This is a genomic window from Sulfitobacter sp. M22 (assembly GCF_021736025.1).
GTDB lineage: Bacteria > Pseudomonadota > Alphaproteobacteria > Rhodobacterales > Rhodobacteraceae > Sulfitobacter > Sulfitobacter litoralis.
Window position 1 is genome coordinate 675,528 of sequence record NZ_WMEC01000001.1, and the last position, 109,025, is coordinate 784,552.

General features: G+C 57.5%; 127 protein-coding genes, 1 tRNA gene, 1 other RNA gene and 2 pseudogenes (2 of these 131 cut by a window edge). 83 read left to right on the top strand and 48 right to left on the bottom strand.

What is annotated here, in order from left to right; translation table 11 throughout:
• Positions 1-615: the 3' portion of a helix-turn-helix domain-containing protein gene (locus GLP52_RS03295; protein WP_237272639.1), read on the top strand. The gene continues 9 nt to the left of window position 1, outside the view; only the last 615 of its 624 coding nucleotides appear in the window; its start codon lies beyond the left edge, outside the window; the stop codon is at positions 613-615.
• Between the two features lie 125 nt (positions 616-740).
• Here the strand turns inward: GLP52_RS03295 and GLP52_RS03300 are convergent, their stop codons facing one another.
• Positions 741-2,459: an extracellular solute-binding protein gene (locus GLP52_RS03300; protein ID WP_237271569.1), complete on the bottom strand. Its 1,719-nt coding sequence runs from the start codon at positions 2,457-2,459 to the stop codon at positions 741-743.
• Positions 2,460-2,882: 423 nt separating this feature from the next.
• Between GLP52_RS03300 and GLP52_RS03305 the strand changes: the two genes are divergently transcribed.
• Entirely contained in the window at positions 2,883-3,656 is a 774-nt protein-coding gene (locus GLP52_RS03305; protein WP_206338739.1) for a 3-hydroxybutyrate dehydrogenase, read from the top strand.
• Positions 3,657-3,736: 80 nt separating this feature from the next.
• Here the strand turns inward: GLP52_RS03305 and GLP52_RS03310 are convergent, their stop codons facing one another.
• The 4 genes from GLP52_RS03310 to GLP52_RS03325 form a co-directional block, all read right to left on the bottom strand.
• Positions 3,737-4,483 (bottom strand): DUF502 domain-containing protein, encoded by a 747-nt coding sequence (locus GLP52_RS03310; RefSeq protein WP_237271570.1) that lies wholly within the window; start codon positions 4,481-4,483, stop codon positions 3,737-3,739.
• Positions 4,484-4,569: 86 nt separating this feature from the next.
• Positions 4,570-5,484, bottom strand: a complete 915-nt coding sequence (locus tag GLP52_RS03315; protein ID WP_237271571.1) for a pseudouridine-5'-phosphate glycosidase — start codon at positions 5,482-5,484, stop codon at positions 4,570-4,572.
• A complete protein-coding gene (locus tag GLP52_RS03320; RefSeq protein WP_208596063.1) occupies positions 5,481-6,365 on the bottom strand; it encodes a PfkB family carbohydrate kinase in 885 nt (294 codons plus the stop codon). The genes GLP52_RS03315 and GLP52_RS03320 overlap by 4 nt, the downstream gene beginning before the upstream one ends.
• Positions 6,366-6,422: 57 nt before the next feature.
• A complete protein-coding gene (locus GLP52_RS03325) occupies positions 6,423-7,238 on the bottom strand; it encodes a DUF4198 domain-containing protein (protein WP_272903344.1) in 816 nt (271 codons plus the stop codon).
• Between GLP52_RS03325 and GLP52_RS03330 the strand changes: the two genes are divergently transcribed.
• Positions 7,237-8,562 carry a HupE/UreJ family protein gene (locus GLP52_RS03330; RefSeq protein WP_237271573.1) on the top strand — a complete coding sequence of 442 codons (1,326 nt, stop codon included), beginning with the start codon at positions 7,237-7,239 and terminating at the stop codon, positions 8,560-8,562. The two genes, GLP52_RS03325 and GLP52_RS03330, sit on opposite strands and share 2 nt — an antisense overlap.
• 16 nt (positions 8,563-8,578) lie before the next feature.
• On the opposite strand, the gene GLP52_RS03335 is transcribed toward GLP52_RS03330, so the two are convergent.
• Positions 8,579-9,199 (bottom strand): thiamine phosphate synthase, encoded by a 621-nt coding sequence (locus GLP52_RS03335; protein ID WP_093733668.1) that lies wholly within the window; start codon positions 9,197-9,199, stop codon positions 8,579-8,581.
• Between the two features lie 156 nt (positions 9,200-9,355).
• Here GLP52_RS03335 and GLP52_RS03340 point away from each other — a divergent pair, with 156 nt between their 5' ends.
• From GLP52_RS03340 to GLP52_RS03355, 4 genes are all read left to right on the top strand, one after another.
• The gene (locus tag GLP52_RS03340) at positions 9,356-10,108 is read left to right on the top strand and encodes an RNA methyltransferase (RefSeq protein WP_237271574.1); all 753 of its coding nucleotides are present in this window, start codon (positions 9,356-9,358) and stop codon (positions 10,106-10,108) included.
• Positions 10,109-10,164: 56 nt separating this feature from the next.
• Entirely contained in the window at positions 10,165-11,316 is a 1,152-nt protein-coding gene (gene ctaA, locus GLP52_RS03345; protein WP_093733670.1) for a heme A synthase, read from the top strand.
• A complete protein-coding gene (locus tag GLP52_RS03350; protein WP_237271575.1) occupies positions 11,316-12,791 on the top strand; it encodes a carboxypeptidase M32 in 1,476 nt (491 codons plus the stop codon). The genes ctaA and GLP52_RS03350 overlap by 1 nt, the downstream gene beginning before the upstream one ends.
• 143 nt (positions 12,792-12,934) lie before the next feature.
• Positions 12,935-13,279: a hypothetical protein gene (locus GLP52_RS03355; RefSeq protein ID WP_237271576.1), complete on the top strand. Its 345-nt coding sequence runs from the start codon at positions 12,935-12,937 to the stop codon at positions 13,277-13,279.
• Positions 13,280-13,414: 135 nt separating this feature from the next.
• On the opposite strand, the gene gyrA is transcribed toward GLP52_RS03355, so the two are convergent.
• The gene (gyrA, locus tag GLP52_RS03360) at positions 13,415-16,171 is read right to left on the bottom strand and encodes a DNA gyrase subunit A (RefSeq protein ID WP_237271577.1); all 2,757 of its coding nucleotides are present in this window, start codon (positions 16,169-16,171) and stop codon (positions 13,415-13,417) included.
• Positions 16,172-16,410: 239 nt separating this feature from the next.
• On the opposite strand from gyrA, the gene GLP52_RS03365 reads away from it, so the two are divergent.
• On the top strand, positions 16,411-17,472 hold the full coding sequence (locus GLP52_RS03365) for a DUF2855 family protein (protein ID WP_237271578.1): 1,062 nt from the start codon (positions 16,411-16,413) through the stop codon (positions 17,470-17,472).
• Positions 17,473-17,490: 18 nt separating this feature from the next.
• Here GLP52_RS03365 and GLP52_RS03370 read toward each other — a convergent pair whose 3' ends face one another.
• Complete coding sequence (locus GLP52_RS03370; protein WP_237271579.1) at positions 17,491-18,438, bottom strand: radical SAM protein; 948 nt, start codon at positions 18,436-18,438, stop codon at positions 17,491-17,493.
• A gap of 178 nt (positions 18,439-18,616) precedes the next feature.
• Here GLP52_RS03370 and zwf point away from each other — a divergent pair, with 178 nt between their 5' ends.
• Genes zwf through pgi form a run of 3 tightly spaced genes read left to right on the top strand, consistent with a single transcriptional unit; the run spans position 18,617 to position 22,340 of the window.
• Entirely contained in the window at positions 18,617-20,086 is a 1,470-nt protein-coding gene (zwf, locus tag GLP52_RS03375; RefSeq protein ID WP_237271580.1) for a glucose-6-phosphate dehydrogenase, read from the top strand.
• Positions 20,083-20,754, top strand: coding sequence for a 6-phosphogluconolactonase (gene pgl, locus GLP52_RS03380; protein WP_237271581.1), 672 nt, complete (start codon positions 20,083-20,085; stop codon positions 20,752-20,754). The genes zwf and pgl overlap by 4 nt, the downstream gene beginning before the upstream one ends.
• On the top strand, positions 20,751-22,340 hold the full coding sequence (gene pgi / locus GLP52_RS03385) for a glucose-6-phosphate isomerase (protein WP_237272640.1): 1,590 nt from the start codon (positions 20,751-20,753) through the stop codon (positions 22,338-22,340). The genes pgl and pgi overlap by 4 nt, the downstream gene beginning before the upstream one ends.
• An 87-nt stretch (positions 22,341-22,427) precedes the next feature.
• Here pgi and GLP52_RS03390 read toward each other — a convergent pair whose 3' ends face one another.
• Entirely contained in the window at positions 22,428-22,880 is a 453-nt protein-coding gene (locus GLP52_RS03390; RefSeq protein ID WP_093732353.1) for a GNAT family N-acetyltransferase, read from the bottom strand.
• A 36-nt stretch (positions 22,881-22,916) separates the two neighbouring features.
• Positions 22,917-23,396, bottom strand: coding sequence for an acyl-CoA thioesterase (locus GLP52_RS03395; RefSeq protein WP_093732372.1), 480 nt, complete (start codon positions 23,394-23,396; stop codon positions 22,917-22,919).
• Between the two features lie 89 nt (positions 23,397-23,485).
• Between GLP52_RS03395 and GLP52_RS03400 the strand changes: the two genes are divergently transcribed.
• Positions 23,486-25,111: a long-chain-fatty-acid--CoA ligase gene (locus GLP52_RS03400; RefSeq protein ID WP_237271582.1), complete on the top strand. Its 1,626-nt coding sequence runs from the start codon at positions 23,486-23,488 to the stop codon at positions 25,109-25,111.
• Positions 25,112-25,701: 590 nt separating this feature from the next.
• Here GLP52_RS03400 and queF read toward each other — a convergent pair.
• The 6 genes from queF to GLP52_RS03430 form a co-directional block, all read right to left on the bottom strand.
• Positions 25,702-26,163 (bottom strand): preQ(1) synthase, encoded by a 462-nt coding sequence (queF, locus tag GLP52_RS03405; RefSeq protein WP_237271583.1) that lies wholly within the window; start codon positions 26,161-26,163, stop codon positions 25,702-25,704.
• 18 nt (positions 26,164-26,181) lie between these two features.
• Positions 26,182-26,892 (bottom strand): 7-carboxy-7-deazaguanine synthase QueE, encoded by a 711-nt coding sequence (gene queE, locus GLP52_RS03410; RefSeq protein ID WP_237271584.1) that lies wholly within the window; start codon positions 26,890-26,892, stop codon positions 26,182-26,184.
• Positions 26,889-27,242, bottom strand: a complete 354-nt coding sequence (gene queD / locus GLP52_RS03415) for a 6-carboxytetrahydropterin synthase QueD (RefSeq protein WP_237271585.1) — start codon at positions 27,240-27,242, stop codon at positions 26,889-26,891. Before queD ends, queE begins: the two co-directional genes overlap by 4 nt.
• The gene (gene queC, locus GLP52_RS03420; protein WP_237271586.1) at positions 27,242-27,943 is read right to left on the bottom strand and encodes a 7-cyano-7-deazaguanine synthase QueC; all 702 of its coding nucleotides are present in this window, start codon (positions 27,941-27,943) and stop codon (positions 27,242-27,244) included. The genes queD and queC overlap by 1 nt, the downstream gene beginning before the upstream one ends.
• Before the next feature lie 220 nt (positions 27,944-28,163).
• Positions 28,164-28,760 carry an SDR family oxidoreductase gene (locus GLP52_RS03425; protein ID WP_237271587.1) on the bottom strand — a complete coding sequence of 199 codons (597 nt, stop codon included), beginning with the start codon at positions 28,758-28,760 and terminating at the stop codon, positions 28,164-28,166.
• A gap of 73 nt (positions 28,761-28,833) precedes the next feature.
• Positions 28,834-29,508, bottom strand: a complete 675-nt coding sequence (locus GLP52_RS03430) for a type 1 glutamine amidotransferase domain-containing protein (protein ID WP_093732346.1) — start codon at positions 29,506-29,508, stop codon at positions 28,834-28,836.
• A gap of 230 nt (positions 29,509-29,738) precedes the next feature.
• Here GLP52_RS03430 and GLP52_RS03435 point away from each other — a divergent pair, with 230 nt between their 5' ends.
• The 8 genes and pseudogenes from GLP52_RS03435 (at position 29,739) to GLP52_RS03470 (ending at position 37,364) form a co-directional block, all read left to right on the top strand.
• Positions 29,739-30,974 (top strand): glutathionylspermidine synthase family protein, encoded by a 1,236-nt coding sequence (locus GLP52_RS03435; RefSeq protein ID WP_237271588.1) that lies wholly within the window; start codon positions 29,739-29,741, stop codon positions 30,972-30,974.
• A gap of 43 nt (positions 30,975-31,017) precedes the next feature.
• A complete protein-coding gene (locus GLP52_RS03440) occupies positions 31,018-31,599 on the top strand; it encodes a DUF1190 domain-containing protein (protein WP_093732344.1) in 582 nt (193 codons plus the stop codon).
• Positions 31,600-31,928: 329 nt separating this feature from the next.
• Positions 31,929-34,019 (top strand): ATP-binding protein, encoded by a 2,091-nt coding sequence (locus tag GLP52_RS03445; protein ID WP_237271589.1) that lies wholly within the window; start codon positions 31,929-31,931, stop codon positions 34,017-34,019.
• Between the two features lie 162 nt (positions 34,020-34,181).
• On the top strand, positions 34,182-34,592 hold the full coding sequence (locus GLP52_RS03450) for a nitrilase-related carbon-nitrogen hydrolase (protein WP_237271590.1): 411 nt from the start codon (positions 34,182-34,184) through the stop codon (positions 34,590-34,592).
• Positions 34,593-34,618: 26 nt separating this feature from the next.
• Positions 34,619-35,062 (top strand): hypothetical protein, encoded by a 444-nt coding sequence (locus tag GLP52_RS03455; RefSeq protein ID WP_141135303.1) that lies wholly within the window; start codon positions 34,619-34,621, stop codon positions 35,060-35,062.
• Positions 35,063-35,174: 112 nt separating this feature from the next.
• Positions 35,175-35,303 (top strand): annotated as a pseudogene (locus tag GLP52_RS03460) (transposase); the annotation flags it as partial.
• A gap of 365 nt (positions 35,304-35,668) precedes the next feature.
• Complete coding sequence (locus tag GLP52_RS03465) at positions 35,669-36,817, top strand: hypothetical protein (protein ID WP_237273358.1); 1,149 nt, start codon at positions 35,669-35,671, stop codon at positions 36,815-36,817.
• Positions 36,818-36,830: 13 nt separating this feature from the next.
• On the top strand, positions 36,831-37,364 hold the full coding sequence (locus GLP52_RS03470; RefSeq protein WP_237273359.1) for a hypothetical protein: 534 nt from the start codon (positions 36,831-36,833) through the stop codon (positions 37,362-37,364).
• A 114-nt stretch (positions 37,365-37,478) separates the two neighbouring features.
• Here GLP52_RS03470 and GLP52_RS03475 read toward each other — a convergent pair whose 3' ends face one another.
• The 15 genes from GLP52_RS03475 to GLP52_RS03545 form a co-directional block, all read right to left on the bottom strand.
• Positions 37,479-38,537, bottom strand: a complete 1,059-nt coding sequence (locus GLP52_RS03475; protein WP_237273360.1) for a tyrosine-type recombinase/integrase — start codon at positions 38,535-38,537, stop codon at positions 37,479-37,481.
• Between the two features lie 40 nt (positions 38,538-38,577).
• Positions 38,578-38,781 carry a helix-turn-helix domain-containing protein gene (locus GLP52_RS03480; protein WP_237273361.1) on the bottom strand — a complete coding sequence of 68 codons (204 nt, stop codon included), beginning with the start codon at positions 38,779-38,781 and terminating at the stop codon, positions 38,578-38,580.
• Positions 38,782-38,784: 3 nt separating this feature from the next.
• Positions 38,785-39,132: a DUF4326 domain-containing protein gene (locus tag GLP52_RS03485; protein WP_237273362.1), complete on the bottom strand. Its 348-nt coding sequence runs from the start codon at positions 39,130-39,132 to the stop codon at positions 38,785-38,787.
• Positions 39,129-39,389 carry a DUF4031 domain-containing protein gene (locus GLP52_RS03490; RefSeq protein ID WP_237273363.1) on the bottom strand — a complete coding sequence of 87 codons (261 nt, stop codon included), beginning with the start codon at positions 39,387-39,389 and terminating at the stop codon, positions 39,129-39,131. The genes GLP52_RS03485 and GLP52_RS03490 overlap by 4 nt, the downstream gene beginning before the upstream one ends.
• Positions 39,386-40,027: an HNH endonuclease signature motif containing protein gene (locus GLP52_RS03495; protein ID WP_237273364.1), complete on the bottom strand. Its 642-nt coding sequence runs from the start codon at positions 40,025-40,027 to the stop codon at positions 39,386-39,388. The genes GLP52_RS03490 and GLP52_RS03495 overlap by 4 nt, the downstream gene beginning before the upstream one ends.
• The gene (locus GLP52_RS03500) at positions 40,024-40,281 is read right to left on the bottom strand and encodes a hypothetical protein (RefSeq protein WP_237273365.1); all 258 of its coding nucleotides are present in this window, start codon (positions 40,279-40,281) and stop codon (positions 40,024-40,026) included. The genes GLP52_RS03495 and GLP52_RS03500 overlap by 4 nt, the downstream gene beginning before the upstream one ends.
• A gap of 61 nt (positions 40,282-40,342) precedes the next feature.
• Complete coding sequence (locus GLP52_RS03505) at positions 40,343-41,287, bottom strand: DUF2303 family protein (protein ID WP_237273366.1); 945 nt, start codon at positions 41,285-41,287, stop codon at positions 40,343-40,345.
• 76 nt (positions 41,288-41,363) lie between these two features.
• Positions 41,364-41,786, bottom strand: coding sequence for a hypothetical protein (locus GLP52_RS03510; protein ID WP_237273367.1), 423 nt, complete (start codon positions 41,784-41,786; stop codon positions 41,364-41,366).
• 18 nt (positions 41,787-41,804) lie between these two features.
• Positions 41,805-42,080: a hypothetical protein gene (locus GLP52_RS03515; protein ID WP_237273368.1), complete on the bottom strand. Its 276-nt coding sequence runs from the start codon at positions 42,078-42,080 to the stop codon at positions 41,805-41,807.
• Positions 42,077-42,313, bottom strand: coding sequence for a hypothetical protein (locus tag GLP52_RS03520; RefSeq protein ID WP_237273369.1), 237 nt, complete (start codon positions 42,311-42,313; stop codon positions 42,077-42,079). The genes GLP52_RS03515 and GLP52_RS03520 overlap by 4 nt, the downstream gene beginning before the upstream one ends.
• A gap of 100 nt (positions 42,314-42,413) precedes the next feature.
• A complete protein-coding gene (locus GLP52_RS03525; protein WP_237273370.1) occupies positions 42,414-42,650 on the bottom strand; it encodes a hypothetical protein in 237 nt (78 codons plus the stop codon).
• Positions 42,651-42,678: 28 nt separating this feature from the next.
• A complete protein-coding gene (locus GLP52_RS03530; protein WP_237273371.1) occupies positions 42,679-43,050 on the bottom strand; it encodes a hypothetical protein in 372 nt (123 codons plus the stop codon).
• Positions 43,047-43,310 carry a hypothetical protein gene (locus GLP52_RS03535; RefSeq protein ID WP_237273372.1) on the bottom strand — a complete coding sequence of 88 codons (264 nt, stop codon included), beginning with the start codon at positions 43,308-43,310 and terminating at the stop codon, positions 43,047-43,049. The genes GLP52_RS03530 and GLP52_RS03535 overlap by 4 nt, the downstream gene beginning before the upstream one ends.
• A 237-nt stretch (positions 43,311-43,547) precedes the next feature.
• Positions 43,548-43,904 carry a hypothetical protein gene (locus tag GLP52_RS03540; RefSeq protein WP_237273373.1) on the bottom strand — a complete coding sequence of 119 codons (357 nt, stop codon included), beginning with the start codon at positions 43,902-43,904 and terminating at the stop codon, positions 43,548-43,550.
• Entirely contained in the window at positions 43,885-44,247 is a 363-nt protein-coding gene (locus tag GLP52_RS03545) for a helix-turn-helix domain-containing protein (RefSeq protein WP_237273374.1), read from the bottom strand. The genes GLP52_RS03540 and GLP52_RS03545 overlap by 20 nt, the downstream gene beginning before the upstream one ends.
• A 98-nt stretch (positions 44,248-44,345) precedes the next feature.
• Here GLP52_RS03545 and GLP52_RS03550 point away from each other — a divergent pair, with 98 nt between their 5' ends.
• The 3 genes from GLP52_RS03550 to GLP52_RS03560 all read left to right on the top strand — a co-directional run bounded on the left by GLP52_RS03550 (position 44,346) and on the right by GLP52_RS03560 (position 45,281).
• Complete coding sequence (locus tag GLP52_RS03550; RefSeq protein ID WP_237273375.1) at positions 44,346-44,540, top strand: XRE family transcriptional regulator; 195 nt, start codon at positions 44,346-44,348, stop codon at positions 44,538-44,540.
• The gene (locus GLP52_RS03555) at positions 44,537-44,869 is read left to right on the top strand and encodes a hypothetical protein (RefSeq protein WP_237273376.1); all 333 of its coding nucleotides are present in this window, start codon (positions 44,537-44,539) and stop codon (positions 44,867-44,869) included. Before GLP52_RS03550 ends, GLP52_RS03555 begins: the two co-directional genes overlap by 4 nt.
• Before the next feature lie 133 nt (positions 44,870-45,002).
• On the top strand, positions 45,003-45,281 hold the full coding sequence (locus GLP52_RS03560) for a hypothetical protein (RefSeq protein ID WP_237273377.1): 279 nt from the start codon (positions 45,003-45,005) through the stop codon (positions 45,279-45,281).
• A gap of 86 nt (positions 45,282-45,367) precedes the next feature.
• Here GLP52_RS03560 and GLP52_RS03565 read toward each other — a convergent pair whose 3' ends face one another.
• Entirely contained in the window at positions 45,368-45,610 is a 243-nt protein-coding gene (locus tag GLP52_RS03565; RefSeq protein ID WP_237273378.1) for a helix-turn-helix domain-containing protein, read from the bottom strand.
• 248 nt (positions 45,611-45,858) lie between these two features.
• Between GLP52_RS03565 and GLP52_RS03570 the strand changes: the two genes are divergently transcribed.
• The 23 genes from GLP52_RS03570 to GLP52_RS03680 all read left to right on the top strand — a co-directional run bounded on the left by GLP52_RS03570 (position 45,859) and on the right by GLP52_RS03680 (position 60,700).
• Positions 45,859-46,311 (top strand): hypothetical protein, encoded by a 453-nt coding sequence (locus GLP52_RS03570; RefSeq protein ID WP_237273379.1) that lies wholly within the window; start codon positions 45,859-45,861, stop codon positions 46,309-46,311.
• Complete coding sequence (locus GLP52_RS03575) at positions 46,311-47,039, top strand: DNA-methyltransferase (RefSeq protein WP_237273380.1); 729 nt, start codon at positions 46,311-46,313, stop codon at positions 47,037-47,039. The genes GLP52_RS03570 and GLP52_RS03575 overlap by 1 nt, the downstream gene beginning before the upstream one ends.
• A complete protein-coding gene (locus GLP52_RS03580; protein WP_237273381.1) occupies positions 47,036-47,962 on the top strand; it encodes a hypothetical protein in 927 nt (308 codons plus the stop codon). Before GLP52_RS03575 ends, GLP52_RS03580 begins: the two co-directional genes overlap by 4 nt.
• The gene (locus GLP52_RS03585; RefSeq protein ID WP_237273382.1) at positions 47,962-48,612 is read left to right on the top strand and encodes a hypothetical protein; all 651 of its coding nucleotides are present in this window, start codon (positions 47,962-47,964) and stop codon (positions 48,610-48,612) included. The genes GLP52_RS03580 and GLP52_RS03585 overlap by 1 nt, the downstream gene beginning before the upstream one ends.
• A 205-nt stretch (positions 48,613-48,817) precedes the next feature.
• Positions 48,818-49,408, top strand: a complete 591-nt coding sequence (locus GLP52_RS03590; protein WP_237273383.1) for a hypothetical protein — start codon at positions 48,818-48,820, stop codon at positions 49,406-49,408.
• A complete protein-coding gene (locus GLP52_RS03595) occupies positions 49,405-50,112 on the top strand; it encodes a hypothetical protein (RefSeq protein WP_237273384.1) in 708 nt (235 codons plus the stop codon). The genes GLP52_RS03590 and GLP52_RS03595 overlap by 4 nt, the downstream gene beginning before the upstream one ends.
• 93 nt (positions 50,113-50,205) lie before the next feature.
• Positions 50,206-50,604: an HNH endonuclease signature motif containing protein gene (locus tag GLP52_RS03600; protein WP_237273385.1), complete on the top strand. Its 399-nt coding sequence runs from the start codon at positions 50,206-50,208 to the stop codon at positions 50,602-50,604.
• A 119-nt stretch (positions 50,605-50,723) separates the two neighbouring features.
• A complete protein-coding gene (locus tag GLP52_RS03605; RefSeq protein ID WP_237273386.1) occupies positions 50,724-51,278 on the top strand; it encodes a phage terminase small subunit P27 family in 555 nt (184 codons plus the stop codon).
• A 4-nt stretch (positions 51,279-51,282) separates the two neighbouring features.
• On the top strand, positions 51,283-52,959 hold the full coding sequence (locus GLP52_RS03610; RefSeq protein WP_237273387.1) for a terminase large subunit: 1,677 nt from the start codon (positions 51,283-51,285) through the stop codon (positions 52,957-52,959).
• Complete coding sequence (locus GLP52_RS03615; RefSeq protein ID WP_237273388.1) at positions 52,956-53,144, top strand: hypothetical protein; 189 nt, start codon at positions 52,956-52,958, stop codon at positions 53,142-53,144. Before GLP52_RS03610 ends, GLP52_RS03615 begins: the two co-directional genes overlap by 4 nt.
• On the top strand, positions 53,144-54,481 hold the full coding sequence (locus GLP52_RS03620) for a phage portal protein (RefSeq protein ID WP_237273389.1): 1,338 nt from the start codon (positions 53,144-53,146) through the stop codon (positions 54,479-54,481). Before GLP52_RS03615 ends, GLP52_RS03620 begins: the two co-directional genes overlap by 1 nt.
• On the top strand, positions 54,474-55,073 hold the full coding sequence (locus tag GLP52_RS03625) for an HK97 family phage prohead protease (protein WP_237273390.1): 600 nt from the start codon (positions 54,474-54,476) through the stop codon (positions 55,071-55,073). The genes GLP52_RS03620 and GLP52_RS03625 overlap by 8 nt, the downstream gene beginning before the upstream one ends.
• 105 nt (positions 55,074-55,178) lie before the next feature.
• Positions 55,179-56,411, top strand: a complete 1,233-nt coding sequence (locus tag GLP52_RS03630; protein ID WP_237273391.1) for a phage major capsid protein — start codon at positions 55,179-55,181, stop codon at positions 56,409-56,411.
• 73 nt (positions 56,412-56,484) lie between these two features.
• The gene (locus tag GLP52_RS03635; protein WP_237273392.1) at positions 56,485-56,937 is read left to right on the top strand and encodes a hypothetical protein; all 453 of its coding nucleotides are present in this window, start codon (positions 56,485-56,487) and stop codon (positions 56,935-56,937) included.
• A gap of 65 nt (positions 56,938-57,002) precedes the next feature.
• Positions 57,003-57,461, top strand: a complete 459-nt coding sequence (locus GLP52_RS03640) for a hypothetical protein (RefSeq protein WP_237273393.1) — start codon at positions 57,003-57,005, stop codon at positions 57,459-57,461.
• Between the two features lie 2 nt (positions 57,462-57,463).
• The gene (locus tag GLP52_RS03645; protein WP_237273394.1) at positions 57,464-58,060 is read left to right on the top strand and encodes a head-tail connector protein; all 597 of its coding nucleotides are present in this window, start codon (positions 57,464-57,466) and stop codon (positions 58,058-58,060) included.
• Positions 58,060-58,404, top strand: coding sequence for a head-tail adaptor protein (locus tag GLP52_RS03650; RefSeq protein ID WP_443069443.1), 345 nt, complete (start codon positions 58,060-58,062; stop codon positions 58,402-58,404). Before GLP52_RS03645 ends, GLP52_RS03650 begins: the two co-directional genes overlap by 1 nt.
• A 94-nt stretch (positions 58,405-58,498) precedes the next feature.
• Positions 58,499-58,747, top strand: a complete 249-nt coding sequence (locus tag GLP52_RS03655; RefSeq protein WP_237273396.1) for a hypothetical protein — start codon at positions 58,499-58,501, stop codon at positions 58,745-58,747.
• Positions 58,744-59,202 carry an HK97 gp10 family phage protein gene (locus GLP52_RS03660; RefSeq protein WP_237273397.1) on the top strand — a complete coding sequence of 153 codons (459 nt, stop codon included), beginning with the start codon at positions 58,744-58,746 and terminating at the stop codon, positions 59,200-59,202. Before GLP52_RS03655 ends, GLP52_RS03660 begins: the two co-directional genes overlap by 4 nt.
• Positions 59,203-59,205: 3 nt before the next feature.
• On the top strand, positions 59,206-59,589 hold the full coding sequence (locus GLP52_RS03665) for a DUF3168 domain-containing protein (RefSeq protein WP_237273398.1): 384 nt from the start codon (positions 59,206-59,208) through the stop codon (positions 59,587-59,589).
• Between the two features lie 9 nt (positions 59,590-59,598).
• Positions 59,599-60,042, top strand: coding sequence for a phage tail tube protein (locus tag GLP52_RS03670; protein ID WP_237273399.1), 444 nt, complete (start codon positions 59,599-59,601; stop codon positions 60,040-60,042).
• On the top strand, positions 60,039-60,404 hold the full coding sequence (locus GLP52_RS03675; protein WP_237273400.1) for a hypothetical protein: 366 nt from the start codon (positions 60,039-60,041) through the stop codon (positions 60,402-60,404). Before GLP52_RS03670 ends, GLP52_RS03675 begins: the two co-directional genes overlap by 4 nt.
• Positions 60,405-60,478: 74 nt before the next feature.
• On the top strand, positions 60,479-60,700 hold the full coding sequence (locus tag GLP52_RS03680) for a hypothetical protein (protein WP_237273401.1): 222 nt from the start codon (positions 60,479-60,481) through the stop codon (positions 60,698-60,700).
• A gap of 29 nt (positions 60,701-60,729) precedes the next feature.
• Here GLP52_RS03680 and GLP52_RS03685 read toward each other — a convergent pair whose 3' ends face one another.
• Positions 60,730-61,017 carry a hypothetical protein gene (locus GLP52_RS03685; RefSeq protein ID WP_237273402.1) on the bottom strand — a complete coding sequence of 96 codons (288 nt, stop codon included), beginning with the start codon at positions 61,015-61,017 and terminating at the stop codon, positions 60,730-60,732.
• Positions 61,018-61,043: 26 nt separating this feature from the next.
• On the opposite strand from GLP52_RS03685, the gene GLP52_RS03690 reads away from it, so the two are divergent.
• The 13 genes from GLP52_RS03690 to lysC all read left to right on the top strand — a co-directional run bounded on the left by GLP52_RS03690 (position 61,044) and on the right by lysC (position 70,558).
• Positions 61,044-64,208, top strand: a complete 3,165-nt coding sequence (locus GLP52_RS03690; RefSeq protein WP_237273403.1) for a hypothetical protein — start codon at positions 61,044-61,046, stop codon at positions 64,206-64,208.
• The gene (locus GLP52_RS03695) at positions 64,205-65,137 is read left to right on the top strand and encodes a hypothetical protein (protein ID WP_237273404.1); all 933 of its coding nucleotides are present in this window, start codon (positions 64,205-64,207) and stop codon (positions 65,135-65,137) included. Before GLP52_RS03690 ends, GLP52_RS03695 begins: the two co-directional genes overlap by 4 nt.
• Positions 65,138-65,220: 83 nt before the next feature.
• Positions 65,221-65,880 (top strand): hypothetical protein, encoded by a 660-nt coding sequence (locus tag GLP52_RS03700; RefSeq protein ID WP_237273405.1) that lies wholly within the window; start codon positions 65,221-65,223, stop codon positions 65,878-65,880.
• Positions 65,881-65,891: 11 nt separating this feature from the next.
• Positions 65,892-66,107, top strand: coding sequence for a hypothetical protein (locus GLP52_RS03705; protein ID WP_237273406.1), 216 nt, complete (start codon positions 65,892-65,894; stop codon positions 66,105-66,107).
• Positions 66,104-66,409: a hypothetical protein gene (locus tag GLP52_RS03710; protein ID WP_237273407.1), complete on the top strand. Its 306-nt coding sequence runs from the start codon at positions 66,104-66,106 to the stop codon at positions 66,407-66,409. The genes GLP52_RS03705 and GLP52_RS03710 overlap by 4 nt, the downstream gene beginning before the upstream one ends.
• A gap of 70 nt (positions 66,410-66,479) precedes the next feature.
• Complete coding sequence (locus tag GLP52_RS03715) at positions 66,480-66,734, top strand: hypothetical protein (protein WP_237273408.1); 255 nt, start codon at positions 66,480-66,482, stop codon at positions 66,732-66,734.
• A 1-nt stretch (position 66,735) separates the two neighbouring features.
• Entirely contained in the window at positions 66,736-67,953 is a 1,218-nt protein-coding gene (locus GLP52_RS03720) for a hypothetical protein (RefSeq protein ID WP_237273409.1), read from the top strand.
• A complete protein-coding gene (locus tag GLP52_RS03725; RefSeq protein ID WP_237273410.1) occupies positions 67,950-68,354 on the top strand; it encodes a hypothetical protein in 405 nt (134 codons plus the stop codon). Before GLP52_RS03720 ends, GLP52_RS03725 begins: the two co-directional genes overlap by 4 nt.
• Positions 68,351-68,701, top strand: coding sequence for a DUF1353 domain-containing protein (locus tag GLP52_RS03730; RefSeq protein WP_237273411.1), 351 nt, complete (start codon positions 68,351-68,353; stop codon positions 68,699-68,701). The genes GLP52_RS03725 and GLP52_RS03730 overlap by 4 nt, the downstream gene beginning before the upstream one ends.
• A gap of 46 nt (positions 68,702-68,747) precedes the next feature.
• A complete protein-coding gene (locus GLP52_RS03735; protein ID WP_237273412.1) occupies positions 68,748-69,065 on the top strand; it encodes a hypothetical protein in 318 nt (105 codons plus the stop codon).
• 75 nt (positions 69,066-69,140) lie between these two features.
• Positions 69,141-69,998 (top strand): glycoside hydrolase family protein, encoded by an 858-nt coding sequence (locus tag GLP52_RS03740; RefSeq protein ID WP_237273413.1) that lies wholly within the window; start codon positions 69,141-69,143, stop codon positions 69,996-69,998.
• Positions 69,967-70,383, top strand: coding sequence for a hypothetical protein (locus GLP52_RS03745; RefSeq protein ID WP_237273414.1), 417 nt, complete (start codon positions 69,967-69,969; stop codon positions 70,381-70,383). Before GLP52_RS03740 ends, GLP52_RS03745 begins: the two co-directional genes overlap by 32 nt.
• A gap of 4 nt (positions 70,384-70,387) precedes the next feature.
• Complete coding sequence (gene lysC, locus GLP52_RS03750) at positions 70,388-70,558, top strand: Rz1-like lysis system protein LysC (protein WP_237273415.1); 171 nt, start codon at positions 70,388-70,390, stop codon at positions 70,556-70,558.
• A gap of 407 nt (positions 70,559-70,965) precedes the next feature.
• On the opposite strand, the gene GLP52_RS03755 is transcribed toward lysC, so the two are convergent.
• A complete protein-coding gene (locus GLP52_RS03755; RefSeq protein ID WP_237273416.1) occupies positions 70,966-71,511 on the bottom strand; it encodes a hypothetical protein in 546 nt (181 codons plus the stop codon).
• 440 nt (positions 71,512-71,951) lie between these two features.
• Here GLP52_RS03755 and GLP52_RS03760 point away from each other — a divergent pair, with 440 nt between their 5' ends.
• A complete protein-coding gene (locus tag GLP52_RS03760; protein WP_237273417.1) occupies positions 71,952-72,824 on the top strand; it encodes a hypothetical protein in 873 nt (290 codons plus the stop codon).
• Positions 72,825-73,072: 248 nt separating this feature from the next.
• On the opposite strand, the gene GLP52_RS03765 is transcribed toward GLP52_RS03760, so the two are convergent.
• A tRNA-Ile gene (locus GLP52_RS03765) sits at positions 73,073-73,149 on the bottom strand.
• A gap of 136 nt (positions 73,150-73,285) precedes the next feature.
• Between GLP52_RS03765 and purM the strand changes: the two genes are divergently transcribed.
• The 3 genes from purM (at position 73,286) to rnd (ending at position 76,156) form a co-directional block, all read left to right on the top strand.
• Entirely contained in the window at positions 73,286-74,332 is a 1,047-nt protein-coding gene (purM, locus tag GLP52_RS03770; protein ID WP_237271591.1) for a phosphoribosylformylglycinamidine cyclo-ligase, read from the top strand.
• On the top strand, positions 74,329-74,925 hold the full coding sequence (gene purN, locus GLP52_RS03775) for a phosphoribosylglycinamide formyltransferase (RefSeq protein ID WP_237271592.1): 597 nt from the start codon (positions 74,329-74,331) through the stop codon (positions 74,923-74,925). The genes purM and purN overlap by 4 nt, the downstream gene beginning before the upstream one ends.
• 73 nt (positions 74,926-74,998) lie before the next feature.
• Entirely contained in the window at positions 74,999-76,156 is a 1,158-nt protein-coding gene (gene rnd / locus GLP52_RS03780; protein ID WP_237271593.1) for a ribonuclease D, read from the top strand.
• A gap of 35 nt (positions 76,157-76,191) precedes the next feature.
• Here rnd and GLP52_RS03785 read toward each other — a convergent pair whose 3' ends face one another.
• Positions 76,192-76,713 carry a hypothetical protein gene (locus tag GLP52_RS03785; protein WP_237271594.1) on the bottom strand — a complete coding sequence of 174 codons (522 nt, stop codon included), beginning with the start codon at positions 76,711-76,713 and terminating at the stop codon, positions 76,192-76,194.
• 120 nt (positions 76,714-76,833) lie between these two features.
• Between GLP52_RS03785 and GLP52_RS03790 the strand changes: the two genes are divergently transcribed.
• On the top strand, positions 76,834-77,244 hold the full coding sequence (locus GLP52_RS03790; RefSeq protein WP_093732370.1) for a SufE family protein: 411 nt from the start codon (positions 76,834-76,836) through the stop codon (positions 77,242-77,244).
• A gap of 61 nt (positions 77,245-77,305) precedes the next feature.
• On the opposite strand, the gene GLP52_RS03795 is transcribed toward GLP52_RS03790, so the two are convergent.
• Positions 77,306-77,944, bottom strand: a complete 639-nt coding sequence (locus tag GLP52_RS03795) for a DUF1638 domain-containing protein (protein WP_093732337.1) — start codon at positions 77,942-77,944, stop codon at positions 77,306-77,308.
• A 65-nt stretch (positions 77,945-78,009) separates the two neighbouring features.
• The gene (locus tag GLP52_RS03800) at positions 78,010-78,708 is read right to left on the bottom strand and encodes a corrinoid protein (RefSeq protein WP_237271595.1); all 699 of its coding nucleotides are present in this window, start codon (positions 78,706-78,708) and stop codon (positions 78,010-78,012) included.
• 203 nt (positions 78,709-78,911) lie between these two features.
• On the opposite strand from GLP52_RS03800, the gene GLP52_RS03805 reads away from it, so the two are divergent.
• Positions 78,912-79,997 (top strand): PA0069 family radical SAM protein, encoded by a 1,086-nt coding sequence (locus tag GLP52_RS03805; RefSeq protein ID WP_237271596.1) that lies wholly within the window; start codon positions 78,912-78,914, stop codon positions 79,995-79,997.
• Here the strand turns inward: GLP52_RS03805 and bmt are convergent.
• The gene (gene bmt, locus GLP52_RS03810; RefSeq protein ID WP_005853702.1) at positions 79,994-81,007 is read right to left on the bottom strand and encodes a betaine--homocysteine S-methyltransferase; all 1,014 of its coding nucleotides are present in this window, start codon (positions 81,005-81,007) and stop codon (positions 79,994-79,996) included. The genes GLP52_RS03805 and bmt overlap by 4 nt on opposite strands.
• Positions 81,008-81,230: 223 nt before the next feature.
• On the opposite strand from bmt, the pseudogene purC reads away from it, so the two are divergent.
• From purC to GLP52_RS03835, 5 genes and pseudogenes are all read left to right on the top strand, one after another.
• Positions 81,231-81,993: pseudogene (gene purC, locus GLP52_RS03815) on the top strand (phosphoribosylaminoimidazolesuccinocarboxamide synthase).
• A gap of 51 nt (positions 81,994-82,044) precedes the next feature.
• Complete coding sequence (gene purS, locus GLP52_RS03820; protein WP_138923231.1) at positions 82,045-82,275, top strand: phosphoribosylformylglycinamidine synthase subunit PurS; 231 nt, start codon at positions 82,045-82,047, stop codon at positions 82,273-82,275.
• On the top strand, positions 82,275-82,943 hold the full coding sequence (gene purQ, locus GLP52_RS03825; RefSeq protein ID WP_237271597.1) for a phosphoribosylformylglycinamidine synthase subunit PurQ: 669 nt from the start codon (positions 82,275-82,277) through the stop codon (positions 82,941-82,943). The genes purS and purQ overlap by 1 nt, the downstream gene beginning before the upstream one ends.
• A gap of 36 nt (positions 82,944-82,979) precedes the next feature.
• Positions 82,980-84,740 (top strand): sensor histidine kinase, encoded by a 1,761-nt coding sequence (locus GLP52_RS03830; protein ID WP_093732331.1) that lies wholly within the window; start codon positions 82,980-82,982, stop codon positions 84,738-84,740.
• A 4-nt stretch (positions 84,741-84,744) separates the two neighbouring features.
• Positions 84,745-86,079 carry a sigma-54-dependent transcriptional regulator gene (locus GLP52_RS03835; protein ID WP_093732330.1) on the top strand — a complete coding sequence of 445 codons (1,335 nt, stop codon included), beginning with the start codon at positions 84,745-84,747 and terminating at the stop codon, positions 86,077-86,079.
• A 20-nt stretch (positions 86,080-86,099) separates the two neighbouring features.
• On the opposite strand, the gene GLP52_RS03840 is transcribed toward GLP52_RS03835, so the two are convergent.
• Positions 86,100-86,384 (bottom strand): hypothetical protein, encoded by a 285-nt coding sequence (locus tag GLP52_RS03840; RefSeq protein ID WP_093732329.1) that lies wholly within the window; start codon positions 86,382-86,384, stop codon positions 86,100-86,102.
• 566 nt (positions 86,385-86,950) lie between these two features.
• Between GLP52_RS03840 and GLP52_RS03845 the strand changes: the two genes are divergently transcribed.
• Complete coding sequence (locus GLP52_RS03845; protein WP_237273418.1) at positions 86,951-89,845, top strand: Rne/Rng family ribonuclease; 2,895 nt, start codon at positions 86,951-86,953, stop codon at positions 89,843-89,845.
• An 85-nt stretch (positions 89,846-89,930) separates the two neighbouring features.
• On the opposite strand, the gene GLP52_RS03850 is transcribed toward GLP52_RS03845, so the two are convergent.
• On the bottom strand, positions 89,931-90,158 hold the full coding sequence (locus GLP52_RS03850) for a sulfurtransferase TusA family protein (RefSeq protein ID WP_237271599.1): 228 nt from the start codon (positions 90,156-90,158) through the stop codon (positions 89,931-89,933).
• 104 nt (positions 90,159-90,262) lie between these two features.
• On the opposite strand from GLP52_RS03850, the gene GLP52_RS03855 reads away from it, so the two are divergent.
• The 4 genes from GLP52_RS03855 (at position 90,263) to GLP52_RS03870 (ending at position 94,610) form a co-directional block, all read left to right on the top strand.
• The gene (locus GLP52_RS03855) at positions 90,263-91,015 is read left to right on the top strand and encodes a cytochrome c biogenesis CcdA family protein (RefSeq protein ID WP_093732327.1); all 753 of its coding nucleotides are present in this window, start codon (positions 90,263-90,265) and stop codon (positions 91,013-91,015) included.
• 56 nt (positions 91,016-91,071) lie between these two features.
• Positions 91,072-92,298 (top strand): hypothetical protein, encoded by a 1,227-nt coding sequence (locus GLP52_RS03860; RefSeq protein WP_237271600.1) that lies wholly within the window; start codon positions 91,072-91,074, stop codon positions 92,296-92,298.
• Complete coding sequence (locus GLP52_RS03865) at positions 92,295-93,647, top strand: cytochrome P450 (RefSeq protein ID WP_237271601.1); 1,353 nt, start codon at positions 92,295-92,297, stop codon at positions 93,645-93,647. Before GLP52_RS03860 ends, GLP52_RS03865 begins: the two co-directional genes overlap by 4 nt.
• A gap of 69 nt (positions 93,648-93,716) precedes the next feature.
• Positions 93,717-94,610 (top strand): fructose bisphosphate aldolase, encoded by an 894-nt coding sequence (locus tag GLP52_RS03870; protein WP_093732324.1) that lies wholly within the window; start codon positions 93,717-93,719, stop codon positions 94,608-94,610.
• A gap of 84 nt (positions 94,611-94,694) precedes the next feature.
• Here the strand turns inward: GLP52_RS03870 and GLP52_RS03875 are convergent, their stop codons facing one another.
• From GLP52_RS03875 to GLP52_RS03905, 7 genes are all read right to left on the bottom strand, one after another.
• Positions 94,695-94,925, bottom strand: a complete 231-nt coding sequence (locus tag GLP52_RS03875; protein WP_093732323.1) for a ribbon-helix-helix domain-containing protein — start codon at positions 94,923-94,925, stop codon at positions 94,695-94,697.
• Positions 94,922-95,098, bottom strand: coding sequence for a DUF4169 family protein (locus tag GLP52_RS03880; RefSeq protein ID WP_093732322.1), 177 nt, complete (start codon positions 95,096-95,098; stop codon positions 94,922-94,924). The genes GLP52_RS03875 and GLP52_RS03880 overlap by 4 nt, the downstream gene beginning before the upstream one ends.
• Complete coding sequence (gene fumC, locus GLP52_RS03885; RefSeq protein WP_093732321.1) at positions 95,095-96,489, bottom strand: class II fumarate hydratase; 1,395 nt, start codon at positions 96,487-96,489, stop codon at positions 95,095-95,097. Before fumC ends, GLP52_RS03880 begins: the two co-directional genes overlap by 4 nt.
• 112 nt (positions 96,490-96,601) lie before the next feature.
• The gene (locus GLP52_RS03890; protein ID WP_093732320.1) at positions 96,602-97,072 is read right to left on the bottom strand and encodes an SspB family protein; all 471 of its coding nucleotides are present in this window, start codon (positions 97,070-97,072) and stop codon (positions 96,602-96,604) included.
• Between the two features lie 73 nt (positions 97,073-97,145).
• Entirely contained in the window at positions 97,146-98,402 is a 1,257-nt protein-coding gene (gene chrA, locus GLP52_RS03895; RefSeq protein ID WP_093732319.1) for a chromate efflux transporter, read from the bottom strand.
• Positions 98,403-98,608: 206 nt separating this feature from the next.
• Positions 98,609-98,955, bottom strand: a transfer-messenger RNA (tmRNA) gene (gene ssrA, locus GLP52_RS03900).
• A 29-nt stretch (positions 98,956-98,984) separates the two neighbouring features.
• On the bottom strand, positions 98,985-99,728 hold the full coding sequence (locus GLP52_RS03905) for a FadR/GntR family transcriptional regulator (RefSeq protein WP_093732318.1): 744 nt from the start codon (positions 99,726-99,728) through the stop codon (positions 98,985-98,987).
• 189 nt (positions 99,729-99,917) lie between these two features.
• On the opposite strand from GLP52_RS03905, the gene acuI reads away from it, so the two are divergent.
• From acuI to GLP52_RS03945, 8 genes are all read left to right on the top strand, one after another.
• The gene (acuI, locus tag GLP52_RS03910) at positions 99,918-100,910 is read left to right on the top strand and encodes an acryloyl-CoA reductase (protein ID WP_093732317.1); all 993 of its coding nucleotides are present in this window, start codon (positions 99,918-99,920) and stop codon (positions 100,908-100,910) included.
• 133 nt (positions 100,911-101,043) lie between these two features.
• A complete protein-coding gene (locus GLP52_RS03915; RefSeq protein ID WP_093732316.1) occupies positions 101,044-102,465 on the top strand; it encodes a cryptochrome/photolyase family protein in 1,422 nt (473 codons plus the stop codon).
• Positions 102,466-102,542: 77 nt separating this feature from the next.
• Entirely contained in the window at positions 102,543-103,751 is a 1,209-nt protein-coding gene (locus tag GLP52_RS03920; protein ID WP_237271602.1) for an SAM-dependent methyltransferase, read from the top strand.
• 32 nt (positions 103,752-103,783) lie between these two features.
• Positions 103,784-104,224, top strand: coding sequence for a TrgA family protein (locus GLP52_RS03925; protein WP_093732314.1), 441 nt, complete (start codon positions 103,784-103,786; stop codon positions 104,222-104,224).
• A gap of 3 nt (positions 104,225-104,227) precedes the next feature.
• Positions 104,228-105,361, top strand: a complete 1,134-nt coding sequence (locus GLP52_RS03930) for an NUDIX domain-containing protein (RefSeq protein ID WP_237273419.1) — start codon at positions 104,228-104,230, stop codon at positions 105,359-105,361.
• 14 nt (positions 105,362-105,375) lie between these two features.
• Positions 105,376-106,410 (top strand): cysteine synthase A, encoded by a 1,035-nt coding sequence (locus GLP52_RS03935; protein WP_237271604.1) that lies wholly within the window; start codon positions 105,376-105,378, stop codon positions 106,408-106,410.
• Positions 106,407-108,761 (top strand): DUF3772 domain-containing protein, encoded by a 2,355-nt coding sequence (locus tag GLP52_RS03940; protein WP_237271605.1) that lies wholly within the window; start codon positions 106,407-106,409, stop codon positions 108,759-108,761. Before GLP52_RS03935 ends, GLP52_RS03940 begins: the two co-directional genes overlap by 4 nt.
• A protein-coding gene (locus GLP52_RS03945; RefSeq protein WP_237271606.1) for an alanyl-tRNA editing protein crosses the window boundary here: on the top strand, positions 108,758-109,025 show its 5' end (the start). Its footprint extends 452 nt past the window's final position; only the first 268 of its 720 coding nucleotides appear in the window; it begins with the start codon at positions 108,758-108,760; its stop codon lies beyond the right edge, outside the window. The genes GLP52_RS03940 and GLP52_RS03945 overlap by 4 nt, the downstream gene beginning before the upstream one ends.

Below are 109,025 nucleotides of genomic sequence, written 5' to 3' on the forward strand. Positions count from 1 at the left end.
GATGTCCCCAAAACGATGATCCAGATCGCCCGCGAAAGCGGCGAGACAGAAACCACGCCGCCAGTTGATCTGGGGGCCCGCGTGCGCGAGCTGCGCAAGGCGCGTAACTGGACGCTGGAACAGGCCGCAAATCAGGCAGGACTGGCACGATCGACCCTCAGCAAGATCGAGAACGGTCAGATGTCGCCCACCTATGAGGCATTGAAAAAGCTGGCCGTCGGGCTGGAAATCTCGGTGCCGCAGCTCTTTACGCCGCCATCGGCGGGGCAAATCAAGGGGCGGATGGCAATTACCAAATCGGACGAGGGTGCCGCCAAAGCGACCACCACCTACGAACACATGATGCTGGCCGACACGTTGCGCAAAAAGCAGATGCTGCCCTACCGAGCCCGTATTCGCGCGCGCAAAATGGATGAATTCGACGGCTGGGTGCGCCACGACGGGGAAGAGTTCCTTTATGTACTGACCGGCGTTATTACCCTATACACTGAGTTCTACGAACCCGTCGAAATGCGCCGTGGCGACAGCGCCTATTACGACGCGACGATGGGCCACAACGTTGTTTCGACCAGCGATGAAGACGCCACGATCCTTTGGGTCACCTCTCTCGTATGATTGAGCCTCGTCTGTACCGGCCTTACCCGATCGACCGCACCAGCGCGCTTCATTTTGCCCAATAAACTCTCCCCGAAGGGCCGGCCTGCGCCGCGCCGAACCCTTAGCGGCCTCACACGCACGCCCTACTGTGTTGGATCAATCCACCAGACTTCCGGCATATAGTTCGGCCCATCTCCATACAGCGGCACGTGTTCAGGGTATTTCATCGCTGCGACATGCGCGATGCGGTCTTCGGTGAACTGCCAGAACGGGATGACATAACGCCCGGCGGTCAGCACGCGGTCCAGCGCACGGGTGGCGGCGGTGAATTCCTCGGCACTGCTGGCCCCGACCATCGTATCGATCATTGCGTCGATGGCGGGTGATTTCACGCCCATGAGGTTGCGGCTGCCTTCCTGATCTGCCGCCTCGGAGCCCCAGTAATAGCGTTGCTCGTTGCCCGGGCTCAGCGATAGGGCGCGGCGAAAGATAGCCATGTCAAAGTCGAAGGCCGCGTTGCGGGCAACGAACTGCGCATCATCCACGGCATCCACACGGGCAGTGATCCCCAAGCGGGCCAGCGCTTGAATATACAGCTCGGCAATGGCAATATTTTCGCTGCTGCCTTTGGACAGCAGGATGCTGAACGACAACGGCTGCCCGTCGGGGCCACGCATGGTGCCGCCGTCTGCGCTAAACCCCGCGTCGGCCAAAGCGCGCATGGCGCGGCGGATGCCCGCGCGGTTGCGGGCCGATCCGTCGGACACGGGGAGCGCATAGCCGTCAAGCGCTCCGGCGGGAAGGTCATCAGTGAAGGGGGCCAATAACTCGGCCACGCGACCCGTGACGGGGCCGTCTTGCATCGCCAGCGGAGAGTTCGAGAAATACGAGGTGATGCGCGGCTGCGCCCCGCCGGTCAGCGTCTCGTTTATATATTCAAAGTTGAACGCCGCAATCAGCGCCTCGCGGACACGAATATCGTCAAAGGGCGCACGGCGGATGTTCATCACCAGCCCTGTCATGCCCGAAGGCTTGCTATGGGCGAAAGTCGATTTGACCACGTCGCCGCGCTGCACGGCGGGGAAATCATATTGCGTCGCCCAGCTTTCGGCGTTGAATTCGCGCAGGGCGGAAATCTCTCCGGCCTTGAACGCTTCGAACAGCACATTCGCATCGCCATAAAAGTCGAGCTTTATCTCGTCGATGTTATGGGTGCCTTTGCGAAACGGTACATCCTTGCCCCAGTAGGCGGTGTTGCGCGTCAGGGTAACCTGTTTGCCCGCCTTATAATCGCTGACCACATAGGGGCCCGAGCCCAGCGGGATATCTGCCAGCGGGGCATTGGCGAAATCGCGGGTGCCCCATTGGGCTTTGCTCAGGATCGGGCGCATGCCGGCGAGCAGGGCGAGCTCGCGATTGTCGGTATTGAACACCATCTTCACACTGTGCGGGCCTGTTTGGGTGATGCTGTCGATCTGGGCGTAAAGTCCGTGATAGCGCGGGTGCCCTTCGGTGCCCAAAAGCTCGTAACTGAAAATCACATCCTCGGGGGTGACCGGCGTGCCATCGGCAAACTGCGCTTCGGGGCGGAGGGTGAATTCGACCCATGACCGGTCATCTGGCACCTCGATCGATTCGGCCAAAAGACCGTAAAGGGCGAAGGGTTCATCCCATGAACGGCCCATCAGACTTTCATGGGTAAAGAACGGCAACTGCCAAGGCGATGTGCCTTTGCGCACGAAAGGATTGAGGCTGTCAAAGCCGCCGGTGTTGCCCAAGACAATCGAGCCGCCTTGGGGCGCATTTGGGTTTGCATAAGGCAGAGACACAAAATCAGGTGGGAGCGCGGGGTCCCCATACATAGATATACCATGCGCCGTCTCAGCGCGGGCGAATCCACTGAGAAGAATCAGTGAAGAAACGGCTGCAACTGCCCGACAGCTTTGGAAAAAATTAAACGCCATTTTAGCAACAATCCCGCTCTGCCCTTGTTTTATTAGCGTATTCCTTAGCGATACGGGGACTACAGTTCAAACTTTAAGCTTGGATTACGGCGGCGAATTGCGTATAACCAACTCACTGCTCGATAGGTTTCTTGCCTGTATGAAACCTGCCTCAATAACTTAACGTCCGCTTCGTGCGGACGTTTTTTTTTGCCCGTGATTGGGCTGCGGTAGTCGCATCAGGTGCATTCCGCTGGCACACTCAAATAGCCGTTTCCATTCGTTTACGCACTCGCCATGATGCAACTGCAGAAACGCGAGGAGAAATTCATGGCCTACAGCATCGACCTTTCAGGAAAAACAGCCGTCATCACCGGATCCAATTCAGGTATTGGCCTTGGCATCGCCTGGGCTTTGGCGCGGGCAGGGGCGGATGTTGTGCTGAACTCCTTTACCGACCGTGAAGAAGACCATGCCATCGCCAAAGACATCGCCACCGAAACCGGTGTGACGGCACGCTATATACAGGCGGATATGTCGAAATCGAATGAATGTCGCCAATTGATCACTGACGCGGGCCGTTGCGATATCTTGGTAAACAATGCCGGTATTCAGCACGTCGCACCGATCCCGAGCTTTCCCACCGAAAAATGGGACGCCATCATCGCCATCAACCTCAGCTCTGCCTTTCATACCACGGCCGTTGCCTTGCCGATGATGCGCCAAGCGGGCTGGGGTCGTGTGATCAACGTGGCCTCCGCGCACGGGCTGACCGCGTCGCCCTATAAATCAGCCTATATCGCTGCAAAGCACGGAATCGTTGGCCTGTCCAAGACGACCGCGCTGGAAACGGCCGAAGATCCCATCACCTGCAATGCTATTTGCCCCGGCTACGTGCTGACCGATATCGTTGAAAAGCAGATCCCCGACACGATGAAAGAATACGGCATGACGCGCGAAGAGGTGATTAAGAACGTCATGCTCAAGCGCCAACCCTCCAAGGCGTTTGCAACCGTGGAACAGCTGGGCGGCACCGCGACGTTCCTATGCTCCGAGGCGGGCGACCAGATCACCGGTACGACGATCAGCGTCGATGGCGGCTGGACTGCGCTGTAAAACAGTAACGGCGCAGATCGACCGAAGAGGGCGGTAGTGGAAGATGTCCAAGCGCAGTTCGTGTGATCTGCCTTTGGACGTCAGCTTGGTGAAATACGATCCGCACGTGGACCAAAGGCTTGGTCCACGGGAACGGGCTTTTGCGGCGGATAGACCAGCCCCGCAGAGATCACCAGCTTGGCTGCATCCTCCACCGACATGTCCAACTCAGTCACATCCTCTTGCGGTACAAAAAGCAGAAATCCAGAGGTGGGGTTGGGCGTTGTCGGCACGAAAACCCCCACGAGGTTTGACCCTTCACCACCCGCGGCGGCGACTTCGCCCTTTGCGGGGATCGAAATAAAACCAAGCGCCCAAACGCCCTTACGCGGGTATTCGATCATGCAGGCGGTTTCAAAGCTACGCTCTGTCTGGGCAAAAATCGTCTCGGAGATTTGCTTGATGCCGGAATAGATCGTGCGGACAACGGGTGTGCGCTCCACCAGGCTTTCGGCAAAGCGTATGAACGACCGTCCGATGATGCCCTTGGCCAGCCAGCCTACTATCACAGTGAACAGCAAAAAGATGATCACACCGATGCCGCGCACGTTGATCTGTGCAGACGGGTCGAGCCCGAAATAGGTCTGAATCAGCCGGTCAGGATGGTAAGCCAGAGGCACCATCGGCAACACGATGCCGTCGATCCAGCCGATGACGGTCCAGATCAGCCAGATGGTCAGGCCGACCGGCGCAATCACGACCAAGCCGGTTAAAAACGACGCCCTGACCCGCGCGAACAAAGTCCGGCGCGGTGCGGGAGGAAGAGGCGGCGTAAACGGTGTGTTCATGAATGAAGGTTATCCCACTGCAGCAATGCGTTAGAGCTAGGGCGTTTCACGCGTTGCTACAATGGAGGACGCATAAATATTAGGCTTTATGCGTCTTTTGACATAATTGCGGCTGCAATTTTGGACGCAAAACGAGCGTTATTGCGGACCAGCGCGATATTTGCGGTCAGTGAACGGCCCTCGGTCAGCTCGAATATGCGCTGCAACAGATAGGGGGTAACGGCTTTGCCGCTGATGCCGTGGGTGTTGGCATCGGCTTGGGCGGCCTTGATGATCGGGGCCAGATCAGCGGCGGCGATTTCATCCTCTTTCGGGATCGGGTTCGCCACCAGCTGACCACCGGGCAGGCCCATGTTGCCGCGCATTTTATGGGCAGATGCGATGTCAGCTGCATTGTCCATACGCAAAGGCGATTTCAAGGGGGACGTGCTGCTCCAGAAAGCGGGAAAGCTATCTTGGCCGACGGTGATCACCGGCACACCCTGCGTTTCAAGCACTTCAAGCGTCTTTGCCACATCAAGAATGGCCTTGGCCCCCGCAGCCACCACGGTCACCGGCGTTTGGGCCAGCTCCATCAGGTCGGCAGAGATGTCAAAGCTGTCTTCCGCACCCTTATGCACGCCGCCGATCCCGCCAGTTGCGAAAACCGCGATCTCGGCCAGATGGGCGGCGATCATGGTGGCGGCGACGGTGGTGGCACCAGTACCGCCCGTGGCAATACAAGCCGCCATATCGGCACGCGACAGTTTCGCGACATTCTTGGCTTGCGCCAATGCCGTCAGCTCGCTGTCTTCCAGACCGATGTGCAACCGCCCGTCAATCACCGCTATTGTCGCGGGAATAGCACCAGCCTCGCGTACGTCTGCTTCGACCTGACGCGCGACCTCGAGGTTTTGCGGATAAGGCATCCCGTGGGTGATGATCGTGCTTTCAAGCGCAACAACGGGGGTGCCATTCGCATGGGCTTTGGCGACTTCGGCAGAGCGGTGCAGGGGGATCATATTTTGGTCTCTCCAGATACATATTGGGCAGCGGCACTAAGCGCTTGGGTCAGGGCCGCGTCTGGTGCCGCCCCTTTGATTTCGGCCGCGATATGCGCAGCCATAAATGTGTCACCGGCACCAGTGACGCGCGTGACGGAAACGGGGGGCGGGTCTTGGGTGATCAGACCGCTTGGAGCCCCCACGGTCGCAGGGTTTCCGCCGTCCGTCACCACAGCGCGTACCGCACCACGCGCCAGTAGCGCCGCCGCGGCATCGCGCGAGCTGTCGAACGTCGCTTGGCACAGCAGCCCCGCTTCTTCGAGGTTGACGTAAAGCGTGCCGCGTTCGGCCTGCAAAAAAGGGGCCAGCCGCAGCGCCTTGCCGGGCGATGCCGGGGCGACGCGCAGATCGGCGTGTTCCAATAGCGGGCTACGCGCCATCTGTGACAACAGGTCGAGTGTAAGATTGCCATCCAGCGCTACGGCACCACGATAGGGCGTTGGCAGTGATCCGTCTTCGAACGGGCGCAGAATCTTGTCGCCTGCCGCCTCAAGCGAATGGGCATCGGCGATGGCGGCGATCAGACCGTTCGTCCCCTCGACCGCCATATAGCGGTCCGTGGGCAGATCATCCGAGCGGTACACGTGATCCGTATGCAGCCCGCGCAGCTTGCACGCGGCGATCAGCTCGTCCCCTTCGGGGTCGCGGCCGACGGCGCTGATGAGGGCGGGGGACAGCCCAAAGCGGGCCAGCGCCATCGCGATGTTCAGTGCAACGCCACCGGGCAGGCGCGTGATGCGGCCCGGCATGTCCGACCCTTGCCGCATGACCGTATCGCCACGTCCGATGATGTCCCACAGCACCGATCCGATGCAAAGAATGTCAGGTGTATGTGTCATGCCGCCGGTATGGCCCAACCAATATGGCGGGCGCAAGTCGCGGCGACGTGAAAAGACCTATTCCGGCACGGCAAATGTCAGCGATGCCCAAAGGCTCTCCCAGTGGGGGCTGGTGGGGGTGGTTTCCACGTCCGGGGCAGGGCGCAGCACCACAGCGTCGACCAGATAGGTCATGCCCGCGGTGACCGGAAACTGCACGTGCCCTGCGTCGTCTGTCCGGTATTTGGTCACGGTAACGTCTTTGCTCGCGGTGCGTTCATACACTTCGACCTGAACGTCACGGCGCGGTTCTTGCTGATAGGTCAACGCGACCTCCATCTGCTGATCCGCACCCAAGGTGTAGGGGTTGGTTACTGCGACCAGCTCAGTCTCCAGCCCCAAGGCTTTGTCATCGCCATGCCCGTCGCCCACGGCAATCAGCGCCTTGGAATACCGGCTGTAGCGTTCACGCACCTTGTCTTGCGGGTAGCCGTTGTCGCGATGGTCAGCCACGGCCTGCATGAAATCTTTGTGGACGGTAAAGCCAACGAAGGTCTGCCAATCACTATAGGTAAGCAGTGTCGCTTTGGCTTCATGGGCGATAATTGCCAGCCCATCCATGTCGGGTGCCGCCATCTTGAGCGCGGGAATATCGCCCATCCGCGCCTCAATCTCTTTAGTGGTACCTTTAAAGGTAAAATCGAACCGTTCGGTATTATTCGGGAAATACGCGAGCCGCGTGCCCTCGAACAACTGCCCGTTGCGGATGTCGGTTGTCATTTCATCACCGGGCTGTACTTGATACGCGGGCGCATCTAACCAGAATTCATGCGCAAACGCACCTGAAGTTGGTAATAATGACGTTAGTACGAGTGCGAAACGGGACAGAAACATGAAAACAACCTTATCTAAACTAATACTCAAGCTGGCCTATGCGCTGGTTTTGTCAAGTGGGCTGACAGGCTTTGCACAGGCGCATGAAGTCTTGCCGACGATTGGCGATCTAAATAGCGCCGACGGGCAAGTAACCTTGGATATGCGCATCAACCTCGAGGCCCTGTTGTCCGGCATTGATCTGGACGAGGTGGCCGATACGAATGACGCCGAAAATGCCAGCGATTACGACAGCTTGCGCGCTTTACCTCCGCAGAAGATTATTGCCCGCGCGCCCGAGCTTCTCGCGCAGTGGAACGCTTTGCCCATCCTACGCGGCGATGGTGAACCGGTGGCACTCGAGACTGTGGCGCTGACAATCCCCGAGGGTGTGAACGAAGAGCTGCCCCGTATTGCCGAATGGTCGTTGCAAGCGACGCTGCCCCAAGACACACGCGGATTGGTTGTTGCGTGGCCTGATGGCGCGGGTGCCTTCGTGCTGCGCCAGCAAGGGGTCGAGACCCCCTATACCGGCTACCTTGAGGGCGGCGCAGAAAGCCCCGAGATCCTGCTTGAGGGCGGCGGGCAGCAATCGGCATGGGAGGCCTTTGCCACCTATATTCCGGTAGGTTTTGACCACATCTTGCCCAAAGGGTTGGACCATATCCTGTTTGTATTGGGCCTGTTCTTTTTGTCGACACAGCTGCGCCCGCTGATCTGGCAGGTCACCGCGTTCACAGCGGCGCATACGGTGACGCTAGCGCTTGGCGCGCTTGGCTGGGTGTCCGTGCCCGGCAGTATCGTAGAGCCGTTGATCGCCGCGTCGATTGTCTATGTCGCGGTCGAAAATATCTTTCTGGCCGGGCTCAGCCCTTGGCGGCCCTTGGTAATCTTTGGCTTTGGTTTGCTGCACGGCCTAGGATTTGCATCCGTACTGGGCGAATTCGGCCTCCCGGAGGATCAGTTTATCCCCGCATTGATCGGGTTCAACATCGGGGTCGAGGTCGGTCAACTGACGGTAATTGCAATTATGTTCCTGTGTGTCTGGCAAGCGCTGCGCGTGATGCGCGGGCAGGGCGATCCGCGTGCGGCCAAAGGATTGTATGTGGCGCTGGCTGTGATTGCATTGGCGCTGTGCATCATTCCGATGCCTGCGGTGGCAAAGCTGCTAGAGGCACCGGTTGCGGTGTTCATGATCCCGCTGGCGCTGATCTTTACGGGGTGCTTTCTGTCGGTGCAGTTCCGTCAGGTTGTGGCACCTTACCGCCGCTTCGTTGCGATACCGGCGTCGGTCGCGATTGCGGTCATCGGGGCCTATTGGTTCGTTGAGCGGGTGTTCCTGTAACACCCGCCCTGCGCGGTTACTTCATCGCGGCAATCAGATCAGCGAGCGCCTGTTCGGGCGTTTCGCTGGTCCAGATTTCATCCCCGATGCCGAAAAAGTCGGTGACGGGGGTGAGCGCACGGATCAGATCGGTGGTCAGCCCGCCTTCGGCGACGACCGGCACTTCGATCACTTCGGACCACCACTTGAACAGATCTTGTTCGGCGTGGGTGCCATCGTCCAGCAAGGATGCGTTCACCGGACCAAAGCTGACATAGTCCGCCCCCGCTTCGCCCGCTGCCATCCCGTCATGGCGCGAACCGTTGCAAAAGCTGCCGACGATAGCGTCATCGCCCAGGGTCTTGCGTGCGTGCCGCACGGAACGTGCCGCATCCGTCAAGTGTACACCATCAAGCCCCAACCGTTCTGCAAGCAAGGTGTGATCCGCGATCACCAATGCGATATCGCGCGCATCGGTCACTTCGCGCAGCGCATCGGCAGCGCGCATCACGCGGTCTTCGTCGCGGGTGCTAAGCGCCAGACGCACGCAGGCCACATCATGCGCGTCGAGCACACGGGCCAGCACATCAGGAAAGCTGGAGAGCTCAAGCTCGGGCGGGGTCATCAGGTAAAGCTGCGGCTGTTCGGGCGTATCCATGGCTTGCTGTCCTTTGCGTTATTGCGCGTCAATTAGCGGATCACGCGGGGAAAGAAAAACTTTTATGCCTTCGGCGAGGATTTTTTCCCATTTGGAAGGCCAAAGACGGGCCGCGTCGTTCTTGCGAGGCGATGGCGGCGCGCGTATGAGGTGCCCATGAATGATACAATAGAACACCCGCAGATCCCGGCCTTTGTGCTGGTGCGCCCGCAAATGGGCGAAAACATTGGGGCCGCCGCCCGTGCCATGTGGAACTTTGGCCTTGATCGCATGCGCATTGTCGCGCCGCGCGATGGCTGGCCGAACCCATCGGCGGTAGCAATGGCGTCTGGGGCAGGACGATTGCTGGACGACGCCGTGGTGTATGACGATCTTGCCAGTGCAGTGGGCGACGCAGCATTTGTCTTTGCCACCACAGCGCGTGATCGTGATCTGACCAAGCCGGTTTACAGCCCAGAGGCGGCAATGGCAAAAGCTGCCCAGATGATCAGCGACGGCCGGCGGGTGGCTGTGTTGTTCGGGCCTGAACGCGCAGGGCTTGAGAACGACGATATCTCACGCGCGAATGCGATTGTATCAGTGCCGGTGAACCCTGCGTTTGCATCCCTTAATCTGGCGCAATGTGTGTTGTTGATGGGATACGAATGGATGCGGGCGCAGGGCGATGTGGTGTCTGAACAGGTCGAGATGGCAGGGACCAACTGGGCAGATCACAGCGAGATCGAACATCTCGCGCGGCATTTCGAGGAACGTCTGGACACGGCAGGGTTCTTTTATCCCGACCACAAGGCTGCCAGCATGAAGGTCAATCTGCGCAACATGTGGTCGCGCCTGCCGCTGACCCGTGCCGATGTGCAGACCTTGCACGGCACCCTGCGACAGATGGTACGCTGGAAAGAGCGCGGCTAGACCTTTGTGCGCTTGTGTCCTACTTCTGCGTGAAACGTAGCAGACAAGAGGCACAAATGGCCGAGAAACGAAAGCTGTTCGAGGACGTAGGCGAAGCGCAAGCCGCGCGGCCTGTGGCACAGGTAGGCGGCATTGACCGTGGGCGCGGTGGTGCACGGCGCGGCATCCGTATCTGGCTGTTTATCCTATTCGCATTGGTCTTTGTGATGATCGCCGTTGGCGGTTTGACCCGACTGACCGACAGTGGATTGAGCATCACTGAGTGGCGCCCCTTTACCGGAGCCATGCCGCCGATGAACGAGGCGGACTGGCAGTCTGAATTTGCCAAATATCAAGAGATTGACGAGTTTCAGGTTCAGAACTCCTGGATGGAACTGTCTGATTTTAAATCGATATATTGGTGGGAATGGGGCCATCGTCAGTTGGGCCGAGTGATCGGCCTGGTTTGGGCTGTCGGGTTCTTGTGGTTTCTTCTGCGCCGTCAGATCCCTGTGGGCTGGTCGGGGCGTCTTTTGTTTTTGGGCGGGCTTGGCGGTTTGCAAGGTGCGATCGGCTGGTGGATGGTTGCATCGGGCGTCACCAGCGGAGAAGCCGTTCTAGACGTTGCCAGCTACCGTCTGGCCACGCATTTGGGGCTGGCTTTCGTTATTCTTGGGGTCATCACATGGTACGCGCTGCTGCTTGGTCGGCCCGAGCGTGATCTGATGCAGGCGCGGCGGGCGAAAGAGGCCAAGCTCTTTGGAATGTCTACCGGATTGCTGCACTTTGCGTTCCTGCAAATTCTGCTTGGGGCCTTGGTTGCGGGAATTGATGCGGGCCGGTTCTTTGTCGATTGGCCGTTAATGCAGGGCCAGTTCTTTCCGCCCGAGGCTTTCACCATTATGCCGGTCTGGCGCAACTTCTTTGAAAATCCCGGGCTGGTGCAGTTCATGCACCGGATGGCGGGCTATCTGTTGGTCGCCTTCGCTGCCGTCGTTTGGCTGCGGGGCCGTAAGTCAGCGCATCCCAATACGCGCAAGGCATTCAACCTGATGATTGTCGCGATGGTAGGGCAGGTTGTTTTGGGGATCGTAACAGTATTGAACGCGGCACCGGTACACATCGCGATCTTCCACCAAGTGTTGGCCGTGATACTTTGGGTTTTGATCCTGCGCGCACGGTTCCTAAGCGCCTACCCGATTCCGACATCTGTACGAGGAAAATCTTGATGACTGTTTTTGATGAGTTGATGGCGTTTCAGCGTGAAACCGAGGCGCTTGCGCAGGTTGCGGGGCGTTTGGGCTGGGATCAGGAAACGGTCATGCCGCGCGGTGCTGCCCCGCAGCGGGGCGAGGAAATGGCCGCGATGGAGGGCGTTTTGCACGCCCGCCGTGTCGATGCGCGTATTCCCGAATGGTTGGACCGGATCGATGCAGATGGGCTAGATGAGGTGGGGCAGGCGCAGGTACGCCACATCAAGCGCGGGCATGCGCGCGCTTCTAAGGTACCCGCAGCGCTTGCCGCGCGGATTGCACGGGTCACCTCGGAGGCGCAGGGCATTTGGGCCGAGGCGCGTGCTGCCGACGATGTTGCGGCATTTGCCCCAACCCTTGCGGAGGTGATCGCGCTGAAGCGCGAAGAAGGCCAGGCGCTTGCTGCCGGAGGCGATGTCTATGACGCGATGCTGGATGACTATGAACCCGGTGCGACCGCTGCCGAGCTAGAAGCCATGTTCGGCGCCTTGCGCCCCGAGCTGACCCGTTTGCGCGAAGCCGTTCGCGAGGCCGAGGCACCACCTGTGTTGGAGGGGCGATTTGACATCGATGCCCAGATGAAGCTGACACGAACATTGGCCACGACGTTTGGCTACGATATGACGATGGGCCGCGTGGATAAAGCCGTGCACCCATTTTCAAGCGGGTCAGGGCTGGATGTGCGGATCACGACGCGCACGAATGAGGTCGATCCCTTCAATTGTTTCTATTCAACAATTCACGAAGTCGGTCATGCCTGTTATGAGCAAGGGATCAATAAAGAGTATCTTTTGACGCCTCTTGGTGGGGGCGTCTCTATGGGCGTGCACGAAAGCCAGAGCCGGATCTACGAGAACCAACTTGGCAGGAGCCGTGCATTTTCGGGTTGGCTCTATGGCCAGATGCGCGATGCCTTTAGTGACTTTGGCGTGCCGGATGAAGATACATTCTACCGGATCGTAAATCGCGTATCAGATGGGTATATCCGGACCGAGGCGGATGAGTTGCAGTACAACCTACATGTGCTGCTGCGGTTCGATCTGGAGCGGGCGCTAATGGCGGGCGATCTGTTGGTTGGCGATCTGGAAGCGGCATGGAACGACCGGTTCAGGGCCGACTTCGGGTATGCCGTTGACCGGCCATCAAACGGTGTATTGCAAGATGTGCATTGGTCGGTGGGCCTGTTCGGATATTTCCCGACGTATTCTCTGGGCAACGTCTATGCTGGCTGTTTGAATACAGCGCTGCGCCGTGATGTGCCGAATTTGGACGTTCAACTGGCCAAGGGGGATACCGTTGCTGCCACTGGTTGGCTGCGCGAGAAGGTGCAGCGCCATGGTGGGCTTTACAGTCCGCGCGAAGTAATCACCCAAGCGACGGGAGCAGAGCCAAGCGAGATCCCGTTGCTTTCGTATTTGACCGAAAAGTTTAGCGCGCTATATGAACTATAGTTGTTTTTGCTTTAAAAGGGTTCTAGAGCCCGTTTATTGTTAGAACGAACTAACGTTTTGAGAGATATCAAGTTTGCTATTGCAACCGAAATATGCGATACCAAGCCCAAGATTAGTGAACTTCGCAAACTGGAGAAGATATAATGACACGCTTTACAGCATTCGCCGCTGCGCTTTTGATGACTGCAAGCGCGGCTTCCGCACAGGTAACAACCCAAGCCGCCGTTGGTGGTAGCTCCGGTGTTGCCGAGTACCCAACAACGGTTGTTGGTGCAAATGGCGTTACATACGCTTGCCAAGCACCGACAGAAATCGACGGTATCCTTGCCCGTCGTTGCATTGACCCGAGCGCCGCTGGTGGTGTTGGCTTTGAAAGCATGAGCCCTGCCGCTATCGCTGGTGTTGCAGCAGTTATTGTTGCAGTTGCAGTTATTGCAAGCAACGATGATGATGCAAACGGCACGAACGGTACAAACGGCACCAACTAACTTAGTAGGTTGATGTGTTGAATTTAAAGCGTCCCTTCGGGGGCGCTTTTTTCGTACCTTCTAACGTCTGAAGTCTGAAAATAAAAAAGCCGCCCCTCAATATAAGGGGCGGCTTTAAGATGTTAGAAAGTAGCCCTACGCTTCGGGGGAGATGATTTCGCCGTCTACTGTTTCATCGCCCTGATCTGCGATCCAAGCAACGCTTACGACGACTTCGCCGCGGCCGGTGTCAAAGACTTTGACGCCGCCAGCGCTCCGCGAGCGGAAGGAAATGCCTTCTACTGGGACGCGAATCGATTGGCCTTTGGACGTAGCGAGCATGATCTGGTCATCTAGTTCGACCGGGAACGAAGCGACAATCTCACCGCCGCGCATTGCCTTGTCCATCGCCGTCACACCCAAACCGCCACGCCCGCGCACGGGGTAATCGTGGCTGGAGGACAGCTTGCCCGCTCCTTTTTCTGTGATCGTCAGAAGAAGATTCTCTGCCGCAGACATTTCTGCATAGCGTTCCTGCGAGAAGTTTGGATCGGCGGGTGCTTCGTCCTCGTCGTTTTCCGCATCATCAACAAGACCCGCCATCGCACGGCGCATCTTAAGGTAGGCCGTGCGCTCTTCCGAGGTCGCGTCGAAGTGGCGAATAATCGACATCGATACGACTTTATCGTCCCCGTTCAGCTTGATGCCACGCACCCCGACAGAGGCGCGGCTGTTGAACACGCGCACATCGGTGGCGGGAAAGCGGATGGCGCGGCCCGAGTTGGTCACCAGCATGACGTCATCGTCATTAGAGGCGATGCGTGCGTTGATCAGGGTCGTCTCGGCGTGATCGTCCTCGAACTTCATGGCAATCTTGCCATTACGCATAACGTTTGTGAAATCCGAAAGCTTGTTCCGACGAACAGTACCGGCAGACGTCGCAAAGACCACCTGCAAATCGTCCCAATCTTTTTCGTCGCGGTCCACGGGCATAATCGCCGCAATGGACACGCCGGTCGGGATCGGCAGGATGTTAACGATCGCCTTACCTTTCGACGTGCGCCCGCCTTGGGGCAGGCGCCAGGTTTTGAGCTTGTAGACCATGCCGTCTGTCGTAAAGAACAGTAGTTGCGTGTGGGTATTAGCAACAAAGAGGGTGGTAACCACGTCCTCTTCTTTGGTTTGCATACCCGAAACACCTTTGCCGCCGCGACGTTGGCTGCGGAAGTCGACCAACGGGGTGCGTTTGATGTAGCCGCCCGAAGTTACGGTCACGACCATGTCTTCGCGTGCGATAAGATCTTCGTCGTCCATGTCGCCGGACCAATCGACAATCTCTGTGCGGCGCGGAACGGCAAATAGGTCCTTCACCTCGGCCAACTCGTCCGAGATGATGCCCATGATACGTTCACGGCTGCCCAGAATCTCGAGGTATTCCTTGATCTTCTTGGCCAGTTCTTCCAGCTCGTCGGTGACCTCTTTGACGCCGATCTGGGTCAGGCGCTGCAAGCGCAGCTCCAGGATGGCACGGGCCTGTGTTTCAGACAGGTTATAGGTCCCATCTTCATTGGCCGTATGTGTCGGATCGTCGATCAGTGCGATATACTGCAAGATTTGCTCTGCAGGCCAGCGACGGGTCATCAGCTTTTCGCGTGCCTCGGCGGCATCCGCCGAGGAACGGATGGTCGCGACGACCTCATCGATATTGGTAACCGCGACGGCCAGACCGCACAGGATGTGGCTGCGTTCACGCGCTTTGCGAAGCAGATAAGCCGTGCGGCGGGCGACAACATCTTCGCGGAAATCAATGAAAGAGGTCAGGAACTTGCGCAGGGTAAGCTGCTCTGGCCGCCCACCGTTCAGCGCCAGCATGTTACAACCGAAATAGGTTTGCATCGGTGTGAAACGATAGAGCTGGTTCATCACCACTTCGGCGGTGGCATCGCGCTTCAGCTCGATTACGACGCGCACACCGTTCCGGTCCGATTCATCCTGAACATGGGCGATGCCGTCGATCTTTTTCTCGCGCACCTGTTCGGCGATTTTTTCGATCATCGTGGACTTGTTCACCTGATAGCAAATCTCATCGATGACGATGGCAAACCGGTCCTTGCGAATTTCTTCGACACGGGTCTTGGCCCGCATAATCACGCTGCCGCGCCCCTCAAGGTAGGCTTTGCGTGCACCGGACCGGCCCAACATGATCCCGCCTGTGGGGAAGTCGGGGCCGGGAATATATTCAATCAGCTCTTCCGAGGTCAGATCGGGATTTTCGATCAGCGCCTGACAGGCATCGATCACTTCGCCCAGATTGTGCGGCGGAATGTTCGTCGCCATACCGACGGCAATACCGCCAGCACCATTGACCAGCATGTTTGGAAAACGTGCAGGCAAAACAGTAGGTTCGCGTTCTTTCCCATCGTAGTTGTCGATGAAATTGACGGTCTCCTTGTCCAGATCGCTGGTCATGAATGACGCGACCTTATCAAGCCGCGATTCCGTATAACGCATGGCCGCAGCGCTATCGCCGTCCATGGAACCGAAGTTACCCTGACCGTCAATCAGCGGTAGCGACATCGAAAAATCCTGCGCCATACGCACCAACGCGTCATAGATCGCGCTGTCACCATGCGGGTGGTAGGAACCCATCACATCGCCCACGGACTTCGCAGACTTGCGGTATGACTTTTCGTGGGTAATGCCTTTTTCATACATCGAATAGATGATGCGACGATGAACTGGTTTTAGCCCGTCTCGCAGGTCGGGAATGGCGCGCGAAACGATGACCGACATGGCGTAATCCAGATAGGATGTCCGCATCTCGTGTTCGATAGTGACCGACGGGCCATCGAACACGGGGCGTGCAGCCGGGATTTCGTCATCGTTTTCAGGGGTTTCTGGCGTCTCGTTCACGTAATCTGCCTAGCTCTTGCTGGTTCTATATCTTGCGGTTTCGTATAGCAGATGGGGCATATCGGGTGCAATGCCTGCGGCCTTGACTGGCGGGGATTCACTTGTGCGTCAGGCTAAGCTGTTGAAATGTAATGATACTAATTCTTACGATATATTTGTTTCGCAACGTCAGTTCCGATAGGCAGCAACAGCGCGTGGGTTTGGGGTTAGGGTGTCGCCAAACAAGGGGGGAAATCACCATGCAACAGATTTTGGTCAATCAAAACGCAATCACTGAAACACGGGCCGTCACAACCCAGGCAGAGCCGCTGGCACCGGGGCAGGCGCGTCTGGCAATCGAAAGCTTTGCGCTCACGTCGAACAATGTCACCTACGCAGCAGCGGGCTTTGACATCGGCTATTGGCAGTTCTTTCCAACGTCCGAGAACGGATGGGGCATTGTGCCGGTCTGGGGCACCGCCAAAGTCGTTGAAAGTCGCACTGACGTGCTAAGCGTCGGTACGCGGCTTTATGGTTTCTACCCGATGGCATCCGAGGTGGTGATCACCCCTGAAAATGGCTCCGCCGGTTTGGTGGATGCAGCGGCCCATCGGGCAAAGCTTCCGCTGATCTATAATCAATACACCCCCGTCAAACCCGCCCCCGCATCGGAGGACCATTTACGTGCCTTGCTGCAACCTTTGCTGGCGACATCCTATCTGATCTACGATTGGTTGCAGGATAATGACTGTTTTGGTGCCGAGCAGATCATCGTGGGCAGCGCGTCGTCCAAAACCGGATTGGGGCTTTGCCGCTATCTGTCCGAGCCCAAAGAGCGTGCCTATCAGATTGTGGGCCTTACCTCTGCCGGGAACCGCGCGTTTGTGAAAGGACTGGGGCATTGCGATACCGTGCTGACCTATGACCAGATTGCCGATCTCGACCAAGTGCCGTCCGTCTATGTCGATATGTCCGGCAATAGTTCGGTCAAAGCCAAACTGCACAGCACGTTGAAAATTCAGCTTAAACATTCGTCAGCAGTGGGACTAAGCCATTGGAATCAATTCACCCCGACAACGCCGCTTGAAGGCCCGAAGCCGCAGTTCTTCTTTGCGCCCTCTCAGGTCGCTAAACGTCGGCAGGAATGGGGGCCTGGCAAGATCGAGGCACAGATTACTGCGGCGTGGAAACGTATCGCCGCCAGCGCATCGGACTGGATGGATGTGCAAGTGCATGAAGGCGTCGAAGCCGCAGAAGGGGTCTATGCCGGATTGGCCAAAGGCGAAGCCGACCCCAAAATCGGAGCGGTCATCCGTCCATAGCGCGTCGCGGGCAAGGGGTCAGGCTGAACAGCTTGCCCCGCCCAAGACGCAGAATTTGGCGCAATGGGGGTGGTTCAAGGCGACGTCTTTCTCGGCCTCTTCCAGCGAATGCCCCAGCTCAAACTCTTCGCTATAGGGCAGCAGCGTGCAGGCCAGCACCGCTGGTGTCGCGGCCCCCTTGCGTTTGACCACCATCCGCGAGCTTGAACACATCACCGCGTCGGGGGATTTATCCAGAATACCCCAGCAGGCGGTGGTGATTTCGGGCACTTCGACGGTTTCATCCATTTCGGGGAAAAGGACTGTCATACCAGGGTCTTGCGCGTCGATGTCAAAGCCGTGTTCAGCATAGAAGGCCCCATAGCCGGCGCGGCTGTCTTCATCGGTCGCGCCGAAAACCGAACGCCCTGCGACGGCCATGCGGATACCGTTGTCGCGTAGCCATTTCATACCGGTGACCGTCTTTTCCAGCGCACCAGCACCGCGTTCTGCGTCATGCAAATCGGTCCGGTAATGATCCACTGAAATCCGCAAGGTCAGCTTGTCCGGATAAGCCTCGTTCAGGCGCGCCAGACCGGCCTGCACCGATTTGCGCATCATTGGGCGCATTGCGTTGGTGAGGATCAGCACATCGTATCCGGCTTTAAGCGAGGCTTCCGTGATCTCGATCATCTGCGGATTCATGAAAGGTTCGCCGCCGGTAAAAGCGATTTCCGTCACTGGCCAGTTCCGCTGCGTGATTTGCCCCAAGTAATCACGCACGTCGTCCGCTGTGATATAAACCAGCGCGTCATTCGTCGGGCTGGATGCGATATAGCAGTTCACGCATTCGATGTTGCACAGGGTGCCGGTATTGAACCACAGGGTTTGCGGGTTTGTCAGGCTTACCGTCGCGCGGGGTTCGCCCTTGGCGGTCAAGGCAGGGTCTTGAAACTTACCGATATTTGCGTCGACAACGTCTTTCATAAAGAACCGGGCCTCACCTGATATAATTAACTTTTCTTTGTCTATGCGAATGGTATGCGCAATAAAACCCCGTGTCATTTCGCGCACAGACTTGTGAAATGCGGAAATCTAGGTATGTTTGCGCTAACATTGCATCTCGCTACCCAAAAGTCGTAGCCTCGCGACAAGGAGCATCCACATGGTATCACGCGTCATTCCGGTCGACCCCTTTGATCTGGTGATTTTCGGCGGCACAGGTGATCTGGCCCGCCGCAAGATCCTTCCGGGGTTGTTCCGTCGTTTTTGTGCAGGGCAGATGCCCGAAAATGCCCGTGTCATTGGTGCAGCTCGTACAGAAATGGACCGCGCGGGCTACCAGCAGATGATCCGCGAGGCGATTGCCGAATTCAACGGTGACTTCGAGCACGACAAGGCGCAGCTCGAGGGGTTCATTGACCGTCTTGAGTATGTTGCGATTGACGCAAAGGGCGAAGACGGCTGGGCCGAGCTGCAAAAGCTGATGGCAGGAACTGAACGCGTAGAGGCCTATTATTTCTCTGTCTCGCCTGCATTGTTCGGAGATTTGGCCGAGCGTTTGCAACAATGGGGCATGGCCGATGCGCAAAGCCGAATCGTGGTTGAAAAACCGTTCGGCCGCGACCTCAAGACCGCGCAGGCGCTCAACGCCACGCTGGCCAAGTATTTTGACGAAAGCCAGATCTACCGGATCGACCATTATCTGGGCAAAGAGACGGTGCAAAACCTGATGGCCGTGCGTTTTGGCAATATGCTGTTTGAACCCTTGTGGAACAGCCAATACGTCGACCACATCCAGATCACCGTGGCCGAAACCGTTGGCGTCGGGGGCAGGGGTGAATACTATGACAAGTCGGGTGCCATGCGCGACATGGTGCAAAATCACCTGATGCAACTGTTGTGTTTGATTGCGATGGAACCCCCCGCGCGGTTTGATCCCGACGCGGTGCGCGATGAAAAGCTCAAGGTGATCCGTGCGCTGGACCCCGTGCTGCCACATCATATTGCCCGTGGACAGTATCAGGCAGAGCCATGCAACGAGGCCGAACAACCGGGGTACCGTACCGCCGTTGGTGATCCGCGCTCGCGCACCGAAAGCTTTGTCGCGCTGAAAACCCACATCAGCAACTGGCGATGGGCTGGGACGCCCTTCTATCTGCGCACCGGGAAACGCATGGCCGCGCGCTCGTCCGAGATTACAGTCGTGTTCAAGGAAACCCCGCATTCGATTTTCACCGAAGATGCGGGTCGTCATCGTAACGTCCTGTCGATCCGACTGCAGCCGAACGAAGGCATTACCCTTGGCGTGACGATCAAGGAACCGGGCCCGGGCGGTATGCGTTTGGTCGACGTGCCTTTGGATATGACATTTGCCGACGCATTGGGCCCTGATGGGTCGGAACAGGTCGACGCCTATGAACGACTGATCATGGATGTCATCCGTGGCAACCAGACCCTGTTCATGCGCGGCGACGAGGTGGAGGCCGCATGGGCCTGGACCGACCCGATCATTCAAGGCTGGGAAGCACGCAACGATGTGCCCAAGCCCTATGACAGCGGGTCTGATGGTCCGACAGATGCCAACGAATTGATGCGCCGTGACCAGCGGCAATGGCGGGAGTACTCTGCATGAAGTTGATCGAATATGCCGACCGCGAAGTCCTTGCGATGGACCTCGCCAATCTGATCGCGGGAGAGCTGAAAAATGCGCTCCTGTCCCATGACACTGTTAGCTTTGCCGTGCCTGGCGGGACAACACCGGGGCCAATCTTTGACAGCCTCAGCGGGGCCAATCTGGACTGGTCGCGCGTGCAGGTTATGCTGGGGGATGAACGCTGGGTCGCGCCTGATCACGAGATGTCGAACGCACGGCTTTTACGCAACCGCTTGCTCGTCGGGCGTGCGGCGCAGGCGGGCTTTACGCCGTTCTATGTGGACGGGCTGACCTCGGCCGAGGCGGCAGAAACGCTGTCACCGCAAATCGAATTCAAGCTGCCGTTGTCGGTGCTGTTGCTCGGAATGGGCACAGATATGCACACGGCCTCGCTCTTCCCCGGCTCCAATGGGCTGGAGGCCGCGATGGCCGTGGACGCGCCAGCGGTCTGTCCGATCAATGTCGACGGGCAGGATATCGGGCGCATCACCCTATCGCGTCGGGTGCTTGAGGGCGCAATGTCAAAGCATCTTGTGATTTTCGGCGATGAAAAACGCGCAGCGGTGGAGCGGGCGCAAAGCCTGCCGGCCCTAAAGGCCCCCATCGGCGCAGTATTGAACGAGGCGACAGTACATTGGGCACCATGAATTCCTTTGACGATTTGCGTCAGATGCAGGCGGCGGTGAAAGACCGCTCTATCTTGTCCTTGTTCGACACAGCCGATCGCGCTCAGACGTTCAGCGCGCAGACCGGCGACATGTTGTTCGACTTTTCCAAAACCAACCTCGACCGCGCCACAATGGATGCGCTGATCGGGTTGATCGATGCCACCGATGTGCCTGCGCGGCGTGACGCGATGTTCGCTGGTGATAAGATAAACGAGACCGAAGACCGTGCAGTGCTGCACACCGCGCTTCGCAATCTCGACGGCGGGCCAGTGATGGTAGACGGGGAAGATGTGATGCCGGGCATCCATCACACGCTCGACCGGATGCGTGATTTCGCCGAGAAAATCCGCAACAGCAAAATCACCGATGTGGTCAATATCGGTATTGGGGGCTCTGATCTGGGGCCTGCGATGGCTGTACAGGCGCTGTCGCCCTATCATGACGGGCCGCGCTGCCACTTTGTATCGAACGTCGATGGGGCACATATTTCAGATACGCTGCGAGGACTTAACGCGAAAACCACATTGGTGATCGTCGCTTCCAAGACCTTTACCACGATAGAGACAATGACAAACGCTCGCACCGCGCGCGCATGGATGACGGAAAATGACGGCGACCCCGCGATACAGTTTGCAGCCCTTAGCACGGCGCAGGACAAAACGTCCGATTTCGGGATCGATGCGGATCAGGTATTTGGTTTCGAAGACTGGGTCGGCGGACGATACTCTGTCTGGGGGCCCATTGGCCTCTCGCTGATGATCGCCATCGGCCCGCGTGCATTTGATGCGTTTTTGCGGGGGGGGCAGGCGATGGACCGTCACTTCTGCGCCGCCGCCCCCCACGAAAACATGCCGATGCTGCTGGCTTTGGTCGGCATCTGGCACAATCAGATCTGCGGCTATGCCACCCGCGCCGTGCTGCCTTATGACCAGCGTCTGGGGCAATTGCCCGACTATCTGCAACAGCTCGAAATGGAATCAAACGGCAAGTCCACGCTGATGGACGGCCCGACTGCGCCTTATAGCACAGGACCCGTCGTCTGGGGTGCAGCCGGCACCAATGGGCAGCACGCATTCTATCAACTGATCCACCAGGGCACCCGCGTCATTCCTTGCGAATTCCTGATCGCAGCCAATGGGCACGAGCCGGACCTGACGCACCACCACAAGCTGCTGATCGCAAACTGCCTTGCGCAATCCGAAGCTTTGATGCGCGGGCGATCCCTGCAAGAAGCGTCTGAGCTGATGGCTGCGAAAGGCCTGACCGGGGCCGAGCTTGACCGGCAAGCCCGCCACCGCGTGTTTTCCGGGAACCGTCCGTCAACGACGCTGACCTATCCGCTGCTCGACCCTTTCGCATTGGGCCAGATCATTGCGCTTTACGAACACCGCGTCTTCATCGAGGGCAGCATTCTGGGGATCAACTCTTTCGATCAATGGGGGGTGGAACTGGGCAAGGAATTGGCAACGTCGCTCCAGCCGATCGTCAATGGCGAGGCATCTGCCACAGATAAAGACGGCTCAACCGCGGCACTGGTCGCCTTTATCGCAAAACACGCTGACTGAGGATCGCAGCTTCATTTTGCCGAATAAACTCCGGGGAATGTGAGGGGCAGCGCCCCTCATCCCTAGCCGCACGTATGACGCTGAATATTACCCATTAACCTTAATGTCGTAGGTCACCCAGCTCGTGCGGGTCGCCAGCTTGTCATACACGCCGCGGCCACGATAGTTGTCGTCTGCCGTGATCCAACGCACGGTACCCCACCCTTTTTGCTGCGCCACCGCCTCTACCGCTTTGATCAGCGATTGGGCGGCACCGGTGCCACGCGCCTGAGGGCTGACAAACAGGTCGTCCAGAAAACAGTTCGTCATCGCGCGCAGCTGACTGACAAACGAGCGATAGTGGGTGAAGCCAACGATGGTGCCTTTCTCATCCTGCGCCACGATGCACTTGCTACCGTGATCTGCGTCCATCAGCCAGCCATAGACGGTCTCGCGCATTTTGGCGGTCTGATCGACCTTGTAAAAGGCGGCATATCCGGCAAAGAGATCTTCCCAAGCGCTGCGATCCGCGGCTTTCATAGGGCGGGTAGAGATGGTCATATCATGTGGTCCTCTTCTCGGGTTAGCCCGCAACGGTTACCCTTCGGGACGGGCGTCTTCCGTCTGCTCAAAATACTGCTTTAAACGGTCGGGCAGGGGATATCGGCCAGCGCCGTCCCGCTCTAGCAGCACCAGTATACATTCAAAGGTCGCGCGCAGCTCGTTGCCGACCCAGACCTCCTGCGCCAGCGCGTAAGAGGTGTTGCGAAAGCTGGTACAGCGACAGGTCACGATGTAATTCTCACGCTCCAGCATCTCTTGCACATAGCGGATCGACCCTGATCGGATTACCACGCGCGGACCGGGGCTATCGATTAGCCCACGTTCGACCAACGACTGTGTGTACCGGATCCGCAACCGTTCGAACCATTCGAAATAGACGGTATTGTTGACGTGGTTATTTGTGTCCAAATCAGAGAACCGGACCTGATCTGCCATGGCCAGCGGCTGGGGCGTGGACATACCGGCGGCACGCTGTTGTTCGGGGGAAAGCGGGGTATGGTAAATGACTGTCATAAAACCCTGCGTAAGCAGCAATGAGCGCGCTTGCAAGACCGGGGTGATTTGTCCATTTTGCACCCAACGAACAAATGGGAGGATACGCCATGCTTGGCCAAATGATGAATAAGCCACTGCTGATTTCGAGCTTGATCGAACACGCACAACGTTTTCACAGCGAGACAGAAATCGTTTCGGTCAAGACCACCGGCGGGCTGGAACAGACCTCGTGGGGGCAGGTTGCGCGCAACGCCCGTGCGCTTGCGTCGGCGCTGACCAATCTGGGACTGGATCCGCAAGCCCGTTGCGGCACCATCGCTTGGAACAACCGGCGCCACCTCGAAATCTACTTTGGTGCATCGGGCGGCGGCTTTGTCTGTCACACCATTAACCCGCGTCTGTTCCCCGAACAGTTGGTCTATATTCTGAACCACGCCGAAGATAAGGTGCTGTTCATCGATAAGACCTTCGTGCCCCTGATTGCAGGCATTCAAGACAAGCTTGAGCATCTCGAACATGTCGTTCTGATGGAAGGCACCGACGAAGAGGCCGCAGCGCAGCTGCCCGGTATCAAGTTTTATGATGATTTCATTGCCGGCGGCGACCCCGAGTTTGTCTGGCCCGATCTGGACGAAAATACCGCATCGAGCCTGTGCTACACCTCTGGTACCACCGGAAACCCCAAGGGCGTTCTGTATTCGCACCGATCTACCGTGCTGCACAGCTTTGGCATCAACTTGGCCGACAGCATCGCGATCACCGCGAAAGACGTGGTTCTGCCCGTTGTGCCCATGTTCCACGTCAACGCTTGGGGCGCGCCCTATGCCTGCGCGATGGTCGGTGCCGCGATGGTGATGCCCGGCCCGGGTCTGGATGGCCCGTCGCTGGTAAAGCTGATTGATGAGAACCACGTATCGCTCGCGCTTGGCGTGCCGACCATTTGGCTGGGCCTGCTGAAGGAAGCAGCCAAGATCGGCAGCACGCTTGAAAGCTTGCAGCGTACGGTCGTCGGTGGGTCAGCCTGCCCGCCGTCGATGATGACGACCTTCCGTGAGAAATACGGGGTAGAGACGATCCACGCGTGGGGCATGACAGAAATGTCGCCCGTAGGCAGCATCAACCAGCTGCTGGCCAAACACAGCAAGCTGCCCGCAGCAGAGCAGAACAAGCTACGCGAAAACCAAGGCCGTCCGGTTTACGGCGTTGATCTCGAAATTCTTGATGACGACGGCAATCCTGTTGCTCATGATGGCGTGACGCAGGGTGATTTGGTCACCAAAGGGTACTGGATCCTTGATAGCTATTTCCGCAAGTCACGCAGCGAGACGTTGAACAAGGACGGTTGGTTTGACACGGGCGACGTGGCGACAATGGATGCTGACGGCTACGTCACAATCCGTGACCGATCCAAGGACATCATCAAGTCGGGTGGGGAGTGGATCAGCTCTGTCGAGCTGGAAAACATCGCGATCGCTCACCCCCAGATCGCCGACGCTGCGGTCATCGGGGCGCGCCACGAGAAATGGGACGAACGCCCTATCCTGATTGCCGTGAAGGCTGAAGGTCAGGACCCGAGCGAGGCGAATGTCTTGTCGATTTTCGAGGATAAGATCGCTAAGTGGCAGATCCCCGACTGCGTCGTCTTCACCGAAGCGTTGCCACGGAACGCAACCGGTAAAGTGCTCAAGCGCGATCTGCGCGAAAGCTTTGGCGAAGTGTTGATAAACGGCTAAGTAAAGCCAACACCGGGGCAGGTTTGCTGCGCCGGTGTTCAGCCCTATTTCTGTCCCATCTGCGAAATATCAACGGGGCAGAGTGTTCATATACGGTCTTACATGGCGCGGCCAATGTCAGACGTAGGTTTGTCGCCTACATCTGCACCGCGTGCAGACCTTTTGGGGCATGGTCGTGCTGTCACGCCATTTGTGAAAGTTGAGTTTGCACGGCACGCGTGAAAGCGTCCGAACGAGCTTCGAAATCATGTGTCACCTGAGATGTTTGCCAATCAATAATGGCAAAAAATTAAAATGGGTAATCGTAAATACTTACTAGTTATCTCGATATTAATGCAATTTAAAGGCGCATTGTCCAGAGGGCGTTATGCTTTAGCGTTAACTTTTAACGCCGCGGCGGTTGATAGGTTGGGTTAATAGCTTACCTGCAGGCTGAAGCTGGTCAGGCTCTTTCGTACTCAACATCAAGGGCCTACGCGCTGCGCTCCTCCTGAAAGAAAACCTTCCATTGCCCATATAAAGGCCGCGGAGTAGGGGATCCACTACGCGGCCTTCTTTACCTAAGTTTGAATTTTCCGGCTTCGCAACTGTCACCCGCGTCCGCGATAGGGCGGCACACCTTGGTCCGGGATCCAGACATTTTTCGGCGTTTCGCCGCTCTGCCAGAATACGTCGATGGGAATGCCGCCGCGTGGGTACCAATAGCCACCGATGCGCAGCCAGCGCGGCGATAGCAGTCCGACCAGGCGGCGACCGATCGAGACGGTGCAATCTTCGTGAAATGCACCGTGGTTGCGGAACGCGCCCAGATACAGCTTGAGCGATTTGGACTCGACCAGGTACTGATCCGGTACGTAGTCGATCACTAGATGCGCAAAGTCGGGCTGGCCGGTCATCGGGCAAAGCGACGTAAATTCGGGCGCGGTAAAGCGGACGCAATAGTCAACGTCAGCTTGCGGGTTTGAGACCTTTTCCAACATCGCTTCTTCAGGTGAAGCGGGAAGCTCGGTCTTCCCGCCAAGCTGCTGCAAATCGCTATAAATCGTTTCCATAAAGTCTCCTGAGGCGGGTCAGACCCCGCGTTTGTTGCCCCAAAGCAGTACATGTAGCTGCGGCAGAAGGCGCGGGGTGAACCAGCGGTCGGCCATGGTTTTATCAACCAGCCAAAGTAGTTTATCCGCCAATATCTGCGGATCGACGGCGACGTTGGGGTCTACCTCATCGTTGCCCGGTTGCAGATAGAGTGGCATCTTGGGATAGCGTGCGGCGGCGTCGCGGGCCCATTGATAGTCGGCGTCATCGAAGATCACGATCTTCATCACCACTTGGCCTGCGGTTTCACCTGCGACGACACACCGATCGAACGCGGCCCAGTCAACGGTTTCACTGCTCGACGGCGGCTTGGGGCTCAGCACAAGGCAATCCAGCTGGGCGAACCACGGCTTCGCGATGGAACCTTGCGTCTCGCAAGCAAAACGATAGCCGGCGGCCTGACCCAATTGGATCAGCGGGGCAAAGTCCTGAATGGCGGGATTGCCGCCCGACAGCGACACGGTTAACGGCGCGCCTCCTGACAGGCGCTGCACCTCCTGCCAGACCGCATCAGAGGACATCGTGGCCCAATCGTGGCGAAACGCGGGGTCAACCGCATGCATGCTATCGCACCACGCGCAGCGATAATCACATCCGCCCGTGCGCACGAAGACGGTGGGCTCGCCAATCAGCGCGCCTTCGCCCTGAATGGTGGGGCCGAATATTTCGGCGATGCGCAATTGGCTCATGGGCGGTACTCTGCCCAGGTTTTGGGCGTTTCGCTGACCTTGACGGCGGTGGTTTCGGGCCAACGGCCGGCACACCATTCATAGAGATGCCGTGCCATGTTCTCGCCGGTGGATGCGAAATCGAGCACGTCGTTCAGATGGCGGTGATCGAATGTCTCGTCGATATAAGTCTTGAACGGCTTCAGTTCGCCGTAGTCGCGGACAAAACCATCAGCGTTCAGTTCTTTGGCCCGAAGTTCGACCACCACGACATAGTTATGCCCGTGCAGGCGGGCACATTGATGATCCTCGGGCAGATGTGAAAGCTGGTGCGAGGCGGAAAAGTGAAACTCTTTGGTGATTGTGAACATCAGGCGAGGATCCTGCGTTTGATAGCCTCTGCCCAGAAGTCAGGGTCTTCGTATTGTGTGGGGTCGGTCACGCCTGCAAGGTCGAACGCCTCGCGCCGTTCCACGCACGTGCCGCACCGCCCGCAGTGATGCGCCCCGCCTTTATAGCACGACCATGTCTCTGCAAAGGGGGTGTTGTGGCGCTGCCCTTCAGTCACGATATCGGCCTTGGTCCGGTGGACGAACGGCGTATACAGCGATACGTCTGCATAGCCATCCAGAGCCATATATTGCATGAACTCAAACGCTTGGGTGAAATCGGGGCGACAGTCGGGATAGATAAAGTGATCACCCCCATGCACCGCGGTTGCGACGGCCTGATCCCCGCGTGCCGCCGCGATCCCGTAAGCGACCGACAGCATGATTGCGTTGCGGTTGGGCACAACGGTGACGCGCATGGTATCTTCGGCGTAATGCCCGTCGGGTACGGCAATATCATCGGTCAACGCCGAGCCCGTCAATGCGGCCCCAATGCCGCGCATGTCGATGATATCATGGGGGACGCCAAGACGCGTTGCACATAGTGCCGCGTAATCCAGCTCTTTGCGGTGCCGCTGGCCATAGTCGAAAGACACTAGGCCCGTCAGCTTGCGTTGCGCCGACACCATATGAGCAAGCGACACAGAATCTAATCCGCCGGAGCAGACAACAATCGTTTTCATATCTTAACCCTTGTTTTGATACCCGGGTAGGCTGCGACCGGGAAGGCGCCTGATAAACGAGGTGACCAAAGATGCCAAGGGGGGCAGCTGTCACAAATTCCTTAGATGCAACAGGTCGGGACAACTCTACGTAGAAACGCCGCCAGAGTAGAAAACTCTGGCGGCGTTACGGTGCAGATGCGCTAGCGGGTGGGAGGAAACCGCAAAAAACGCGTGAGGCTTAGGCCGATTGCATCAATAGCGCTTTGTTTTTCCACTCAGGGTCGGACACCGCTTTGACCAACGCCGCTGCCACATCGCCACGCGCCGCTTTCGCTTTTGCGTCCACGTCGTCACCAAAAATCATGTTGCGGTTACCCGCATCGTCCGTCAGCGCGACGGGGCGCAGTATGGCGTATTCCATGCCTGAATTCTGCAAGTGCACATCAGCGTCGTGTTTTGCTTGCAGGTAATGCGCAAGTTCGCTGTCGGGGTCGGGGGTATCCGCACCGACACTGCTTAGCATTACAAAGCGCGAGACATCCGACCTGGCGGCAAGATCGATAAGATCTTTGGCACCGACACGGTCAACCTTATCGGTCATCTCTGGCCCAGATGATCCGCCGGACCCTGCGGCAAAGATCACGGCGTCACAGCCTTCGCAGGCGTCGGAGGTCAGGTTGGTCAGATCGCCTTTGCGCAGCACCACATCGGAGGCAAGCGCGCTGGTGTCAGAAGAATCCCGGACCAGTGCGATTGGCGTGTGCCCCTGCTCTCGCAGTTGTTCGGTGACACGGATGCCGGTTTTGCCGGTCGCGCCGGCAACAAGAATGTTCATTGAAATGGTCCTTTTCAGCTGAGTCGCTGTAGAAAGGTCCCCTGTGCACAAGCCGCGCGCAGGGGACGATATCTTATAGAAGCGACAAGAGTTTATGCGCCGCTTCCTCGGAGGACGCGGGGTTCTGTCCGGTAACCAGCTTGCCATCGGTCACAACAAAGGATGCCCAGTCGTCACCCTTCTTATAGGTGCCGCCATTGGATTTAAGCATATCCTCGACAAGGAAAGGCACAACGTCCGTCAGGCCCACGGCCTCTTCTTCGGTGTTGGTGAAACCGGTGACGGTTTTGCCAGATACCAGCGGTTTGTCGTCCGTACCTTTGGTGTGTTTGAACACCGCGGGCGCATGGCAGACGGCCCCGACGGGGCGGTCGCTGGCGGCAAAGGTTTCGATCAGGTTGATGCTGGCCTTGTCTTCGGCCAGATCCCACAGCGGGCCGTGACCGCCGGGGTAGAAGATCGCGTCGTAACCGTCAGCCGATACGTCTGACAGCACTTTGGTGTTGGCCAGTTCTTTTTGCGCAGCATCGTCGCCCTTGAACCGTTTTGTCGCTTCGGTCTGCGCATCATCTGCATCGCTGGACGGATCAAGTGGCGGCTGCCCGCCCTTGGGCGATGCCAATGTGACTTCTGCGCCTGCATCTTTGAACACGTAGTAGGGGGCCGCGAACTCTTCGAGCCAGAAACCGGTTTTGTTACCAGTGTCGCCCAGCTTGTCGTGGGAGGTGAGTACCATGAGAATTTTCATGTTTATGGGCCTTTCATTTCATTTCGCCATACCGATCGGGGCGTCATAGGTGACACCGCAATATCGACCGCGTAGACCGAATAACGATTGGGGCGCGCGGGTTGTTCCCAACCCTATCTGACGTTTTTGTGACTTGCGCAGGCACGGGCGCAGCAACAGGCGAAGCACACTGGCATCGCGAGGGCAAAGCGACTAAACCCGCGGTAGTTTTTGCGGGGGAGTATCGCCGGATGCACAAGATCGAAATAGCAGAGCGGCCGCATTGGCGCGACCATGCGAAAGAGGTCGGCTTTAGCTTTGCGGATATGCACGGCGAACCCTATTGGGATGAAACATCCGCCTATGCGTTTTCGCTCGACCAGATCGAGAATGACATTGAAGACCCCGCAACTGCGCTGCACAGCATGTGCCGCGAGGCGGTGGATCATATTCTAGCCAGCGAAGAGCTGCTGGACAGGCTTGCGATCCCAGAAGGTCACCGCGACCTCGTCGCCGACAGCTGGAAACGGGCTGATCCCGAAATCTATGGCCGTTTTGATCTGGCCTATGACGGGCAGGGGCCTGCCAAGCTGTTAGAATACAACGCCGACACACCCACGTCGCTCTATGAAAGTGCCGCGTTCCAGTGGCAGTGGCTCGAAGACCATCTTGAGGCAGGCACGCTGCCCGAAGGGGCCGACCAGTTTAACGGTATCCACGAAGCCTTGGTTGCACGGTTCGCGGATGTGTTCGAACCCGACAGTGATCTGCATTTCACCGCCGTTGCAGACAATCCCGAAGACTACGGCACCGTTGAAGCGATGGGGTGGGCCGCCCGAGAAGCGGGGCTTGGGGCACATTATTTCGACCTAGATAAAATTGCACTAAGCGATGACGGGCAGTTTCTGGATGACGAAGACCGCCGGATCGCCGTGTTGTTCAAGCTCTACCCGTGGGAAGACCTGTTGCGCGATGACTATGCCGACCACATCGCCGGATCGGGCTGTCTGTTTCTTGAACCCGCGTGGAAAGCGCTGCTGTCTAACAAGGGTCTGCTACCCGTGCTGTGGGAGATGTTCGAGGATCATCCGAACCTGCTGCCGGCGTTCTTTGAGCAGGACGTGGGCGAAGCGATGGCGGGGCGCGGGTCTGTCACAGGGCGTGCGGCCGATGCCTTTGACCGTGCGCGGGCAGGGCTCGCGCGGGCCCATGTGCGCAAACCGATCCTGTCGCGCGAGGGCGCATCGGTCGAGATTGTGAAATCCGGCCAGATCATAGAAAGCGCCAGCAACACAGACTACGCCGAACATCCGCGTATTCTTCAGGCCTATGCGCCATTGCCGACATTTGACGGGATGCGTCCGGTTGTCGGCGCTTGGATCATCGGGCAAGAATGTGTCGGGATCGGCCTGCGTGAGGATCGCACTCGGATCACGCAGGACCTGTCCCGTTTCAAACCCCATTACATTGCACCATATTCCGGTTAGCATCGTTCCCCAATCGCCGAACCACAGCAGAAAGCAGATCATCATGACAAAACGGTCAAAACGCGTCGCAATCGCGATCATCGGCGCCACCGCCTTTACTCTGGCCGGCTGCCGCGACGAAAAGATTGATGCCGCAGCGTTCCCTGACGTGCAAAGCTGCAAGAACGAGGCGTCGTTTGGCGGCACGTTCACCGGTGCCGATTGCGAGACAGCCTTTGCCGAAGCCGAGACACTGCACGTTGAATCAGCCCCCCGCTATAACAGCGTCGAAGTTTGCGAAGAGCAGCACGGTGTGGGGGCTTGCGGGTCAGAGGCGCAGCAGACCCAAGGCGGGTCGGGCGGTATTTTTATGCCGTTGCTAGCGGGCTATCTGATCGGGAACATGCTTGGCGGACGCTCGGGCATGGCTGCCAGCCAACCGATGTATAAGACGGCGGATGGCAAGTTCACCAACGCGGCGCGCACCAGCACCTACTCCAGCAACAAAGGCGCGGCAAAGCTCAGCACTTCGCAGTTCACCCGCCCCGCGACAACCGCAGGCAAAACGCCCATGACCCGTGCCACCGCGAAATCGCGCGGCGGTTTTGGCAAGGGAGCCAGCGGTCGAACGGGCTTTGGCGGCTAGGGCGCGGGCATAGCTAGTCCGGCGTGATTGGATATGCCGACGCCAAGGCGATCTTTCCTGTGCAGTTAGCATGCTGACGGTTCAGGTGCTGCCTAGCGCGTCCTGTCCAGCGTCGGGTGCGCTGTTGCTTAGTTAGGCATTGGGCGCGTTAGGAAGAGAGTGCGGGGTTTACCCCGAGTTAACAGGTGCAGCATGGCGGCAACACACGGCCGCGAAGGCACTATGCCCAGATAAACTCGATACATTCGCTTGTTTGGTCCCTTAAAATAGGCGTTTGGAAAATCCGCAGCCTAGCTGCGCCCTAGGTGGATGAGCACTTGCCCCGGAGCATGTCGAAAAGGACCCATATTGGCGGCGCGTGGGCGTTGTTCGCATTTTTTAGCGCGACGATCATCATCACCTACGCGGCGGGCCGGATCGATCGGCTTTTATCCGACACATTCACATATGAACTGCGGGCTAAAAGCCACCTCGAAATGCTCGTTATTCGAGAGAACTTTGAACAAATCATCCATGAAAAGATGCTCGCCTTGCGAGAGCTTGCAGTTTTTCTCGGTGAGAACCCGTTTGCAACCCAGAAGGATTTTTCACTGCGGGTTCAGAACATCCGCGAGCTTGATGACATGGTAATCAATGTTGCAGCGGCACCCGATCTTGTCGTGCGTTTGATACATCCGCTAGAGCCGAACATCGGTGCGTTCGGGTTGAACTACCGCACCAACGAGGCACAATATCCGGGCATCGAACGGATGCTATCTGTTGGGACCGAGCTGATGGCGGGACCTGTTGATTTGGTGCAGGGAGGTCAGGGGGTGATCCTGCGCGCCCCGGTATACTGGCCCGCCCCTGATGCTGTCACCGAGGGTGAGGTCAACGAAAGTACACGCCGGCTTTGGGGCATTGTCTCTCTCGTGCTCGACTACCAAGAGTTTCTGGTCGAATCAGGCATACGTGAAGCCGAAGAACGCTATGATATGCTGATCCGGCCAGCCGATGCACAGCCCACAAATGACGCGCTTTTGTTTACCTACGGTGACGAAACCCTCAGGGATGTAGATACTGTTAAGCTCGAGTTCGATTTCTTTTTTGAAGAGTGGGTGCTGGAAGCGCGCACCAAGGGCGGTTGGCCGAAGGTCGCGCCGGATCAGTGGCAAAAACGAGCCATGATCGCTATTGCAGGCCTCATGCTTTTGGGGACTTTGCTGTATGTCCTGCAGGTCTCAGAGCGACGTAAACGCGCCGAGGCGTTGCTTAGCAGTGGCATCGAAGCGCTAAACGATGGTTTTGTAATGTTCGACGCACAGGATCGGCTGTTGCTGAGCAATTCGAAATACAAAGAAATGTATGATCTGCCAAACGAACTCCTGAGACGCGGGACACCGTTCGAAGTGTTGCTGCGCAGCGGGGTGAACAGCAAGCAGTTCCCCGTAGGTCGGTTTGACGAAGCCGAATGGATCGAACGCCGGCTTGCGGTTCACCGTCAGTCGCATACCCTTGAAACTGAACAGCATTTGGCGGACGGCCGGGTGATCAAAGCGTCGGATCGACCGCTGGCCGATGGCAGCTATGTCGGGCTGCGTGTCGACGTGACCGAGCTAAGCCATGCCAAAGATGCGGCGGAGGCCGCGAGCAAGGCCAAAACGAACTTTATGGGTGTGCTTAGCCACGAACTTCGTACCCCGCTCACCGTCATCATGGGCGTGGCCCAACTGTCGCGCAATGCGCGCATGCTATCCGCCTCCAAAGCGTTGCTGAAGGGGTATGAAGCCGGCGATATCAGCCCTTCAGAAGCCAAGCGACTGCTAGACCAGATGTACGACCAGCTGTCTGATTTGATGAACCGGCTTGTCCAATCTGGGGATCATCTGCTGCATCTCATCAACGAGATTCTTGATGTGGCCAAAATCGAATCCGGCAGTCTGGTCATCGAGCCTACGCATTGTGCGGTGCAGGATATTGTCGATCCGGTCATTGAGCAGCTCAATACCTTGTCGAGCAAGAAAGGTCTGGCCTTTGACGTGATCCAAGAGGCCGACGTGGTTTTCGCCGACAAATTCCGTGCGCGGCAAATTCTGTTTAACCTTATTGGCAATGCGATCAAATTCACCGACACCGGATTTGTCCGGCTGGTGGTGAAGCCCGTCGGTGATGTCGTCAAATTCGAGGTCCACGACAGCGGCGCAGGCATCGCCGAAGCAGAGCTGCAAAGCATTTTCGAAGTCTTCTATCAGGTCGATTCATCCGCGACCCGTCGTGCGGGGGGCACTGGCATGGGCCTCGCCATTTCGCGCAGTCTGGCAGAAATGCAGGGCGGTGACCTGAGCGTGTCAAGCGTCGTGGGGCAGGGCAGCTGCTTTACCCTAACGCTCCCCATCAATGCGGATCCAAATGCCAGCCAACCGGCTGCCAAAGTGGGGTAGTGACCCGTTTCAGCAATAGTGTCGTTTCCTAAGGAATAAGAAAGTTCGAACCCCAGCTCCTCAGACATTCAAGGGTTTAGCGTTTTTAGCGAGAAACGTGTTGTAGAGCGTGTCTTGCGCACTACATCCTGTTCGACCACACTTAATTGAGCAGGGATGCATATGGAACACGTCTCAATCGATCTTTGGGCGTCAAATCTTGAACCCGTTGTCCCTGACCTTGCAACATGGCTTGCTGAGCTTGAGGCGCGTGTCGCACAGACCGCTGCACGTGGCGGGCATATGCTAGTTCTTCCAGAATTTGCGTGTGCGCAGTGGTTAAGTTTTGCGCCGGTGGATCTGCCTACTGCGAACACGATGGGGTGGCTTTATGAATGCGGCGAGATCGCATTGGATGCCGTTGCAGATATGTCCGCGCGCCACGGTATTTCGATCCTCGCGGGCACGATACCTTTTGCTGCAGGACACAAGGACGGCACGCCAACATATCTAAACCGTGCGTGGCTACTGACACCCGAGGGCGCGCGCCACGCGCAGGTGGCGTTACAGTTCATGGTGAAACGATCAATGTGATTGAATGGAATGGTCTTCGCATCGCAATGATCATTTGTCTGGATAGTGAGTTCACCCACCTTTGGTCGCGCCTTGGGCAGCTCGATCTTGATCTGATCATCATTCCCGCCAAAACAGATATGATCACAGGTTATAACAGGGTCTTTAGTTGCGCCCGCCCACGGGCGATTGAGCTTCAGACTGTTGTATGCGTTCTTGGCGCGGTTGGTGTGCCATTTGGGCACCCCCTCACGGACACAGGTGTTGGTGGTGCCAGTGTCTTTTTGCCGTGCGATGTCGGTGTCGCGCTTGACGGTATTCACGCCACGCTTTTACCGCAGACGGCCGCGATGATGACAGATCGGGTTTTGATTGCGACTGATATTCCGGTGGGGGCGTGCCGCAGATTGCGTAACGGACAGGCCGAGGCCGAAGTCTGCCCCGCGATTTGGAACGCTGATCATCTTGCCGTTGTTGACCCTGCCGCCTGATAACATCTGATTTAAAAGGTATGTTTGGCTTTTCGTTCGCTCGCTGACATGCCCCCCGAAACTTCCCTCAGTTTAAGCTAGAGTTTGCTCAACCTTTCGAAGGAGCAAACGAATGCGACAGAGCCGTTTTACTGAAGCCCAGATTATTGGGATGATCAAAGAGCAAGAAGCTGGGATGCCGACCGCAGAGGTGTGTCGCAAAGATGGCCTGAGCCCTGCGCCGTTCTACAAATTCAAAGCCAATGTGGACCACGACATTTGAAGCGTGGTCCACTTTCGAGGAATACGTTCTTCAAGATAAGGCGGGTAAATGGGATTTGGTAGGCCCGGCAGGACTATCAGAGATTGGATTGCGGCCTTAAAAATATGGGTTCTAGCTCAAATGTGTCACACGCGGAATCGGTCGTGTGACACATCACCAGTCAATTGAGGCCAAGAGACTTTAAGCTTTTTCCAGTTGGCAAACAGCTCTGTTACCTGACCAAAAGCCTATCGGTGAGAGGACCGCTGTATCGGTGACATCGGCAGAAACTTGACAATTTCAGATTGAGTTGTTCGATTAATTGATGCAGAAACACGGGAATTATACATCGATAGGTTGATTTCTTGCCTGCAATTATTGATATCCGCGCCCGAGTATTCACGGCTGACGATCATGCCTACCGGTTGTTTCCAGGCGTTTCGTACAAGCACTTTGCTGCCATGCGGGACCTGAACGTAGTGTTTTTGGACTATCCTGGCCTGCCAATGCCGCCACCGGAGGGCTTCAAACAAGGGGACTACGAGAAGGAAATGATCGTCCGTGGTTCGTTATATGCCTCAGTGGCATACCGGAACGACGATCTAGTAAAAGAGCGGATGGCAGAAATTGCTAGCCGCGATCTTTCCTCGACACGCTGGTCACGCAACCGCCAGCTGGCTTTGAGTTGGATCAACGCTCTGTATCACTCTGCTAAGATCGGCGACTTGATAGTGGTTCCTGGGCCTCTGAATAGACGCGGCGAAGAAGATGATACAAAGACACTAATCGGTGAAATCACTACCGGCCCCGTACGACTCGTAGAGGCAAACGATGAGCGCTATAGAAATGCGGGCCTGTTGGTTCGAAGGATTAGATGGTTAAGTGAAATCGATGATCGAGATCTCGATCATCGGACGTCCAGATCCTTGCGCACGCAAAATGCCCTTGTTTCATTGCCAGTATCAGCATTACGGCCCGTTCTCGGTGCTGCTTACAAGAACGTAATTGTTGACGGGGATTTTCTAGCAAGATTCATCACCCAAGGCGCAGAATTTACGGCTCGCGAATCGTATCATTTCCAAGCCTTTGTGCTGGCGGTAGTTGAGGCGTATAGTAGGATTGAAAAAGACAGTTCTGATTTGCCTGACTCAATCTACGCCATGGCTGCGCAGGTCGCCAGAAACGCTCAAGGCGTACCTGAACAAGACTTCAGTATCCATTCTCCGGGATATACTACTCTTAAAGGCTCTCGTGTAGTGTTTGTAGTGGCGGCATTATTTGCAACAGCCTTGTCGACCACCGCTGAACCCTTTGGACCAGACGGTAAAAAGATAGACGTAAAACTGGAGAATACTGCAAGTGGGGCCTATGATCCCTGTGAGCCTGAGGGGCTAGAGAAAGAAGTTCGCGAGACTTTTCGTGTGATGGATTTTGATAGATGGCAAGAGCTATGCAGGGCGGCTCGCGCTGCTAACGAGGATGAGGGCTTTGAACCTGTGTCATCAGCCAAATAGATCGGTGTTGAGGATGTCCAAAGTAAAAGAATGGTGGTTCGGAGACCGTAGCTCAAATGGCCTGGTCTTGGGTGGTGCAATACTTCTGTTTTTACTAAATGGTTTAGTAAGCTGGTTGTTGATCTCCCAAAGCGAAGCGCATTCAGAGAAACTTCTTGAGCAGCAATTCGATCAAGCACTTGAAATGGCTAAGCAATCGGAGGTCAACGCAAGAAGTAAAGAGATCAGGGACGCAGCTGCGGACTTTTCAACTTTTGCCGCTGCATACGTGACGGCCGTAATTGACTCGCCTCAAGACGTGTCGGTTGCGAAAAGGCGTTTAACTGAGAATGTGCTACGTCAGCTAAGCACTGTCACTATGACTGGTAACGTATTTTCAAACGAGATTAGAAACGCCGCCGAAGAATACAAAGGGGCGCTTTTTGCTTTTACCGACGCTCTGACTGATGCCGATAGTATCTTGGAAATGCGCCCTTTTTGGGAAAGCGCTTCAGATGTCTTGGTTTCACGGGACTATCTGCTAGCGCTAGTAGATGATGCCAGCTGATTTATTCAACTGACCCTGCATTGAGTTCATTTTTGAGCTGTTATCTGATGGTGTGGTCAAAAGGAGTGCGAGAGTTGGTTTTTTTGAACAATGAATTCGCTCTATTTCTATGATCTACCAGTCAATTGAGGCCAAGCGGCTGTTCGCGCGCTCTGCCAATCTCTGCCGCTCTACGCCCTTGGTATAGACTTCGGAGCTGCTTGCATTGGCGTGTCCATGTACCGCCATGATCTCGTATTGGGTGGCACCATGGAGCGCCATCAGATGGCCGGCAGCTTTGCGAATGCCGTGCGATGACAGGCCCGTCAGGCCAGCATCCTTGCACCAGGTCTGCATGCTGTTGCGCAGTGTCTCGGCGCTTCCGAACGGTTTGCCAGACTGATTTAACAGATAGGTTTCGCCAATTACCGTCTGCGCTTTGATGGATTGTGCCAGAGGGGGAAGGATTGGCAGTGAAACGAACTGTGCGTTCTTTTTTGAAGGTTGCCATTCCAACCAGGTAACGCCGACTTTCTTCACCTCGTTGGCGCGCCCGAGCTTGTATGCTTCGCTGATCCTGCACGCCGTGAACATGAAAAGGGTCAAGGTGAGGTGGGCCATCGTGCCCTTGGGGTGTGCTTTCCTGAACTTCTCAAGATCATCGAGCGTCCAAGGCTTCGCACCGCCCTTGCTTACGTAGTTCACTTTGATCGCTGCAGCGGGGTTAGTCTGGGCGTATTTCCGATCAAGCGCCCACTTGAACATCGCCTTGAGCATCTTGAACGTGTTGGTCGCTTTGCCTGGCGTTGCCATCAGGCTGTCTCTGAACAGCACCAGCTCATGAGGGGGGATGTCCACCGGAAGCGTTGCGTATGATTTTCCCACTGATCGCCCGGTCTGGCTGGTGTGCGCCAGAAACCCCGGCATCAGGTTTTCCCGCTGCTTGAATGTCAGTCGACTTGCGTCCCCATTCTCTACGGCCTTTTCGAGATGCTTCAGATATGCCGCCCCCAGCCAACCCAAGGTTCCGGTCTGCGCAGATTGCACTTTCAGATCAGGTGTCTTCTTGATTCCTGATCGCGCGGCGACATAGATCTCATGAAACTCTGGATGCTCAGGATCCACCGTCAGCGTGATGCGTTTTTTCGTATCACCCTCGACACGTACCAGCCACCGCACATTTCCCGAGGGCATAGGGGATCTGATCAAGCCAGGGTATTTCAGTTTCAAGTTTTCACCAGACATTTTCGGGCTGTTCATTATCATAGGGTAGGGTGTCCACCCATTGGTCAAGATCGAACTTGTCGTACATCTTCTTGGCCCCGACAGTTTTGCGGGGCAGGTCTATGGTTCGCAACGTGGATTCAGAGACCCCCAGATAGTGCGCAGCCTGGGGGGCGGGCATCAATCTTGGTGTGAAATCACGCGTGACGGGCATAGATCAGGTGTCCTCATTCGCGATGCGCAGAAGGACGTCTGCATGGCAGGGGGCATCCAGCTTGCACCAGCAGGCAAGGTTCTTGCCGCGCAGCTCAGTGCGGATTTCATCGTTGCTGGGGTAATTACGGAGGTCCAAGTGCAGCATTTCCTCGAAAAACTGAACAGCTGTCGCGGCGTCTTTGATAGGCTCTTCCTGATAATTTCCGAATGAGTCCCGCCCGCAACGTTTGCTACCAATGATCCAAGGGTTGCCCCATTCGCGACCGGGCCCACGCGCAACGTTCACGGTGTTGGTCGGCATGCGCCATCCTTTGGCGCGGGAAAGCTGGATGCGGATGGGTATGGTCATACCTTTTCCCTCTTTGCTCTGAGTATTTTCCCAAGCTCCAGCCGCGTGACTTCCTTTGCCCCAGCCTCAACTGCGAGTTTCCTCTTAGTCAGCGCGATGTCAAAGTGTTCGTGGTGGGTGCCAGCCTTTTGCAGCCACTTGCGCTGGACGCCAATTTTGTCGGCCATTGCCAGCAGTTCTTCGGATGTTTCCGCAATCATATGGCACATCTTCATGCGCCCAAACGGGGCCTGCATGCTGTCAACGTAGACGGTCACTTTGAAATCCTCCGCTTTGCTTCGCGGGCCTTGTCTTCCAGCTTGGCGATAGCCAGTACGGTCGGGCGTAGCTCAGGTGCATGCTGATCGTAGCCTTTACCCTTCCGGCCACCTGCAAGGCGGGGCAGCATCGATTGTGAGACAAGTTCCCAGTTGCTGGGGTCACAGTTCGTCTTGTCGCCGTTGAGACACTTCAACACATGACCCTTCGGGATTGGGCCATTCGCTTTCTCCCAAAGCCACCGGTGCTTAAGCACAGGTCGGGTTTCGGTGCCGGTCCATGGGTTCCGCTCGGCAACGATCAGGATGACATAGCCATCCTTTGGGCAGATGCGTTCGTGACCGGCCCCGCGGTGGTTATGGGGCAGGCCACCCTTTTTGAACTGGGTCCGGGCGCTGTTCTCGTTGAAGGGCATCTTCTTGCCCTTGTTTGGTGGCTGCTGGCCTTTCACGTAGCGACCCGTGCGGCCAGTTTTCCAGCCCCTGCGCGTGCAAAGCGCCTTGATGCTGTCGACGGATACATCAGGCCGACCAAAACGCTTCTGGAAGGCTGCGTGCAGATCCTTGCGCACCTGATCGCTGTGCGCCTTGATCCACGCCAGCTCTTCATCTGAGTATATGATCGCACGACCCTTCATTCCGCATCGCTTTCGCTTGCACGGCTGCCGATCTGGGGCAGGTGGGGCAGCACGGCTTTGCCATGATCTGCGAACAGCTTGGCTGCTTTCAGGCTCAGGTCAGCGTTCGAGCTGATACGATCGGCGATACCGATCATTGCGCCGGCGCGCTTGATCTCGGTCTCGGTCTCCTCGGGCGTAAGGTTCCGATCTGTCAGCCGATCGAGTTGGTCGAACAGGTGGTTGTTCAGATCGGCAAGGCTTGTCTTGGACATTGTGGTTCTCCTTGGCTGGTTTCTGTCGATGGCCCCCGTTGCAGGGGGCCAGAAAGAGAAATCAGGATTCCGGCTTGCCCATGAAAATAGGGAGATCGGTCTCTTCCTTCGCCTGCGCGATAGTTTCGTCGAACGATGCGTCAAAGGATTTCTTGGGGTTGTAGATTGTCAGGGTGAACTTGAGCGCAGCGCCGTTCTTCCGGTACCGGAGCCGCACCGGCATCCGGTATGCGGCACCGCTCAGAAACACAGGGATCGCGATGATGATCAGGTTCGGGATGTTGAGCGGTCGACCATCGGCATCCTTGTGCTCGTTCAAGAACTGGATCTCGGCTTCACCGGTGTCACGGTTCGAGGTCACTTTCAGGTCGCTGGTCTCGAACACCTGAAACCTCTTCGACATCGCCAGCAGCTGGGTGAGCTGACCATAGCGGCCTTCGATCTGCTGAGCCGTGTCGATCAGGCGGTTTTCCCAAGTCTGGTTCTCTTCGCTGAGTTTTAACTGCAGCACCGGCGGCGTCGGATCCATGATGTCCTTGGCGTTCGCCTCGATGAACTCGCCGAATTCATCCTTGTCCATCGGCTCGCCCGATGCGGCCATCCAGATCTTCCATTCGTCCGACAGCGGGAAATCGTACACGCCGCGATGGTTGCAAGGCATTGCGGTCGGGTCTCCCCCGGCGTTGGTTAGGTCAACAGCACCGCCTGCATGATAGTCGGCGATGCAGGTCAGGGTGGGCGCTGCCATGTCAGGGTTGGCGAACATGGCCGTCGTCGGGCCTTTGAAGCGGTTTGCCCAGTCGATCAGGCTGGCGAGATCAGCAAGACGTGCAGTGCCCTTGCGGCGGGCGGGCTTGAGGTATTCAGCAGCTTCGCGGTGATACTTGCTCAGATCCTCGACCCGGCGCTTTTCGGGCACCGTGACCAGGTGCGCTTTGGTTAGGTCCAGCGCTTCGGGCATGTCGATCGTGTCGTGATGGCCCAGCTTTGCCATCACGTCGCGCATGGTTTCAGCTGGGTTCTCGAATGCAGTTGCTTCTAGTTTCGTCTCGGACATTGGTTTTTCCTCGTTGGGTTGGGGGTTAGTCGGTATCGCGCACTTCGCCGGTTTCCGGGTCGAAGTCGGTGACATCGCGAACGGGTTGGTGCATGCGGGACATGAACGGGCTGTAGAGCGTCAACTCGCCGTTATCGTTGATGTAGGCAGCGGCACTGCTCGGGGGCTTCTTGGGTGCCTTGAACGCGACGTTTGCGCCCATGGCGACATCGCCGGACTTGCCCAGGGCATAGTTGACCGTGATGGTCATCGAGCCGCTGCACCCCTTGGTGCCGTTTTCGGCCTTGTGCTCCAGCAGATCGAGCTGAAGTTGCTTGTGGCCTTCCATGACCTTGTCCAGAAAATCACCGTCATCAAAGAGGGTGAGGATCTGTTCGAGGGTCCGCATCTTGTAGGGATCGTGCGGGGTGGGTTTGGCGATTTCGGTGCCGGGAGTTTTCTTTGCCATCACTGTGAAGTTCCTTTGCTATCGTTGTTGGGCGATCCGCCCCGACCACGCGTCGAACTCTGTGCGCAGGGCGGCGAATTGGGATTGGGCGGGGGCGCTGGTGTTCAGCGCGGTGCGACTGTCGATCTGGCAGACGCCGCGCAGGTATTCGGCGGCGGCGCTTGCGTTGAACTGGTGTCCTGGCAGGCCGGAGCGCGTGGCGGCGAAGCGCTGGAACTGCGGATCATTGCACAGGATCCCGGCTTGCTGCGCGGGCTGCATGTCGGTCAGGCGCTGGCGGATGGCGGCGGTCATAGGAATTTGGTCAGTGCGGCATAGAGGGCCAGTCCGACACCCGCCGCCATGCAGATGAAAACCATCGCAGCCGCCAACACGATCATGAGCGCGATGCCGTGCAAGCGTTCGCTATCGTCGGCGACCTGCAACCAGCATTTTGAATGGGGGCCGCAGGTGCAGTCTGGCCAGTAGTGGCAGGCGCTTGGTTGGTCGGGCACCCGAGGGTTGTCGCCCATGTCGTCGATGTTCATCGCAGTGCCTTTCAATGTGAGGGAAAAGACCGGGGGGCGAGGAGATGCCCCCCGGCAAGGGTGCGGCACAGGAGGATGTGCGCCGCAGCAGGTAACTGGGTTAGCTGGACTTGGAGCGCAGCATCGATCCGTCGTTGTAGCTAAAGGTCAATTCGACCGGCCCGATCTGCGCCACGATCTGTCCGCCGAACTGGTCATCTGAACGTTCGAGCCCGAGCGCCCATTCGATAGGCCAGATGCCAAAGCTGAAGCCGAAGGAGCGCAAGCTCTTCCATCGCCACAGCTGCACTTCTGATACTGTGCCCCAGTCGATGGGTGGGTAGTCTCTGTCGTTCATGATTACTCCTGTTGGCGCTGGCTGCCTCCTAAGGCAGGCTGCTGAAATAGCTGGACCGCCTGCGCGCATCTTCGGCGGCGGCGTTGGCGATCTCTTCGGCGTGGTTGCGAGAAGTGCCACAGGGCGGGTGGACGGTGATGAAGCCATCATCCTCGACCGCGACATTTTCGGCGTTCATCAGCGCCGCGATTGCAGCAATCCGCCAGTACCGGATGGCGCTCATTTCTGAAGCGTCGGAGGATGTGATGCCGTGCAGACTGATTTCGAATATCCCGGTGTAGATGTATCTGCCGCCGTTCTCGATCACCTCGTTCATGAACGCATCTTTCAGCGTGTCAGGGTCATCGCGGTCGATCAGTTCGATGCCGCGGACGAAGGCTGCGAGGCGTTCGGTCATCATGCGGCACTAGGCGGCAGGTCATAGCCTTGCTCATCGGCGTAGTCGCGGACCTTGGTGCGGACGCGGGCGATCTGCGCGTGGGCTTCGTCAATCGAGGCGGGTGCGATCAGATAAGCGGGGGCACCGATGCGGTCGTGATGGACCGTCTGGCCGCGGGCCTGCTTGAGCCGTTCCCAGTTGATCGCCCACACCTGTGGGTTCCGCATGAAGTTCTGCGGGTGGGTGACGACGTATTCTGCGATGTCGATGGATTTTTGCATGTCAGCCTCCTTTGGATGAGGCTATCGGTAATAGAACTAAATACCTATGTCAATTAAAATAGAACTTGTTACCTATGCAATGACAGGATGTTGCCGTATCTCGATCGTATCGAAACTGCGCCTTGGTGTCGTGTGGTGCGTTTCAGGCAACAAAGAACCCGCCACTGGGGCGGGTAGTAAGGGGCTAAAGCCGTGAAATTCAAATTTGTCTTTCTCGTTGGTAAGCTTGGGGGCGGATTATTTTATGACCCGCCAGCCGTTGTTTTCGTAATGCCCCTGAATGATGCTTCTGTTCCATAGTGGCAGGCCGATCAGTAACCCATTGGCGGTGAACAGGCTGATGATGGCCCAACCCCAAGCGCCTTTTGCGGCATAGTAGAACGCCCCAAAGAGGAGCGCCCAAAGGCGGTGAAGTCCCCCAAGTACCTTACGTTCGACGCCCGTTGCTACGTTTTCCATTCTCATATGATTTGTCCTTCTGGGTAAAACTGAAACTGCTTGCCCTTGTCTTGTTGATTTGGTGGCGTGTTCCGGTAATGTTCCCTTAATGGGGGAAGCATGTCGGACAAAATAATCATAAATCTTCTGCATCATCTTGTTGAGGCGAGCTGCCCGACGCATCAACAAGACCTTTTGCATAGCTTAGAAGCTGTCGGCGCAGGTGATCGGGCAGCGCAAGTGTTAGGCGCACAATCTCTTTCTCTTCTGGGGTTTGAGCCTCTGACATAAACTCTTCAAGCGTTGTGCCTAAAGCGGCGCAGATCTTGCGGGCGTTCTCAACACGAGGCGTTCTGTTGGGCTTTGAAAAATACTGTCGGATCGCACTGTCAGAAAGACCGGCTTTTTTGGCTAGACCAGCCTCGGTGATCGACGGATCTTCGTCGATCCGCCGTCGCAATCGCTTCAAGAAGGGGTCGGTGATGCCAAGATCAGTCATTCCTTATGTATGCCGAGAATGAGAATTTCCCTCCATAGGTACAAAGTTCTTGACTTAAGTAGAACTAAATACCTACATCGGACCCTATGGAACAATTCATGGCAGAAGTTCGGGCCTATGCGGCTGCGATAGGTGTCCTCCCCACCACGATCATCCAGCGTGCAGACGCTGGGAACGGATCGACATGGGCAAAATGGGAAGCTGGCAGTACCGCAACACATCGCACGACTGACAAAGTGCGTAGCTACATGGCAGCGCATCCTATCCCAGAAAATCAAGAGGACGCAGCATGACCGCCGCGCCCTCTCTCTGCCTTTCTCAAGTTGATGATGTTGCTCTCTCACACCTAGCAACATGTGATCGGAATGTAGGTATGTCTCCAAGAAAGTTTTCCCAACGAAATAAAGTGCTCACCTATCGGCAGCAGTTTGCGGGCAGGTGGTCGGATTTCATCCGCGCCAATTTCGAGAGCCCGGAGCATGCAGCCATGATCTTTGGCGTCGATGGGTCGACCGCCAAGAAGTGGTGGGCCGGTAGCCATGCGCCTTCGGGTTTTGCCGTGGGCTATGCCTACGAGCATTTCCGCGACCAGGCGCAGCGCCAGCTGAAGGCCGCAGCATGAAGGGATTTCTGCGATGGGTCGTCATCAAGGAAATCATCGTTGCCAACCACCTCGGGGCGGTTGGCGACTGGTGGGCAGCTTCGGCTGCCCGTCGGCTGGGAAAACTTTCCGCAAACTCTCAAGGGGATGACAGATGACACCACGCGGCCACGCCATCGCCTTTCGCATCTGGCAGTTTTGCCGGCCGCTTGGCTGGGATTGCACCCGCCGTGAGATTGCGGATGCGCTTGGTCTGCATGTGGGTACGGTCGCTCATGTGGTTGCTGCAAAGGGCTGGGATGGTCGCCTGCGTACTCCATCCGTGCAGCGCCATGGGCGCGATCCCGTGGACTTCACACTCTACTTTGACAACGAACTTGACCGGTTCAGCAATCGCCAGGCAATGGCCCAGGTAATGGGTGCATCGCAGTGATCGCGCGCGCATCATACGTAATTGCCCGGTTGGATCCTTCGGAGCGGTTTGCGACGGCATGGGGAGGCCGCGCCGTCGCTGTTGGCTTACTTCTTCGTCTTGGTCAGCAGACCAAGCGCGAACATAGCGGATCCGGGGTGCTCTTTGCCTCGAAAAACCTCTCCGACGCGGTTGGCGTTGGTGCCAAGCCGTTGCACGACGTCCGTGAACGTCTCGCCTTGATGGCGCAGAATATGTGCTGTAACGGCATCATCAAACGTGAGACGCTTTCGCTTTATCACGATGTCATTGAGTTTCACCCCAGTCATGGGGTGTACTTGAATTGCCATATGGGACCTCCTTTTGGCAATATGGTCCGCAGGTTGGTTCAGAACCTTCGGGCCGGGATCACTGCAGTTTTAAGTGCTGCGGCTCCACTAACCGGATCGAAGTTTGAATCCCTTCGATCCGGTCTCCCTTTTTACCACAAGAACAGTGATCGAGCGCAATGCCTTTATGCGCAGAAAAGTACGAAAGGTGGGGGTAAGCTCAACAAGTTGTGGCTTTGTTCCGGCTATGATCCAGCGGTAGTGCTCCAATGACTACCCAGCCAAATCCCTTGACATGCGCGTGGGGCATCATCCCTCTGCCGTCAGAGCCTGATTATGGCATAGTAGACGCCCGCTACGGCAAGGCGGGTCTTTTCAAGACAAATCAAACGGTTGAAGACGTAAGTTATCACCGCATGCATGGTTTCGTCGCTGTGCTTTGCGACGATGGATCTGCATTGGCGCGTGAGGTTATGCACAGTCTCAACCTCTTGAATTGTCCGGCTGTTTGTCCTTCGTGTTTCGATCGTATCTTTCCAGCTGCTTACGACGACTTTCCTCAAAAAGACGCGTTCTTGCGCACGATGTTGGATGAAGCTGCTGAGCTTCTGGTGGTGCCCTTCACGAATTGGCGCGCTGATCTCGTCATCTGGCAAGAAGTCACGAACGCACTGCGCGTGAACACGCGGGTCAGCGTCCTGACTGATCGGACGCTCAGCTGATGCCGTTCGAGCGCGATATCACCATTGGCGGTTGCCGCCTGATCCAGGGCGATGCGCGGGCGGTCCTGCCGCTGCTCGAAGGTCAGGCTGATCTGTGCGTTACCGATCCGCCCTATGCGCTGTCCTCGGGCGGGTCACGTCCCGGTGCCATGGGTGGCAAGTTTTCCAGCGATGTCTATGACAACTCCGGGCTGCTGATGGATGTAGTCGGCTGGCACGAGATCGGCGGGCCGATCTATCGCGCTCTAAAGCCTGATGCTGATTGCTACGTCATGTCTGACGACAGCAACCTTTTCGCCGCGCATGGCGGCTTTATTGGCGCGGGTTTCAAGTTTCATGCGCTGCTGACGTGGGACAAGATCGTGCCCAATCGCACGCGCTACTACATGAAAGACAGCGAATTCACGCTCTTTCTCTGGAAGGGCCGGGCGGTTGATATCAACCACGGGGGCAGCAAGCGTGTCTGGCGCGAGCATCGCCCCGCTGACGCAGTCCACAACACGCAAAAGCCGGTCGCGCTGATGCAGCTCTACATCGAAAACTCGTCGCTGCGTAACCAGTTGGTACTTGATCCCTTCATGGGGTCGGGCACCACGCTGGTTGCTGCCGTCCAGGCGGGCCGGCGCGCGATCGGCATCGAGAAATCACCAAAGCATTTTGAGGCTGCCTGTGCGCGGGTGCGCGCGGCGGTCGCTTCCCATGAACTGCAAGAGGAGCAGGCGATATGAACGTTCTGGAAAAACTTGAGGGAATGCAGGAGCAAAGCGCGTCTTCGATCCAAGCGACCAAGGATCGGCTTGCAAGTTTTGAGCGCGCTGCGAAGCAGGTGGACGACGTGCTGATCTTCCTGCGCACCGCCAAAGAAGATTTGGGACGCATCGGCTTGGTCCCGGATGTGACGCTGGGGGCTGATGCACTGGTGTCGATCAACTTCTATCTCCCGGATGTGCAGGTGGCGGTGGTCAATGTCGCCACTGAAGCGGCGCAAGCGGTCGACCCTGCGGAACTTACCGTCGATTCCGAACCTGTCGATGAGCAAGCGGCGGCTGCTGTGCCTTTCGCCCGTCGCCAGCCTTCAAAGCCGGTCAAAAAGCCACGCAGCGGTGCAAAGGCAATGAAGGCGGGGCCGCGTGAATACCAGGTCGGGCCATTCACAGATCATGAGATCGCGCTCATTGGCAAGGCAATGGATGACGGGAAAAGCCGCGATGAGATTGCAGATCTGGTCAAGCGCAGCAAGATTTCAGTGGGCATGAAGATCAAGGCGCTAAACAAGGAACGTGCAAGGAAGCCGCGTCCGGTTGCCGCTGCGCCAGCGCCAGTGAAGCTGAACGTGAAGGAGTTACCCAAGCCTGCACCGGTTGCCAAGCCTGCGGTTGCAGCGCCGATGACCCCAAAACTGACGGCTGATGAACGGATCGTCGTGGCTCATCTCGATGGGCTGGGATACTCTGGGGGCTGGTCTGCGGACAAGGATTTCGAGATCCTTTCAGGCCTGATCACAGGCAAGGCTGCGGCGTTGGTCGCTGATGAGCTGGGTGTTGAGGTCGGCGATGTCGTTGCCCGCTTCAAGGCGCTCAACACAAAGGTCGGCGATATCGGTCATCAGTCGCGGCTGCTGCGGATCCTGCGCCAGCGGGCCGGTGCGTGATGAGCGCCCCGCTTCCAATACTCCAGCTTGTCGATTCAAGCGCGCTGCCGGAACACACGGTATCGGCAGACGAACGGCTCGACAGTCACTACTTCATTCAGTGGAACCTGAAGCGCTGGCGCAAGAGCCAATTCCGTCAGCTGGCAGAGCCTGAGGTTGGCTGGTTTGGGTTCCTGCTGTTCTGCGAAGCGCACGACGAAACGCCGGTCGGCACATTGCCGGTCTCGGAAGAGTTGCTTGCAAAGGCGCTTGGCATCACCATCGAGCGCTGGCGTCAACTTTGCGCGCGCAAGATCACACCGCTGCACAACTGGACGCAGGCGCTCTGCGACAACGGTGAAGTGCGGCTGGTACATCCTGTCGTGACTGAGGTGGTACGCGATGCGCTGGACCGCCGCGATGTGCGCAAGGCCAGCAGCGAAGGCAAGGCGGTCTATCAGCGCCAGCAGCGTCTGTCCGAAGCGATGCGCGACATCGGCTGTGACAAGGCCGTCTGTGCCGATCGGGTTCTGATAGAGCGACTGGATGCCTGGCTGCTGGAAAACCATCACGGTCAGCGGCGTATGCCACAGTTCGAGGCATCAATCTCACGGGCGCTGCGGCACGCGGCTGAACAGGGTTGGATGGGGCGCGTTATTCGCAAGGTTTGATTTCACTAGATAAATCGGCGCGTTTGTTACCGGAACAGTTCTAAACAGTTCCGGAACAGACTGGCACAGTTTGGAACAGTTCTGCGTAAAGGAAAGGAAAGGAAAGGAAATGAAAGGATAGAGACGGCACGGAACAGAAACGGCTCGGCACGCCATTGGCGGTGAGGGTGCTGAGAGGGGATTAGGCTGAGAAAAGGGGAACGGCATGGAAGAGGCGACAGAGACGAAAAGGGACCGTGTGCGCAGGCTGCTGATCGATCCGTTGAAGGCTGACGGGTTCAGGTTTGCTAGGGGTGTGACGGCTGATGACGCAAAGACGCGGCTGGATCGGTTGGCGGATGATCTGGCCTATCTGAAGGATGACGGCCTTGTTGCATTGCGGATCTCGCTCAGGACCAAGGGCGAGGGCACGGCGCGGTGCTTCTGGCCTGCGCCTGCAACGGTGCTTGGTTTGGCGGAAAGCTTTCAGCGCCGGCCACTGGATGAATTGCCTCAGCTGCTGCGGTGGTTTGCGTCTGCGGCGGGTGGTGCGGCGCTGCTCGGGGATCGGCTGGTCGCTGAGTATTGGTTCTGGACCATGCACAAGCGACCTCCCGTCAAGCCGATGGACAAGAAGATCGTTGCGCAGAAGGCAGAAGACTGGCGTCGTAGGGTTGAACTGGCGCAGGATCGCATCGCGCGCGGGCACAGTATCCCTGATGACGATGCCCAGTGGCTTGAATGGTACAAGGGTAAAGTCGATTATGTGGAAGGGTTGGTCGGCAATCAGTCCGGTGTGACGGAGGATGCTGCATGATGGTGCACCGGGCGTTTCAGTCGGGCAGGCGGGTAGGCACGACTACGGCGGCGCAATCGGCACCGGATGGCCTCGGGCGAGTGCGCAGGCAGATCAGCATCCAGTCGCTGCTGGAATGGGCATTTGCGGATGAGTGTGCGTCGATCGACTTTGAAGACGAAGGCACATTGGCAATGGGCTATGGTTCCATCGGGAACGCCTACCTGATGGCACAGCGTGGCGCGCTCGGGTGTCGGATCGATGGTGGTGGCCGGTCGCTGCCGGATCCTGACGCGGACCTGGTCGCAGCTGCTGTCGCCGTGTTGCCAGAGGGTTGCGGTGGCCGGCGCATGGCGGTGCAGATCGCTGAGCTGGCGCGGGCGAGGGCGATGCCTGACGCGTTCGTCGGTGTGCAGCCACGATGTGAACCGAATGACTGGCACGTCAATCCGTATGGTCGCAGGGCAAAGACCAAGAGCCTCGGCATCGAGATTGATTCCTCGGGTCTGAGGCCTCGGCGTCACGATGTGCAGGTCTGTCCTGTCGTGTATCGGCCTGATGGTGGGCAGGTCGCAGCGGCTCGGCGTAATTATTTGCAGTGGTGGTCTGCATTAAGTGAGTTGCGTATCACATTCGAAATACACACTAATCTGTCAAGATGGTTAGTGGATGACTGCATGCCGCCGATGACACCATGGAAGAAAGGTATTGCGCCTCAGGGTTAGCCCCCCTAGACATCATGCCAACAACACTTCTGCGCCCGGACGGTAAACCCGCTCCGGGCGCTTTGCGTTTGGGCTTCTAGGAATGGATGGGATGTGCCGACTGCTCCGAAGACATTCCGTGCCGCACATGCGCCGACGCCCAAGCAGAGTGAACAGGACTATGACAGGCGTCGGGGTTCGGCGCGTGAGCGTGGGTATTCTTCCAAATGGGACAAGGCATCGGTCGCCTTCCTCCGAAAACATCGGGTCTGCAAGGCGTGCGAGGCCGTGGGCATCCTGCAAGCGACAGAGGTCACTGACCATATTGTCCCTCATAAGGGTGACATGGGTCTGTTCTGGGATCGAAGCAATTGGCAGGCCTGCTGTCGTTGGCACCACGATGTGGTCAAACAGATGCTGGAGCGTGAGTTCCTTGCCGGTAGCATTGGCCGTTCCGATCTGAACCTGACCAGTCGTGCGGCACTCGATCTGGCATCCCGCCTCAGGTTCTGAGGGGGAGGGGGTGGTTTCATCCCTAGAAACTGCACGCCTCCGGACCGGTGGGGAGAGAGGAAAAAATGCGCGCAGGTTTTCGAGAAGTTTTTTTTATTTGGTGTGAAGGAGAATGAGCGATGGCGGGCAAACGTAGGGGGCCAGCGCCGGAACCTGCGGCTGTCAAAAAAGCCAAAGGGAATTCGGGGCGACGTCCGATCAAGACGGAAGAGATGGAACAGCTGGTCGGGCAGGTTGAAGAATCTGTTGAGGCTTCGGCGGAGATCAAGGCACCGGACTGGGTGAGCGAAGAAGGCCGCAAGGTCTGGGAATTTTTAGCGCCCCGGCTGCTGGCCATGCGCATTCTGCAACGCATCGATACGCTGACCTTCGGTCGATACTGCCAAGACTTCGGACGCTGGATCACGCTCTCCAAAGTCATCGAAGATGAAGGTATGACCTACAAGCCGGAGAGTGATCACGGGAATTACATCAGACCGCACCCGGCTGTCATCATGTCGCAGCGTCTGAACCGGGATCTGATGGCGATGGAAGGCAGCTTCGCACTGAACCCTGCCGATCGTCAGCGCTTGTTTGCGGCCAAAGCAGCTGCCTCGATCGCGCCTGATCTGTTCAACCAGGGCGAAAAGGAAGAGGGCAAAGAGCAGAAGTCTCCCGTTGGCCTTCTGAACTGAGGGTATGGCAGTTGCATGTCGGCCCCGGGGCGTCGGCCAGCGCGCTACGTTCGATCATGACCGGCAGGTTTGGGTCAGTGGCGATTATTGGTTCGACGAAAAGGCCGCCGACGCTGCGGTGGATTTTTTCCCGACCTATCTCAGGTTCACGTCCGGAGAATGGGCGGGGCGGCCCTTCGTCCTGGAGGACTGGCAGCAGGATGACATCGTCCGCCCTTTGTTCGGGTGGAAACGGGCAGACGGGACGCGCCGTTTCAGGCGGTGCTATGTCTGGATCCCGCGCAAGAACGGCAAAACGGAAATGGCAGCCGGCATCGCACTGCTGATGTTGCTGGGAGACGCTGAAGAAGGCGGTGAGGTCTATTCAATTGCCGCCGACAAGGATCAGGCTGCGATCGTATTCAACAAAGCCTCGACGATGGTGGGTAAATCTGACCCGCTTCAGGACCATCTGGTCTGCCTGAAGACGGCAATTTACTGCAGCTCGCTGAACGCGTCGTTCCGTCCGCTGTCCGGAACCGGAAAGGGCAAGCACGGCATGGCTGCCAGTGGGTTGATTGGAGATGAGATCCACGAATGGCCCGGGCCTGACCTTTACCAGTTCATGCACGACAGCCAAGGCAACCGACGCCAGCCGATGGAGTTCCTGATCTCGACCGCTGGTAAGAAGGGCGGATACGGTGCCGAAGTCTGGGACGAATGTGAGAAGATCCTCGACGGCACGCTGAACGACCCTGAAACGCTGGTGGTTGTGTATGCTGCGGACGCGGATAACGACGACTGGACGGCTGAAGAGACATGGTTCAAGGCTAATCCAAACCTTGGGGTCTCCAAAAAGATGGACACGATGCGGGCCGACGCCCGCCGGGCGATGAGTTCGCCGCGGTTGGAGAACGCGTTCAAGGCCTATCACCTGAACATCTGGTCCGAACAGGCGGTGCGTTGGCTGCCGATCGATGTAGCCGATGACATGGGCCGGCGCTTTGGCTGGAAGTATTGCACAGGTCCGACCGATTGGAAGTCACTCGAAGCGGAGCTGACCGGGATGAGGTGCTTCACAGGCATCGATCTCTCGGCGGTCAGCGACTTGTCTGCCGTGGTGCATTGGTTCCCGGTCCAGCCTGGGCTTGATGTGCCGGCGGTGATCCCAAGGTTCTTCAAGCCGAAGGATTTGCTGCAAGAACACGGGAAGCGGGACCGGCTGCCCTATGAGCGATGGGTTCGCGACGGCGCGCTGATCGGCACAGAGGGCAACGTAGTGGATTATGCCTTCATCAAGAAGGTTTTGTACGACGATGCAGAGCGTTTCGAGATCCAGAACATCGGAATGGACCGCTACAACGCGACACAGGTAACCATCGAGATCGCTCAGGAAGGCCTGCCGGTCGAGTATTACCAGCAGGGTTTCGTGTCGATGTCGCCGCCATCGAAAGAACTGGAGCGTCTGGTGATGTCAAATGGGCTGCATCATGGCGATCATCCGGTGCTTGATCGGCATGCAAAGGTGGTTGCTGTGGAGACGGACGCCGCGGGCAACATCAAGCCGACCAAGGCAAAATCGACGCAGCGGATTGATGGAATTGCCGCCCTGGTAAACGCGATCGGGGTCGCATCGAAAGACGAAGGCGACAGCGGCAAGCTGACCAGTGAGAAAATTTTAGAACGTGGGGGCCTGATATGAGCGATCAGAATAAGAGCGAAAAGCCAGAGAAGGGCACTAAGCCATCCGTAGATGCTCGCGATATCATGTGTATCGTTGGCGTTGGATTGGTCGGGTATGGTGCCTGGCTGGTCTATCCTGCGGCTGGGTTCATCGCGCCGGGTGTGATCCTGACCGCTGTGGCCATCTTCGGTGTGCGTAGCTGATGGGTTTCCTGTCTTCGCTCAGCAGTGCTGCCAGCGCTCCGGATGAGGTGCGCGAAACAGTCGATCCAAAGCATCCGCGCGACCCGGTGCTGGCACAGATGTTCGGTGATCCTGACGGTGTGTCAGTAACGCCCCAATCGGCGATGCGTGTGACAGCAGTCTATGCCTGTGTTTCGTTGATATCGGAAACAATCGCTGCACTGCCGTTGCACGTCTACAAGCGCACAGTGAGTGACAAAGGAGTGACGACACAGGCAAAGATGACTGAGCATCCGCTTTACAGCGTGCTGCACGATATGCCCGTGGCGGGCATGACATCGTTCGAGTGGCGCGAGATGCAGATCAGCCATACCGCGCTGCGCGGTGACAGCTATGCGCGGATCATTCTCGGTCGGGACGGGCGGGTGCGGGAACTGCCGCCGATCCTACCCGATCACATTCAGCCGTTTCGAAATGCGGCCGGACAATTGCGGTATCGGTGGTGGCCGGATGGCATGGGTCCGGTGCGGATCCTTTTTGATGATGAAGTGCTGCGGATCCCGCACAAAATGCTCGACGGCGTGAACAGCTTGTCGCCGATCGCAACGCACCGTCAGACCATCGGCACCGCGCTATCCGCTGGCCGTTTCCTGCGGTCCTTTTACCAGAACTCGGCACAGCCCAAGGGTGCGCTGACGACACCCGAGGCTTTGAGCCCGGATGCAGTGACTGCCTTGCGCGAGAGCTGGAACAAGCGGCACCAAGGGCCGGACAATGCTGGAAAGATCGCTATTTTTGATGGCGGCATGAAATGGGAGCAGATCGGCATGTCGATGGACGATGCGCAGTATCTTGAGCTGCAAAAGTTCAGCGTCGGCGACATCGCGCGGATCTTCCTGGTACCGCCCCACAAGGTGGGAGAAATGGGCGCTGCGACGTTCTCGAATATCGAGCAACAGGCGATCGAGTTTGTCGTCGACACCATCCTGCGGTGGGTCAGACGCATCGAGATGAGGATGAATTCGTATCTCCTGTCTGCCGCTGATCGCGCGGCGGGCGTGTTTATCGCGCTGGATATGAAGGGCCTGTTGCGCGGTGACGCAGCTGCAAGGTCCGCGTTCTATCGCGCCATGTTCTACATCGGTGCCATGAACCCCAACGAGATCCGCAAGGCTGAGGACATGAATCCCTATGAGGGCGGGGAGGAATTCTATGTGCAGGGTGCGACGGTGCCGATCGATAGCCTCGGTATGGGTGCGCCGGGTGCTGGAAACGACGGTTCGGTCGAGGAGATGATTGCCCAGGCTGTGCAAAAGGCACTTGAAGCAGAACAGACAAGGAAAATGCGGAATGAATGACAAAGTTGAACCAAAGAGCAAGGTGGAACGGCGGTATTTCAGCTGCCCGGATATCGAGCTGCGCGCCGTCGGCGATGATGGCCCTTCTGTACTGATCGGCTACGCCGCCATTTTTGACCAGCTCTCTGAAGATCTGGGCGGGTTTCGCGAGCAGATCGCCCCAAATGCTTTCGCCAGCAGCATTGGCGGCGATATCCGGGCGCTATTCAATCATGACACCAACCAGATCCTTGGCCGCACAAAGGCCAAAACTCTGGTGGTGGCGGAGGATCAGCGTGGTCTTCGCTGCGAGATCACGTTGCCGGACACGTCCGTTGCCCGTGATCTGCGTGAAAGCATCCGCGTCGGCAATATCGACCAGATGTCTTTCGGGTTTCGCACCAAGAAAGACAATTGGGCGGATGTCGATGGTAAGATCGTTCGCACGCTCATCGACATCGAGCTGCTGGATGTGTCGCCGGTGACCTTCCCGGCCTACCCGCAGACAGAAATTGCCCTGCGCTCGATGGGCGAATGGCAAGAAACGACGGCACCGGTTGTGGTGCCTGACTATGAGGTTGAATTGCGCAAGCTCGCGCTGATCAGCCTTTAACCTCTCCGCCTCGGGCGGGCCCTTCCGAAACTTCAACCAAAGATCCCCGTTTGCGGGGCCTGAACTGGTGGCGCGATGTCACCCTGACCAAAGGAACAATCGAAAATGACTATCAAGGAAATGATCGAAAAGCGCGCCAAACTGATCAAGGATGCGCGGGCGTTGATCACCGCTGCGCAGACCGAAGCGCGTAGCATGACCGACGAAGAGAACGTTCAATACGACAAGATGTTCAAAGAAGCGGACGAACTGCGCACGAACATCGAGCGCGAACAGCGTCAACGTGAAGCTGAACGCGAACTGGAAGAGCTGGCAGGCGAGGGCGAAGAGCGTGGCGCGGCTGCCGGCGGTGACCGTGGCGAACAGCGTGGCCGCGCCGATCTGCTGATGGAAGCGTTTCGCGGCTTCCTGACTACTGGTCAGCCCACAGGTGATGGTGCCGAGGAATTCCGCAACCTGGCAGCGGGCGTGAACACCGAAGGCGGCTTCCTGGTGGTGCCCGAGACCTTCGTGAACCTGCTGATCAAGGCAATGGATGACGAAGTGATTATCCGTCAGCTGGCAAACGTCATTCCGATGACCAGTTCGGCCAGCATCGGGATGCCGACGCTTGACAGCGACATGGGCGATGCTGACTGGACCGTCGAACTCGGTACCGGTGGCGAGGACGATCAGATGCGGCTGGGTAAGCGCATCATGCGCCCTCATCCAATGGCAAAGCGCATCAAGGTTTCCCAGCAGCTGCTGCGCACGGCGGCGCTGTCCCCCGAAACGCTCGTGCGTCAGCGCATGGCCTACAAATTCGGCGTCACACAGGAGAAATCCTACCTTCTGGGCAACGGCGATCGCAAACCGCTTGGCCTGTTCGTCGCCTCTCCGGATGGGATTCCGACATCGCGCGATGTGTCCGAAGACAACACCTCGACCGCTGTCACTGCAATGGGTCTCATCTCTGCCAAGTACTCGCTGAAAGCTGGGTACTGGAGCAAGGCAAATTGGTTGTTCCACCGTGATGTGATGAAGCAGATCGCCAAGCTGACAGATAACGAGGGTCAATTCATCTGGCGCGAAAGCATGCGTGATGGTGAGCCTGACCGCCTCCTGGGGCGTCCGTCGCGGATGTCCGAGTTCGCACCCAACACGCTGGCCGCTTCCCAGTATGTCGGCATTCTGGGTGATTTCAGCCACTACTGGATCATCGACAGCCTGATTATGCAGATCCAGCGCCTGACCGAGCTCTATGCCGAAACCGGTCAGATCGGCTTTATCGGTCGCTATGAGGGCGATGGTCAGCCGGTGCTGGCCGAGGCTTTCACCCGCATCAAGCTCGGGGCCTAAGCCCGCGCGCTGAATGTTCTGCCGCAGGCGTGATCCTGCGGCAGTAATCAACCTTTTTGAACAGGAGTGTCCGATGACGCCCAATCTTCTTAACTCACTTGCCCTGCAGTTTATCGGGGCATCAATCGCCGCCGCGTCAAACACCGATGCAGATTCCGTCATCATCGATATGGCGGGTTATGAGGGCGTGTTTGTCATGGCCCATGTGACCGACAGCGTGGCCACCGGGATCGCCAGTCTGACCGTACAGCAGAGTGCGACCAACGTGGGCGGCGACATGGCCGACATTGCGGGCGCGACTGCAAGTTTGACCAGTGCGGTCAACGACGACCTGAACGGGCAGATGATCGCCATCGATGTTCACGGTCCGCGGGAGCGGTATGTGCGGTTCAATCGGTCCTCGGATGTCGCCAACGTGGCGTTCGGCGATCTGGTGGTGGTGCGATACGGCGCGCGCAAGCTGCCGATCGAGCGGCCATCGACCTTCGGCGTCGAAGTTGCCGTCAGCTCACCGCCGAGCGTTTGATCCATCAGGCCAGCCTGACGGCTGGCCCCTGAAACCTATCGGAGTGAGACCTCATGCAAGTTAAAATGTTGAAAGTGTCGGCATCAGCACTGCTTTGCGCAGATGCGGGCGAGATCGTGACCGTAGACGATATTCTGGGCAAGCAATTGATTGCAGCTGGCGCCGCAAAAGCGCATCTGCCCGTCCGCCGCGAGACCGCCATGATCGATCCCAAGAGCATCGAAGAAGCGGAACGTGAGCGATCCCGCGCGTTGGCAGAGGCAGAAGCTGCCAGGAAGAAACCGGATGTGATCAAGCAAGCCCTCGACCAGCTCGATGCGGAAGAAGATGAAGATTGGACCGCTGCGGGCAAGCCTGCAATGGACCGGATCAAGGAACTGACGGGATCTGCAACTCTGACCCGGGCCGAAGTTGATGCGGCCTTTCCAGACTTCTCGCGCCCGCTCAATGATGCGCCGACAGCCCCTCCGCCCGCTCAGCCTGTGCCTGCCACCAAAGCTGGCCCGCGCTCCAGCGCGCCCTGATCATGCAGCGGTTGCGATCGATACTGGCGTCGCCGCCCGAAGTGACGCCAGTCACGCTTGAGGACGCCAAGCGACGGGTGCGGCGCATCGAAGATGATGACAATGATGAGATCGAGATGCTGATCGCCGCAGTGGTTTCACATCTTGAGGGCGTCGATGGCATCCTGGGGCGGGCGTTGATAACGCAAGACTGGACGGATACGTTCGACGGCTTCCCGCGTAGTGATCGTCTCGACCTGCGGCTTGCGCCGGTGCAGTCCATCGTTTCGATCGGGTACATCGACGCGAACGGTGCCGAAGCCACGCTATCGCCTTCTAAATTCAAACTGCATTCGGATGCTTCCGGGTGCTTCGTTCGGTTGTCATCCAAGGCAGCTTGGCCAGCCACCGACGATCGGGATGATGCGGTGAAGGTAACCTATCGCGCCGGGTATGGAGATGCTCCTGCAGATGTCCCGGCTGCAATACGGCTGGCAATTCTGGATCTGGTTGCGCACCGTTTTGGTAATCGCGGAGCAATCCTGGTTGGCGTGAGCGCGGTAGAGATTCCGCGCAGCGTAGCGGCTGACCTCGCGCCCTATAAGAGGCCGCATTTCTGATGCGCCCTGGTGAAATGAAGCACCAGGTGCAGTTTCTGCGTGGGCAGCTTTTGGATAACGGGCTGCAGAAGGAGATTGTCTGGGGTGACCCTGTAGACGATGCGATCGGTCCAAAGCTTTGGGCTAAACGTACGCCTATCAGCGATGGTGAAATATGGCGGGCCAGCCAAGTCTCGGCCAACATTACGGCGCGGTTCGTCGTGTACTGGTCGGCGTTGACCTCCAGTATCACGCCAAAGGATAGACTGGTCTGCGACGGCACCGTCTATGACATCTCGGGCATCAAGGATCTCGGGGATGACAGGATGTGGTTAGAATTCACAGCGTCGGCGAAGGTTTCTTGAGGGGTGGGCTGCGAAGGCCGCGTCAGCGACCTCAAAGTGAGCGTGGGCCCCAGGCAGTGGCTTGAAGTTTCAGTATCGGAAAGTGTGGATCAAAATGGCTCAGAGTATTCTAAAGATAGAAACAAACCTCTCCGAATTCAGTTCAGCCGTTAAACGGCTTGCGGAGTATATAGATACTGCGCCGGATGATGATCCAGTCAAGGAAGCCATGCTGGCTTATGGTGCAATCGATCTCGAACACGACATCACGCAGGAAACTTCATGCGTTAATGGCGTTACGACTATCACCTATGGTTTCAAACCGGCGTTTCAGAAGCTCGTCGATATGGTGCCCGCTCAATGACCGGGTCTGTAAAGCTGACTGGTTTTAAGGAACTTGATGACGCATTGAAAGACTTGACCGCAGCTGGTGGTAAGGGAGCATTGCGCCGCGCCCTCAAGACGGCAGCGCAGCCAATTGCGGAAGCGGCCAATGCAGCAGCGCCTGTAGGTGAGACAGGCGAGTATGCGCAATCCTTCAGCTACTCTACGAAACTGAACAAGCGGCAGTCCGGCCTGCATCGCAAGATGTTCCGCGATGACAGGGCGTCCGTCGAAGGGTTTATTGGCACCGACAATCCGGCGGGTGTTCAGCAGGAATTCGGCAACGAGAACCACGGCCCCCAGCCTGCACTGCGTCCTGCATGGGACGGCGGAAAGGATAAGCTGCTGGATGATTTGGGGCGTGAGATTGGCTCTGAAATCAACAAGGCAACGGCACGGGCAGCGCGCAAGGCTGCGCGGCAAGCAAGAGGATAGGCCGTGGAAGAACTGATCCGCGCTTTACTAAAGTCCACACCCGAAATCGCGGCAATCGCTGGCGACCGCGTAAACTTTGGCGCTCATCCTCAGGGCCAACCTTATCCCGCAATTTTGCTCAACGTTGTGAGCAACATCGAGGGATATTTGATTAACGCCCCCAGCGGGCTGTCGCAGGCTCGCATTCAGGTGGACTGCGACGCCAACGATTACGCGTCTTCCAAATTTCTTTCCCGCGCCGCCTTGACCGCTTTGAGCGGTTACAGCGCAGGCCGGATCCAAGGTGTGTTTCACGCGGGGTCGCGTGATTACCACGAAGGCGGATCGAATGTGCCTGACCGGCCATTTCGGGTCTCGCTGGACTTCATGATCACTTACAACAACTAGGAGGCTCTTATGAGCAAACAGATTATCGCGTACGGGGCACTGACTGAGCGCTCCGATGACGAGGGAGCGACTTGGGAAAGCATCCCTGAGTGCAAAGGTATCGCGATCCCAATGGTCGAGACCGACTATCAGGATGTCACAAGCCTCGACAGCCCCAACGGCTTCCGGGAATACATCAAGGGCTTGAAGGACGCCGGCGTTCTCTCCGTTCCGTGTGGGTATACCTCAGCCGGATATGAGCAGCAGCTGGCCGATCAGGCTTTGGACGTGCCGGTGCTCTATCGGACCACCATGAGGGCTGCGCCTGGACAAGCCACCGGTGACATCTTTGAGTTCTCCGGCTTTCCGACACCTCAGGTCGAGGGCGGTGACATTGGCGCACCGGTCGAAATGACCGTCTCGATCCGCACCACGGGCGATGTCGAGTGGACCAAAGGGACGGCAGCAACATGAATACCAAGCGCGGCACAGTGAGTTTTGAAGTCGGGGGCGTGTCGCATTCGGCACGCCTTTCGACAAATGCCATGATCAAATATCAGGATGAAACCGGGGTCAGCGTTCTTGAAGCATTCAGGGAAATGGAAAAGAAGAACGTTGACATGAAGGTCATCCGAGATCTGCTTTGGGTGAGTGTCGAAGGCGAACACACCAAAGAAGAGATTGGCGACTTGATTGACGAAATGGGCTTTGTTGAGGCCGCCCGCATCCTTGGTGAAGCTGGCAAGCTGGCCTTTCCGGAGACCGAAAAGGGTGATGGTGCAGAAGCGGGAAACGTAAAGGCGGGGAAAGCGCCCCGCAAGACCAAGACTTCATAAGTTCGCTTCTTTCGAGCTGGCTTGGTCACGGCCAAGACTATGCCCAGTTTTGGGGCCTTACGCCGCGCGAGATAGTGATTATCCTGCGCGGCATTGTTGACCGGGACGAACGTGCCCACGAATTGTCCCGGAATCGCAACTACGAACTGGCAAATCTTATCGCGTTCGCGTTCCACGATCCCAAAAAGATGCCCAAGCTGAACGCGGGTTCACGGCAAAAAGATGTGCCGGATGAGGTGGCACAATTGCAGGTCAGGGCGTTCTTTATGGCTATGGCTAAAAAGCCGAAGGGTTAGGGCTAAGAGCGGCTCATTAAGCGGCGTTTTCACTCAGACGGATACTGTGAGCACAGCAGAAGCAGCTCTTCTGCAATAACGGCCCATGCCCGTTCAATCTTCTCAAATGCGTCAACGATGTTCTCTACATTTTCACTTCCGAAATCGGGAACGGTTTTGAATTGATGGGATCGCACTTCTCGCTGATTTGAGAACGCGTCAGATGTGAATATTGTCTTTGATAGTTCTGCCATGCAGTCGCTTTTCTCAGAGTAGTTCTTCGCAGAAGCTCCTGAAGCGCAAAGCGCAGCTGCAATGAACAGCAGTTTTCCAAACATTTCTAAAAATCCTAAAGGGGTAATTGATGTCACAGTCCGTCATCGGCGCGTTGCGTGTCAACCTTGGGCTTGATAGCGCCCAATTCAAGCGCGGCATGTCCGAGGCCCAAAAGAACCTTGAGGTTGCCCGGACCAAGTTTCTGGCTGTCGCTGGGGTCGCCGCTGCCATGGGGGCAGCGCTTTCAACCGCAGCCTTGGCTGGGGCTAGCCAGATCGACGCTTTAGCCAAGTCGGCAAGGCGACTTGATAGCAGTGTCGGCGGATTCCGAGCGCTTGAATTGGCTGCTGGTGAAGCGGGCGTATCACTGTCCACGCTTACTGACGCAGTCCAGACAATGGATCGTGAGATTGCGAAGGGCAGCAAGGGGGCATCCGAGGCACTCAAGGCCCTAAATCTGACCGCCAGAGATTTACAGGGCATAGATGCTGACGAAAAGATGGCCGTCCTTGCAGATGCCATTGAAGAAATGGGCCTATCCACCGCACAATCATCCGTGGTGCTGCAACAGCTTGGTGTTCGAAACCGCGAAATGGTGCTGGCCGTTGGCGCTGGCGGTGAAGCGTTCCGGCAGGCACGGGCTGATATTGAAAGCTACGGCCTTGCGATCAGCCAAACAGATTCTGACGCCATCGAAAAGGCGAACGACCGGATCGGGCGGCTTGGTCTGATCTCGCAATACGCGGGACAGCAACTTGCAATCGCGCTGGTGCCGGCGATGGGGGAAATGGCTCAGGCAATGACTGACAGTCTGCGCGAAGGCGGGGCGCTGCGTGCTGTCATTGATGGGCTGATTGATAATCTAAGCACCCTAGCAGGCACAGCAACAGTTCTGGTCGGTGTAATGGGCACGAAGTACGTTGCGGCGTTCGCGGCTGCACGTGGCGTGACTTTTTCGCTTGTCGGTGCGCTGACCGCCCTGAAGGGCGCTATATTCGCTACTGGCTTTGGTGCTTTGGTCATCGGCGCGGGCTACCTGGTCGGGAAGTTCTCTGACTTGGTGTTCGCGACCGGCGGATGGGGCAATGCACTTGAAGCGCTCGGGGATCTGGCGGCTGGCGTTTGGGCTGGTATCACGAAAAGCGCCGAGGCGATCCCGCCCGCAATGTCTGCGATCTGGGAAATGGTGGCATCGAGCTTTTTCGGCGTGATGTCCAGAATCCACGAAACCTGGTCGCGGTTTCTCGGCAATCTCGGCGCTGATATGGCGGACATTCCCGGCATGGGGGCTTTCGCTGATAAGATCCTCGAGACTTCCGGCAAGGCCGCCTCGGCGATGTCGGAGTTTGATGGAAAGGCGGAGTCTGCTGCAGCCAGCGCCGGCAGGTTGAAAGCTGAGGCATCGGCCTTGGCTGTTGAAGGTTTTGAGATGGCGCGCGCCGCCGGTGCAAAGCTCGCTGCGATTGTTTCCGAGACATCAGACGAGGTCGACGGCGGCGCGGATTCCACAGAAGACCTAAACGACGCGCTCAATGACGTTGGTGGTTCTGGGGGATCTGCTGGCAAGGCTGCAAAGGCGCTGGAAAAGGTAAAGACCGAGGCCGAGGCATACAACGATGCACTGAAGGATGCCGCCCTTACGTCCGAGGACATCGGTACCAAAAAAGCCAACATCATGATCAGCGGCATCGACGGCGTTGCCAATGCGTTCGGTGACTTTATCGGGCGCGGTCTGACCGGCTTCAAGGATTTCGCCAAGTCGATCCTCTCGAGTTTTACCGGCATGATCAGTCAGATGGTCGCTATGGCGGCCAGACAAAAGATCATGCTTTCATTGGGGATCACGTCCAGTGGTGTCGGCGGGGCCGCCTCGGCTGGCGTACCTGGTGGCGGTGGTATCCTTGGGGGCGGCGGTGGAATTCTCGGCAGCATTGGCGGCGGCATCGGCGCGCTGACATCAGGCATAGGCGCGGGTTTCAACATGGCTGTTGGCGGGTTTATGTCTGGTGGCCTTGGCGGGCTGACGGGCGTGATCGGTACTCAGATGGGCGCGGCCACTGCCACAATGGGGGCTTTTGGTGCAGCAATCGGGGCTATCGCTGCGCCCTTGCTTGCGGTCGCCGCTGTGTTTTCGTTCTTCAAGAAGAAGACCAAGGAACTGGACGCTGGCCTGCGCGTCACGGTCGATGGGTTGGACGCGATGGTGCAGACTTTTCGCACGATCGAGACAAAGAAGTTCTGGGGCTTGTCCAAGAAGGTCAGCACGTCCTATGGCAACGCGGCTGCTGAAGTTGCTGCGCCGCTTCAAAAGGCAATCAGCGACATCGGTAACAGCATCATCGGTCTGGGTCAGGTCGTAGGCTTAGACGCGGCCAATATCGACAAGGCCAGCTTTCGGTTCAATGTCTCGACCAGGGGCAAATCCGAGGAAGAGATCCAGAAGGCTGTTGCGGCCGAGATGGAGCGCCTTTCTGACGTGTTTGCCGATGCCATGGTCGGGACAATCTCTTCGTCCAACCCGTTTTCGGGCAAGGGCGGGATCCTTGGGGTGATCGGCAGCGCCCTCGGGTCATCGACCAGTCAGGTAAATGAGGCGTTCGAGGCGCTCAAGCGGGCCGGTGAGGGGTCTTATGATGCCCTGTCTCGGATCGTGGTCAGCTTACAGACCGTCAACCCCGCGATGCGCGCCCTTGGCCTGAACCTGTATGAAATGTCCCTTGCCGGTGGTGATCTTGCCAGCACGTTTGCTGATCGCTTCGGTGGGTTGCAGGGCTTCGGAGAATTCATGGGAAGCTACTACGATGATTTCTATACCGCGCAAGAGCGCGCGCGCCATTCAACAAAACTCATGGTCGAGCAGCTTTCCGACCTCGGTATCAATGCGCTTCCTGCCAGCCGCGCGGCCTTCCGCGCTTTGGTCGATGAGGCTGATAGTCTGGGTGATAGCGAACTGGTTGCATCACTTATCAAGCTGTCCCCGGCCTTTGCTGAGATCACGGCAGCATCGGATGCGCTCAGTGCAAGCCTTGCCAATAACACGCTCTTCAGGACCAAAGCGGATCAGATCTATGCGCAAACCGCCGGCGGCTATCGCGCCAGCCTTGAAGATATTCAGACTGCAGCAGGGGATGATGTCACTGCGCTGTTGAATGAGGTAGTGCGTGCGATCCGGGAAGGTGATCAGAGCAACGCGAGGTTGACCAACCAACTGTTCAACCAGATGCGCCGCGCTGCTTTGGAGCCCGGCACATGAAAATCATACTTCCGGTCCCGGTCTCCGACCTGACATTGACGGCGAGCAATGTGCCCGAAGATGATCATGCTGTGTGGTCCGCGCTCACGACTTACGAGCGCGGCGATTATGCTATCAGTCTGGTCACGCATACGGTCTATCGCTCCCTCCTGGGAGACAACACCGGCAACAATCCCGATCTGGAAGCAGCGGCTCTGGCAGATCCCTTGGTAGACAATCCCGATCCGGTCTACTGGCAGATCATTGGTGCAACAAACCGCTGGCGGATCTTTGACAGCAAGCCGTCGCAGCCTGCAGTGCAGGCAGGATCGATCGAGTTTGAGGTCAGACCGGGCGTCTTTATCGGCGGTATCGCCGGATACGGAATTGTTGCCGACACGGTGCGGGTCAGGGTCTATGCCGATCCGGAGCTCATATATGACCGCACGGTGGAGATGAACGACGAAAGCGCTGTGACGGACTGGCTGGCCTATTTTGTCGAGCCGTTCCGCCCGCTCGAAGAGTTCGTGCTGACAGATCTGCCTGTCCTCGGAACGCCGCGCATCGTGGTGACCTTAACCGGCGCGCAGGTCGCGGTTGGGCAGATTGTGCAGGGCTACATCTCCGAGCTCGGAATCACACCCCAAGACGGTATTGCGGCCTCCGGTCTCGACTTCAGTTTTGTGCAGACTGACGATTTCGGCAACCTCGAAACGATGAAGCGCGAGGCGACCCGTCTCATGGATTTCGATGTTGTGGTCAAGCGCGACAGCGTGGCGGGGGTGACGCGGATCCTCAAGGGGCTGCGCGGCGGCACCCCTGCTGTCTGGATCGCCAGCGAAACCATCGCCTTTGCCGCGACCAACTACGGGTTCTATCGAGGTTATCGGACCCTCTACACCGGCGCGGATCACGCCATCATCTCAATCGAAATACAAGGAATAGTCTGATGCCAGCTCCGGTTCCCCCCACAGTACCACCACCCGCGTTGCGTAGTGACCCCGCCACCTTCAAGGAGCGGGCAGAGGCAAACGTGACATTCTTTGCCACCCTGGTCGGCTATATGAACAGTGTGGTCACCTGGATTGTCGGTCAGGTCGAAGACATCACCGCAATCGCCATGGCTGGCGATCTGCCGCCGCTGACAGGGCGGGCAGGCGACCTGCTGCGGGTAAAGGATGATGAAACCGGGCTTGAGTTTCTGACAAGCGGCCTCACGGGGCGCGCAGTTCTCGAAAGCGAAAGTGATGCCGAAGCGCAGGGCGTTATGGGGCTTGGCGAATTGGCGACAAGGGACTTCGCGACGGAAGGTGAAGCGCAGATTGGTGCAAACAACATCGCAGCTATAACACCACTGACCTTGCGCCAGGCATTTAATGCGGCTGGTTCTGCCCCGGTCTGTGCCCCGAGGTCATGGCTTTTATTCAACGGCATAACAAACGAGATTCTCGCATCTGTTAATATATCTAGCATAGCTGATAATGCGGAAGCGGATTACACCGCCAACTTCATCACCCCGATGCCGGATGTAAACTACGGCGCATTTGTGGACGCTGGTGAAGATAGCATTGCTGGATCCCCCGCTAGCTTGGCTGGCTCCATCCGCTCCACATCGAACTTCAGATTTAACGTTGTGTCAGGCTTGGGGTCTACGATTGAGCGTGCACGTGTGTCCGTAGCAATTTTCCGATGAAAGGCAACCCAATGAACGAACGTATCATCTACCAGAACGATGAAGGCGGCGTGTCGATCTTGATCCCGGCCGATTGCGGCCTGACGGTCGAGCAAATTGCCGCCAAGGACGTACCGACAGGCAAGCCCTACAAGATCGTGGACGCGGCGGACATTCCGACTGACCGCTCCGCTCGCGGCTCCTGGACGGTCGATGAAGCCGATCTGACGGACGGGGTGGGCGCATGATTATCAAGAACACAGTCCCGACGCCCGAAGCCGTCCGCGCCAAGCGCGCTTCCTCGATCAAGGCCGAGGCTGCGCGCCGCATCCTTGAGGTGTGCCCCGAATGGAAGCAGCGCAACCTGACCGCCCAAGCCGCTATCCTCGCCGAAAAGGGGCGGGCCAACTGGACCGAAGCCGAGGCGGTAGCGTGGACGGCCGGGGAAGCGATCTGGTCGCAGATCAGCGCAATTCGCACGGCATCTAATGCGCTGGAAGCGGCTGACCCGGTGCCTGTGGACATCACCGACGACACGCATTGGGTTTAGGGCTAACCGCCCCTCAAGCGAAACAAGCATGGGTGCATGCAGCCCCCCCCAACCAAGTAGGATTTCAGGAATGCCCACTTACCAGACAGACGACAAGATCATCCCCGAAGGCGTGAACTACAGCACCGATTTCTCGATCGTTGTAGATCCCGGCGATGGGGATGTGCAGGTGCAGATCGAAGATTCGGCAGGCGACTGGTTCACGCCAGATGGGGAAGAGTACACCCTCACCTTGGCCGATGTTTATGTGATCGACCGCCGCAACCGGCCATCACTCAAGATCGTCGCATCCGGCACAGCGAAATTCTACACGATCGGGGTTTGATATGGGCATCCAGAAAGGGATCATTTCGGGCCGCCCGGTCGTCTCGCGCGGGCTAGGCATCAGCAGGGGCGTATTGCTGCGTCCTGACGGTGGCGGGTTCTTCCCCGCAAGCCTGTTCGCAAACGGGGAGCAGGGCGCATGGTATGATCCAAGCGACCTAAGCACGCTATTCCAAGACGCTGCTGGAACCGTGCCTGTTACCGCTGCGGGTCAGCCTGTGGGGCTTATGCTGGATAAATCGCAGGGGCTGGCGTTGGGGCCGGAGTTGATCACGAACGGGACGTTTGACACAGACCTTACTGGATTTTCGGCGGGTGCTTCGTGGTCTTGGGCCGATGGTAAAGCTTCGGCTAGCGGCGCAGCAACTCTTGATGATGCACTTATCCAAAATGGGGTAGTGCCTGCTGGCGAATGGGTCGAAATATCATTTGACCTAGAGGTTTTCTCTGGTGCTTTGGATGTGAGGAGTGGCACTACTGGAGGAGCAGAATATTTTACTGCTCTTTCAGTATCCGGGCAATACACTCGGATATTCAAGAACCCTCTTTCAGAGACGGCCTATAATTTGCGGTTCAATCGCAATTCCGGCGTAGGCGCATTCAGCGGCACCCTAGACAACATCTCCGTCCGCGAACTCCCCGGCAACCACGCCGTACAGACCATAGCGGCTGCACGTCCAACGTATCAAACAGATGGCACCCTGCATTGGCTGGAATTTGACGGCGTTGACGACTCCATGGTTACACCTACGATCACGCCGGGAACGGATAAGGTGCAGGTGTTTGCGGGGGTGCGGAAGCTAAGTCCCAGCACCGCTATTATTACGGAACTTTCTAGTAGCTCCATGAGCAACAACGGCACGTTCGCTATCATCTCAAATACTCGTTATGAGTTTAGGAGCAGGGGTGCTGTAACCTCTGACGTCGTAAGCCCTGCCGGCCAGTCCCTTCCTGCCAATTCGGTCATTACAGGTATTGGGGATATATCCGCAGATATTTCTACTATTCGGCTTGATGGGTCTTCTAACACATCGCCTGCCGATCAAGGCCTTGGTGACTACCTTGCTTACCCTTTGTACATTGGTGCGCGATCAGGCCCTTTGGTGCCGTTCAAAGGCGACCTATTCGGCCTGACGGTCCGCTTTGGTCCTGCTCTTGATGTATCCATCATCGAAAGCACCGAAGCCGATCTCGCCGCCAAGACGGGGGTCACGCTATGAGACTGACAATCGCGGTCCCTGCTGACCATACTGACATCGCCAATCACTACGCTATGACCTTGGGGTACTCCGAGGCCGACGGGCAGACGTACCGCAATCCCTCTTGGGCCGATGTTGATGGCAACCTCTATGCGCTTGCGAGCTTGATCATTGGCGAGGGGTTCATTGGAAACGCTACGTCTCCTTTGCCACGCCCCGCATGGGATACCGAGGAAGTCATAGACATGGCCAAGGCATCGCAGGCTCAGGCGCTGGTGGTTCTTTGGACACCAGATTCTGACGGCCCGCCGCCTATAGCAGTTGCCGACAAGATCACGGCTGTTCTGGGCATGGAGGGCATCGAGGCTGTCGCGGCTATGGGTTTGGTATCCGCTCTTCGTGATACGGACTTGCTGGCATGAGCGCGTACACCCAAGCCTCCGACTGGTACGAGCCGATCGGGGACATCCTCTACCGCTCAACAAAGCCACTCATATGGCGGGTCGGCAGCTTGGGCACCGGCGCCGAGTATGCGGTACCAGTTGGCACGGTGTTCGACGTGTCGATCCCGCGCGGCCTGCGCTGGCTCTTTGATCCGCACGACCCGCGATACCTCAAAGCGGCCGCCCTGCATGACTATTTTCTCGCGCTAGGCTGGGATCGTTTCACCGCGGGCGCGCAGTTCCACGAAGCATTGAAGGCTGACGGCGTTGCTAGATGGCGGCGGGCGGTGATGACGCTGGCCGTGCTGTTCTTCAAATACCAGTAAAGGCACCAACATATGACGGCAGACGAATTTCAGATGGAGCACCCAAATGTCGATTATTGAAAACTCCGACAGGGGGATCACGCTCAATAAAGGGCTGGCGTGGACGGTCGGCACCGGATTGATCGGCGCGGGTCTCTACGTTGGCTTGACTATTGCCAGCTTGACAACTGCCGTCGACAACCAAAACGAACAGATCAGCGAGGCTAGGCAAAGCCGAAACGGGATCGAGCTCCGTGTTCGCGTCCTGGAAAACACCGCAGCAGGAACGGAAGTCCAGTTTCGCAACCTGTCATCCGGCCTCGAAGAGGTCAAAGCAGCTCAGCGCGAAACCAATACGCTCCTGCGCCAACTAGTGCGGCCATAGCTTAAGACTGACCCACCCCCGACAATTTAACCGAAATGCCCCGCTTGCGGGGTTTCAAGCATTGGAGACACGACAATGAAGCTAATCCCAAACGCAAAATCAAAGATGCGGGCTTACAGCATCTGCACGCTGATCCTGATCGCATTGGTTTTCTATGGACCCGAGCAGTATTTCGCGATCACTGGTGATGTGATCGACCCCTATCTCGTGGGCAACGTGATGCTGTTCCTGATCGTATTCGGCATCATCGGATGGTTCATCGACCAGACCCTGCCGAGCATCCTGCGCACTTTGAAGCTGGCTGGCATCAGCGTGATCATTACGGCGGTATTGCTGTGGCTCGTGTCGGCACCAGCCTTTGCGATAGGGGATGTTCCTGTCTCGAAACCTGTCACAGTTTCGCAGCCGAAATCCGGCCTGCCGACTTGGGAGAAAACCGCCATCTACGCAATTCCGCTGACCAAGCAATGGGAAGGGACGGGGCCGACGTTCAAATGCTCGGAAAGCGCGCGCGGGATCTGCGTTCGTGCCTATCTCGATAGGATCCCCGAGCCTGACCTGCCGACGATCTGCTACGGGGAAACCAGCCACACCGGTACACGGGTTGCGATGGGTGACGTTCGCACGATCGAGCAGTGCGAGGCCGGGCTGTATCGGATCATGCGCGAACAGTATTGGTCCAAATATCGCACGGGCGTCACGATCGACTACATGCCACCCCAAGTCGATGCGGTCTTCACGGATCTGGCGTGGAACGTGGGCCCGTTCGCCGTCCTGAAGTCATCCGCCCTGAAAAGCGCAAACCGCGGTGACTTCGCCGACGCCTGCTATCGGCACACCTTCTACAACAAGTCGGGGGGCGTGCTGATACGCGGTCTGAAGCTGCGCCGGTCTGCTGGGTATGAAGTTTGCATGTCTGGGGTGGGTGCGTGATCTGGGTCGCACTTGGCATCGCTGCTGTCACCGTTCTGCTGATCTGGTGGCTGACATGATGCGCTATGTGGCCGTCGGCGCTCTACTGGCCTGCCTGGGGCTGTCCGGGGCGCTGTGGTGGCAGTCTGGCACGGTGAGCGATCTTGAGGCGGAGAACAGCCGTCTCACGCGCAATGTCACCGCCCTGACCATGCAAGCGGATCAGTCGCGCCTTGCCGCTGATGTGGCTGCTGCGCGCGCTGCCCGAGCCACACAGATGACGATCGAGGCAGGCGCGACGATCAAAGCTATCCGAAAACTTCAACTTGGGGAGTGCGCCGATGCGCAGATTGATCCTGACCTTGCCGCTATTCTTGGGCGCAGGGATGTGCCAGCCAAGGATTGAGTATGTGCCGGTAAAGCCCGAGGTGCCGGCGCAGCTGCTGGAACCGACCCCGATCTCGACACGGCAGCCAGTGACCTATCGAGATCTGGCAATCCTCGCGACTGAGCATCTGAACAGCGCGCAGCAGGCGAACGATGACAAGGCTGCAATCAAGCAGATCCTGGCCGAAGACTGACCGGCTGAATATCGAGTGAAAGCAATCGGTCGGATCTGGCCGAAAAGTGAAAGCAATGGAAAAGCCCGCTCGCCTCAACAGGTGGGCGGGCTTTTTTGCGTTCAAGGGTGTGGCTTGAACTTGGAGCCGAACCGCATAACTGATTGAGCATGTCAAACCCGCCCAATGACCCACTGTTTCCGCCTGGTTGCACGCACATCGAGGTGAAGTGCTGGTCGTGCGGCCATGCGGTCGAGTTTACGCCTGATCAACTGCCTGACGACATCGAGCGGCACGATTTCGAAAACAGGGCAAAGTGCCGATGTGGGGTAGGGTGGCCTCATGTGTCACAGCTGCCGAAGGTCAGGCGGACTTGGTGACCCTACGACAGATCGGTTTTTCTGCGTCACAACGTTAATTGTTTTACACTAATTTTTAGAAACTTGCATTTCCGCATCTATTGCATCTATTGCATCTATTGCAGGATGAATAATCTCTGAAAGATAGATTGTCGGACCGATACCTCGATAGCCATTAACTTTTTCACCCATTGAATCAAAATAAGCTTTTTCTTCTTTTCGGTAGATCCAATCAGTTTCAATGGTTGTGCCGCCATCAACGCGGCTAAACCATGCATAGAATCCCTTACCTTTGTCAGGACGCACATCACTGCTTCTCAACACATCGTTCGCATGTTTCGCATTTACTTTAATTTTTCGTATACCGTGCTTTGTTGCATTTGATGCTTCTTTGATGACGCGAAACTCCCAAGCCGCAGTCGATAACTTTCGCTTAAAGTTATTCTCCAACGACTCGGCATCTTTCGCCTGTTCAACATTATCGAGGGCCACGTGTGTTGCGTATGAGTCTATCGCCCAAATGATGCAGTAACTGTTCGCAAGGGTCTGATGGCTCAGAAAGCTATCAAGAATTGGGTTCAGGACATCTCGCTTGAACTCGAGGGCCGTCAGCATATTCGTTATCCTCTTCGCGCGCAGATCAATAGCAAGATCTTGTAAAGATCAATCAGTTTCCAAACCGCAGTCTAACCAATTGATGTTGTTTGGCGAGCTATAGGAGCAGTTTCCAATCCAAGTGTATGAAATCGCAGGATAGGCGCGGAACAGCTGGGTTTACCATCCAGCACGCCCGTCCGGGCCGATCCAGCTTCCAGTTCCGCGCCGATCGCGTCGATCCAGTGCTCTGCACCTGACGCAACATGCCGTGGAAAAACAGGCCTGAGATTGGGTTACAAGTATCCCGAGCGAAAGCATCGGAAGGAGGGAGTCAGCCCAAAGCAGACGGCATACATCGATTGATTGGCTGCGATGCACCGAGAGGTTCACTTAGGCTTGTCTTGCGACACTACAATTGAGAACATGGGTTTAACGGATTTGGATAGGCGGCTAACAAGATGCACGATCACTGGCTGGTACTGTTGAATGCGCTGCCATCGATACCGGGAGAGTTTTTAGGGCGTGTTTTCGCGGTCCTTATTGGGGCTTTTGCTGGTGCGTATGCAGCAAACTGGTTTGCCTTTCGAAAGGCACGGATAGAAAGAAATACCGCAGAGCTTCTAGCCATCAATGCTGCAACATCAATGACATTTGGAATATTGAATGACGCATGCAGCTTCAAGGATCAGTATGGACGAAGAACAGTTGAGAACTTTCGGGCATCGAAGAAGCACTACCTAAGTGCATTGCAAAACCCTCCACCCGGTAAACAAATTGATGTCAACTTTGAGTTTTACCATCTTTCACATTTCAAAACACCAATCGAAAAACTCTATGATCTATGCATGAGTGAAATAAACATGACCGGTATTGGCCTACATGCTGTTTCAGTTCTTTCTCAGAGTTTGGAAAGCTTCCGTAGATCATTGGACGGCCGAAATCAGGCGGCTGAAAGGCTTGAAAAAACACAGATGCCACCGGACGAAAAGGCTTACACATACTTTGGCATCAATACCGGTTCGGGGGTGCATGACACGAGATTTTCCGACAGTATTGAAGGCTTTGAGCATTCTTTGGATAGCGTCATTTACTGTTGTTGTTTCCTGATCGGGCAACTAGCGCGCATTGGAGAACAAGTAGAAAAGCGGAATGGTAAGAACGGTCCCCGCTTGCGCAGGGCAGAAATCAAAGGCATCGAAGCGGACTCGGACCTTTTTCCGGAACGCTCGGGTTTTCCTGACTTCGAGAAGGCGCTCGAGAACCAGAATGAGTCGGAAGAAAAATCAAGAAGGTCTTGGTTTTCGTTCTTTGGAAAGAGCAAGGGCAAGTAAGATCGGATGGTTTGTGCGCCCCATGGCACAATTGCGGCGAGGGGCTTGGTCACTTTGCAAAGCCCGCTTCCTGCGCTTAGCCGACGCTCAGATCTTGGTTCAAACGACAGGGGAGGACCAAAAACTTGCGTAGGATGCGGAAAACTAGCGTGTGACAGTTGCTCTGCAAGCCATTGAAATCATATGCGACATATTTCCAATTTCGTGTGACACATGTTCGTTGAAAACATTGAATAAAAGCGGAGTTTTGGTAGGCCCGGCAGGACTTGAACCCGCAACCAAAGCGTTATGAGCGCTCTGCTCTAACCAATTGAGCTACAGGCCCGCCTGCGCGGTTTGGTAAGGGTGCGGGGGCGGCGCGTCAAGAGATAGAAACGCGTAGATGTGGCTTAGGTGCATTGCACGCCTGCGCAACCTGCTATAACCCGTTTTCGCAAAGGGAACAGGCAGCGGGATGTGTCATGACCAACTCCAAGAACTCGATCACCTACGCGGATGCGGGTGTTGATATTGATGCAGGCAATGCGCTGGTAGAGCGTATCAAGCCAGCGGCCAAGCGCACCAAGCGTCCGGGGGTGATGTCAGGCCTTGGCGGTTTTGGCGCGCTATTCGACCTCAAGGGGGCGGGCTACACCGACCCGATCCTCGTTGCTGCGACCGATGGTGTTGGCACCAAACTGCGGATCGCAATTGATACCGGAAATGTCGATGGCGTTGGCGTCGACCTGGTCGCTATGTGCGTCAACGATCTGGTGTGCCAAGGGGCGGAGCCGCTGTTTTTCCTAGATTATTTCGCAACCGGCAAGCTGGAGACAGAGCAGGCTGCGCGTATCATCGAAGGTATCGCAAAGGGCTGCGAAGGGTCGGGCTGTGCCTTGATCGGCGGCGAAACGGCCGAAATGCCGGGGATGTATTCCGAAGGTGACTTTGACCTCGCGGGGTTCTCTGTCGGGGCGATGGAGCGGGGCGCTGATCTGCCGCGCGATGTGGCGGCAGGCGATGTGCTGCTGGGTCTTGCCTCGGATGGGGTGCATTCCAACGGCTATTCGCTGGTGCGCAAACTGGTTGAAATGTCGGGCTTGGGCTGGGATGCCGATTGCCCTTGGGCGGACGGCACCTTGGGCGAGGTGCTGCTGACGCCAACGCGGCTTTATGTAAAACCGGCGTTGCAGGCTGTGCGGGCAGGCGGCGTCCATGCGCTGGCCCACATCACCGGCGGCGGTCTGACCGAAAACCTGCCACGGGTTCTGCCTGATAATCTTGGTGCTCGGATTGATCTTGATAGCTGGGAACTGCCCGGTGTTTTCAAATGGATGGCTGACGTTGGCAGCATGTCTCAAGCCGAAATGCTCAAGACATTCAATTGCGGTGTGGGCATGATCCTTGTGGTCAAGGCCGACGAAGCCGAAGCGCTGACGACGCTGCTGACCGACGCGGGCGAAACCGTGTGCCCGATGGGCGACGTCACGGATACCACGGGCGTTGCCTATACCGGCAGCCTGCTGTGACCAAACGGGTTGCGATCTTTCTGTCCGGTGGCGGGTCAAATATGCGGGCGCTGGTCGAAGACATGACCAGCGACCACCCCGCGCGGCCCTGTGTGGTGGTGGCGAATGTGGCAGATGCGGGCGGGATCGCTTGGGCCAAAGAACGGGGCATTCCGACCGAAGTTGTAGAACATAAACCCTTTGCAGGGGATCGCGCCGCTTTCGAAAACGAACTGACCGCGCGTTTGATGCCCCATGCGCCAGATATCATCTGCCTTGCGGGTTTCATGCGCAAGCTGACTGGCGGCTTTACCGATGCTTGGGCCGGTCGGATGATCAATATCCATCCCTCGCTTTTGCCACGGTATAAAGGGCTGCACACCCACGCCCGCGCGCTCGAGGCAGGCGATACCCAGCACGGCTGCACAGTGCACGAGGTCACGGCAGCGCTGGATGACGGGCCGATTTTGGGCCAAGCCACCATTCCGGTTATGGCCGGCGACACGCCAGATGATCTGGCGGCGCGGGTTCTGGTGCAAGAACATCGACTTTATCCTGCGGTCCTGCGGCGCTTTGCCAGCGGTAATCGCGATCTTTTAATGCTGGAAGGCTAGGCACGCGGCCTATTGCGCTGAAACCATGCGCTTTTCCATTGCCTGAACGGCTTCCTCTGTCCAAAGTAGCGTTATGAAAACAATCACCACCACCGCTGAACTTGACGCCTACTGCACAGAGGCCGCTAAGTATGATTACGTGACCGTCGATACCGAGTTTCTGCGCGAACGGACCTATTATTCAAAACTTTGCCTGATCCAGCTGGCGATGCCCGGCACGGATGAGTCCAACGCCGTGCTGGTGGACCCGTTGAGCGAAGGCCTGTCACTTGAGCCTTTGTACACGCTGTTCCGCGACACATCGGTGGTCAAGGTTTTCCACGCAGCGCGGCAAGACCTCGAGATTTTCTTTGTTGATGCTGGTGTCTTTCCCAAGCCCTTGTTCGACACGCAGGTCGCAGCCATGGTCTGCGGTTTTGGCGAGCAGGTCGGATACGAGACGCTGGTTCGCAAGATTGCACATCAACCTCTTGATAAGACATCACGCTTTACCGATTGGTCGCGGCGTCCGCTGAGCGACGCGCAGTTGAAATACGCCGTTGCTGACGTCACGCACCTACGCCAGATCTATGAGTTTCTCGCCCGCAAGATTGAACAGACGGGCCGTGGCCGCTGGGTTGAGGAAGAGCTTGAGATTCTGACCAGCCCCGACACCTACGTCACGCCCCCGCGCGAAGCTTGGCGACGGGTCAAGACACGGACCAATTCGCCAAAGTTTCTGGCGCTGGTGCGCGAGCTTGCAGCCTTCCGCGAAGAGTATGCCCAAACCCGCAACATCCCGCGCAGCCGCGTCTATAAGGATGACGCGATGGTTGAGCTGGCCAGTAACAAGCCGAAAAACCACGAAGAATTAGGCCGTGCCCGGTTATTGTTACGCGATGCGCGCAAGGGCGAGATTGCGGATGGAATCCTCAAGGCGGTAGAGGCCGGTGTGAACTGTGCGCCTGCGGATATGCCGCAACCGGATCGCAGCCGTGATAAATTGCAGGTCAATCCGGCCCTATCTGATCTGCTTCGGGTCTTGCTCAAGGCGAAATCCGAAAGCGCGGGCGTCGCGGCCAAACTGATCGCACCTGCTTCGGATCTTGACGGGATTGCCGCCGGTTTGCGCGATGTGGATGCTCTAAAAGGGTGGCGGCGTGAAGTGTTCGGGGAAGATGCACTGCGTTTGTGCAAAGGTGAGATCGCGTTGACCGCCGTAGGGTCCGATCTGAAAGTGGTTGAGCTTTAAGGCTCAACCTTTTGATATCGTTAGTTAGTTAGGGGTTATCTACGCGATGTCATCGCGTTGCGCAGGCCCTCTACGCGGATGGACGACACACCGGCCAACTTCTGATTTGTCAGTTTGCGCGCCGCTGTAACCTCTCGCGTGGGCTCGGTGCCGATGGCAGTCGCTTCGCTTGGCTCGATGCCCTCAAGGCGATAGGTCAAGACGCCATCAACCGGCAGCTCATCTTCGTTGGCCGGCGTCAGTTGCACTTCGTAGATACCCTGGCGATCCGCACGCCCGGTGGCCCGCACGACGGCACCTCCGGGGACCTCTTCGATCGTGAGATCAATGATCTGTTCGAACGGGCGACCGGTATAGATGACCTCTTTGGACTTAGAGGACGAGAACAACCCTGTTCGCTGCGGAATCAACGGATTATCAGAGGCTTCCTGTCGGGTGATCGGTTCTGACCGGGCACTGCCGAACCAGTTGAACGGGTTCGCACGGCTGTCGCGCACAGTCGCACAGCCTGTCAAAACAAGGGTCGATACCAAGAGGGCTGAAAAGGTCTTGCGCATGGGGTCCGCCGTAGAAATTTCGGTACTATTTGACTAACCCATCCCGGACCTGTTGGGAAGGGGGTGGACCTTTGGCATCGTGCAACCTACCTGTTTGGCAAGCGAAAAGGGGGGCGCACCGTGGCGACAGAGGCATTTGAAGAACTGGTCGAGGATTTCGAATTTCTGGACGATTGGGAAGACCGCTATCGTCACGTGATTGATCTGGGCAAGTCGATGGACCCGTTGGTCGAAGCATTGCGCGTTCCCGCGACCAAGGTGGACGGCTGTGCCAGCCAAGTATGGTTGCACACGCAGTTCGAAAATGGGGCGCTGCATTTTGACGGTGCCAGCGATGCGATGATCGTGTCGGGGTTAATCGCCGTGCTTCAAAAGCTATATAACGGGGTGCCCGCGTCCGAGGTCGGGGCCATTGATGCCCGCGCCGAGATGGGGCGTTTGGGGCTCAACGAACATCTGTCGGCGCAACGGTCCAACGGCCTGACGGCAATGATCGAACGGATTCGCGGCGAGGCAGCGCAGCAGGTTTAAACGCTGGCGTTGCGGGGGCGGCGACAGATGTACCAGTCGAGTTTATTTGGCAAAATGAAGATCAGAGGGTCCGGAGCGTCGTTTCCAGATCACCGTAACCGGTAAAGCGCCGCTCGAACGCGAGGCCGAGCGTTTCAGCACAGGTTTGCGCCTTGGCTGTCAGCGCGGGGTCATCGGTTTGGGCTTGATACACCAGCTTTTTGTAGTTGCCGAAATACATATCGCGCAGTTCCGGGTGGCGGTCGAGCCCCATGGGTTTCATAATAAAAGCATCGAACTGGCGGACCAAAAAATCTGTGAGGTAGAAGGCTGTAAACTCGTCTTCCGAAATTGCAGCGAAGCGATCGTTGCCTTCGAAAAAACTGTAGCAATGAGGACCTGCTACCATCTGAACGCCCAGTTTTTCACACTCTGCCGCGAGCAGCCCGCCGGTCCCGCAATCGGCGTAGACCACAAAGATGTCGTCGTAGGCATCGCGATGTTTGATTACAGCCGCGCGGACTTCTTGCGTTATTTTCTCGGGGTAGAGATGCAGCTTGGCGGGCAGGCAAGTCAGGTCGAGATGGGACCAGCCGTTGGCCTCTTTCAGGTCGAGAATTTCACGTGCAAGGGCACCGCAGGCGATCAATAGAATACGGCCCGTTTGCGGTGCAAGCGGCAAGCCGGTTTCCGTTAGATCGCAGTCCGAAGGCGGTTTCATTTGGGGCTCCTGAACGGCAAAGCCCCTTCCGATCGGGAGGGGCCTTTATCTGTTACATCAAGGGCTTACGCTTTGGCGTTATTGTGCTTGCGTCCGACCCATTCCTTGGCCGTTTCCACAGCAACAGCTGCATCGCGGCAATAGGCATCCGCACCAATGGCTTTGCCGAATTCTTCGTTCAGGGGGGCGCCGCCGACCAGTACGATATAGTCATCTCGGATGCCTTGTTCGATCATCGTGTCGATCACGACTTTCATATAGGGCATCGTCGTGGTCAGCAGGGCGGACATGCCAAGGATATCCGGCCCTTCGGTTTCCATCGCTTCGAGGTAGGCTTCGACCGAGTTGTTGATGCCAAGATCGACAACCTCAAAGCCCGCACCTTCCATCATCATCGACACGAGGTTCTTGCCGATGTCGTGGATGTCGCCTTTGACCGTGCCAATCACCATCTTGCCCACACGCGGCGCGCCGGTTTCGGCCAGCAGCGGCTTGAGGATCGCCATGCCGCCTTTCATCGCGTTTGCAGCAAGCAACACTTCGGGGACAAAGAGGATGCCGTCCCGGAAATCTGCGCCAACGATGGTCATGCCGCCGACCAATGCTTTGGTCAGGACATCGTAGGGAATCCATCCGCGTGCAATCAGGATATTAACGCCTTCTTCGATCTCTTCGCGCAGACCGTCGTAGAGATCGTCAAACATCTGCTGAACAAGTTCTTCGTCGTCCAGATAGGCAAGGATAATTTCGTCTTCATCCGACATAGTCGTTCCTCATCGGTTAACTCACCCGCGCGGGCTTGTGCCTTTTTGTCACACAAGCGCCGAAAGCTTCGTGCTTATTGCGACAAACTCGGCACCGCGTGCGACGCTTTTGGTTGATCAGAAATTACGCCCGATCGTCCTGTAAAACAATGGGTTGGGGCAATATACTTGACCATGTTCCTAATTTGTTCCAAAAGATTTAAATGGATCAGGCGCACCTCAAATACAGACTGCCCGGACGCGGCACAGCAAGCAACCAATTGGGCCGGTTCGAGCCGCTGAAAGTGGAAGCCGTGGCCGACGGATGGGACGGTGATGGCGATCCGTTACCTGTTTTGCGTACGCAGGTCAGCGTCGAAGTGCCGCGCAGTGTGATCAGCTATAACCAGTCGCCAGACCTGCCGTTTGACCGATCGATCAACCCCTATCGCGGGTGTGAACATGGGTGCGTCTATTGTTTCGCGCGGCCAAGCCATGCGTATCTGGGGCTGTCGCCAGGGCTGGATTTCGAAACACGCCTGATTGCGCGTCCAGACGCGCCCGAGGTTCTAAAGCGCGAACTGGCAGCTAAGAAATATCAAGTGGCACCGATTGCGATAGGAACGAATACAGACCCGTATCAGCCAATCGAGCAGGATCACCGGATTATGCGGTCGTTATTGGAGGTTCTGTCGGAGTCCAATCATCCCGTCGCCGTTGTAACCAAGGGCAGTCTGATCGAGCGGGACATTGATATTCTATCGGATATGGCCGCGCGCGGGCTGTGCCGTGTCGGGGTGTCGGTAACAACTCTGGATGCTCGGTTATCGCGATTGATGGAGCCTCGGGTACCCGCGCCAAAGCGACGATTGCAGATGATCAAACGTCTTGCGGCAGCGGGAATTCCCGTGCGTGTGATGGCGTCACCTATGGTGCCTGCGTTGACCGACCCTGAGCTTGAAGCGATTTTGCAAGCCGGGCGTGATGCCGGTGCCGTTGCTGCCAGCTGGATCATGTTGCGGCTGCCACGAGAGGTATCGCCTTTGATGCAGGACTGGCTGGCGACGCATTACCCCGATCGCGCGGGCCGGATCATGGCGCGCCTGCGCGAGATGCACGGAGGGAAGGAGTACGACGCGAATTGGCACCGACGAATGCGCGGGGAAGGCCCCTATGCCGAGATGATCGCGCAGCGGTTCGTTTTGGCCGTTAAACGTTTAGGGCTGGATACGCTGCTGCCGCCAATGCGGTGCGATCTGTTTCGCCCGCCCAAACGGGCGAGCGCGCAGTTGGATCTGTTCAGGGATTAACCCCGGCGGCGGCCACGGCGCGGCGCGCGGGTGGGGCCTTCGCCATCTGTACCATCGCTGGCCGAGGAAAACGGACCAAGCGCTTCGACGATCTGTTCCAGCGTGGGAGCGTCGCCCTTGGGACGGCTGTCGAGTGCGGCGCGCATATGCACCAGATGTTCTGGCATGGTGCCACAGCAACCGCCAATGATCGACGCGCCGCAATTGCGGGCCATTTCGGCGTAATCGGCCATCAGTTCGGGCGTGCCGTCATAGTGGATGTGGCCTTCGACGTATTTGGGGATGCCGGCGTTGCCCTTGGACACGATTGGCGTTGGCATGCCTTTGGACGCGAAACCAAGCACGGTGCGCAGCACGTCCGACGCGCCGGTGCCGCAGTTCGCCCCATAGGCCAGCGGGCCGTAGTCGAGGTCATGCACCATGTCGACCATCGCTTCGGATGTCATGCCCATCATCGTGCGGCCTGCGGTGTCAAAGCTCATCGTGCCGACCCAATCAAGGCCCGCAAGCTTGAACCCTTCGGCGGCGGCGCGGTATTCTTCGGGGGCGCTAATTGTTTCAAGCCAGCCCACATCGGCACCACCGGCTTTCAGCCCGTCCGCAGTTTCGTGAAACATCTCGACCGCCAGCGCGTGAGTAAGCGGGCCAACCGGCTCCATGATTTCGCCGGTGGGGCCGACGGACCCTGCGACGATCACCTTGCGACCTGCCTTGTCTGCGACTTCACGCGCCAGCTCGGCAGAGACGCGGCTCAGCTCATGGGCGCGTTTTTCGGCGTTGTGCAGTTTCAGACGGGAGGCATTCGCGCCAAAAGAGTTGGTCAGGAAGATATCGCTGCCCGACTGAACCGCACCTTGATAGAGCTTGATGATGTTCTGCGGCTGTTCCGTGTTCCACATCTCTGGCGCGTCACCGGACATCAGGCCCATGTTGAACAGGTTCGTGCCAGTGGCACCATCAGCCAGCAGCGTGCCTTTTTCAGCCAGAAGGTCGGTAAGGGGATTGGACATGAAAAGCTCCGCTAAAGGGGTGATTTTGCCGTTTCTCACAACAACTGGCATGAAGCAACTTCATTATTCTCATGATGGTCATGAGGCCGCGCCATAGTTTCTACGTACATGGCTGCCATGAGGGCAGGGCGCGTGCTTGCGCGGCAGGGGCGCTTGGACTATGTGACAGGCTAGAAAAGGCCGATGGGTATTCCAACCGGTCCGTTGTCTGGAAGGGATGTGCATGGCCCGTCGCACGAAAATCTATGAAGGTACGGCAAAGATCCTCTATGAGGGGCCGGAACCGGGGACGATTGTCCAGCACTTCAAAGCACGACACAACCGCCTTTAATGCCGAGAAAAAGGCCGTGATCGAAGGCAAGGGCGTGCTGAACAACCGTCTTTCCGAGTTTTTTATGACGGGCTTGAACAACATCGGCGTGCCGACGCATTTCATCAAGCGTCTGAACATGCGCGAACAGTTGATCCGTCAGGCAGAGATCATCCCGCTTGAGATCGTGGTGCGCAACTATGCAGCTGGTGATCTGTCCACGCGGTTGGGGATCGACGAAGGCATGCAATTGCCGCGCCCGATCGTGGAATATCACTATAAGAACAACGACCTTGGCGATCCGCTGGTCACCGAGGAACATATCGCGGCCTTTGGCTGGGCCGGCCAACAGGACATGGAAGACATCCTGAGCCTGTCACTGCGGGTCAATGATTTCATGTCCGGCGTGATGATGGCGGTGGGGATCCGGCTTGTGGACTTCAAGATTGAGGTCGGGCGCATCTACGAGGGCGATTTCCAGCGTTTAATTGTCGCCGACGAGATCAGCCCAGACAGCTGCCGTCTGTGGGATATCGAAACCGGGCAGAAGCTGGATAAGGATGTATTCCGCCGTGATCTGGGGTCGCTGACGGATGCCTACACCGAAGTCGCCCGACGTTTGGGGGTCATGCCCAAGACGTCGACACCGATGATGAAACCGACGTTAATCAACTAGGCTGATGTCGGAGATGAGTTTATTTTGCAAAATGAAGCAGGGGGACGCGCCATGAAAGCACGGGTGCATGTGATGTTGAAGAACGGTGTTCTGGATCCGCAAGGCGAGGCTGTGCGCCACGCATTGGGGGCGATGGGCTTTGATGGTGTGAACGGTGTGCGTCAGGGCAAGGTGATCGAGCTGGACCTGAACGACGGTACGACGCAGGCGGATGTCGAAGTGATGTGTGAAAAGCTGCTCGCGAATACGGTGATCGAATCCTACACAGTGGAGATGGGCTGATGCACGCAGCGGTCATCGTTTTTCCGGGTTCTAACTGTGACCGCGATCTGGCGGTGGCTTTCGAGGCGGTCGGTGCCAAAGTGTCGATGGTCTGGCATAAAGATACCAGCCTGCCCGACGGGGTCGATATTGTCGGCGTTCCCGGTGGGTTCTCTTACGGGGATTATCTGCGCTGCGGCGCGATTGCGGCGAACTCTCCGATTTGTCGCGAAGTGGCGGCCCATGCGGAGCGTGGCGGCTATGTCATGGGCATCTGCAACGGCTTTCAGGTGCTGACCGAAACGGGTTTGCTGCCCGGTGCCTTGCTGCGCAACGCAGGCCTGAAATACATTTGCCGCACAGTTCCATTGCGCGTGGCGACGGCGGACAGTGACTATACCTCGGGGTATGATGCCGGCGCGATGATCGATATCCCTATTGCGCACCATGACGGTAACTACTTTGCAGATGGCGATACGATCGCCAAGCTGCATGGCGAGGATCGCGTGGCCTTTACCTATGGCGACAACCCCAACGGGTCACAGTCGGACATTGCAGGTATCCTGTCGTCCAACCGTCGTGTGCTGGGGATGATGCCCCACCCTGAACGCGCTGCGGATGCGGGGCATGGTGGCACGGACGGGGCGGCGCTCTTCCGCGCATTGGCAGGGTCTGTGGTCACAGCGTGACTTGAGTGCCACGGTGAGGACGCGTAGATTGCCGGCATGTTCCGGTCTGCGTCCTCTCGTGAAGCCACTTTATCTGTCAGCTGGCGCGTCCGGCTGGCGGTTGCTTTGCTATTGGTCTTTGCAGTTGTCACGATTTCGATCACCAACAAGCTGCTGACGGACCGTTTTACCGAAAGCACGCGCAATCGCGCCGAACTTCGGATCGCCCTCTACAGCGGTAACCTGCTGGCAGAGTTGCGCCAGAACGCCATTGTACCGCAGTTGTTGTCACGCGACCCCGCCTTGATAGAGGCGCTGACCCGATCTGATTATTCCCTATCGACCCAGCGGTTGATCTCTTTCGTAGAGGAAATCGGGGCTGCCTCCTTGATGCTCTACGACATCGACGGGCGCACGGTCGCCGCGACCGACCGCAACCGGCTGGGGGCGTCGCACCGCCAAGAAGCGTATTTCGTGGATGCGTTACGCTCTAATTCTACCGTCTTCAGCGTGATCCCCCGCGATACCGGTGGCTATCGTTTTTTCTATTCACGCCGCATCCACGAAGCGGGGACGAACCTTGGTGTAATCGCGGCCGAAGTCGATTTGCAGCGGTTCGAGCGGGCGTGGGCGGGTATTTCGGACGCGGTGATCGTGACCGACAGCACCGGCGATATCATCATGGCGACCGAACCGCGCTGGCGCGGCTTGACCGAAAGCGAAGCGTTGTCGAACCAGACCCCGCAAAGCGCGATTGAACGGGCCATCAAGGCCACCGCCGACTGGACCGCGCTGCCTGCCGATGCGTATCTGCAAGGCGAGGCGGTGATGCGTCTATCGTCGCGGATACCGTTCCGGGGTTGGCGGATCACCAGCTATACCACCTATGCCTCTGTGCGCGAAAAGGTGAACGGGGTGCTCGCGCTTGAGGTGATGGGCTTTGCGATCCTGCTGGCGTTGACGTTTTATGCCCTCAGCCGTCGGACGGCGGGGCGCGCAGCATTGTTCCAGCGTGAATCCGCAGAACTGCGCGCATTGAACGCGGCGCTGCAACGCGAGGTGGCGGAACGCAAACGAGTGCAACAAACACTGGCCGTGGCCGAGCAAACGCTGGAACAATCAAGCAAGCTTGCTGCCTTGGGCGAAATGTCGGCTGCTGTCAGCCACGAATTGAACCAGCCTCTGGCGGCAATGAAAACCTATTTGGCGGGGGCACGGTTATTGATGCAGCGCAACCGGCTTGAGGAAGCGCTGGCCTCTTTCGGGCGTATTGACGATCTGATCGAACGTATGGGGGCCATCACACGGCAGCTCAAAAGCTATGCGCGCAAGGGTCAGCAGCAGTTTTCCCCCTTTGATATGGAGGAAGCCCTTGGCTCTGCCTTGTCAATGATGGAGCCGCAGCTACGTCAACGTCAGGTGCAGATCAATCGTATCCTCCCGTCAGACCCGGTGCAGGTGATGGGCGACCGCATGCGGATCGAACAAGTATTGGTCAATCTCTTGCGCAACGCATTGGATGCCACCAAATCGGAACGAAACCCGACGGTAGAGATTATACTATCAGCGGGAGAAACGGCGACGCTTACCGTGCGCGACAATGGCCCCGGGATCGAAGATCTCGATAGCCTGTTCGAGCCGTTTTACACGACCAAACAGCCCGGCGATGGTGTCGGGCTGGGGCTTGCGATCTCGTCGGGTATTGTATCCGATCTGGGGGGCAGGCTGACAGCCCGCAACGGCCAACATGGCGGTGCGGTTTTTGAAATGCAGCTGCCCATCATGGACAGCACAGAGAAGACACAGGCGGCAGAGTAAACCAATGGCTCAGGTAATGAAAATCGCGATCGTTGATGATGAACAAGACATGCGTCAGTCGATCAGCCAGTGGCTGGCACTGTCAGGCTATGACACAGAGACCTTCGGCAGCGCCGAGGATGCACTGAAAACACTGGGGCCGGATTACCCCGGTATCGTGATTTCCGACATCAAGATGCCCGGTATGGGCGGGATGCAGTTTCTGAAAAAACTGATGGGCACCGATAGCGCCTTGCCCGTAATTATGATCACTGGCCACGGCGATGTGCCGATGGCCGTAGAAGCCATGCGCGTCGGCGCGTTTGATTTTCTGGAAAAACCGTTCAATCCCGACCGGATGAGCGAGCTGGCCAAGAAGGCGACCAACGCACGCCGGCTGGTGATGGACAACCGTGCCCTGCGCCGCGAGCTGTCGGATGGCAGTCAGCTGATGAAAAAGCTCATCGGCGGCTCGCCCGTGATGGAACGCCTGCGCGAGGATATTCTGGATCTGGGGCAGGCCGATGGTCACGTGTTGATCGACGGTGAGACCGGTACAGGCAAGACACTGGTGGCGCACGCTTTGCATGCTGTCGGCTCACGCGCTGGTAAAAAATTCGTCTTGGTCAGCTGCGGCGCGCTGGAAGAAGACGCACTGAGCAAACGTTTGTTCGGGCCGATGATGCCTGAAGATGCCCAGCTTCCCGCGATTGAAGAAGCACGCGGTGGGACTTTGGTGCTAGAGGGGATCGAGGCGCTGAGCGAGACGCTGCAGGCGCGGTTACTAAGTGCCATCAACGATCAGGGCACGCCTGCGGAAACCCGGATCGTTGCGATTTCAAACCTGCAAGAGGCCGGACGCACGTCCGAAGATGCGCTGCGCTCTGATCTGTTCTACCGACTGGCTGCTTTGCGCATCACCGTGCCGCCACTGCGCCAACGGGGCGAGGATATCCTGACGCTCTTCACCCGTCTGTCCGAAGAATTCGCGGATGAATATGGCTGCGAGACGCCGCAGGTTTCCGCGCAAGAGGCCGCGCAACTGTTGCAAGCGCCTTGGCCCGGGAACGTGCGCCAGTTGATTAATGTGGCCGAACGCGCTGTGTTGCAGTCGCGTCGCGGGTCCGGTTCTATTGCATCGTTGTTGATGTCCGACCACGAAGAGATGCAGCCGGTGATGACCACGGACGGCAAGCCGCTGAAAGAATATGTCGAAGCGTTCGAGCGTATGTTGATCGACAACACCATGCGCCGGCACAAAGGGTCCATTGCGAGCGTTATGGAAGAGCTCTGTCTGCCACGCCGGACCCTGAACGAAAAGATGGCAAAGTACGGCCTGCAACGCTCGGATTATCTCTGAGCGCTGCAAACGGGGCGAGGTCAGCCAAGTCGCGTTTCGATCAACTCACGTGCTGCACCGGTTTCATCGGTGTAGCAGGTCCAGGACGGGCTGCCGGGCAGGTCAATGATATGCTGGCCAGTTTCGACGATCGGGATGGTCGTGTTGATTGTTGCGCCTGAAATCCCCGTGTGCGTTTCTACTGCGCGGATGCAGCTGCGTTTCGAGGGGCCCTGAGGATCACTGCTGCCTGTGGCGCTCATGTCTTCGCAGGCGGCCAGCGCTAAAAACGGGAGGCAAAGCACTGTGCGCAGGGAAATATGCATTCGTATCATCCTTATGTGTCTCATTTTTGTGCAAACGTCAGGCAGCACGCAGCGCGGCGTAATCCCGCTGACCGAGCATTTCTCATAGCGCAGACCCTTGTCAAGCAAGGGCGCAAGGCGTGGGTGCAGCTTCTACCATTGCGTAGCTGTAGAACCGCAATACGCGATTTCCCATTGTCATTTGGTCCCTTCTGCCGTTAATTGTAGGCAGGGCTGTTTACCTCTTTGGATGGCAAACCAGACCCCAGACAGTTTCGATGCCTCGGTTCCCCGGCATGTGGTGACCAGGCAGACCGATTAGGCCCTTAAAAAAGGCTCAAGAACCGCTGACGATTAGGCCGTGCCTTTGCTCGGTCAGTTGCAGTTAATTAATGGATATGGGGGCGCGTTACGCAGCACCCATGTCGGAGAAGAACCGCGATGACGCGCGCAGACGCCAAGAGCAGACAGACAGGCGGCCTTTGGGGCCCTGTTGAAGCCGCGTCACCCATCGCCCTGACAAGACATACCCTGCCTCGCAGCGTCCCACCGGGCTTGCTGTCTGCGCAGCTGTGCAAAATGGATTTATGCCTAAGAAAATGCTTATCGATGCCACCCACGCTGAGGAAACTCGCGTTGTTGTGGTCGACGGAAACAAGGTCGAGGAATTTGACTTTGAATCAGAGAATAAACGCCAGCTAGCTGGCAATATCTATCTCGCGAAAGTCACGCGGGTTGAACCTTCGTTGCAAGCGGCGTTCGTGGATTATGGCGGCAACCGTCATGGTTTCCTCGCCTTTTCAGAAATTCACCCTGATTATTACCAGATCCCCGTCGCCGACCGTTTGGCGCTGATGGAGGAAGAGCGCGCCTACGCCGAAGCGCAGGCCGCCAAAGAAGACGAAGACGAAAAGCCCAAGCGTCGGACCCGTTCGCGCAGCCGTAGCAAGACCAAGGCCGAGGACACCGTGTCTGATGACGCGACTGTCAGCAAAGACGCGGACACCACAGACAGCGATCAGATTAACGGCATGGAGACCGTGGATCTGGACGACGAGGAGGGCTCCTCTCCGATGGAGCGGGTCGGTGAAACGCCCGTCGAAGAGCCTGCGCAGGATGGCGACACCGCCGCTGACGAGAAATCCGAGGCAAGCGGCGACGCGGCCCAGTCCGATGACACTGATCGCGATGACAGCGATGATGCGGATGACGGTGACGACGATCCCAAAGCCAATGACGCATCCTCCAGGGATGACAGCATCGAATCCGTGGCGGATGACGATGACCACGACGATCTGCGTACTGCCCGCAAGCCACGTCCCAAGCGTTACAAGATCCAAGAAGTTGTAAAAGTCCGTCAAATCCTGCTGGTGCAGGTCGTAAAAGAAGAACGCGGCAACAAGGGTGCGGCACTGACAACCTATCTGTCGCTCGCCGGCCGGTACTGCGTCTTGATGCCCAACACTGCACGTGGGGGCGGCATCAGCCGCAAGATCACCAACGCCGCAGACCGCAAGAAGCTGAAAGAGATCGCGAACGAAATTCAGGTGCCCAAGGGTGCCGGTCTGATCGTACGCACCGCGGGCGCACAGCGCACCAAAGCAGAGATCAAGCGCGACTATGAATACCTGCAACGTCTGTGGGAACAGATCCGCGAGCTGACGCTGAAATCCATCGCGCCGGCCAAGATTTACGAAGAAGGCGACCTGATCAAACGGTCGATCCGCGACCTTTATAACCGCGAGATCGACGAGGTGTTTGTCGAAGGCGAACGCGGCTACCGCATCGCCAAGGACTTCATGAAGATGATCATGCCGTCCCACGCCAAGAACGTGAAGCTTTACAGCGAAACGCTGCCGTTGTTTGCACGCTATCAAGTCGAAAGCTACCTGTCGGGCATGTTCAACCCCACGGTACAGCTGCCTTCGGGCGGGTATATCGTGATTGGTGTGACCGAAGCGCTTGTTGCGATCGACGTGAACTCGGGCCGGGCCACGAAAGAAGGCTCGATCGAACAGACCGCGACCAAGACCAATCTTGAAGCCGCTGCCGAAGTCGCACGCCAGCTGCGTTTGCGCGATCTGGCCGGTCTAATCGTCATCGACTTTATCGACATGGACGAGCGTCGCAACAACGCCGCCGTCGAAAAGCTGATGAAGGACAAACTGAAAACCGACCGCGCGCGCATTCAGGTGGGTCGCATTTCGGGCTTTGGCCTGATGGAAATGTCGCGCCAGCGTCTGCGTCCCGGCATGATCGAGGCGACGACACAGCCGTGCCACGCCTGCCACGGCACTGGTCTGATCCGGTCGGACGACAACCTCGCACTGTCGATCCTGCGCCAGATCGAGGAAGAAGGCACACGCAAACGGTCGCGCGAAGTGCTGATCACCGCGCCCGTGGGGATCGCCAACTTCTTGATGAACCAAAAGCGTGAACATATCGCCCATATCGAAGGGCGTTACGGCATGTCTGTGCGCATCGAAGGCGACCCCGCTTTGGTCAGCCCGGACTTCACGCTTGAAAAGTTCAAGACCGCGACGCGGGTTGTAACGCCGATTGAACATGTGGTGTCGGTGGATACATCTATCATGGACGAGGTCGATGATATGGATATTGACGTCGCTACCGAGGCCGACGCCGAGGTTGAAACAGCCGACGCGGAGCCCACGAATAATGACAATGGCGCGCAGAACCAGCAGGGCGGGTCGGACGATGACAACGATGCCGAGGGTAAACCCAAGCGCCGTCGTCGGCGTCGGCGGCGTCGGGGTGGCAAGGCCAACGGCGATGATGCGGCCAACGGTGACAACAATGATACCGATTCCGATGGTGACAACGATAGCTCCAGCGATGCGGATAAATCGGACGCCACCGTAGAGGCGAAAGCCGACGTTCCTGCAGCGGCGACGAACGAGGACGCCACACAGCAGGACAAACCCAAGCGCACCCGCAGCCGGACCCGCAAACCCAAGGCGGATGCCGCGGCAGAAGCAACGGTTGATACTGACGCCAAGACTTCCGAGGCCGCTGATGCGGCAGCTTCGGATGCTGACAGCGCAGAAGAAGCGCCCAAGCCCAAGCGGACCCGCACGCGCAAGCCCAAAGCTGCCCCCGTCGATGCCGCTGAAGACGCGCCAAAGCCCGAGGAAACGCCTGCTCCGCAAGAGCAGCCAGCCCCCGAGCCCAAGCCAGAACCAGAGGTAACACCCGACGCGCCGACGCCTGAGCCCGCAAAGGAACCGACGCCGATCCCGACGCCGGAACCGACCCCCGCGCAGCCGTCGCAGCCTGCCGAGGTAGAGCCGACACCGGCCCCAACCGAGGTGCCCGACAGCACCCCGACTGAAATCCCTGCCGCGCAGGAAATTCAGCCGGAGCCCCCCATGACGGAGGTGCCGCAGCCTCAGGTGGCCCCGCAGGCTCAGCCCGAAAAACCCGCCAAGCCAAAGCGGCGCGGCTGGTGGTCTTTGGGCGGCTAAACCGCGCGTTCGTCGGGACGACACTTTGAAACGACAAAAGGCAGACCTTCGGGTCTGCCTTTTTGGTTTTCGATTAAACCTGCGTTTACTTTTTGCGGATTACATAAGCCTGCGGCGTTTGGTCCATCAACGCGGTTTCAAGGCTGTGACCGGCCTCGGCGCAGAAATGGGGTATGTCGATAATCGCGGCTGGATCATCTGCGTGAACCGTCAGTAAATCGCCAGAAGCCATTGATTGCAGACGTTTACGCGCCTTAAGGACGGGAAGGGGGCACAGCAGCCCCGTCGCATCGAGAAAGTTTTTATCTGTCATAAGTCTCAAATAGGCGACATGTTTCAGCGCGTCCACAACCTTGTGACAGGGTTCACGCGCAACAGCAGGTGACGCGCTGGACAAAGCAGATTATGGCTTGGGTCATGTTTGGATTTGACCTGATCGACGCGGGACTTTTGCCCGCCATACTCATCGCGCTGACCGCAGGGATCATCAGTTTTCTGAGCCCCTGCGTTTTGCCCATCGTGCCCCCGTACCTCGCCTATATGAGCGGCGTGACCTTGAACGACATGTCGTCGGTCGCAGCTGCGCGACGCAAGGCGGTGATTGCGGCGCTGTTCTTTGTCATGGGGCTTAGCACAGTCTTTTTAATCCTTGGTTTTACCGCGTCTATTTTTGGGGCGTTCTTCTTGCAAAATCAGGTGCTCTTCGCGCGGCTGTCGGGCATTGTGGTGATCATCTTTGGTCTGCATTTCCTGGGCGTCTTCCGCATTCCTTTTCTGGATCAAGAGGCGCGTCTGGATGCGGGCGACAAGGGCGGCACGTCCTTTGGGGCCTATATCCTTGGGCTGGCCTTCGCCTTTGGCTGGACACCCTGCATCGGGCCGCAGCTTGGCGCGATCCTGTCACTTGCGGCTTCCGAAGCATCTGTGACACGTGGCACCTTGCTGCTTGGTGTGTATGCGGCTGGCTTGGGTATTCCGTTCTTGCTGGCTGCGATGTTCATCACCCGCGCCACACAACTGATGAACCGGATTAAACCCTATATGCGACTGATTGAACGGGGCATGGGCATCTTGCTGATCGTGGTCGGGCTGGCGTTGCTGACAGGCGCATTCACGACTTTCTCGTTCTGGCTTCTGGAAACATTTCCGGCCTTGGGATCCTTGGGTTAAGCGCCTTACTCTTGCCGGAAAACCTGTTTAAGCTGCGGTGAAATACAGGGTGAACGATGGCCGAGAATATAGAGCAGACAGTCAAAACGCGACGGGTTTTCTACATCCCCGGCTATGACCCCATTCATCCGCGCCGCTACCGCGAGCTTTACCGCAAGGAAGGTGGCGAACAGGCGCGGATATCGGATTATCAGATCGCCTTATCGCCCAAGACGGGGGGCGGGAACTATGGCTGGAACGTCGCCGCGCATATCGATGGTGTGGATGTAGAGACCACGGTCGAGGTGCTGGTCTGGTCTGACATCGTGCGCATCTCCATGAGCAACTCAATCCTCGCGACCTATGGACAGCTGGTGCAAACGGCGTGGGTGTATATCGCCTCTGGAGCGCTGTGGCGGTTGATGCAGTTGCGCAAGGGGCCGGTGATCGCGGCGCTCTATCCGGTGGGGATGCTGCTGCTGCAACTGCTGATCGCTGTACTTGCGGGCAAGCTTTTGTACACCGCGTTGACCTTCTTTGGCGGGCCCGCGTGGTTCAAGGGCATCGTCGCCGCCCTTGGTGTGGGCCTTGGTTGGCAGGTGCTGCGGTGGTTCAAAAAGCATGATGGCAAGTTTTACGCCTATTATCTTATGCACGACTACGCCTTCGGGGCTGCAACCCGGGGGGCAAACCCGCCCGCGCTTGAAACCCGTATGACCGAATTTGGCGACGCAATCGTTCAGGCGCTGAAGTCTGACGTGGACGAGGTGCTGGTCGTGGGCCATTCCTCGGGGGCGCATCTGGGGGTGTCGATCCTTGCCGACCTGATCCGCGCGGGCAGGGTACCGGCAGAGGGACCGAAACTGGCCTTTATGAGCTTGGGGCAGGTAGTCCCAATGGTGTCTTTCCTACGGGACGCCCACCGTCTGCGCGCCGATCTACGCTATCTGTCGCGATGCGTCGGGCTTACCTGGATCGACGTGACTGCCCCCGGCGATGGCTGCGCCTTTGCGCTGTGCGATCCGGTTGCAGTGTCGGGCGTGGCCCCCGAAGATAAACGCTGGCCGCTGGTGTTTTCAGCGGCCTTCACACAATCGCTGACCCCGGCGCGTTGGAAAGCGTTGCGCTGGCGGTTCTTCCGGCTACATTTCCAATACCTCTGTGCCTTTGATGCGCCCAAGGATTATGACTATTTCCAGATCACCGCAGGTCCGCATAGCCTTGCGGAACGCTATGCTGGACGTCCCGCGTCGCGATCCCGCATCGTGAAACCGGTGAATAAATTCACCTCGACCGCGCCATGACACTGCCGCCCAAACCTGAAAGCCGGCCCGCGGAAGTGTCTTTGTGGCGCTATGCCAAGCTATTCCGCCAAGACATCTTATCCGCTCAACCTGCGCGGCTGTATCGTGCGTGGATGGCGGAATTCAAAACGCCATTTTTCCGAAGCTATCTGATCAACCAGCCCGATCTGATCCAGGACGTGCTCAAGACGCGCCCCGACGACTACCCCAAATCCAACCGGATCGGCGAAGGGTTGCGGCCACTGCTTGGCAATTCTGTTTTTCTGACCAACGGTGAAACCTGGAAACGGCAACGGCGCATCATCGACCCTGCGTTTGAAGGCGGGCGATTGCGCGAAACATTCCCCGCGATCTGGGACGCGGCAGAGGCAGCGGCGGCCCGGCTGGCCCCCCATGACGGTGAACCTCTAGAGGCCGAAGCGCAGACGAGCCACGCGGCAGCGGATGTGATCTTTCGCACGCTGTTTTCGATTCCCATCGAACACCATATGGCCCGCGAGGTCTTTGACGAATTCAAAACCTACCAGCGCAGCCAGCCGATCCTGAACATCGCGGCATTTGTGCCGCTGCCGCGTTGGCTGCCACGTCTGTTCCGACAAGATACAAAACGCAGCGCTGCCAAGATCCGGCAGTTGATCACCGCGCTGACGGCCGAGCGGATGGAGGCGATCAAGGCAGGCACTGCCCCCGACGATCTGGCGACCAAGATTATGACGACCCCTGACCCCGAAGACGGCTCTACCTTCACCACGGAGGAGATGGTCGATCAGGTTGCGATCTTCTTTCTTGCGGGCCACGAGACGAGCGCGTCGGCGCTGGCCTGGGCGATGTATCTGGTCGCGACCCATCCCGACTGGCAGGACCGTTTGGCCAAAGAGGCGCAGGTGATCGACCAGTGTGATTTTGCTGTCATGGGGCAGCTAAGGCAAAGCCGTGATGTCTTCCGCGAGGCGCTGCGGCTGTATCCGCCCGTTCCGATGATGGTGCGCGAGGCAAGCTGCCCCGCGACTTTTCGGGGTCGCCAAGTGGCGCGGGGGGCGCAAGTGGTCATCAGCCCGTGGCATCTGCATCGTCACGAACGCCTGTGGGACAACCCCGACGGGTTTGATCCGGCCCGATGGCACAGCGAAAACGGCAAGAAATGCCAGCGAGAGGCCTATCTGCCGTTCAGCGCCGGTGCGCGGGTCTGTCCGGGCGCAGGGTTTGCCATGGTCGAAGGACCGTTGATCCTGTCGCGTATCTTGCGCGACTACCGCATTGAGGTTGTCGGCGAAAAGCCCCCTGTTCCCGTGGCGCATCTGACGGTTCGGTCAAAAGATGGCATTTTGCTGCGTTTTGTCCGGCGCTAACGATATATCATCGCGGGCATAGATGCGCTAAACGGACACACGACGGAATCAATAAGGGCCAGGATCATCATGACCACGACAGACGCACAGCGCACACAAATGGAAACAGGGCAGGGATTTGTGGCCGCATTGGACCAGTCGGGCGGATCGACCCCAAAGGCGCTAAGCCTCTATGGCGTTGAACCTTCTGATTATTCCGGCGACGCCGAGATGTTTCACGCCATGCACGACATGCGCGCGCGTATCATTCTGGCCGATGATTTCACCTCTGACAAAGTTCTGGGCGCGATCCTGTTCGAGCGCACGATGGACAATTCGATCAACGGCAAACCCGTGGCACAGCTGCTGTGGGAAGACCGCGGCGTCGTGCCCTTCCTCAAGATCGACAAAGGTCTGGAAGACGAATCAAACGGCGTGCAGCTGCTGAAACCCATGCCCGAGCTTGCTGATCTGCTGGCGCGCGCGAAAGCCGCTGGTATCTTTGGCACCAAGGAGCGGTCGGTCATCCAATCCGCTAATCCCGAAGGCATCGCGTCGGTTGTGGCGCAGCAATTCGCCGTCGCTAAAACCGTGTGCGCCGCCGGTCTGGTGCCGATCATCGAGCCTGAGGTGAACATCCATTCGGACAGTAAAGCGGAATGTGAAACGATTCTGAAGTCCGAGCTTGAAAAGCATCTCGCCGAGCTTTCCGCCGACGAACCGGTGATGCTGAAAGTCACCCTGCCAGAGACCGCAGGCCTTTACGACAGCCTTGCCGATCTGCCGAATGTGCTACGTGTCGTTGCGTTGTCGGGCGGGTATTCGACTGAAGACGCCTGCGCGCGTTTGACCCAGAACCCCAAGATGATCGCCAGCTTTTCGCGGGCGTTGACAGAAGGGCTGAACGTCAAGATGACCGATGCCGAGTTCAACGCAGCATTGGGTCAGAACATCACCAAGATCTACGACGCATCCGTCGCCTAAGATTTTTTTGAAGACTAAAAAATAGGGCCGGTGTTTGATTGCGATCAGACGCTGGCCTTTTCGTTTGCCTCGAGCTTGAGTGCCCTACGAGGCTGACAGACGCTCCTTGAGCGCACGCAAGACGTAGACGCGGATCGCAGATGCCAATCCTGCTTCCACGCCGCGTTCGGCATCTATCTGTGCCACCAGCGCGTTGATCGGCATGTCCATCTCTTGCGCGAACCTGCGCAATTCATGCCAGAATTCATCTTCCAACGAGATCGACGTGCGGTGACCCCGAAGGGTCACCGAATGTTTTACAGGTCTCGCGCTCATGTTTCGCGCTTGTGGGCTTCCAAATTACGCGCGATTTGAGCCAGACGTTCTTTCAGAACTTCCTTCTGGTCCTTCTTTTGGCCGAACTGCACTGAATTTTCATCAGCGCGGGCCTTTCGAGATGCGCGGTTGCGCTCTTTCTTGACCTTGTTGAGATTGATGGGGGCGCTCATTCTTTTGGTCCGATCATTTGCTCCGGCCGCACCACGCGGTCGAATGTTTCGGCATCGACAAAGCCCAAGGCGATTGCTTCTTCCTTGAGGGTCGTGCCATTTTTGTGGGCAGTTTTCGCAACTTTGGTCGCGTTGTCATAGCCGATGGTAGGGGCCAGCGCTGTCACCAGCATCAGGCTTTCTTTCATCAGCTTGTCGATTCGTTCGATATTTGCTTGCGTGCCAACAACCATATTGTCGGTAAAGGCCGACGCGCTGTCGCCCAAAAGCTGCATGGATTGCAAGACGTTATAGCTCATCATCGGGTTATAGACGTTAAGCTCGAAGTGACCTTGCGACCCTGCAAAGCCGACCGCCGCGTCATTCCCCATCACGTGGGCACACACCATTGTCAGCGCCTCGGCTTGCGTCGGGTTCACCTTGCCTGGCATGATCGACGATCCTGGCTCGTTCTCGGGCAGGATCAATTCGCCCAGACCGGAACGCGGGCCGGAGCCCAGCAAACGCATGTCATTGGCGATCTTGAACAGCGATCCGGCCACGGTTTTCAACGCACCCGAGAACATGACCATAGCGTCATGGGCGGCCAGTGATTCAAACTTGTTCGGGGCGGTGACAAAGGGCAGGCCGGTAATGTCAGCCATATGCGCCGCCACGGCCTCGGCCCAGCCTTTCTTGGTGTTCAGGCCGGTGCCGACGGCGGTCCCGCCTTGGGCCAGTTCGTAGATGTCGGGCAGACAGGCGTTGACCCGTTCGATGCCTTTTTTCACCTGATGCGCGTAGCCAGAGAATTCCTGCCCCAAGGTCAGCGGTGTCGCATCCTGCGTGTGGGTCCGGCCGATCTTGATGATGTCCTTAAATTCTTCAGACTTTGCAGCCAGCGCGTCGTGCAGTTTTTGCAGACCGGGCAGCAGCACATCGCGGGCCTGCATGCCGATGGCCACGTGCATCGCTGTGGGGAATGTGTCGTTTGACGACTGCCCCATGTTGCAGTGGTCATTGGGGTGTACCGGATCTTTCGACCCTTTCTCACCACCCAGCATTTCAATCGCGCGGTTCGAGATGACCTCGTTTGCATTCATGTTCGACTGCGTGCCCGAACCCGTCTGCCAGACAACCAGCGGGAAGTTGTCGTCGAATTTCCCCTCGATCACCTCGGTCGCGGCGGCAGTGATCGCATCGGCCAGTTTCTGGTCCAGATTCCCCTGATTCAGGTTTTCCATCGCGCAGGCTTTTTTCACCACGCCAAGGGCACGGATGATCGGCACGGGCTGTTTTTCCCACCCGATAGGGAAGTTGATGATCGACCGCTGCGTCTGTGCGCCCCAATATTTATCGGACGGCACTTCCAATGGGCCAAAGCTGTCGGTTTCGGTACGGGTATCGGCCATGAAAAGGCTCCTGATCTTGGGCTTATGTCTGATCAGGGTTTACCCCGCGGGGGGCAGCGGTGCAATGAGACGATGGCGCTAACCTCGAGGCTAGCGATCGCTGGCCGACCGATTACTTGCGGAAGCTGTCGAGCGATACGACTTCAGCGGCTTTGGGGGCTTCTTCTTCGACCTCAAGCTCGCTTTCGTCCTGCTGCGGAAGGTCTTCGTCCTCGTCTGACTGGCCGGGTTCTTGCTGCTCGAATTTCAGACCGAATTCTACCGACGGGTCCACAAAGGTCCGGATCGCGTCATAGGGGATATACATCGGTTCCGGCGCATCGCCAAAGTTCAACGTGACCGAGAAGCCTTCCTCGGTAACCTCAAGCTTGTCGTACCAGTGCTGCATCACCACCGTCATTTCGCCGGGATAGCGATCCGACAGCCAATCCGCCAGCTCTGCATCAGGGTGTGCGGTGTCAAAGGTGATAAAGAAATGGTGGTTGCCGGGCAATCCATTGGCTGCAACGTCAAGTAATACCTGACGAATTAACCCGCGCATGGCATCGTGCATTAGATTGCCATACTCAATGCTTCGGCTCATTACTTCTTCTCCGGACCTTGTTGATGACAGTAGCATACGGCATTTCACACCAGTGAAAAGGGGGCGCAAAAATTTATAGCAAGAGGTTCCAGCCGAGCGCCAGCATCGCCGTCACTGCCATGGTCGACACAATGCCGAACCGAAAAGCCAACATCAACACGGCCGCAATCAACGTCAGCGCGCCGGCGATGGGATCAATGCTGGACCAATCAGGCAACGGCAGAGCAAGATGCGCCATAGGAAGCACGCGCTCGAACAAAACATGCAGCGCGAACCAGACGGACAGATTGGCAATTACGCCAACGACAGCGGCAGTAATCGCCCGCAACGCCCCCGCCAGACGAGGCTGCGCCGAGATAACCTCAAGATACGGTCCCGCGAGAAATATCCATAGAAAACAAGGTGTAAACGTGACCCACACCGTCAGAAAACCGGCAGATACAGCACCCCATGGTCCTGACTGGGCAAATCCCGCCAGCAGGGCGACAAATTCGGTGACCAAGATCAGCGGTCCCGGCGTGGTTTCGGCCAACCCCAAGGCGTCAATCATCTGCTCGGTGGTGATCCATCCGTGATCCTGCACGACGGTCTGCGCCATATAGGCCAGCACGGCATAGGCCCCGCCAAACGTCACCACTGCCAGTTTTGAAAAGAACAATCCGATCTGAAGCAGAAACTCATGACCCATCGCCCAGACGAACAGCAGCGATGATGCCCACAGCGTGCCCCAACCGGCGATGACGCCGATGGGGCGGGCAGGGTGTGGGGGTGCCGCGTCAATTTCTAAAGGGCGCGTGCCATCAGCAGCTCTAAAGGCCCCCCACAGTCCGGCGGTTAGAATGATCAGCGGGAAGGGCACGCCAAAGATAAACAACGCCACAAAGGACAGTGTGGCCAGTATCCAGCCCTCACGACCATGCAGCGCCTTACGTCCCAGATTGCGCAGCGCCTGCACGACAACGACAATCACAGCCGCTTTGATGCCCATAAACGCGGCCTGAACCAAAGGCATCTGCCCGAAATACGCATAGCCGAATGCCAACACCAGAATGACCGCCGCACCCGGCAACACGAACAGCAGTCCGGCCAGCAAACCGCCAAGGGTACCGCGCAGCCGCCAACCGGCGTAGGTCGCCAGTTGCATCGCTTCGGGACCTGGCAGCAACATACACAGGGAAAGAGCGCGCAAAAAGCTGTCTTCGGATAGCCATTGATGCCGGTCCACTAACTCGCGATGCATCAACGCGATCTGCGCCGCGGGCCCGCCAAAGGACAACACCCCGATCCGCCCGAACACACGCGCCATCAGGCGCATATCAGGGGCGCTCATCCGCATTGCTCGCTATTGTTGCGCATAAATACTCCCGACATTCTTGACGTCAGAAGTCGCAGTCCCCGAGCCCAAGGTCAAGCGCGCCAGCGGCTTCCAAATGGTAAAAAATCCTCGCCGAAGGCAGCACAACATACGTGTCAACCGGCACCGTCCCGTGCGACCGCAAGGTTTTAGAGAGAAATCAGAAAGTGGCGGGAGGGGTAAGTGCAGGTTTCTGTTGCCAGGTACCTGCGAACCCCGCCTTAGGTCGCTAAACGTAAGGACTTAAGTTTCAATAGTTCCGGTCGCTTACGCGGCCATCGCCATTGGAGCACGATTGTCATTTGCAATTGTACATTTTACGCCGATAACGGTGGCAGTCAGCCGAGATAAAGCTACATCTTTAGACGTTCGTCGATCCTGTTTCGACCCCATAATCCCCAAATGAAGGATGATTGGTGGAGTCGCCGGGTACCGCCCCCGGGTCCGAACCGCTTATTACATGCGCGTTTATACCCATAGTCCCTAAGGACAGTTCAGATATAAGGGACGTGGTTTTCTTTGCAAGGGGAAAGCCATGAAAATCCGCAGGTGCAGCGGCTACGGTGCCGCGTTCGGCTGCTTGGTGCGGCGGGCAAAGACGGTACGGGCAAGGGTCTGGGTCTCTTGTTCAAGCAGCGTCAGTCCGGCCGCGACGGCAGCAGCGTTGCGTGTCGTCATTGCGGTGGCGATCTCGCGGTGACGCGCGACGATTGCATCGCGGGACCACGCCGTGAAAGTAATCATGTTCATCAAAGGCTGCATCGCCTCGACCGCGCCAGCGAGCTGGTAAGACAGGACCGGGTTGCCCGCTGCGTCGACCAATGCGCGGTGGAATGCCACATCGGCAGCGCAAAACCCTGCATCTGACAGCGCCGGCGCGGATTGTGTGTCAAGCGCGTCCTGCATCGCCTTTAGGTGGCTGTCTTGCCTTCGGGCTGCCGATAAAGGCGCGCAGGCTCTCTCAAGTGCGAAACGGGCCTCGCAGGCGGTTTCAAAGCTGACGTCGTTCATTGACAAAAGTAGGGTAGAGGTCGTGATCTGCTGCGCTTGAGCGGCTTCAAAGCTAATGCGATTGACGAAAGCGCCGCCTGTCGCACCGCGTTGCGTGCGGATCAACGATTGCGCGGCCAACCGCTTGAGCGCCTCGCGTACTGTCGCGCGCGAAACATTGAACTGAGCTGAAAGCTCTGCCTCAGACGGCAGACGTTCGTCCACGATCAACACGCCCTTGATGATAGCATCGCGGATGTTCGCAGCAATTTGGCTGGACAAGTCAGAGGCAGTTTGTGGCGTGGTATTCATTTGTCTTACATTTATGGTTTGGAAAAACTTTAAATGTCTGACATTAATTTTGCAAGATGCGAGTCGGCGGTCAAAATCCGCTGCGTGCAGCTTGAACCTTCGGGACCGAGGGGCCAGCCCCTCGGGCTCCCCAGAGTTTACTGGCAAAATGAAGCGGGCCCTGAACGGCGGCCCGAGACAGGAGATATGATGTTTAATGCGTTGATGGTGAACAAAGATGAGGAAACCGGCAAGACCCATGCTGAAGTGACCCAGATTGACCTTGATCGTTTGCCCGAGGGTGACGTGACAGTTGCTGTCGAATATTCGACCGTGAACTACAAAGACGGGCTATGCATTGGCCCCGGTGGCGGATTGGTACGCAAATATCCGCACATCCCCGGTATTGATTTTGCCGGCACGGTCGAAGCATCCGACGATGATCGCTATAAACCCGGCGACAAGGTTGTGCTGACCGGTTGGCGCGTGGGTGAGGCGCATTGGGGCGGCTATTCACAAAAGGCGCGGGTCAAGGCCGACTGGTTGGTGCCTCTCCCCGAGGGGCTGGATACGCGGCAGGCGATGGCTGTCGGCACGGCGGGATTTACCGCGATGTTATCTGTCATGGCGCTGGAGGATCACGGGCTGGTATCAGGCAACGGGCCGGTTCTAGTCACAGGTGCTGCAGGCGGTGTCGGGTCGGTCGCAGTCGCGATACTTGCCAATTTGGGGTATGAGGTTGCTGGCGTAACCGGGCGTCCTGACACAGCGGACTATCTGAAATCTCTCGGCGTCAGCCAGATCGTTGCGCGCGAAGAGCTAAACGAAACCGTCAAGCGCCCGCTCGAGGCCGAAACCTGGGCCGGCTGCATTGATGCCGTCGGGGGCGAGATGCTGGCGCGGGTATTGGGGCAGATGAAATACGGCGGTTCGGTTGCAGCTGTTGGTCTTGCGGGTGGGGCAGGGTTACCCGCCACTGTCATCCCCTTTCTGCTGCGCGGTGTGAACCTGCTGGGCATTGATTCCGTTATGCAGCCCTACGAGAACCGTCTGCGCGCATGGCAGCGGGTCGGGAAAGACCTGCCGCTCTCCAAACTGGAAGATATGGTTGTGCCTGCAGCACTCAGCGATTTGCCAAAACTTGGTGCGGACATCCTGAACGGGCAAATCCGGGGCCGTGTGGTGGTCGATGTGAACGCCTGAACCGGCATTACCTGAGTTAAATCTACCGAGCGGCGGCCCCTGTGGGTCGCCGTTTGGCGTTAATAGGGACTGTTATGGTCTTGACGTTACGGGGGACGTGCTAGCTTTGCATCACCTTAACGCAAAGTTTGATATGTCCGACAACAGCCCCATTCTTCTTTGGTATCGCCGCGACCTTCGGCTGAGCGATCACCCCGCCTTGTCCGCTGCTGCGCAGTCCGGCCGTCCGGTTATTCCCGTCTTTATCAAGGATACCACGGTCGACGCCCTTGGCGCTGCGCCGAAATGGCGGCTCGGTCTGGGGCTCGGGGCGCTGGCCGACAGTTTTGACGCGATGTCCAGCAAGCTTGTACTGCGCGAAGGCGATGCGCTCGACGTGTTGCAGGCCCTCGTCAAGGAAACAGGCGCGGAAGCTGTCTATTGGTCGCGGCTGTATGATCCGGCGAGTTTACAGCGTGACAGCAAGATCAAAGAAACCCTGTGCGACCAAGGCGTTGATGCCAAGTCCTTTGGCGGACATGTGATGTTTGAGCCGTGGAGCGTAGAGACCAAGGCAGGCGATTGCTACAAGGTCTACACGCCGTTCTGGAACAACGTCAAAACCCGCGATGTTGAGCCACCGCTGGCCGCGCCGTCTGAGTTGTGCGCGCCGGAGGAATGGCCCGCAAGCGATGCGCTGGAAGGTTGGGGCTTGGCGGTCGCGATGAACCGTGGTGCGGATGTGGTGCGCCCCTTTGTTTGCCTCGGCGAAAAGGCCGCGCAGTCGCGGTTGGGGGGCTTTATGGCCCATGGGGTGGCCGAATATAAGCAAACCCGCGATATTCCTGGCACCGATGGTACATCCAACCTGTCAGAGAACCTGTCTCTCGGCGAGATCAGCCCGCACCAATGTTGGCACGCTGGCCAGCGCGCACTGCAGGATGGTAAACAAGGGGCTGAGACCTTCCTTAAAGAACTGGTTTGGCGCGAATTCGCGTGCCACCTGATGTATCACACGCCACGGATGTTGACCGATAACTGGCGCGAGGAATGGGATTCCTTTCCATGGAACGAGGACGAGCGCCGTGCCGAGGTTAAGGCCTGGAAACAAGGGCGCACGGGCGAGCCTTTTGTCGATGCCGCCATGCGCGAGCTGTACGTGACCGGACGGATGCACAACCGGGGCCGCATGATCGTGGCCAGTTATTTGACGAAACATTTGATGTGTCATTGGCGGATCGGCCAAAAATGGTTCGAACATTGTCTTATCGACTGGGATCCCGCGAGCAATGCGATGGGGTGGCAATGGGCGGCGGGGTCGGGGCCGGATGCCTCGCCTTACTTTCGCGTGTTCAACCCCGAGACACAGCTTGATAAATTTGATAAGAATAGGGACTATGCCAGCCGTTGGATCGCCGAAGGGCGGGCCAATCCGCATAAGGATGCGCTCGCGTTTTTCGATGCAATCCCGCGCAGCTGGCCCTTGTCAGCGCAGGATGACTATCCCGAAAAGATCATTGCGCTGGATGAAGGGCGTGAGCGGGCTCTGGAAACCTACAAGGGGCGAAACTTTTAACCCTTATGAAACGTGGATCACCCACGTAACCCCCATAAACCAATAAGATACGCGTCCAAGCGCATACAGGAGAGCGAATGATTTTGACCAGCACCGAGGGGCAGGCTGCCCTTCCTCGATATTTCTCGCGTGTTTTTGCGATGGCGCAAGAAATGCAAAATGGGCAGGTCGACTTTATTATGCCCGACGGGCGGTGCTTTCGCGCGGTTGGTCAGAATCCGGTCCCGGTTGCGGAAATCCGTATCCATAACAACGACTTGTTCGCCCGCCTTATCAGGGAGGGTGACCTTGGATTTAGCGACGCCTACCTCGATGAATGGTGGAGCACGCCGGACCTGCAGGCCTTTATGGACGTCGCCCATGCGAACGAGGACATTTACGACTCCTTTCCCGGTATGGGGTTGATCCGTAAGTTTGAATCCCTGCGCTTCTGGTTGCAGCGCAACAGCAAAAAGCAGGCACGCAAGAACATCAGCTATCACTATGATTTGGGTAATGATTTTTACAAATTGTGGCTTGATGACACGATGACCTATTCCAGCGCAATTTTCGAAGACGGGGTCCAACAATCTCTGGAGTCAGCGCAGACAGCGAAATACGCCTCTATGGTGAATCAGATGGGGGTCGTGCCCGGGGATCACGTGCTGGAGATCGGCTGCGGATGGGGCGGTTTTGCAGAATATGCCGCTAAGGAACGCGGGCTAAAGGTAACCTGTCTGACCATCAGTAAAGAACAGTTTAACTACGCCAAAGAACGCATAGAAAACGCAGGTTTATCAGACGTTGTTGAATTTAAGCTTCAAGATTATCGCGACGAACGCGGCAAATATGACGGTATCGCCAGTATTGAAATGTTCGAGGCCGTCGGCGAACAGTATTGGCCATCTTATTTCAAGACGTTGCATGACTGTCTTAAACCTGGATGTCAGGCAACCCTGCAGATCATCACTGTGCCAGATCGCCGCTGGAAGGTTTACAAGCGAGGCGTTGATTTTATTCAGAAATATATCTTTCCGGGTGGCATGCTCCCAAGCCCCACGGTGTTAAAGCAACAGGTTGAGAACGCCGGTTTAGCCGTTGAAAAGTCTATTGAGTTCGGGAAAAGCTATGATGTGACACTGCGGCGTTGGCATCGGACCTTCAATGAGAAATGGGAAGAGATATCCCGCATGGGGTTCGATGAACGCTTTAAACGCATGTGGGATTTCTATCTGACCTCATGCGCGTCTACCTTTGACAGCGGCAATTGCGATGTGACACAGATCACGGTGAAACGCCCAGCCTAGGGGCGTATTGCCCGTAGTCTAAGGATGTTCCGATGCCGACCGCCGCCCGTCTGACCGCTGCCGTTTGTTTGGCGCTGATGGGCTATGCCCTGTCGCGCATGATCATGCCATTGATGCCCACGTCGACGCAGTTCGGGTATTTTATTCCCACCAACATCGCCCTCGGTCTTATCGTGGGGTGGCGGGTCGTTGGGTCGCGTGTCGGCGGCGGCATATCAGAAGGCATTACTATCGGCGTAACCGGCGCGGTGGTCTTGGTCTTCTGGGGGCTGTTTGTGCAAAGTGGGCGCGAGATGATTGAGAAAGCGATGATGCATCGTTTCGACGGGGTTGGTGATGCGCTCGTTGGGATGATCGGTATCGGGGCAGAATACTTTCTGATTATCGCGACGGTGCCGATTATCGCGGTCGTCCTTTTGGGCGGGGCCGTTAGTGGCATCGTGACCAACGTCATTGATAGAAGGTTCCCTTAAGCGATGACTGATCTTTTCCTTTATGGATCCCTGCGCCATGTGCCCCTGCTTGAAATCGTACTGGGCCGCACCTCGGACCGGTTGGATATTTCAGCAGACCGTCTGCCCGATCACGTGGCCTTGTCGGTGGTGGAAGGGCCTTTTCCTTGTATCGTACCTGCGTCAGGTCAAAGCGCTGAGGGGCTGCTGCTGCGCGGGCTCGGTCAAAACGATCTGGACCGGTTGAATTTCTACGAGGGCGGCTTTGCCTACGATCTAAAAGGGGTGAGGCTGGAAAGCGGAGCCAGCGCCTTGGGTTATTTTGCGCGGCCAGATCAATGGTCCACGCGCGAACCGTGGTCGCTGGCGCAATGGCAGGCGGAATGGGGCGCGCTCAGCTGCTTTGCCGCGCGCGAGGTGATGGATTATTTCGGGGTCTACACCGCCGACCGCGTCGCGCAGATGTTCCCGATGATCCGGTCACGGGCGGCGGCGCAGATGAATGCGCTTGGGTCGAAACACGGGGCAGGGACGCTGGACGGCAAGGTGCGGATCGACCGGATTGACCGCGCCTATACCAATTATTTCGCTTTGAATGAATATCACCTTTCACACGAGCGATTTGATGGCACGATGACCGATGTGCTGGAGCGTGCGGTCTTCGTCGCGACCGACGCCGCGTTGGTGCTGCCCTATGATCCGGTGCGAGATCGGGTGATGCTCGTAGAGCAGCTGCGCATGGGGCCGGTGGCGCGGGGAGATAGGGCGCAGTGGCAGCTTGAACCCATCGCGGGCCGCGTTGATCCGGGCGAAAGCCCCGAAGACGCCGCGCATCGTGAGGCGCAGGAAGAAGCGGGGCTGACCCTGCGCAAGCTTGAAAAAATCGCGGAAGTCTATGCCTCTCCGGGGGATTCTACGGAATTTTTCTATATCTATCTGGGGCTTGCCGATTTGCCCGATGGTAGCACCGGGGTGAACGGGCTTGAGGTGGAAAACGAGGATATCCGGTCCCATCTCATCGGCTTTGATGCGCTGATGACCATGGTGGACCAGCTTGAAGCTGCCAATGCGCCGCTGGTGATTGCCGCGTATTGGCTCGCGCGGCATCGGGAACGCTTGAGGTTGGAAGCGCCCGCAGCTACACCAGATATAACTTGATTTAGGAGCATTCCATGCACGTCGCATCTGATCTGGCACAGGCCATTGGCAACACACCTCTTATCCGTCTGCGCAAGGCGAGCGAGGAAACCGGCTGCGAGATATATGGCAAGGCAGAATTCATGAACCCCGGCCAATCGGTCAAGGACCGGGCCGCCCTGTTCATCATTCAGGATGCCATCGCCAAAGGCACGCTGAAACCCGGCGGCACGATTGTTGAAGGCACGGCGGGCAACACCGGCATCGGGCTTGCGCTGGTCGGCGCGTCGATGGGGTTCAAAACCGTGATTGTCATTCCTGAAACGCAAAGTCAGGAAAAAAAGGACATGCTGCGTCTGGCCGGTGCCGAGCTGGTGCAGGTGCCAGCCGCGCCGTATCGCAACCCCAACAACTTTGTGCGCTATTCTGAACGTCTTGCGAACGAGCTGGCACGTACCACAAACGAGGGCGTGATCTGGGCCAACCAGTTTGACAACGTTGCCAACCGTCAGGCGCATATTGAAACCACCGGCCCCGAAATCTGGGAACAGACCGGCGGCAAGGTCGATGGGTTCTGCTGTGCGGTCGGTTCAGGCGGGACGCTGGCCGGTATCGGCATGGCGTTGCAGCCCAAGGGCGTGAAAATCGCGATTGCCGATCCCGATGGGGCGGCGCTACATAACTATTACACCAAAGGTGAACTGGTTGCAGAAGGTGGCTCGATCGCCGAGGGCATCGGTCAGGTGCGCATCACCAAGAACCTCGAAGGGTTCACGCCTGATTTCAGCTATAACGTCTCGGACGCCGAGGCGCTGCCCTATGTCTTTGACCTGCTACAACACGAAGGGCTGTGCCTTGGCGCGTCGTCGGGTGTGAACGTGGCGGGTGCCGTGCGTCTGGCCAAGGATATGGGGCCTGGCCATACCATTGTGACGATCCTGTGTGACTTTGGCACGCGTTATCAGTCGAAACTGTTCAACCCTGAATTCCTGCGCGAAAAGAACCTGCCGGTGCCAGGCTGGCTGGACCGTGCGCCACAATCCATTCCCGGCGTTTTCGAAGACCAATGAACGCCACGCTCAGGGGGCTTCTGGCCGGCGGTCTTCTGGCGCTTTGCCTGACGACCGCGGCCATCGCGCAGACCGACGTCGAAGAAACGGCAGAGCAGTGGGACAGCGTCGCCGTTAAGGCTGAACAATCGGTGGAAGAGGTCGATACCCCGACCACCGAACTTGAAAGCATGCGCGCGCGTGTGGTCGGTTACCGGTCTGAATTCGAGGCGGCGCGCACCTTGAACGCCGATCGCATCGCCGCACTGCGCGACCAGCTTGCCGCTTTGGGTCCTGTGCCTGAGGGCGAGAACGCCGAACCCGAAGCGCCCGAAGTCGCTAAAACCCGCGCCGATATCAATCAACAGCTGAACACGCTGCTCGCCCCCGTCCAGATCGCAGAACGAGAGTTCCTGCGGGCTGACGGTCTGGTCCGCGAGATCGACAAACGCATCCGTGATCGACAAACCGAACGGCTGCTGCGTGCGACGCCGTCACCCCTAAACCCGGCCTATTGGGCCCCCGCACTGGTTGACGTGCAAAACGCCTTCGCCGCTTTTTGGGAAGAAAGTGCAGAGCAAGACACCGACAGCGCACTGGATACGTTGGAAACTAATTTGCCGACCGTACTATTGGCGGGCTTGGCGGGGCTGCTGCTGCTCTTTCGGGGCCGACTGTGGGCAATGGGGATTGTGAATGCGTTGCGCGATCGTCAGGCGCGTGGTCTGGGCATCTGGCGGTTCATCGTCTCGCTGTTGCGCATCCTTTTTCCATTGGCGGGCTTGTTTTTGCTGTCAATTGCCGCCCGTCAAAGCGGTTTTCTAGGCGCGCGATCTTCTTTGCTCGTCGAACTGCTGCCGATCATCGGGCTCATGATATTCGGGTTTCGCTGGGTTTCTGAACGCGTGTTCGCCCGCGAGCAGGAGGAGGCGTTGCTGCCGTTACCTGCAGCCCAACGAAAAATGGCGCGGCTTTATGTGAATGCCATCACGCTCGTCATCATCTTATCGATCGTCGCCCTGACAGTGTTGGAATTCGGTGACCCCAGTACGGCGACCCGTGCGGTCGTGCAGTTTCCGCTAGCCGTGCTGACCAGCCTCGCGCTGTTTCAAATTGGCCGGATTTTGCGCGGCTATCGCGACCCCGACGAGGACACTCCAGACGCAGATGGCGTGACCAAAGCCTCTACGCATGCGCGGATCGTGCGCAGCGCAGGGCTGGGGGCGATTGCTGTGTCGATTGCCGCGCCGGTTCTGTTCGCCTTTGGCTACCAAGACCTGTCCGACGCGATTTTGCGCCCCTATGTCACGACGCTGGCGGTGTTGGGGCTGGTCATGGCGTTGCAACGGTTTTCGGCAGATGTGTACGGCGCTATAACAGGGCAGGGACCGGCTGCCCGCGAAGCCTTGATGCCGTTGCTCTTCGGGTTGATCCTGCTGATGCTGGCCGCGCCTGCGCTGGCGCTGGTCTGGGGCGCGCGGGTCGCCGATCTGACAGAGCTTTGGGCCGCATTCGGGCGCGGATTTACCGTCGGAGAAAGCCGTATTGCACCGTCGAACCTGCTGGCGTTTACCATCATTTTCGCCATCGGTTATCTGCTGACGCGTTTGTTGCAAGGCACCTTGCGCAGCAATGTGCTGCCCAAAACCAAGATTGATATCGGTGGGCAGAACGCCTTGCTGTCGGGGCTTGGGTATGTCGGTATTTTTCTGGCCGCACTGGCGGCGATCACCGGTGCGGGGATCGACCTGAGCTCGCTCGCGATTGTGGCTGGTGCCTTGTCGGTCGGTATCGGTTTTGGCCTGCAAAATATCGTCAGCAACTTTGTATCCGGGATCATCTTGCTGATCGAGCGGCCGATCTCGGAAGGCGACTGGATCGAGGTCGGCGGAAAGTCGGGCTATGTGCGCGACATTTCCGTTCGGTCGACGCGGATCGAAACCTTTGACCGCACCGATGTTATTGTCCCCAACGCCGATTTGGTCAGCGGCACAGTGACGAACTTTACCCGTGGCAATACTGTGGGGCGGCTTATCGTAAAGGTGGGTGTGGCTTATGGCACCGATACCCGTCGGGTCGAAACTGTTCTGCGAGAGATCGCTGAAGCACAACCCTTAGTGCTGGCAAACCCCGCGCCGAATGTGCTGTTGGTGAGCTTTGGCGCAGATGCGCTTGAATTTGAGATCCGGGCATTTTTGCGGGACGTGAACTGGATGATGTCGGTCCAGAGCGATATTAACCACGCCATTGTCGACCGCTTTGCCGAAGAAAAAATCGAAGTCCCCTTTCCACAGCGCGATGTCTGGTTCCGCAATCGCGCGCCCGAACCAGCGCCAAAAGCGCCGAAACCAGACGGAGAAGCGGACAATTGAGCCAACCGATCTACCTTACCGACACCTACGCCCGCGACAGCGCGGCAAAAGTCGTCTCTATCACGCCTGAAGGTGGGATCGTACTGGACCGTGCGCTGTTTTATCCCACTGGCGGCGGGCAACCCGGCGACAGTGGTTGGCTGAGCTGGGACAGGCAACGTATGCCTATTGCCACCACGGTAAAGGGGCAGGACGGCAGTGTTATTCTGGTCCCCGCCGAACCGGCGGTTATTCCACAGGCGGGCACCCATGTGACGCTAGCGC

What these genes read in the sequence shown, in the direction of transcription:
- GLP52_RS03300 (WP_237271569.1), bottom strand. Translation starts at nt 2,459, where the DNA reads ATGTATGGGGACCCCGCGCTCCCACCTGATTTTGTGTCTCTGCCTTAT.
- GLP52_RS03310 (WP_237271570.1), bottom strand. Translation starts at nt 4,483, where the DNA reads ATGAACACACCGTTTACGCCGCCTCTTCCTCCCGCACCGCGCCGGACT.
- GLP52_RS03315 (WP_237271571.1), bottom strand. Translation starts at nt 5,484, where the DNA reads ATGATCCCCCTGCACCGCTCTGCCGAAGTCGCCAAAGCCCATGCGAAT.
- GLP52_RS03320 (WP_208596063.1), bottom strand. Translation starts at nt 6,365, where the DNA reads ATGACACATACACCTGACATTCTTTGCATCGGATCGGTGCTGTGGGAC.
- GLP52_RS03330 (WP_237271573.1), top strand. Translation starts at nt 7,237, where the DNA reads ATGAAAACAACCTTATCTAAACTAATACTCAAGCTGGCCTATGCGCTG.
- GLP52_RS03325 (WP_272903344.1), bottom strand. Translation starts at nt 7,238, where the DNA reads ATGTTTCTGTCCCGTTTCGCACTCGTACTAACGTCATTATTACCAACT.
- GLP52_RS03335 (WP_093733668.1), bottom strand. Translation starts at nt 9,199, where the DNA reads ATGGATACGCCCGAACAGCCGCAGCTTTACCTGATGACCCCGCCCGAG.
- GLP52_RS03340 (WP_237271574.1), top strand. Translation starts at nt 9,356, where the DNA reads ATGAATGATACAATAGAACACCCGCAGATCCCGGCCTTTGTGCTGGTG.
- ctaA (WP_093733670.1), top strand. Translation starts at nt 10,165, where the DNA reads ATGGCCGAGAAACGAAAGCTGTTCGAGGACGTAGGCGAAGCGCAAGCC.
- GLP52_RS03350 (WP_237271575.1), top strand. Translation starts at nt 11,316, where the DNA reads ATGACTGTTTTTGATGAGTTGATGGCGTTTCAGCGTGAAACCGAGGCG.
- GLP52_RS03355 (WP_237271576.1), top strand. Translation starts at nt 12,935, where the DNA reads ATGACACGCTTTACAGCATTCGCCGCTGCGCTTTTGATGACTGCAAGC.
- GLP52_RS03365 (WP_237271578.1), top strand. Translation starts at nt 16,411, where the DNA reads ATGCAACAGATTTTGGTCAATCAAAACGCAATCACTGAAACACGGGCC.
- GLP52_RS03370 (WP_237271579.1), bottom strand. Translation starts at nt 18,438, where the DNA reads ATGAAAGACGTTGTCGACGCAAATATCGGTAAGTTTCAAGACCCTGCC.
- zwf (WP_237271580.1), top strand. Translation starts at nt 18,617, where the DNA reads ATGGTATCACGCGTCATTCCGGTCGACCCCTTTGATCTGGTGATTTTC.
- pgl (WP_237271581.1), top strand. Translation starts at nt 20,083, where the DNA reads ATGAAGTTGATCGAATATGCCGACCGCGAAGTCCTTGCGATGGACCTC.
- pgi (WP_237272640.1), top strand. Translation starts at nt 20,751, where the DNA reads ATGAATTCCTTTGACGATTTGCGTCAGATGCAGGCGGCGGTGAAAGAC.
- GLP52_RS03390 (WP_093732353.1), bottom strand. Translation starts at nt 22,880, where the DNA reads ATGACCATCTCTACCCGCCCTATGAAAGCCGCGGATCGCAGCGCTTGG.
- GLP52_RS03395 (WP_093732372.1), bottom strand. Translation starts at nt 23,396, where the DNA reads ATGACAGTCATTTACCATACCCCGCTTTCCCCCGAACAACAGCGTGCC.
- GLP52_RS03400 (WP_237271582.1), top strand. Translation starts at nt 23,486, where the DNA reads ATGCTTGGCCAAATGATGAATAAGCCACTGCTGATTTCGAGCTTGATC.
- queF (WP_237271583.1), bottom strand. Translation starts at nt 26,163, where the DNA reads ATGGAAACGATTTATAGCGATTTGCAGCAGCTTGGCGGGAAGACCGAG.
- queE (WP_237271584.1), bottom strand. Translation starts at nt 26,892, where the DNA reads ATGAGCCAATTGCGCATCGCCGAAATATTCGGCCCCACCATTCAGGGC.
- queD (WP_237271585.1), bottom strand. Translation starts at nt 27,242, where the DNA reads ATGTTCACAATCACCAAAGAGTTTCACTTTTCCGCCTCGCACCAGCTT.
- queC (WP_237271586.1), bottom strand. Translation starts at nt 27,943, where the DNA reads ATGAAAACGATTGTTGTCTGCTCCGGCGGATTAGATTCTGTGTCGCTT.
- GLP52_RS03425 (WP_237271587.1), bottom strand. Translation starts at nt 28,760, where the DNA reads ATGAACATTCTTGTTGCCGGCGCGACCGGCAAAACCGGCATCCGTGTC.
- GLP52_RS03430 (WP_093732346.1), bottom strand. Translation starts at nt 29,508, where the DNA reads ATGAAAATTCTCATGGTACTCACCTCCCACGACAAGCTGGGCGACACT.
- GLP52_RS03435 (WP_237271588.1), top strand. Translation starts at nt 29,739, where the DNA reads ATGCACAAGATCGAAATAGCAGAGCGGCCGCATTGGCGCGACCATGCG.
- GLP52_RS03440 (WP_093732344.1), top strand. Translation starts at nt 31,018, where the DNA reads ATGACAAAACGGTCAAAACGCGTCGCAATCGCGATCATCGGCGCCACC.
- GLP52_RS03445 (WP_237271589.1), top strand. Translation starts at nt 31,929, where the DNA reads ATGTCGAAAAGGACCCATATTGGCGGCGCGTGGGCGTTGTTCGCATTT.
- GLP52_RS03450 (WP_237271590.1), top strand. Translation starts at nt 34,182, where the DNA reads ATGGAACACGTCTCAATCGATCTTTGGGCGTCAAATCTTGAACCCGTT.
- GLP52_RS03455 (WP_141135303.1), top strand. Translation starts at nt 34,619, where the DNA reads ATGATCATTTGTCTGGATAGTGAGTTCACCCACCTTTGGTCGCGCCTT.
- GLP52_RS03470 (WP_237273359.1), top strand. Translation starts at nt 36,831, where the DNA reads ATGTCCAAAGTAAAAGAATGGTGGTTCGGAGACCGTAGCTCAAATGGC.
- GLP52_RS03475 (WP_237273360.1), bottom strand. Translation starts at nt 38,537, where the DNA reads ATGCCCTCGGGAAATGTGCGGTGGCTGGTACGTGTCGAGGGTGATACG.
- GLP52_RS03480 (WP_237273361.1), bottom strand. Translation starts at nt 38,781, where the DNA reads ATGCCCGTCACGCGTGATTTCACACCAAGATTGATGCCCGCCCCCCAG.
- GLP52_RS03485 (WP_237273362.1), bottom strand. Translation starts at nt 39,132, where the DNA reads ATGACCATACCCATCCGCATCCAGCTTTCCCGCGCCAAAGGATGGCGC.
- GLP52_RS03495 (WP_237273364.1), bottom strand. Translation starts at nt 40,027, where the DNA reads ATGAAGGGTCGTGCGATCATATACTCAGATGAAGAGCTGGCGTGGATC.
- GLP52_RS03500 (WP_237273365.1), bottom strand. Translation starts at nt 40,281, where the DNA reads ATGTCCAAGACAAGCCTTGCCGATCTGAACAACCACCTGTTCGACCAA.
- GLP52_RS03505 (WP_237273366.1), bottom strand. Translation starts at nt 41,287, where the DNA reads ATGCGCGACGTGATGGCAAAGCTGGGCCATCACGACACGATCGACATG.
- GLP52_RS03510 (WP_237273367.1), bottom strand. Translation starts at nt 41,786, where the DNA reads ATGGCAAAGAAAACTCCCGGCACCGAAATCGCCAAACCCACCCCGCAC.
- GLP52_RS03515 (WP_237273368.1), bottom strand. Translation starts at nt 42,080, where the DNA reads ATGACCGCCGCCATCCGCCAGCGCCTGACCGACATGCAGCCCGCGCAG.
- GLP52_RS03520 (WP_237273369.1), bottom strand. Translation starts at nt 42,313, where the DNA reads ATGAACATCGACGACATGGGCGACAACCCTCGGGTGCCCGACCAACCA.
- GLP52_RS03525 (WP_237273370.1), bottom strand. Translation starts at nt 42,650, where the DNA reads ATGAACGACAGAGACTACCCACCCATCGACTGGGGCACAGTATCAGAA.
- GLP52_RS03530 (WP_237273371.1), bottom strand. Translation starts at nt 43,050, where the DNA reads ATGATGACCGAACGCCTCGCAGCCTTCGTCCGCGGCATCGAACTGATC.
- GLP52_RS03535 (WP_237273372.1), bottom strand. Translation starts at nt 43,310, where the DNA reads ATGCAAAAATCCATCGACATCGCAGAATACGTCGTCACCCACCCGCAG.
- GLP52_RS03540 (WP_237273373.1), bottom strand. Translation starts at nt 43,904, where the DNA reads ATGATGCAGAAGATTTATGATTATTTTGTCCGACATGCTTCCCCCATT.
- GLP52_RS03545 (WP_237273374.1), bottom strand. Translation starts at nt 44,247, where the DNA reads ATGACTGATCTTGGCATCACCGACCCCTTCTTGAAGCGATTGCGACGG.
- GLP52_RS03550 (WP_237273375.1), top strand. Translation starts at nt 44,346, where the DNA reads ATGGCAGAAGTTCGGGCCTATGCGGCTGCGATAGGTGTCCTCCCCACC.
- GLP52_RS03555 (WP_237273376.1), top strand. Translation starts at nt 44,537, where the DNA reads ATGACCGCCGCGCCCTCTCTCTGCCTTTCTCAAGTTGATGATGTTGCT.
- GLP52_RS03560 (WP_237273377.1), top strand. Translation starts at nt 45,003, where the DNA reads ATGACACCACGCGGCCACGCCATCGCCTTTCGCATCTGGCAGTTTTGC.
- GLP52_RS03565 (WP_237273378.1), bottom strand. Translation starts at nt 45,610, where the DNA reads ATGGCAATTCAAGTACACCCCATGACTGGGGTGAAACTCAATGACATC.
- GLP52_RS03570 (WP_237273379.1), top strand. Translation starts at nt 45,859, where the DNA reads ATGACTACCCAGCCAAATCCCTTGACATGCGCGTGGGGCATCATCCCT.
- GLP52_RS03575 (WP_237273380.1), top strand. Translation starts at nt 46,311, where the DNA reads ATGCCGTTCGAGCGCGATATCACCATTGGCGGTTGCCGCCTGATCCAG.
- GLP52_RS03580 (WP_237273381.1), top strand. Translation starts at nt 47,036, where the DNA reads ATGAACGTTCTGGAAAAACTTGAGGGAATGCAGGAGCAAAGCGCGTCT.
- GLP52_RS03585 (WP_237273382.1), top strand. Translation starts at nt 47,962, where the DNA reads ATGAGCGCCCCGCTTCCAATACTCCAGCTTGTCGATTCAAGCGCGCTG.
- GLP52_RS03590 (WP_237273383.1), top strand. Translation starts at nt 48,818, where the DNA reads ATGGAAGAGGCGACAGAGACGAAAAGGGACCGTGTGCGCAGGCTGCTG.
- GLP52_RS03595 (WP_237273384.1), top strand. Translation starts at nt 49,405, where the DNA reads ATGATGGTGCACCGGGCGTTTCAGTCGGGCAGGCGGGTAGGCACGACT.
- GLP52_RS03605 (WP_237273386.1), top strand. Translation starts at nt 50,724, where the DNA reads ATGGCGGGCAAACGTAGGGGGCCAGCGCCGGAACCTGCGGCTGTCAAA.
- GLP52_RS03610 (WP_237273387.1), top strand. Translation starts at nt 51,283, where the DNA reads ATGGCAGTTGCATGTCGGCCCCGGGGCGTCGGCCAGCGCGCTACGTTC.
- GLP52_RS03615 (WP_237273388.1), top strand. Translation starts at nt 52,956, where the DNA reads ATGAGCGATCAGAATAAGAGCGAAAAGCCAGAGAAGGGCACTAAGCCA.
- GLP52_RS03620 (WP_237273389.1), top strand. Translation starts at nt 53,144, where the DNA reads ATGGGTTTCCTGTCTTCGCTCAGCAGTGCTGCCAGCGCTCCGGATGAG.
- GLP52_RS03625 (WP_237273390.1), top strand. Translation starts at nt 54,474, where the DNA reads ATGAATGACAAAGTTGAACCAAAGAGCAAGGTGGAACGGCGGTATTTC.
- GLP52_RS03630 (WP_237273391.1), top strand. Translation starts at nt 55,179, where the DNA reads ATGACTATCAAGGAAATGATCGAAAAGCGCGCCAAACTGATCAAGGAT.
- GLP52_RS03635 (WP_237273392.1), top strand. Translation starts at nt 56,485, where the DNA reads ATGACGCCCAATCTTCTTAACTCACTTGCCCTGCAGTTTATCGGGGCA.
- GLP52_RS03640 (WP_237273393.1), top strand. Translation starts at nt 57,003, where the DNA reads ATGTTGAAAGTGTCGGCATCAGCACTGCTTTGCGCAGATGCGGGCGAG.
- GLP52_RS03645 (WP_237273394.1), top strand. Translation starts at nt 57,464, where the DNA reads ATGCAGCGGTTGCGATCGATACTGGCGTCGCCGCCCGAAGTGACGCCA.
- GLP52_RS03650 (WP_443069443.1), top strand. Translation starts at nt 58,060, where the DNA reads ATGCGCCCTGGTGAAATGAAGCACCAGGTGCAGTTTCTGCGTGGGCAG.
- GLP52_RS03655 (WP_237273396.1), top strand. Translation starts at nt 58,499, where the DNA reads ATGGCTCAGAGTATTCTAAAGATAGAAACAAACCTCTCCGAATTCAGT.
- GLP52_RS03660 (WP_237273397.1), top strand. Translation starts at nt 58,744, where the DNA reads ATGACCGGGTCTGTAAAGCTGACTGGTTTTAAGGAACTTGATGACGCA.
- GLP52_RS03670 (WP_237273399.1), top strand. Translation starts at nt 59,599, where the DNA reads ATGAGCAAACAGATTATCGCGTACGGGGCACTGACTGAGCGCTCCGAT.
- GLP52_RS03675 (WP_237273400.1), top strand. Translation starts at nt 60,039, where the DNA reads ATGAATACCAAGCGCGGCACAGTGAGTTTTGAAGTCGGGGGCGTGTCG.
- GLP52_RS03685 (WP_237273402.1), bottom strand. Translation starts at nt 61,017, where the DNA reads ATGTTTGGAAAACTGCTGTTCATTGCAGCTGCGCTTTGCGCTTCAGGA.
- GLP52_RS03690 (WP_237273403.1), top strand. Translation starts at nt 61,044, where the DNA reads ATGTCACAGTCCGTCATCGGCGCGTTGCGTGTCAACCTTGGGCTTGAT.
- GLP52_RS03695 (WP_237273404.1), top strand. Translation starts at nt 64,205, where the DNA reads ATGAAAATCATACTTCCGGTCCCGGTCTCCGACCTGACATTGACGGCG.
- GLP52_RS03705 (WP_237273406.1), top strand. Translation starts at nt 65,892, where the DNA reads ATGAACGAACGTATCATCTACCAGAACGATGAAGGCGGCGTGTCGATC.
- GLP52_RS03710 (WP_237273407.1), top strand. Translation starts at nt 66,104, where the DNA reads ATGATTATCAAGAACACAGTCCCGACGCCCGAAGCCGTCCGCGCCAAG.
- GLP52_RS03715 (WP_237273408.1), top strand. Translation starts at nt 66,480, where the DNA reads ATGCCCACTTACCAGACAGACGACAAGATCATCCCCGAAGGCGTGAAC.
- GLP52_RS03720 (WP_237273409.1), top strand. Translation starts at nt 66,736, where the DNA reads ATGGGCATCCAGAAAGGGATCATTTCGGGCCGCCCGGTCGTCTCGCGC.
- GLP52_RS03725 (WP_237273410.1), top strand. Translation starts at nt 67,950, where the DNA reads ATGAGACTGACAATCGCGGTCCCTGCTGACCATACTGACATCGCCAAT.
- GLP52_RS03730 (WP_237273411.1), top strand. Translation starts at nt 68,351, where the DNA reads ATGAGCGCGTACACCCAAGCCTCCGACTGGTACGAGCCGATCGGGGAC.
- GLP52_RS03735 (WP_237273412.1), top strand. Translation starts at nt 68,748, where the DNA reads ATGTCGATTATTGAAAACTCCGACAGGGGGATCACGCTCAATAAAGGG.
- GLP52_RS03740 (WP_237273413.1), top strand. Translation starts at nt 69,141, where the DNA reads ATGAAGCTAATCCCAAACGCAAAATCAAAGATGCGGGCTTACAGCATC.
- GLP52_RS03745 (WP_237273414.1), top strand. Translation starts at nt 69,967, where the DNA reads ATGAAGTTTGCATGTCTGGGGTGGGTGCGTGATCTGGGTCGCACTTGG.
- GLP52_RS03755 (WP_237273416.1), bottom strand. Translation starts at nt 71,511, where the DNA reads ATGCTGACGGCCCTCGAGTTCAAGCGAGATGTCCTGAACCCAATTCTT.
- GLP52_RS03760 (WP_237273417.1), top strand. Translation starts at nt 71,952, where the DNA reads ATGCACGATCACTGGCTGGTACTGTTGAATGCGCTGCCATCGATACCG.
- purM (WP_237271591.1), top strand. Translation starts at nt 73,286, where the DNA reads ATGACCAACTCCAAGAACTCGATCACCTACGCGGATGCGGGTGTTGAT.
- rnd (WP_237271593.1), top strand. Translation starts at nt 74,999, where the DNA reads ATGAAAACAATCACCACCACCGCTGAACTTGACGCCTACTGCACAGAG.
- GLP52_RS03785 (WP_237271594.1), bottom strand. Translation starts at nt 76,713, where the DNA reads ATGCGCAAGACCTTTTCAGCCCTCTTGGTATCGACCCTTGTTTTGACA.
- GLP52_RS03795 (WP_093732337.1), bottom strand. Translation starts at nt 77,944, where the DNA reads ATGAAACCGCCTTCGGACTGCGATCTAACGGAAACCGGCTTGCCGCTT.
- GLP52_RS03800 (WP_237271595.1), bottom strand. Translation starts at nt 78,708, where the DNA reads ATGTCGGATGAAGACGAAATTATCCTTGCCTATCTGGACGACGAAGAA.
- GLP52_RS03805 (WP_237271596.1), top strand. Translation starts at nt 78,912, where the DNA reads ATGGATCAGGCGCACCTCAAATACAGACTGCCCGGACGCGGCACAGCA.
- bmt (WP_005853702.1), bottom strand. Translation starts at nt 81,007, where the DNA reads ATGTCCAATCCCCTTACCGACCTTCTGGCTGAAAAAGGCACGCTGCTG.
- purS (WP_138923231.1), top strand. Translation starts at nt 82,045, where the DNA reads ATGAAAGCACGGGTGCATGTGATGTTGAAGAACGGTGTTCTGGATCCG.
- purQ (WP_237271597.1), top strand. Translation starts at nt 82,275, where the DNA reads ATGCACGCAGCGGTCATCGTTTTTCCGGGTTCTAACTGTGACCGCGAT.
- GLP52_RS03830 (WP_093732331.1), top strand. Translation starts at nt 82,980, where the DNA reads ATGTTCCGGTCTGCGTCCTCTCGTGAAGCCACTTTATCTGTCAGCTGG.
- GLP52_RS03835 (WP_093732330.1), top strand. Translation starts at nt 84,745, where the DNA reads ATGGCTCAGGTAATGAAAATCGCGATCGTTGATGATGAACAAGACATG.
- GLP52_RS03840 (WP_093732329.1), bottom strand. Translation starts at nt 86,384, where the DNA reads ATGCATATTTCCCTGCGCACAGTGCTTTGCCTCCCGTTTTTAGCGCTG.
- GLP52_RS03845 (WP_237273418.1), top strand. Translation starts at nt 86,951, where the DNA reads ATGCCTAAGAAAATGCTTATCGATGCCACCCACGCTGAGGAAACTCGC.
- GLP52_RS03850 (WP_237271599.1), bottom strand. Translation starts at nt 90,158, where the DNA reads ATGACAGATAAAAACTTTCTCGATGCGACGGGGCTGCTGTGCCCCCTT.
- GLP52_RS03855 (WP_093732327.1), top strand. Translation starts at nt 90,263, where the DNA reads ATGTTTGGATTTGACCTGATCGACGCGGGACTTTTGCCCGCCATACTC.
- GLP52_RS03860 (WP_237271600.1), top strand. Translation starts at nt 91,072, where the DNA reads ATGGCCGAGAATATAGAGCAGACAGTCAAAACGCGACGGGTTTTCTAC.
- GLP52_RS03865 (WP_237271601.1), top strand. Translation starts at nt 92,295, where the DNA reads ATGACACTGCCGCCCAAACCTGAAAGCCGGCCCGCGGAAGTGTCTTTG.
- GLP52_RS03870 (WP_093732324.1), top strand. Translation starts at nt 93,717, where the DNA reads ATGACCACGACAGACGCACAGCGCACACAAATGGAAACAGGGCAGGGA.
- GLP52_RS03875 (WP_093732323.1), bottom strand. Translation starts at nt 94,925, where the DNA reads ATGAGCGCGAGACCTGTAAAACATTCGGTGACCCTTCGGGGTCACCGC.
- GLP52_RS03880 (WP_093732322.1), bottom strand. Translation starts at nt 95,098, where the DNA reads ATGAGCGCCCCCATCAATCTCAACAAGGTCAAGAAAGAGCGCAACCGC.
- fumC (WP_093732321.1), bottom strand. Translation starts at nt 96,489, where the DNA reads ATGGCCGATACCCGTACCGAAACCGACAGCTTTGGCCCATTGGAAGTG.
- GLP52_RS03890 (WP_093732320.1), bottom strand. Translation starts at nt 97,072, where the DNA reads ATGAGCCGAAGCATTGAGTATGGCAATCTAATGCACGATGCCATGCGC.
- chrA (WP_093732319.1), bottom strand. Translation starts at nt 98,402, where the DNA reads ATGAGCGCCCCTGATATGCGCCTGATGGCGCGTGTGTTCGGGCGGATC.
- GLP52_RS03905 (WP_093732318.1), bottom strand. Translation starts at nt 99,728, where the DNA reads ATGAATACCACGCCACAAACTGCCTCTGACTTGTCCAGCCAAATTGCT.
- acuI (WP_093732317.1), top strand. Translation starts at nt 99,918, where the DNA reads ATGTTTAATGCGTTGATGGTGAACAAAGATGAGGAAACCGGCAAGACC.
- GLP52_RS03915 (WP_093732316.1), top strand. Translation starts at nt 101,044, where the DNA reads ATGTCCGACAACAGCCCCATTCTTCTTTGGTATCGCCGCGACCTTCGG.
- GLP52_RS03920 (WP_237271602.1), top strand. Translation starts at nt 102,543, where the DNA reads ATGATTTTGACCAGCACCGAGGGGCAGGCTGCCCTTCCTCGATATTTC.
- GLP52_RS03925 (WP_093732314.1), top strand. Translation starts at nt 103,784, where the DNA reads ATGCCGACCGCCGCCCGTCTGACCGCTGCCGTTTGTTTGGCGCTGATG.
- GLP52_RS03930 (WP_237273419.1), top strand. Translation starts at nt 104,228, where the DNA reads ATGACTGATCTTTTCCTTTATGGATCCCTGCGCCATGTGCCCCTGCTT.
- GLP52_RS03935 (WP_237271604.1), top strand. Translation starts at nt 105,376, where the DNA reads ATGCACGTCGCATCTGATCTGGCACAGGCCATTGGCAACACACCTCTT.
- GLP52_RS03940 (WP_237271605.1), top strand. Translation starts at nt 106,407, where the DNA reads ATGAACGCCACGCTCAGGGGGCTTCTGGCCGGCGGTCTTCTGGCGCTT.